Genomic DNA, 112,557 nt, shown 5'->3' with positions numbered 1-112,557 from the left:
AATACTCCCAGAAGATGCGCTGCAGCTCCTTGGTGTCGCTGGTCTTGGTGAGCGCCACGGCCGCCAGGATCTTGGCCTTGGCGGGGTTGAGGTCGTGGGCGACCACCCAGTCGTACTTGTCGTCGGGCTGCTCGGCGTTGCGCAGGACGAAGCCGTCCGGCACCCGCGACGAGCGGATCACGATGGCGCCCTTGGAGCGGATGTCCTTCAGCTTGTCGACGAGGTAGCCGGGCACCGAGCCGTTGCCGGTGCCGGCGTTGACGATCGCCTTCGCGCCCGCCTGGAGCTCGGCGTCGTAGACCCCCGGGATCATGTTGCCCGAGCCGTAGACGATGCCGACCAGCGGCAGGCTGTCGATCTGGTCGATGTCGAACTCGGAGCTCATGTTGTGCCGCTTCGTCAGCGAGCGGAAGAAGTAGGTCTTGCCCTCGACCACCATGCCGAGCGGCCCCCACTGGCTGTAGAAGGCGCTGGGCACGATGTTGGTCCGCTTGTTCACGTCGCGGCCGCACTGGATGTAGTCGTTCATCGTCACGGTGACGCCCTGGCCGATCGCCTCCTTGCTGGCGGCGACCGTGACGGCGTCGAGCAGGTTGAGGGCGCCGTCGGCCGAGATCGCCGTGCCCGGCCGCATCGAGCCGACCACCACGATCGGCTTGTCGCTCTTCACCACGAGGTCGAGGAAGAACGCGGTCTCCTCCAGCGTGTCGGTCCCGTGCGTGACGACGACGCCGTCGACGTCGTCCTGCTTCAGGAGCTGGGACACGCGCTTGCCGAGCTGGACGAGCTGGGCGTCGGTGAAGCTCTCGGAGGCGATCTGGAAGACCTGCTCGCCGCGGACGTTGGCGATGGTGTTCACCTGCGGCACGGCCGCGATCAGCTTGTCGACCGGCACCTTGGCGGCCGTGTAGGTGGCGCTGTTGGCGGCGTCGGCGCCGGCGCCGGCGATCGTCCCGCCGGTGGCGAGGATCACGACGTTCGGCTTCTTCGCTGCGGCGGCTGCGCCGGCCTCGGGCATCTCGCGGGCGACGAGGGGCGCCGCCCCGAATCCGCTGGCCAGGGCCAGGGCGAAGACCGCTCCGCGCAGGGGAAGAGCCGCGCCGCTTCGGCAGGAGAACATCGGAGATCCTCGACGGTTGACGGGAGAGCGAGTGGGACTCGCCGCGGGGATGGTAGCCGCGCCTCCGGCCGAGGCAAGGATCATGCAGGGCGCCGACGCGCAGGGCGCGACGGATCGTTACGCAAGCTCGGGCGTTGATGGCGGTTGCTGTCCGCTCGGAGGTAGAAGCCATGCTGCATCTCGCCGGCCTGCTCGAGGAACTCGAGCGGAGCGAGCCCGCGCGGGCCGCGATGTCGATCCTCGAGACGTCCCTCGCGCGCCGCTCGACGGAGGAGCAGGGGGCGTTCTGGCGCGCCGTCGACATCTACTACGTCTCGCGGAAGGCCCCGCCGGAGGCGACTGTGCCGGGCGAAGTCGTGCCGGGTGAAGTCGTGCCGAGTCAGGCCGCGCCGGAGCTGGCCGCCGCGTCCTGAGCGCGGCCTCGGGACCCGATCGCGGCGCTCAGGCGCTCGCCGGCACGGCCGGCGGCATGCCGGCGCCGCTCTCGGGCTCGCTGCCCGCGCGCTCCGCGTCGCGGGTCTCGGGCATCAGCGCGAGGTAGAGGACGAAGCCGAGCGCCGCGATCGCCGCCAGCGCCAGGAAGGCGGTGGCGTAGCCCGCCGACACGATGATCACGCCGGCGAGCGTCGCGCTCAGGGAGGCACCGATGCCCTGGGCCGTCGCCACGGCGCCCTGGGCGGCGTTGAACCGGCCGCCGCCGCGGGTCAGGTCCGCGACCACGATCGGGAACAGCGCGCCGTAGACGCCGGCGCCGATTCCGTCGAGGAGCTGGACGCCCACCAGCCAGAACGGGTTGTCCGACAGCGTGTAGAGGACGCCGCGCAGCGCCAGGATGCCGAAGGCGGTGAGGAAGATCGGCTTGCGCCCGATCACGTCGGCCTTCGCGCCCACGAAGATCGCCACCGGCACCATCACGCACTGCGCCGCCACGATGCAGACCGCGATCAGCGAGGTCGCGTGGTCCTTGCCCGAGACGTGCGTCAGGAGCTGGCCCACCGAGGTCAGCATCGCCGCGTTGGCGAGGTGGAAGATCGCGCAGAGCACCGCGAAGATCAGGAGCGCCCGGTTCTGCAGCAGGGTGGCGAGGCCGGAGGGCTTCTCCTGCGCCTGCTCCTCGTCCTCGGTCATGCCCCGGGCGAGGTCGTTGTCGATGGCGTCGGCCGGCACCATCAGCATGGCGCCGATCGACAGCGCCGCCAGGATGCCCATGAGCCAGAACACCACCACCGGTCCGAAGAAGTAGGCGAGTCCGCCCGCTACGGCGGCCGAGACCGCGTTGCCGGCGTGGTTGAAGCCCTCGTTCCGGCCGATCCGCTTGGCGAACATCTTCGGCCCGACGAGGCCCAGCGTGATCGCGGCCAGCGCCGGCGGGAAGATCGTCCCGGCGACGTGGGCGATCGATTGGGTGGCGGTGACGAGGTAGAAGTTCGTGATGAACGGCAGGACGAGGCAGCTGGCCGTCACCGCGATGGCGCCGCCGATCACCACCGCGCGCTTGTGGTTGGTGGCGTCGATCAGCGCGCCGGCGGGCGTCTGCGCCACGAGGCCGAGAATGCCCGCGATCGTCATCACGAGGCCGGTCGTGGCCTCGTTCCAGCCCTGGTCCGGGCCGCGCACGGCGATCAGGTAGATGGCGAGGTAGGGGCCGAGGCCGTCGCGCACGTCGGCCAGGAAGAAGTTGAGCGCGTCAAGGCCGCGCAGGGCCTTGGCCGAGGGCGTCCGGCTGCCGGCGCCGCGGGCGCCCGTCTCGATGCTGTTCATCCTGCCGCGATCCCCCGACCGACGGACGGCGCGGCTCCGATCCGGGCCGCGCCGTCGCACGCGGGGCTCGACGCCCGCGCGCGCCATCGGTTCCCGCGCCGCCGGGACCTCACGCGGGATGTGAACGATTCTCCGGCCCGATGGGCCTCAGGCCGGGTCGGTGCCCGCCGAAGCGTCGGGATTTCCGACAGCATCTGTCGTCTCTTCCGACAGATCGATCCCCGGCGCGGCGAGGCCGTAGCGCTCGATCTTGGCGTAGAGGAGCTGCCGCTGGATGCCGAGCCGGCGGGCGGCCCGGGCGCGGTTGCCGTCGGCCTCGCGGAGCGCGGCGGCGATCATGGTCCGCTCCAGGTGGGCCACGGCGCCGGGCAGGTCGCCGGCGAGCCCGTCCGTCACCGCGTCGTCGCCGCGCCGCTCGGGCCGCGCGGCCGGCAGATCGATGGCCTCGGCCGCGATCACGCCGCCGCGCACCAGCACGGCGGCCCGCTCCACGACGTTGCGCAGCTCGCGGACGTTGCCGGGCCACTCGTAGGCGAGCAGGCGCGAGGCGGCACCGCCGCTCAGGCGCTTGCCGGAGGGGACCAGGAAGTGCTCGGCGAGCGGCACGATGTCGGCCAGCCGCTCGCGCAGGGGCGGCAGGGCGATCGGCACGACGTTCAGCCGGTAGTACAGGTCGGCGCGGAACGTGCCCTCGGCGACCAGCGCCGGCAGGTCGCGATGCGTCGCCGCCACGAGCCGGACATCGACCCGGGCGGACCGGCCACCCAGCGGGGTGACGACGCAGTCCTGGATCACCCGCAGGATCTTGGCCTGCATCGCCGCCGGCATGTCGCCGATCTCGTCCAGGAACAGGGTGCCGCCCTCGGCCTCGTGGAAGGCGCCGGCGCGGTCCGAGGCCGCCCCGGCGAAGGCGCCCCGGACATGGCCGAAGAGCTCGCTCTCCAGCGCGTCGGCGGGGATCGCCGCGCAGTTCACCGGGATGAACGGCCGCGCGCGGCGCCGCGAGAAGGCGTGGAGGGCCCGGGCGACCTCCTCCTTGCCGGTGCCGGTCTCGCCCTGGATCAGGATCGTGGAGGCGCTGTCGGCGACGAGGCCGATGGTCTTCTGGACCTTCCGCATGCCCGCGCTCGACCCGATCAGGACCGGGTGGCCCGGCGGCGGGGCGGCGCTGCCGGGATCGCAGCGGGCGTCGCGCAGCATCGCGTCGAGGGCGGCGGCGAGATCGGCCCGGCCGATCGGCTTGGTCAGGTGGTCGTGCGCCCCCAGGCGCATCGCCTCGATGGTGTTGGCCGGGCTCGCGAAGGCCGTCAGCACCGTCACGGGGGGCGGCTCCGGCAGGGCGCGGATCCGCTCGAGCGTGGCCATGCCGTCGAGGGCGCCGGGCATGCGCAGGTCGAGGAGCACCGCCGCCACCGGACCCTCGGCCAGCCGCGCCAGGGCCTCCGAGCCGGAGGCGACCGGGAGCGCGGTGTGCCCGAGATCGGTCACCGTCTCGGCGAGCCCGTCGCGCAGGGCTCTGTCGTCGTCGACGATCAGGATGGTTGCCATGGCAGGTCCAGGACAAAGGTGGTCTCCGGAGCGCCCTCGACCAGCCTCGCCTCGCCCCGATGGGCCAGGGCGATCTCGCGCACGATCGCGAGCCCGAGGCCGGTCCCGTCGGGCCGGCCGGTGACGAACGGCTCGAACAGGCCGGCGCGGATCACCGGATCGACGCCGGCGCCGGTATCGGCGACGCTGAGGCGCAGCCGCAGCGCGCCGTCGACCGTCGCCCGCTCGGCACCGAGGCGGATCCGGCCGCCCGGCGGCGCGTGCTGCAGGGCGTTCAGCAGCAGGTTGTCGACGGCCCGGGCGATCTGCGCCCGGTCGAGATGCGGATGGTCCGTGGCGGGCAGCCCGTCGGCGGCGACCGCGATCCGGACCGACCGCGCGCTCGCCAGCTCCTCGTGCAGGTGCGCGCACTCGGCCAGGAGCGGCTCTACCGGCGTGGGCATCCGGTTGAGCGGCCGCGCCTGGGTCAGGTTGAGGAGGTCGCGCAGCAGCGTGTCGACCCGGGCGATCTGGCCGAGCACCGCCTCGAGGGCGGCAGCGGTCCGGTGGGGATCGCCGCTGACCAGGGCGTTCTCGGCTTTCAGGCGCATCGCCGCGATGGGATTGCGGATCTCGTGGGCGACGCTCGCCGCCAGCCGGCCGACGGCGGCCAGTCGCTCGGTCGCCACGATGCGCGCCTGAGCCTCCCGCAGCCGCCCGCCGGCGGCGTTCAGGGCGTCCACCAGCCGGTCGAGTTCGCGCTCGCCGGTGCGGTCGAGATGGGGCAGATCCTGGCCGTCCGGGCGCGGCGCGGCGAGCGCGGCCTCCAGCCGGGCGATCCGCCCTGAGAACCCGTACAGGAACCAGCTCAGGAACGCGGCCGATCCGAGCACCGTCACGGCCAGGAAGCCGAGGCCCGCGAGGAAGCGCGTGTAGGTGGGGCCGTCGTTGACGTGCGCGCGCGTCATCGACCACGCGGTCAGGCCGGCCTCCGGCCCGTGAAGGGGGCAGGCCTGGAGCATCAGGACCTGGGTCCGGCTCGGCCGGCGCTCCGAGACCGCGTGGTCGACCCGCAGCGCCTGCGCGTTCAGCGCCGCGATGGCGTCGCGCTCGGCCGCCGGAAAGTCGGTCTTCGGCCCGGATCCCTCGTAGGTCGGATAGGCGTAGGCCACGGATCCGCGGGCGGCGCTCCAGATCCCGCCCTCGAGGCCCGGGAAGCGCGCCAGCGCGGTCGACAGGGTGCCGACCAGGTCGGCCTCTGCGCTACCCTTGCCGCGGGCCCGGACCAGGGCGGCGTACCGGTCGATGATCTCGCGGCAGGCCCGCCCGACCGCGAGGTCGGCCTGCGCCACCTGGACACCCGTCGACTGGTCGTAGACGCCGAGCATCAGGTAGGCGGTCGCGGCCGCGGAGGCGAGCAGCAGGACCCAGAGCGCGAGCAGCCGGGCGCGCAGGCTGTAGGCCGTCACGGCGGTGTCCGACCCGGCATGGCGCTGGCTCCTGCGGCGGCGTCGCGCCCGGACCCCGTTCCTACGCCAAGGCCCGGCCCCGTGACCACTCGACGACGCGAGGACGGCGCGCAGGATCGCGATGACGGAGCACCGCGCGCGGGCGATCCCGGGCCAGGCCCGGGACCGCCAGGAGAGGTGCGCCGCGTCCGGTGCTCCTCTCGGACAGAAAGACAGTCAGTCGTCGGCGTGGGCGCGCCCGCTCACTTGCGGTTCGTGATGAGGCTGTCGACGTTCTTGTTGGCTTCCTTATTCTCCTTCCGCTGCATCACCACCTCGTGCTTGGTGTCCTTCATCGACATCTCGTCGCGCTTGCCCTGGGGCATCTCCTTCGGGGCCGCCAGGGCCGGCGTGACCGACCAGAGACAGGCCAGGCAAAGTGCAGCGCGCGCCGTAGTCTTGAACATGATGCCTCCTCCATTCAATTGACAGTGCGAGACGTCTTGGAGATATCGCCGGTTCCACTTGCGCGGATCACGGACGTGCGATCCGGTCCGCCGCGTGGATGGTGCCGTCTCACGGCGGACCCGACGGGTTGATCGGCAGGGCGTCGCTCCCGAGCTGCACGCAGGTCAGCATCGCCACGTAGGAGGGGGCGCCGCCGATCTGGCTCTCCGCAGCGCAGGTCCGGCGCTCCGCCACGTCGAACGTCGGCCAGCGCTTGATCAGGGTGCGCCGCGCGGCGGCCTCGTCGGACAGGCAACCCCGGTAGCTCGCCCGATCGACGGCGTTGGATCCCGCCCGGTGCTCCGGCGCGCAGATCGCCCGGATGTTGAAGTGCGGAACGCCCGCCGTCCGGGCGGAGGCCGCCGGGGTTCCGCCGAGGAGCAGCTCGAGTCCCAGGATGGTCGAGATCCAGAATCGCCGCACGGAGCCCTCCCTTGTGCGCGCCGACCGGGCCGCGCCCGAGATCCGTCGGGCGCGGCCGTCCTCGGCGGTCGGTCACTTGCTGGTCTTGGCGCCCGCGGTCGTACCGGTGGCCTGCGGCGCGCCCTTGTCGGCCGTGGCGGCGGTCGCCTTCTGGGGCACCGCGATCGCGTCGATCACGTCGAAGCGCATGTTGTCCTGGGCCGACTTCAGGGCGGCGTTCGCCTCGTAATACTTGCCCTGATTGATCAGCGTCGCCGCCTGATCGACGTCGGTGATGGTCTTTTTCAGGGGCAGGACCGCCATGGTGAAGTTGACGTCGACGTGGGCGAGCTTGAGCTTCTCCAGGGCGCCCTTCTGGTCGCCCTGGGCGAGGTTCTTGTTCGCCTCGGTCACCGCGGAGGCCTTGGCGGGCGTGGCCACGAAGTCGTCGCCGAGGGTCAGCTGCGCGTCGACCGGAACCCAGGCCACCTGCTCCTTGGAGGCCGCCTTGGTATCAGCCTTGGCGTCGGTCTTGTCGCTCGGCGCGGTCGCCTTGTGGGCGGCCATGTCGGCGGGCGACTTGAGATCGGCCTCGGCCTTGGTGAACACCGCGTCGTCGGTCTTGGCCTTCGCGAAGGCGGCCTGCGCCTTGGCGATCATGTCCTTGGCCTGACTCGGGTTGGCCTCGAAGATCGCGAGCCGGGTGAGCTGAAGATCTCTGAAGCCCTGCGCGCCGTCCTTCGAGAGCTTGCCGACATCCTTGTCGACCGCCGCCTGGCTCGCGCTGATCTGCGTGCCGTTGTTCTGGACGGCCTGCTCCGCCGCGTAGGCAGTTCCACCGAGGATTGTGGTGAGCACGAGAGCCGCAGCCATAGATTTGCGATAGGACATGATAATATCTCCCTCTGGTGCCGGAGATAAGGCCTTCATCTGCATTGGCCTCATTCATTCCGTGTTCAGATAATAGATCAGCCATCATTTGGTCGCATGACCGAAGGATTAAAAAACGGCAATGCGCCGGGCGCTGGCCGTGGGGGCTCGGCGCGGCGGGAAGCGGCCGGCGCGCGCGTTCAGCAGCGCCAGCAGGGCCGGTGCCATGAGGCCGTGCGCGTCGGGGCGTCGGGGCAGGCGCGGCGGGTGCCGCCCAGGACGGCCCCGGGGCGGCGCATCAGCGTGCAGCTCGCGCCGATGCGCGCGCCGTGACGCCGTTGATCTCCGCTCCGGCGCGATAGTCGGCGTCCACCGGCTCCCCGGCGTCGAGGGAGGCGCCCGCGCCGGCCGTGTCGATCCGGGTCCGGCGCGCGAAGATCCGCTCCGCGGCCGGGCTGCGGGCGCGCGCCCGGCCGCGGAGGAACCGGATCCTCACGCGCTCTCCGCGAGGTCCGATTGCCGCTCGAACAGGGCGCGGTAGGCCCCGTCCGGGCGGCGCATCAGGGCGGCGTGCGACCCGTCCTCGACGACGCGGCCGCGGTCGAAGACGAGGATGCGGTCGAGGGCCCGCACCGTCGACAGCCGGTGAGCGATGACGATGGCGGTGCGCCCGCGCATCAGCCGCGCCATGGCCTCCTGCACCAGCGCCTCCGATTCCGAATCCAGGCTGGATGTCGCCTCGTCGAGGATCAGGATCGGCGCGTCCGCCAGGAAGGCGCGGGCCAGCGCTACCCGCTGGCGCTCGCCGCCCGACAGCTTGACGCCGCGCTCGCCCACCGGCGTGGCGTAGCCCTTCGGCAGCCGCGCGATGAAGTCGTGCGCGTTGGCGAGGCGCGCCGCCCGCTCGATCTCCCGGGCCGAGGCGCCGGGCCGGGCGTAGGCGATGTTCTCGGCCAGGGAGCGGTGGAACAGCACCGGTTCCTGGGGCACGATGGCGACCTGCGCCCGCAGGCTCGCCTGGCTCGCCGACGCCACGTCCTGTCCGTCGATCGTCACGCGCCCGCCCGACACGTCGTAGAGCCGCTGGATCAGCTTGACGAAGGTCGTCTTGCCGGAGCCCGAGCGCCCCACCAGTCCGACCCGCTGGCCGGCCGGAATCGCGACGGTCAGCCCGTCGTAGAGGGGCCGCGTGTGGTCGCCGTAGTGGAAGCGCACGGCCTCGAAGCGGATCGCCCCGCCCGCGACCGCGAGTGGAACCGCGCCGGGGCGGTCCGCGACGCCGACGGGTTCGGCCTCCAGGGCGACCAGCTCCTCCATCTCGTTGATGGCCCGCTGCAGGTGGTTGATGTGGCCGCCGATGTCGCGGAGGTAGCCGTGCACCACGAAGGTCGAGGTCAGGACGTAGGCGACGTCGCCCGGGCTCGCCCGCTCCCGCCACCACAGCCACAGGGCGATGGCGACGATGACGGTGCGCAGGACGAGCAGCAGCCCGAGCTGGCCGGTGCCGCCCCAGGTGACGATCATCCACGTGCGCCGGGTCCGCCGCTGCCACTTCCCCAGCAGCCGGCCGAGCCGCGCCTCCTCCCGCGTCTCCGCGCCGAAGGCCTTGACGACGGCGTTGTTGCCGATCGCGTCGCTCAGCGCGCCGCCGAGGCGGGTGTCGAGGGCGTTCGACAGGGCGGCCGCGGGCGCGATGACGCGGGTCGCGAGGAGGACGGTCGCGCCGATATAGGCGCCCGCGCCGATCGCGACCGTCGCGCCGAGGGCCGGCCAGTGCAGGCCGAGCACGAGGGCCGTGCCCACCAGGACGACGAGCGCGGGCAGGAGCGACAGCAGCAGCGTGTCGTTGAGCCCGTCGATCGCCCACATGCCGCGGGAGATCTTCCGGACGGTCGAGCCCGAGAAGGTGTTGGCGTGCCACTCGGTCGAGAAGCGCTGGACGCGGGCGAAGCCGTTGCGGACGATATCGCTCATGGTGTGCAGGGAGAGCGGCACCACCAGGCTCCAGGCGACGTGCCGCAGCAGCACGGTGGCGAGGCCGAGCCCGGTCATCGCCAGGAAGGCCGGCCAGGCCGCGTCCAGCGCGGCGCCGCGCTCGCTCCCGGAGAGCGCGTCGACCAAGCGGCCCGCGTAGAGCGGCAGCAGCACTTCCGCCAGGGTGGCGAGCGTGATCGCGCCGGTGAGACCCGCGACGAGGGGCCAGCGCGCGCGCCAGCTGCGGACGACGTAGGTCAGGACGCGACGGACCGCGTCCGCCTTCCGGGGTGACGACAGAGACATGCAAGTGCCCGACGCAGGGACAGCGTCGGCTCCGGGTGACGCGGGCGTCCCATCGCGAACGATGCGCGCCGGCGAAATCAGACGGGACTGGGTTCAGAGGCGCCGGGCCACGGGGCCGGGCGGGAGCGGGAGGCGGCTAGCCGATCCGCGCGGGGGCGCCGACCCGTCCTGCTCCGAGGGTCGAGAACTTGGCGATCATGCAGCCCCCTCCCTGATGCGAGCGCGACAGGCCTTTGAGGCTAGGAGGGGCCGAATTGATTCGCAATGCCCATAGCGACGCTTCGGGCCTTCGCGATAGGCCGCGTCTGACCGCCGCTTCGGACCGGACTTTCGGCCGCCGCCACCGCCGATCCATGCGCCCGGTTCAATCCTGCGAGGACCGGAAAACGGTCGAGCTTCGTTGAAAAGCTGACGCAACGCGGTGTAAACACTTGGCTGCAAACTTGGCCGTTGTGCGGCGCCTTGGTTGCGCGCCTCTCTCGGATCGCTGTCGCGGATCCGTACATGGAGACCGACGGTGTCGCACTCCCTGGTGAACCGGGACGCGCTCGAGGAACTCACGGCCGTGATCGGCACGGAGAAGCTCGTCCGCATCCTCGACCGATTCGTCGTCAGCCTCACCACCGCCTTCGAGGGGCCGGATCGTGCCAACGACGATTACGGCCGCGAGGCGCACACGCTGGTCTCGATGTCCGGCATGCTCGGATGCGCCGAGCTCTCCCGGGCCTGCCGCGGCCTCGAGGAATCGGCCATGGCGGGCGACGATCTGACCCGATCGCTGGTCGATCTCAGGACCCTGCGCGACCGGACGGTCGCGGCCCTGCGGGACCTGCAGGCGGAGACTCGGCTGAGCGCCTAGCGCCGCGCAGCCGGATCAGGCCGCCACCACCGCGTCGAGGGGAGCCTCGAAGGTCAGCACCGCGCCCTCGCGCGGGTAGCTCATGTGGGCGGTGCCGCCGAAGCAGTGGGCGAGGCTGCGGGCGATGAGCCGCGTGCCGAACCCCGTGCGGGTCGGCGGCGTGACCGGCGGTCCGCCGCTCTCCTCCCAGCGGAACCGGAGGGTCTGGGCGCCGGCCGCCTCGGCCACGTTCCACGTGATGCAGACCCAGCCGGCGGCCACCGACAGCGCGCCGTATTTGGCGGCGTTGGTTCCGAGCTCGTGCAGCATCAGCGCCAGGGTCATGCCGTGCCGCGGGCCGAGCGTCAGGTCGGGGCCGGCGATGCGGAACCGGCCCGCGACGCCGTCCCCGTGGAGCGACACGGCCCCCTCGACCAGGCCGCTCAGGGACGCCCGGGTGAAGGAGCCCTGCAGCAGCACGTCGTGCGCCTTCGCGAGGGCCAGCAGCCGCGCGGCCAGGGCCTCGCCGGCCGCTTCCAGCGACGGCGCGTTGCGCATGGTCTGCGCCGCGACGGCCTGGACCATGGCCATGGTGTTCTTCATCCGATGGGCGAGTTCCTGCATCAGCAGCGTCTGGCGCGCCTCGGACAGCTTCTGGTCGGTGATGTCGCGCGACACTGCCAGGATGCGCTCGGGCCGGTCCGGCGCCGCGCCGATCGGCGTGACGGCCACGTCCCACCAGCGGATCGCGCCGCCGGTCTCCGACTGCGCCTGGAACCGGCTCGGCCGGCCGAGCCGCGCCCGGTCGAGCGCCTCGGCCACCGCCTCGCGGTCCTCGGGGCGCGTCCAGACGTCGATCCACGGCCGGCCGATCGCCTCCGCCTCGTCTCCCGCGGCCGACAGGGCCGGGCCATCCTCGCTGGCGGTGATCAGGCAGCCGTCGCGGTCCAGCAGTTCCAGGTAATCGTTGGGGGCCTGGGGCAGGCCGACCGGGCGTGCGCGGCCGGCAGCGCGCGCCCGGGCCTCGGGCGCGAGCCCGGCCCCTTCGCGGGGCGGCGGCCCGCGGGGCGCCTCGGCCCGTTCGGCCGCCATGCGTCCGGCCTCGACACGGCTCGCCGCCTCGATGATGCGGCCGAGCCGCCGGCTCCGCTGCCGCTCCCAGTCGGCCTGCGCGGTTGCCTGGCTCAGCAGTCGGCGCAGGCGGATGTTCTCCGCCTCGAGCGTCTCGACGCGGCGCTCCGCCCCGTCGGTCCGCGGCCGTACGATGTCCGCTTCCATCGCCCGCCCCCCACGTCGTCGCGACGGGGCGCCCGTGCGCGGCGCGCCGTCGGAGGTCCCCGACCGCGGCGCGGCGACGGATGTCGGAGGCAGGGCCGCACCGGCGGTTCAGACCGCTTCTGGTGCCGGTTCCCCGCCCGCAGCCGAGCGAATCGTTGGATGTGTCACGCTACCATGCCGCGCGGGATTATCAACTCAGTCCCGTATTCGATTGCGGGTGTAAACTTATGTTGATGTCTCTGGCCGATGCGAAGACGGTTACTTGTTTCGCATCAGCAGCACGAGCCAGCCAATCCCGAGGATAAAAATTATCAATCCGATCGAGACGAAGACGGGCGTGCCGAGATCGATGAGGCGGGGCGCGAGCTGGGTGGCGAAGGCCGCCACCACCAGGGCCACCGCGACGCGCGCGGCCGCGCGCTCGATGCCGCGGGTGACCTTGTCGAGGCCCTTCACCTCGATCTCGACGGTGACGCGGCCCTGCTTCAACCGCACCAGCATCAGGTGGATCAGGGTCGGCAGCTCCGAGGCGGCGCCGTAGAGGCCGACGCCCAGGGCCTCGGCCTTCTGCTTGAGGGCCGAGAGCGAGAACTGCGTCTGCATGCTCGCCCGGACCGTCGGGCCGGCGGCGGCGAACAGGTCGAAATTCGGGTCGAGGTGGCGCATCACGCCGTCGGCGGTGACCAGCCCCTTGAACAGGATGGCGAGGTCGGTCGGCATGGCGAGGTCGTTCTCGCGGGCCATGTTCATGAAGTCGGTGAGCACCAGCCCGAGATTCAGCGGGATCGACGAGTGGCTCTCCACGAAGGACTGGGCCGAGACCTGGAGGCGGGTGAGGTCCGGGTTGCTGGTGCCGGTCCAGTCGAGGAGCACGGCCATGAGGCCGTCCGCGTCCTGCTTGAGCATGGCGCCGATCAGCACGAGCAGCTGCGAGCGCCGCCGCTGCGACAGCCGGCCGATGATGCCGAAATCGATGAAGCCGATCTTGTTGCCCGGGAGCGCCAGCATGTTGCCGGGATGCGGGTCGGCGTGGAACACGCCCTCGATCAGCGCCATCTGCAGGAACGCGTCGGTGCCCTTCTGGGCAAGCAGTTTCTTGTCGATGCCCGCCGCGCGCAGGGCCGCCTCGTCGTTGGGCGGGATGCCGTGGATGAAGTCCTGAACCAGCACCCGCTCGGAGCAGTACTCCCAGTGGATCTTCGGGAAGACGATGTCGTCGCGGTCCTCGAAGATCTGGGCCAGCAACTCGCAGTTGCGCGCCTCGTTGAGCAGGTCGAGCTCGCCGTTCAGGCCCTCCGCGAGGTGGCGCATCTGCTCCCGCGGCTGGTAGCGGGCCATGTCGGGCCACTCGTTCTCGACGATGCGGGCGCCGTGCGCCATCAGGCGCAGATCCGCCTCGATGATCTTGCGCAGGTTCGGCCGCAGCACCTTGACGATGACGTCTTCGCCCGAGTGCAGCCGCGCCCGGTAGACCTGGGCGATCGACGCCGAGGCGATCGGGTTGGTGTCGAACTCGGCGAACACCTCCATGGGCGAGGCGCCGAGATCGAGCTCGAGCTGCGGGCCGATCTGCTCCCACGTCACCGGCACGACCTGGCTGTGGAGCTTCTGCAGCTCCTCGGTCCAGGCCGGCGACAGGAGGTCCGGCCGGCTCGCCAGCACCTGCCCGAACTTGATGAAGGTCGGCCCGAGCGCTTCGATCGCCCGGCGCAGCCGCTCCGGCTCGGACAGGCGCGTGACGTCGACCCGAGGCTGACGGCGCGGCACCAGCGGCAGGTAGCGCAGGCCGAGCCGGTCCACGACGCGGGTGACGCCGAAGCCGATGAGGATCGTCGCGATCTCCGACAGCCGCTGGCGGTCGCGGGCGGCAACGAAGGCTGTCTTCAGCATGAATGGAGCGATCCGGTCGGACGGGATTGGGCGTCCGGACAGCACGAGCATAAGGACTTTTTTGCGGTCGCGAACCCCGGTTCCGCCCCGGGGCCGCAACTTAGGCGGCGCGGTCGGCGGGGCGCGGCGGCGGCGGGGCCGGCGCGGACGGGGGCGCTGGCGGCCCGTCAGAAGGCCGGCTCCAGGCCGCTGGTCCGGTAGGCCTCGGCCGCCCGCGGCGTCGTCAGGCCTGCGAGGAACCGGGCCGCGCCGTCCCGGTCCGTCGCGCCGCGCAGGATCGCCGCCGCGAAGGTGGTCATCTCCTGCACCGGGTCGGGGAGGGGGCCGACCACCTCGATGCCGGGCACGACCATCAGCTCGCTGATCTGCTGGACGGCGATGTCGGCCTCCCCGGAGACGAGCTTCTCTGCCGTGAAGCCCTGCGGGATGATCGTCGCCTTAGCGTTGACCGCCTCGGCGAGGCCGAGCCGCGGCAGCAGGCCGGCGAAGTAGATCCCGCTGGCGCCGGTCCGGGAGTAGGCCACCGAGCGCGCCGCCACCAGGGTGCGCTTCAGCGCCTCGACGGTCGCGATGTCCGGATGCGGAGCTCCGGCCTTGACGGCGATGCCGTAGCGCGAGCGCACCACGTCGACCCGGCTCTCGGGCTCGACGCGTCCCTCGGCGACCAGCCGGTCCATCGCGTCCGACAGGACCAGCACCGCGTCGGCGGTCTCGCCCTCGGAGAGGGTCTTCATGATGACGGTGGTCGGCGCCCAGTGGATCGTCGTCCGGCCCCCCGCGGCCTCGAAGGCCGGGACGACGTGGGCGTCGAAGGCGCCGCGCACCACCAGCGCGCATTTCAGGCGTGTCTCGGGTCGCTCGTTCGCCATGATGGGTCTCGTGCTTCGTCTCTGGAACTGGGCGCCCCGGCGCTCCGCCGGGTCACGTCGGCTCGGCTGGCCCGCCCTCGGGCGTCGCTGCGCGGCCGCCTCAGGCTGAGTGGGCGATGGTCCGCGCGCCGAGAAGCCGGACCGTCACCGCGGCGGCTCGGCGCGGGAATAGTCGATCGCCGTGAAGCCGCCGCCCTGGTAGCGCTCCACCACCGGGTTGCCGCTGGTCTTCCCCTCCAGCGCCGCCGCGTGGGAATCGGCGCTGTCCTGCGGCGCCCAGCCGATGACGGCGCGCCCGTCCTTCCGCCACCAGGTCATGCGGCTGTTGTTCGACGCGCCCCAGATCACCACCGAGCCCGTCGGGCCGAGGTCCGGGGCCAGGGTGGCGCGGGTGATCAGCCGGGTCAGGTCGGCGTAGGACAGCCACGTGGCCAGCATCCGCGCGTCGGTCGGCTCCGGGAAGCACGAGCCGATCCGCAGGAAGACGCTCTCGACCCCGTGCTTGTCGCGGTAGAGGCCGCCCATCAGCTCGCCGTAGGCCTTGGACAAGCCGTAATAGCCGTCGGGTGCGAGGCCGCAATCGTCGTCCAGCACCTCCGAGCGCGCGTGGAAGCCGATCGCGTGGTTCGAGGAGGCGAAGATCATCCGGGCACCCTCGCGCCGGGCCGCCTCGTAGGCGTGGTAGAGGCCGCGGATGTTCGGGCCGATCACCGTCTCGAACGGGTGCTCCACGGAGATCCCCCCGAAATGGAGGATCGTGCCGCAGCCCTCCGCCAGCCGCAGGATCGCCGGCCCGTCCTCCAGGTCGGCGACCTGGAACCGGGCCCCCTCGGGTAGCGGATCGGGGAAGGGGACGCGGTCCGTGAGCCGGAGCGTCCAGCCCTGCGCGCCGAGCGCGCGGGTCAGCACGCGCCCGAGGGCGCCGGAGGCCCCGGTCAGGAGGACGGGTTTGGACGGGACGGTCTCGGCACTCATGGGACGCTGCTCCAGATTTCGGCGGCCTGGTCGGGCAGCCTTGATCAGACGGCCTCGGTCAGACGGCCTTGGCCGCGGTGAGGGGACCGGCTTCCGCCGGGTTGCGCGGCCGCCGCACGAAGATCGCCATCGCGACGACGCCGGCCGCCGCGATCAGGGCGGCGATCACGAAGGCGCTGGCGTAGCCCCCGAGATACTGCACGGCCAGCCCCGTGGCGGTCGGCCCGATGATGCCCGAGATGTTGCTCAGGAGGTGGATGAAGCCGCTGACGCCGCCGACCCGCGCCTCGGGCACCAGCTCGTGGATCGTCGCCCAGCAGGATTGCACCGAACTGGTCAGCATCAGCACGGCGAGCGCGATGAGCGAGACCGCCATGGCGGTGCTGGTCGCGGCGTTGACGGCGAGCAGGGCGACGCCCGCGACGGCCAGCGGCACGATCGTGGTGATCTTCCGCGCGGCGAGCTTGTCGCCCATGCGCGTGTAGACGAAGTCCGCCACCACGCCCCCGCCGACGTATCCGACGAAGCCGCAGGCCCAGGGAATCGAGGCGACCAGCGCCATCTCCTTCACCGGCATGTGCAGCGCGTCGGTGAGGTAGCTCGGGAGCCACGAGAGGAAGATGTAGAGGGTGTAATTCACCGCGAACATGCCGAGCCCGAGCGACAGGGTGCTCGGCAGGAACAGGTATTCCTTGAGCGACCGGGCATGGTCGGACGGCGCGAGGTGCGTGACGGCCCGGCTTCGCTCCACGAGGGCGATCTCCTCCGGATCGACCCGGGGATTGTCCTGGGGCCGGTCGGTCATGAGCATCCGCCACGCCACGACCCAGAGCAGGCCGACGGCGCCGATGGCCACGAACGCCATCCGCCAGCCGTACTGGATCGCCAGCAGGCCGACGACCGGCGCCGCGATGGCGCTGCCCACCGTCTGGCCCGAGAAGGTGAAGCCGATGGTCCGGGCGGTCTCCTCGCGGGGGAACCACGTGGTGATGGTGCGGTTCGTGGTCGAGTTCATCGGACCCTCGGCGAAGCCGAACAGGGCGCGGACGACGAACATCTGGGCGAAGCCGGTCACCGCGCCGGTGAGCATGCACAGGACCGACCACGCGGCGGCGGCCCAGCTGTAGACGCTGCGCGGCCCGTAGCGGTCGGCGAGCTGGCCGCCCACGAAGGCGAACAGCGCGTATCCGAAGAAGAACGTGCTGAAGATCACCCCCAGTTCCGAGGGCGACAGGTTCAGGTCCTCCTTGACGAAGGGCGCGGCGACGCCGAGCGCGGCCCGGTCCATGTAGTTGATGATACCGGCGATGAACAGCAGGAACGCGATCAGGAATCTGTAACGCTTGGCGAACATTGGGCATCCTCCGAAATATTTATGGTTTTCTTTTCTTGATTGCTCGGTGCGGCCCGGCGGCCAGAGGTCACGGTTCGACCGCCGCCGGCTCCGCCTCTCCTGCCCCTGAGGGGCATGGTCAGGCCCACGCTCGGCGCGGGCCCGAACGCGCGTCGGCGCCTCCTACAAGAACGCGATCGTGCAGGGGCTGAGGCTCGGGCGTTCGCCCGTCCGAGTCAGGTCCCCGGTCTCGGGATCGATGGCGAAGGCGACGAGGCTGTCGCCCTGCTCGTTGGCGACGAGCAGGTGGCCTCCGTCCGGTGCCAGGATCATGAAGCGCGGGTCGCGGCCGCCGGAGGGCGTCCAGCCCGCCGGCTCGAGGCGCCCGGCCGGGTCCGCCCGGAACCGCGCGATCCCGTCCTGCCCGCGGTTCGACGCGTAGACGAACCGCCCGTCCGGCGTGACCGCGATGGCCGCGGCGGTGCTCGCCCCGAAGAAGTCCGGCGGCAGGGTCGAGGCGAGGTGCAGGGGCGTCAGCGTCCCGGCGTCCGCGTCCCACCGGCAGGTGGCGACACTCGAGTCCAGCTCGTTGACCAGAAAGGCGAGGGGCCGGTGCGGGTGGAACGCGATGTGGCGCGGGCCGGCGCCGGGCCGCATCGCGGTCTGCGAGACGACGGCGAGCCGCTCACCCGCGAGCTTCAGCACGAAGACGCGGTCGAGGCCCTTGTCGGGGACGACGACGTGGCGGCCGTCCGGCGACAGGACCACGTGGTGCGGGTGGGCGCAGGCCTGCTCGGTCCGATGCGGGCCCGGCTCGCCCGGCAGCGGCAGGACGTCGCGCGCGGGCTCCAGGCCGCCATCGGCGCGCACCGGCATGAGGGCGACCGATCCGCTGGCGTAGTTGGCGACGATCAGGAAGCGGCCGTCGGGGGCGAGGGCCTGGTGCACGCTGTTGGTGCCGCCGGTGGCGGCGCTGCCGAGACCGCGCAGGGTGCCGTCGGGCGAGACCGCGAAGGCGCTCGCCGCCTCGCCGTCGCCCTGGACCGTGTAGAGGATCGCGCGCGCCGGGTCGGTCACCAGGAAGGACGGGTTCGTCAGGTTCTCGACCCGCCCGAGACGCGTCCAGTCGCCGAGGTCGCGGCCGGTCCGGTAGATGTCGATGCCCTGGCCGCGCGCCCGGCGCCGCTCGGTCGTGAAGCAGCCCACGAAGGCGAGGCCGCGGGGGGCGGTATCGGTCATGCGGAGCATCCGGATCGGGAACAAGGCTGCGGCGGCAGCCTGCGGGATCGACCCCGCGGGGATGCCGGCCGCCCGAGAGCGGCCGCTCCGGCGCCCCGGGAGGGGGTCCGCCTCGCGGGGACCGGCGCGCTGCGCGTGTTCGGGAAGACGATCATGGTCGATCCTCCCGCCATTGGCTCAGGCCCGCCGCGGGGCGCGGCGCAGGAAATCGGGATTGAGTTCGGACAGGCGGTTCACCCCGATCAGCGCCATGTCGCGGTTGAGCTCCTCCTTGAGGATCCGCATCGCGTGCTCGACGCCCGGGACGCCGCCGAGCGCCGCGGCGAACATGAAGGGCCGGCCGAGCAGGACGAAATCGGCGCCCAGCGCCAGCGCCTTCATCACGTCGGTGCCCCGGCGGACGCCGCTGTCGACGATGATCTTCAGCCCGCCCTTCCGGGCGGCGATCTCCGGCAGCACGTCGAGGGGGGCGACGGCGTAGTCGAGCTGGCGGCCGCCGTGGGTCGACAGGATCACGCCGTCGGCGCCGCACGCCCGCGCGATGTCGACATCCTCCGGCGCCAGCAGGCCCTTCACCAGCAGGTTGCCGGACCAGCGCTTGCGGATCGCCTCCAGGTTCTTCCACGAGAGCTGGTCGCGGGCGATGGTGTTGCGCACCGCGCCCTGGGACATCATCGGCGGCCCGCGCTCGGCCTCCGTGTTCTCGAAGTGCGGGGCCCCGTGCTTGAGGAAGGTCCGGGCGACCGTTCCGAGCAGCCAGCGCGGGTGGGTGACGCTCTGCCACGCCACCTTCGGCGTGACCTTGATCGGCATGGAGAAGCCGCTGCGGATGTTGTGCTCGCGGTTGCCGAGGGTCGGGGTGTCGGCCGTGACCACGAAGGTCCGGTAGCCGGTGGCCTCGACCCGGTCGAGGAGGCGGTCGATCCGGTTCTGGTCGCCCGGCAGGTAGCCCTGGAACCAGGCCTGCGGGTTCTGGGCGTGGACGTCCTCCAGCCTGATCAGCGAGGAGGCGCTGAGGCACATCGGCAGGTTCATCCGCCGGGCCGCCTCGGCGAGCACGAGGTCGCCCCGGTAGGCGATGAAGGCGGCCCCGCCCAGCGGCCCGATGCCGAAGGGCGCCGCGTAGGTCTGGCCGAACAGCGTGGTGGCGGTGTCCCGCGCCGAGGTGTCCCGCATCAGGCGGGGCACGAGGGCGTAGTCGGCGTAGGCGCCGCGGCTCTGCGCCAGGGCCGAGCCGGTCTCGACCCCGCCGGAGACGTACTGGAAGATCATCGGCGGCAGCAGCTTGCGCGCGTGCCGCTCGAAGTCGTCCAGCGCCAGCAGGTCGCGGAACCGGTAGGGCGTGACCGCGTCGCTCCGCTTCAGGCTGGTGACGATGGCCTGCGGGGCGGCGATGCCCGCCGCAGTCGCGTCGGCGCCGCCGACGGTCGGCGCCGCGCGCTCGGGGGCTCCCAGTCCGGAGGCCGGCCGGTCGAGCGTCGCCATCGGGTCCTCCTGCGGGTCGCCGGATCGCGCGGCCTCTTGAAAGCGCTTTCAGATAGCCAGCGGCCGGGCGAGGTGTCAATATTCTGCCGGTCCGGCTCAGTTGGCCGGGCATCGCCGCGTCGCGTATCCGGTACCGGCGCGATGCCCGTCGGGCCGCTCGGGGGTGGGGGATCGATCTCAGTGCTGGACCTGCCGGAAGAGATCCTCGAGCCGCCGACGCGCGGCCCGGTTGCCCGGGACGTCGCCCGCCGCGCCGGCGTCTCGACCGCGACGGTCTCCCGGGTTCTCAACGGCTCCGCCGGGGTCCGGGCCGACAAGCGCGAGGCGGTGATGCGGGCCGCGCAGGATCTCGGCTTCGTCGCCAACGGCGCGGCCCGGGCGCTCTCCACGCGACGGTTCATGGCGGTCGGCGCGGTCGTGCCGAACATCGAGAACGAGGCCTTCGTGCGCGTCCTGTCGAGCTTCCAGGACCGGCTGCGGCAGGCGGGCTACACCCTGGTCGCGGCCAATGCCGGCTACGACCTGGAGGACGAGCTCCGCGAGGCGACGTTCCTGCTGGAGCGGGGCGTCGACGGGCTGATGCTGGTCGGCGACATCCACCACCCAGACCTCCACGCCCGGATCGCCCGCGCCGGCATCCCGATGGTCCAGACCTTCAGCCTGTCCCGCGAGCGGCCCTGCGTGGGCTTCGACAACGCCGCCTCGGCGGCCCGGGCGGCCAACTACCTGATGGACCTCGGTCACCGCCGGATCGGGGTGATCTCGGGTCTGCGCAAGGACAACGATCGCGGCGGCGCCCGGGTCACGGGCATCGCGGCGGCGCTCGCGGCCCGGGGCCTGCGGCTCGCCCCGGAGCACGACATCGAGATCTCCTACGGGATCGGCGGCGGCCGCGACGGGTTTCGCCAGATGCTGGCGGGCGGGCCGCCGCCGACCGCGATCATCTGCGGCACCGATCAGATCGCCTTCGGGGCGATGATCGAGGCGCGGGCCCGCGGGCTCTCCGTCCCCGGGGACCTGTCGGTGATCGGCCACAACGATTCCGACTTCGCGCCCTTCCTGGACCCGGCGCTGACGACGATCCGCATCCACTCCGCCGAGATCGGCCACGCCGCCGGCGACCACCTGATCGCCCGGATCCAGGGGCGGCCGATGGTCCGCCTCACCGAGATCGACGCCGAACTGATCCTGCGCGCCAGCACGGCCCCGCCGAGGCGTACCGGCGCCTGACCTGCGCTATCTTGCCACCGCTTTGAAATCGCTTACAACATGCGGACCGGCGCGGCCGGGTCCGCGCCCTCTCCGGAACACAGCATGGCTCCCCGCATCGTCCTCCTGCACGCGACGCCGGTCGCCATGGCGCCGATCCAGGCCGCCTTCGCCGAGCGCTGGCCGGAGGCCGAGACCGTCAACCTGCTCGACGACGGCCTGTCCCTCGACCGGGCGAAGGAGCCGGGCGCGATCTCGGAGAGGATGATCGAGCGCTTCGTGCGGTTCGGCCGCTACGGCCACGACATGGGCGCCGACGGCATCCTGATCACCTGCTCGGCCTTCGGGCCGGCGATCGATCGGCTGATCGAGAGCGTGCCGGTGCCGGTGCTCAAGCCCAACGAGGCGATGTTCCGCGCCGCCATCGCTCAGGGCGCGCGCATCGGCATGCTGGCGACCTTCGGCCCCTCGGTCGGCACGATGACGGACGAGTTCGAGGAGTTCGTCGCCGAGACCGGGCGCCCGGCAAGCCTGCGGACGGTCCTGGTGGACGACGCGATGGCGCGGCTGCGCGCCGGCGATGCCGAGACCCACAACCGGCTGATCGCCGAGCGGGCGCCGGACCTGCGCGACTGCGACGCGATCATGCTCGCGCATTTCTCCACCTCGCGCGCGGCCGAGGCCGTGCGGAAGGCCGTCGACATCCCGGTGCTGACCGCGCCCCACGCGGCGGTGGACCGGATGCGGGCGGTGATCGAGACCGGCGGGAGCGCCTGAGCCATGACGCGACCCATGAAGCTCGGGTCCTACAAGGATCGTCTCAGCGGCCATTGCGGCTTCCTGTTCACGGAGCTGCCGCTGGCCGAGCGCTTCGCGGCGGCGGCCCGGGCAGGGTTCCGCGCCGTCGAGCACCCCAACCTGTTCGCGACGCCGGCCCGCGAGGTCGCGGGCTGGCTGGAGCGGGCCGGCGTTCCGCTGGTCCAGACCGGCTTCCCGGCGGGGGACGCCGCCAAGGGCGAGAAGGGGTTCGCGGCCCTGCCCGACAGGATCGACTACTACCGCTCCACGATCGAGCCGACCCTGGACTACGTCGCGCAGCTCGGCTGCCGGATGGTTCACCCGATGGCGGGCGTCCGGCCTGCCGGGGTCGAGCGGGCGCGGCTCTGGGACACCTACCTCGACAACCTCGCCTTCGCGGCCGACGCCGCCGGCGCGCGGGGCATGACGGTGATCGTCGAGCCGATCGGCCCCGGCTCGATCGCCGACTACGTGATCGACGACCCGCTGGTGGCGGTCGAGGCGATCCGGGCGATCGGTCGCGACAACGTCAAGCTCCTGTTCGACGCCTATCACTGCGTCTGCCTCGGCCACGATCCGGCGGCGCTGATCCGGGCGCACGCGCCGCTCATCGCCCATGTCCAGATCGCCGACGACCCCGGGCGGCACGAGCCCGGGACCGGCACGATCGCCTTCGACCCGATCTTCGCCGCCCTGGAGGAGGTCGGCTATTCCGGCTTCGTCGGCTGCGAGTACCATCCCGCGGCCGGCACCGAGGCGGGGCTCGGCTGGATGAGGGCGGACGCGGCGTAGGCCGGGGGCTCAGAACCGGGCCGCGACGCCGCCGATGATCGTGCGCGGCTGCCCCGGCGTCGCGTAGCGGTTCTGGAATGCCCGGTCGTAGAACGTCGCGTCGAACACGTTGTCGACGTTCAGGTAGATCCGCACGCCCGGCGCGATCTGGTAGTACGAGATCAGGTTGACCAGCGTGTATTGCGGCAGGTTGAAGGTCGCGAGCGCCGTCCCCGCGGCGCGACGACCGACGAAGTCGAGGCCGCCGCCGAGCCCCAGACCCTTCAGCTCGCCGCTCTGGAACTCGTAGACCGTCTGGAACGCGAGGCTGTTGGCGGGCACGTTGGCGATGCGCGTGCCGACCGGAAGGGTGTTGTCGCGGGCGACGGCCGCGTCGACGCGCGTGTAGGTCCCGATCACGCGCCAGCCCGGTGCGAGGTAGCCCGCCGCGGTCAGATCGAAGCCGCGGCTGCGGATTGCGCCGGTGGCGACGCTGAAGTTCGGATCGACCGGGTCGGTGCTGAGGACGTTGGACCGCCGGATCTCGAACAGGGCGGCGGTGGCGTCGAGGCGGCCGTCGAGGAGGCTGACCTTCGCGCCGGCCTCGTAGCCCTCACCCTCCTCGAACGCGAAGGGCCGGCCGCTGCGATCCGTGCCGATATTGGGCCGGAAGGAGCGGGCGTAATTGCCGTAGACCGAGACCGTGTCGGTCAGGTCGTAGAGCAGGCCGAAGCGCGGCGTCGCCACCAGGCCCTGCAGGCTGGTGGTGCCCTTCGTGAGGTTGTTCGTCGAGACCAGCCCGAGATCCTCGACCCGCACACCCAGGAGCGCGTGGAGGCGGGGCGTCAGGTCGATCTGGTCCTGCACGTAGCCGGCGTAGCTCTCGGTCTTCTGCAGGAAGTTCGTGACCCGCGCGGTGATCGGCGGCAACGGCTGGCCGTAGCGCGGTGCGAGCAGGTCGAGGAGGAACGGGTTCGTCGCGACGTTCGAGCGGTTGAACACCTCGCGGTAGCGGTAGCTGTCGTATTCCAGCCCGAGCAGGAGCGTGTGGCGGAACGGGCCGGTCTCGAATTTGCCCGCGAGATTCGCCTGCAGGTCGAGATCGGACCACGTCAGGTCCCGCCATTCCAGGGTTCGCCGCTGGGTCCGGCCATCCGGCAGCAGGCCGATGGCGCCGACCCCGTAACCCGACAGGTTCCCGCCGAGCACCTGCGCGCCGGCGTTCAGCACCCAGTCCTGGTCGAACCGGTGCTCGACGCGCAGCTGGCCGAGGGCGTTGTCGACATGGGCCGGCGGCAGGCCCGGCTCGCCGATGAAGCGGCTGCGCGGCAGGGCGCGCACGTTGCCTCCCAACGGCACGATGCCGCGGTCGAAGGTCTGCGCCGTGCTGATGAAGTCACCCTCCAGGGTGATGGTCGTGTCCGCATTCGGCTTCCAGGCGATGACCGGGGCGAGGGCGTAGCGGTCGCTGGTGACGAAGTCCCGGAAGCTGCCGTTGTCCTCGACGGCGCCGGTGACGCGCGCCAGCACCTGCCCGCTCTCGTCGAGGGCGCCCGTGGCGTCGAAGGTGCTCCGCTTGGCGCCGAAGCTGCCGTACTGCGTGCCGATCGTGAGGGAGCGCGCCGCGAGGGGCTGCTTGGTCACGATGTTGAAGGTGCCGCCGGGATCGCCGCGGCCGTACAGGAAGGCCGAGGGGCCTTTCAGCACCTCGATGCGCTCGATGGAGACGATGTCGGGGCTGTTCGGGTAGCCGCGATTGATCGGGAATCCGTTGCGGTAATACTCGCCGGTGGCCACGCCGCGGATCGTGAACTCGGTCAGGCCGAGGCCGCCGAAATTGTTGCCGCGGCCGACACCCGCGAGGTCGAGGGCCGTGTCGATCCGCGTGGCCGCGGCGTCCTCCAGCACCTCCTGCGGTACCGCCACGATGGTCTGTGGCACCTCGCGCACGGGCGTGTCGGTCCGCGTGGCGCTCACCGCGCGCGCGACCCGGTAGCCGTCGACGCGGGTATTCCCGTCGCCGATCCCCGCCACCGAGAGTTCCTCCAGCTGGATCTCCTGGGCGCTGTCAACGGCAGTTTGTGCCGAGCCTGAGGACGGAAGAAATACCGGAGCGAGGATCAGGGAGATCTTGACTGCGCGCCCGGAAACGCCGCGCGAAGCCCGTGTGCAAGGATTTGCACAGTTACGCCGTACCACGATGTCGACCATTCTGTTTCGAGTGGCGCCAGATACGGTAGAGAAACACTCACGGTCAAGCTTGCTCTCGAGGTCATCCCGAAGGCTGGATTTCGAATAACTATAATCTGCGCGGGTTCGACATCGCGCCTGTGGTCTGGCGGCAGCCCGGACTCGTCGGTACGAGACTGCGCGGCGGGCCTCCCGATCCCGACGGGCCGCGGTGAACGCCGTCGCGCCGTCAACGGTTCGGGCCAAGCCCGCGGCGGGCCGCCTCGCGCTGTGCGGCCGGCCGCGGCGCCCCGGAGAGCGGCGCGAATCTGTCGCCGGACGCCGACGCGGACCCGAAGCGGTTCAGTGCCGGACGGCCCGAGCCCGCCGCGTCGCGCGGGAATAGTCCACAGGATCGTGCGCCACCGGGGCGGCGCCGGACCCGCTCCGGGTCACGCGTCGCCGAACAGCCGCGCCCGGCGCTCCAGCACGGCGGGCCAGACCTCCGGATTGACGAGGCGCGGCGGCGTCTCGCCGCGGAGCAGGCCGACGATCTGCTCGGCCCCCCAGGCGGCCACGTTGCGCCGTGCCTCGTGGGTGACGCCGGCGGTGTGGTAGGTCGCCACCACGGTGTCGAGCTGCAGCAGGGCCGCGTTGAGGGGCGGCGGCTCCGGCGACCAGACGTCGAGGCCCGCCCCCGCGAGGTGGCCGGCGGTCAGCGCCGCGGCGAGCGCGGCCTCGTCGTGGACGCCGCCGCGGGCGGTGGTGATGAACACTGCCCCCGGCCTCATCGCCGCGAAGCTCTCGGCGTCGAAGCTGCCGCGGGTCGTGTCGTCGAGGGGGCAGTGCAGGGACACGATGTCGGACTCGGCGAGCAGTCGCGCCCGGTCGACCGGCTCCGCGCCGCGGGCCCGGATCTCATCGCCCGAGAGCAGGGGGTCGTGGGCGAGGACCCGCATGTCGAAGCCGCGGGCCAGCTTGGCGACCTCCCGGCCGGTATGGCCGATCCCGATCAGGCCCAGGGTCGCGCCGCCGATCTCGTGGCCCATGAGCGATTCGCGGGTGAAGCCGCGCGCGGTCCGGAGCAGCCGGTCCGAGACGCAGATCTTGCGCGAGACGGCGAGCATCAGGCCGATCGCCAGCTCGGCCACCGAGCGGGCATTGCCGCCCACTTGGTTCACCACCGCGACGCCGGCCCGGGTGCAGGCGGCGGCGTCCACCGTGTCGAAGCCCGCCCCGGCCGACGAGACCGCCAGGAGGTCGGGGCATTCGGCGAGCAGCGCGTCGGTCACGTGCCAGCGGCGCGGCAGCTCGTCCCGCGCCGGCGAGACGTGGAGGACGTGGGCCCGCGCCAGCAGCGCGGCCAGCACGTCATCCGGCCCCTGCAGGTCGCCGACCTGCAGGTCGATGTCGGGCTCGGCCCCCAAGCGCGCGTCGAAGACCGGGTTGATCCAGACGTTGAATCGGCAGACGCGCTTGCGGACCGCCACGCGGGATCAGCCCTTCACCACCGCGTCGATCGCGTCGATGACGTGGTCGATGTTGTGGGTGTTGACCGCGGCCACGCAAATCCGGCCGGTCTCCAGAGCGTAGACCTCGTGCTCCTCGCGCAGGCGGGTGGCTTCGGCGGGGCTCAGGCCCGTGTAGGAGAACATGCCCTTCTGCGCCTTGATGGCGTCGAAGCCGCGCTCGGGGTGGCGCTGCTGCAGGCTGTCGGCCATCCGCTCGCGCATGGCGCGGATCCGGTCGCGCATCTCGGCGAGCTCCCGCTCCCAGTCGGCGCGCAGCTCCGGATCGGTCAGCACGATCTCGACGATCGCCGCACCGTGGGTGTGCGGGTTCGAGTAGCTCGCCCGGACGAGGCGCTTGGCGAAGGCCTCGACCTTGGCCTTCGCGGCCGGGCTCTCGGCCACGATGGTCAGCGCGCCGACGCGCTCGCCGTAGAGCGAGAACGACTTCGAGAACGAGGAGGCGACGAGGAACTCCTGGCCGGACTCCGCGAACAGGCGCACCGGCTCGGCGTCGGCGTCGAGGCCGTTGCCGAAGCCCTGGTAGGCGATGTCGAGGAACGGGATCAGGCCGCGCTCGGCCATCAGGGGCACGAGGTCGCGCCACTCGTCGAGGCTGAGATCGGCGCCGGTCGGGTTGTGGCAGCAGGCGTGCAGCACCACGATCGAGCCCTTCGGCAGATCCTGGAGATTTGCCTTCATGGCCGGGTAATCGGCGCCGCCGGTCTCGGCCGAGAAGTAGGGGTAGTCGACCACGGTGAAGCCGGCCTGGCTGAACAGGGCCTTGTGGTTCTCCCAGCTCGGGTTGCTCACCGCCACGGTGGCGCCCGGGTAGAGTTTGGCCAGCAGGTCGGCGCCGGTCTTCAGGGCGCCGGTGCCGCCGATGCTCTGGAGTGTCGCGGCCCGGTTCTGGGACAGGATCGGCGCACCCTTGCCGAACAGCAGCTCCTGGACGGCGTCGCGGAACGGCTTCGTGCCCTCGATCGGCCGGTAGGTCTTGGGCAGGCCCTTCTCGATCCAGCGCTTCTCGGCGGTCTGCACGGCGCGCAGGCGCGGCACCTTGCCGTCCGCGTCCGTGTACACGCCGACGACGAGATTCAGCTTCTTCGGGCTCGGGTCGGCGTTGAAGGCCTCGAACAGGCGCATGATCGGGTCGAGCGGCGCGTCCTGGATGCCGGCGAACAGCGAGGTCATGATCGTCAATCGTCCCAGAGGGTCTCGGCCGGCCACGCGTGGAGAGGTGCCGGCACGCCCGGCGACGGGCCGGGCCGATGCCCTTATTCCGCACATCGCGCCCGCCCGCCAGCGCTTCCGCGCGCATCAGCGTCCCGATCCACTCAACCATCCGGCGCCGATCCGCCGCCAGCGCCCTTCCGGTGAGGGCTCCGACGGTCCTAGAGTGCCGCCATGATCCGTCGCCTCGTCCCATTCCTCGCCCTTCTCTGGACGGCCGCCCCGGCCGTCGCGCAGGCGCCGGTGCGGATCGGGCTGTCGGCGCCGCTGACCGGTCCGGACGCCGCCTACGGCCAGGGGCTCCGGCAGGGCGCCGAGCAGGCGGTGGCCGACCTCAACCGCGCCGCGGGCGGGCGCCCGCGCTTGGTCCTCGTCCCGGCCGACGACGGCGGCGAGGCCCGGCAGGCCGCCGCGGTCGCGAAGAAGTTCGCCGCCGACAACGTGCGCCTCGTGGTCGGGCCGCTCGAATCCGGGGCGGTCGCGGCCGCGGCGCCCGTCTACGAGGAGGCGGGTGCGGTCGTGGTCGCGCCCGCGGCGGCCTACGGGCCGCTGACCGGGCGGAGCCTGTGGAACCTGTTCCGCCTCGGACCGAGCGACGCGCAGCAGGGCCGGGCTGCCGGGGCCTATCTGGCGAAGGCCTTCGCGGGGCGCCGGGTCGGGATCGTCAGCGACCGCTCGACCTTCGGCCGCGGCCTCGCCGACGCGGTGGCGGCACGGCTGAAGGAGGCCGGCACGCCGGAGGTGCTGTTCGACGGCTTCCCCCGGGGCACCCGCGACCTCGCGGACGTCGTCGCGCGGCTGAGGGCGGCGCGCCCCGACGCGGTGTATTTCGGCGGCCTCGCGCCGGAGGCCGCGACCCTGCTCCACGCCATGCGCGAGGCCGGCCTTGGCGCGACGCTGGTGGCGAGCGACGGCATCCTCGACCCGGCCTTCGCCGCCGCGGCCGGCGGGGACGGGGAGGGCACCGTCATGACCCTGGTTCCCGACCCGCCGCGCCTGCCAGAGCCGCGCGGCGCCCGCCCGGCGCCGCGGTCCCCCGAGGCGGAGAGCGTCGCGGCCGCGGCCTACGCCGCCGTGGAGCTGCTGGCGCAGGCGACCGAGCGCGCCCGCGCCGCCGACCCGAAGACCGGCCGCATCGCCGATGGCCGCAAGGTGGCGGAGGCCGTGCGGACGGGGCCGTCCCGGACGCTGCTCGGATCGGTGGCCTTCGATGCGCGGGGCGACCGCTCCGGAGCGCCGATCGCCCTGCGGATCTGGCGCCGGACGCCGGACGGGCGCCTCGACTACGCCGGCAACGACGCGGAGCCGTGAAAGCCGGCGAATCGTGTCGATGACGGAAGGTGTTCGGCCTCCGTGACTTGCGGCCGGTTCCCGCGGGGACTACATGCGGGCGGTGCTGCTGAGCTGGCGCGGGCGGTCCCCCGGATCGGATCCGCGCCCTGCGGCGTTTCCCGAGCTCGATGACAGCCGAACACGCATTGCCGGAACGCCTGCTGCCGGACGGTCCGACTGGAGAAGGTGCATGGCGAAAGAAGAATTGATGCAGTTCGATGGTCTCGTGATCGAGATCCTGCCGGATGCGCGCTACCGCGTGCAGCTCGACCAGGGCCACGAGATCGTGGCCTACACGGCCGGCAAGATGAAGAAGAACCGCATCAAGACGCTGGCCGGCGACCGGGTGACGGTCGAGATGTCGCCCTACGACCTCGAGAAGGGCCGCCTCGTGTTCCGCCACAAGGACGAGCGCTCGTCCGGACCCCGTCCGCCGGTGCGCGGCGGCCAGTTCCGCCGCCGTTGACGGCCGGGCGCGCGAGCCGGACTTCCTCGGCCGCGCCCGCCTACCTGCTGCTGACCGTCACGGCGCTCCTCTGGGCCGGCAACGCCGTCACCAGCCGCTGGGCGCCCGGTCACGTCTCGCCCCAGGTCATCACGACGCTTCGCTGGGCGGTGGCCTGCCTGGTGCTCATGCCCTTCGCCGGGCGCCGGCTCGCCGCCGCGTTGCCGCTGCTGCGGCCGCACTGGCTGCGCATCCTGCTGATGGGCGGCCTCGGCTACACGGCCTTCAACTGTCTGTTCTACGCGGCCGGCGTCCATACCGGCGCGATCAACCTCGCCCTGTTCCAGGGCGCGATCCCCGTGCTGGTGATCGTCCTGAACCGGCTCGCCTACCGGGTCCCGGTCGCGCCGGGACAGGTGCTGGGCGTGGCGCTGACCCTGGTGGGCGCCGGCCTCGCCGCCACGCACGGCGACTTCTCCGTGCTGACGAACCTCGCCTTCAACCGCGGCGACGTGCTCGTCTTCGGCGCCTGCCTGCTCTACGCGGGCTACACGATCTTCCTGCCGACGCGCCCGAAGGTGCCGGCCCTGGCGTTCTTCGCCGCGATGGCGATCGCGGCGTTCGTCACCTCGCTGCCGCCGCTCGCCGTCGAGTGGGCGACCGGCCACGCCGTCTGGCCCAACCGCGAGGGCTGGCTGATGGTGGCCTTCGTCGGCCTCGGGCCGTCGCTGCTGGCGCAGCTCTTCTTCATGCGCGGCGTCGAGATCATCGGCCCGAACCGCGCCGGCCTGTTCGTCAACCTCGTGCCGATCTTCGGCGCGATCCTCGCCGTCCTGCTGGTCGGCGAGCCGTTCGGGACGACGGAGGCCGCCGCCCTGGCCCTGGTGCTGGCCGGGATCGCCTGCGCCGAGCGCCTGAAACCGGCGCCCGTCGCGGCGGCGACTCCGGAAGCCGCCTACTCGCAGACGCGGACGCGGCGGATGTAGACGTCGCCGTAGGCATCGTAGGTCCGGCGGCGCTCGAAGTGGCAGACCGGGCCGTAATCCTCCTCGACGTAGACCGGCGGCGGGGCGCGGTAGACCGGGCGGCCCGGGTAGTAGCCGTTGTTGGCCGACGCGATGGCGCCGCCGACGGCCAGGCCGCCGAGCACGCCGAGGGCGGCCGCGCCGCCGGCGCCGATGCCGTCGCGGGCCTGGGCGGCCGGCGCGAGCGTGGCGAGGCTCCCGACGACAAGGCTCGTCGCGAGAAGGTACTTCATGACATCCCCCTGAAAGCAGGCGATTCGTGCCGATCGATCGGCACAGAGCTGCTACCACACCCGAGCTTTGGGGCGTTTGTTCGGCCGCACGTGCCGGCTTGACGTGAGGTGCTCCGCCGCACCAAACCCAGGGGCGAGCGAGAGGAGCGGCGACCGTCATGGTGACACGGGGCTTCGTCGGACGCAGGCAGCCGCCCGAGACTAGCGCGCGCCTGCCGCCGGGTCAGTATCTGACCGACGACTTCCCGATCCTCCAGATCGGTCCCAACCCGACCGTCGACATGGCGACGTGGCGGTTCACGCTGCGCGAGGGGTCCCGGCCGATCAAGGCGTGGAGCTGGGCGCAGTTCGAGGCGCTGCCCCGCACCACCTGGCACGGCGACATCCACTGCGTCACCAAGTGGTCGAAGTTCGACACGACCTGGGAGGGCGTCAGCTTCGACGACATCCTGGCCGATGCCGGGATCTCCGCGCCGACGGGCTACCTCCTGGCGGAATCCCACGACGACTACACCACGAACGTGCCGGTGGCCGACCTCGTGGGCGGCCGCGCCCTCGTGGCGACGCGCTACGAGGGTCAGCCGATTCATCCGGATCACGGCGGCCCGGCGCGGCTGTTCGTGCCGCACCTCTACTTCTGGAAGAGCGCCAAGTGGGTGAAGGGCCTCCGGTTCACCCAGACCGACACCGCCGGCTTCTGGGAGCTGCGCGGCTACCACATGTACGGGGATCCCTGGCGTGAGCAGCGCTACATCGGTGACTGAAACGGTGGCTGAAGCGGTGCCTGGCGCGGTGACGGACAGGGAAGCGGACCCGGCGATCGAGCCCATCGTCTTCCGCTGGCACGAGGCGGAGATCGCCGCGATCGCGCCGGTCACGCCGCACGTGAAGAGCGTCCGGCTGCGCTGCGGACTCGCCGAGGCCTACCGGGCCGGGCAGCACGTCGATGTCCGGCTCACCGCGGAGGACGGCTACCAGGCGCAGCGCAGCTACTCCATCGCCTCGGCGCAGGACGGCAGCGGCACCCTGGAGCTGATGATCGAGGGCCTGCCGGACGGCGAGGTCTCGGGCTGGTTCTCGCACTGCGCCGAGGTCGGCGACCGGGTCGAACTGCGTGGGCCGATCGGCGGCTCGTTCTCCTGGGACGGACCTGACGGCGGGCCCCTGCTCCTGGGCGGCGGCGGCTCCGGCGTGGTACCGCTCCTGGCGATGCTGCGGCGGCGGGCGCAGAACTGGCGGGCGATCCCGGCGGCGCTGATCTACTCGGCCCGCACCCGCGCGGAGGCGATCGCGGTCGCCGAGCTGGAACGGCTCGCCGAGACGGACCCCAACTTCTCCCTGCATCTCGCCACGACGCGCGAGCCCGGCGGCAGGCGGATCGACGCGCCCCTCGTCGCCGACGCCCTCGCGCGGATCGGGGCACCCGGGAAGGTGTTCCTCTGCGGCTCGAACCGCTTCGTGGCCGCGGCCTCCGACCTGATCCTGGCGCAGGGCGTCGCGCCGGGCCTGATCCGGACCGAACGCTTCGGCGCCTGAAGGCGCCGCGATCTTCCGCATCGGAGGGGACGTCGGCGCGGTCGTCCCGCGAGCGGAGCGATCCGGACGGTGCCACCCCCGTCGAGGCCGCGCTGCCCTGGATCGCTTCGCTGCGCTCGCGATGACGGAGAGGGGCGCGTCCACCGAGGGTACAAACGAACAGCCTGTCAGGGGCTGAAGATCAGCACGAGGTAGACGAAGAACAGCACGAGGTGCACCGCGCCCTCGAGCACGGTGGTGCGCGAGCCGGAGAAGGTCTGCGCGCTGAGGATCAGCGTCACGGCGAGCAGGGTCATCTCGGTGGGCTTGAGGCCCAGCACCACGGTCTGGCCGGTGAGCAGCCCGATAGTCAGGATCGCCGGCACGGTGAGGCCGACCGTCGAGGTGGCCGCCCCCAGGCACAGGTTGATCGCCCGCTGGAGCTCGTTGCGGGCCACCGCCTTGAGCGCCGAGATCCCTTCCGGCGTGAACACGATGGCGGCGATCAGCACGCCGCCCAGCGCCGTCGGCGCGCCGAGGGCGGCGATGCCGTGGTCGAGGATCACCGCGAGGCTCTTGGCCAGGATCACGATCGGCACGACGTTGGCGAGCAGCAGGCCGATATGCTTGGCGACGCTGCCGCCCGAGACCGGATCCGCGCCGTGCGACGGCTCCGTCGCCTCGGGGACTTCCGCGTCGATGAAGAACTCGCTGTGGCGCCCGGTCTGGATCAGCAGGAACACGCCGTAGAGGGCGAGGGTGAACACCGAGAACGTCACCGCCTGCAGGGTCGTGAGGGTCCCGTCGCTGGTAGAGCTCGTGAAGTTCGGGATGATCAGCGCGATGGTGGTGAGCGGGATGATCACCGACAGGAAGGCCGAGGCACCCTGGAGGTTGTAGCGCTGCTGGTGGTGGCGCAGGCCGCCGACGAGGAGGCCCAGCCCGACCACGCCGTTCAGCACGATCATCAGCACCGCGAACATCGTGTCGCGGCCGAGCGTCGGCGCGTCCTTGGCCGACAGCATCACGGCGGAGATCAGCGCCACCTCGATGATGACGATGGCCAGGGTCAGGACCAGGGTGCCCAGGGGCTCGCCGAGGCGGTGCGCCAGCTCCTCGGCCTCGTGCACCACGCCGAAGGCCGCCCAGACGATCACGCCGAGCAGCCACGCGAACAGGCTCCCCGCGAACAGGGGGTCCGACAGGTCTCCGAGCCAGCCCTTGCCGAACCACGCGAAGGCGAGAACCGTCGCCCAGGCTACCGCCACCCGCAGAGCTGCCATCATGATGAACGTCTACTCCGGCCGGATCGCGTCGGGGCTGCGATGTACGAGACTCGACCGTGCCTTAGCAGGTCGCAGCACCGGTGTCGGCCTCGGTGTCGGCCTCCCGGCCGCGCGGCGACCGGGTGGGCGGCCGATCGTCGGGCGTGGGATCGTCGTGAGCCGCACCCGCCGCGCCGCGGATCGAGCGCGCGCAACCGCCCCATGCTGCAACGGGAGTGGTCAGTCGGCGCGCTTGGCGCTACCTTCCAGGCACCCGAATAAAGTCCGGCGCCTGATTCCCCCGCCGCGCGATGGCGCGCTGCCGGGCGCGGCACGGCCGTTGAGAGTTCCCGAAGCTTGCCTTTCCCGACCCTGCCCGCCCCCCTCGCGCGGGCCTTGAGCGACCGCGGCTACGCCGACCCGACGCCGGTCCAGGCCGCCGTGCTGGAAGCCGCCGCCGGCTCCCGCGACCTCCTCGTCTCGGCCCAGACCGGGTCCGGCAAGACCGTGGCCTACGGCCTCGCCATGGCCAGCATGCTGATCGGGGAGGCCGACCGGCTGCCGCCCCCGGCGGCGCCCCTCGCCCTGGTGATCGCCCCGACCCGGGAACTCGCCCTGCAGGTCCAGCGCGAGCTGTCCTGGCTCTACGGCCCCGCCGGCGGCCGCGTCGCGGCCTGCGTCGGCGGCATGGATCCGCGCCGGGAGAGCCGGATGCTCGCGGAGGGAACCCACATCGTGGTGGGGACGCCGGGCCGCCTCCGCGACCACCTCGAGCGCCGCAACCTCGACCCGACGGCGCTGCGCGCCGTGGTCCTCGACGAGGCGGACGAGATGCTCGACCTCGGCTTCCGCGAGGACATCGAGTTCATCCTCTCGGCGACGCCGCCGGAGCGGGCCACGTACCTGTTCTCCGCGACCCTGCCGAAGGGCATCGAGGCCCTGGCCGAGCGCTACCAGCGCGACGCCCTGCGGCTCGCCATCAAGGGCGAGACCCGCGGACACGCCGACATCGCCTACCGGGCGGTGCGGATCATGCCGCGGGAGACCGAGCACGTGGTGCTCAACCTGCTGCGCGAGGCGGACGCCAAGACCGCGATCGTCTTCTGCAACACCCGCAACGCCGTCCGGCACCTCCAGGCCAGCCTGACCGAGCGGGGCTTCTCCGTTGTGGCGCTGTCGGGCGAGCTGGGCCAGGGCGAGCGCAACGCCGCGCTCCAGGCCCTGCGCGACGGTCGCGCCCGCGTCTGCGTCGCGACCGACGTGGCAGCCCGCGGCATCGACCTGCCGTCGCTCAGCCTCGTGATCCACGCGGACCTCCCGCACGACGCCGAGGTCATGCAGCACCGCAGCGGCCGCACCGGCCGCGCCGGCCGCAAGGGGACCTCGGTGCTGCTGATCCCCAATTCCCGGCGGCGCCGGGCCGAACAGATGTTCGCCATCGCCAAGGTGAGCCCCGAATGGTCGGGCCCGCCCTCGGCCGACGAGATCCGTCGGCTCGACGGCGAGCGCATGCTCTCCGACCCGCTCTTCGCCGAGCCGCCGGCCGAGGAGGACGTCGCGCTGGCCGAGACGCTGCTCGCCGGCAAGAGCCCGGAGGAGCTCGCCGCGCTCCTGGCCCGGGTGTACCGCACCCGCCTTCCGGCGCCCGAGGAAGTCAGCGATCCGGGCGAGGGCCGCGCGCCCCGCGGCGAGCGGCCGCCCTACGACCCGATGGACCCGGAGCGGATCGCCGCCATGGGGCCGGCGGTCTGGTTCCGGCTCAACCTCGGCCGCCGCGACAACGCCGACCCGCGCCGGCTGCTGCCGATGCTGACCCGCCGGGGCGGCATCGGGCGCCAGGAGATCGGCGCCATCCGGATCTTCGACCGCGAGACCAAGTTCGAGGTGCGGGGCAACGCGGCGGCGCGCTTCGCCGAATCCTTCGCCCGCAACGGTTCGCCGGAGATCCAGGTCGAGGCGCTGGCGGGCGACGGGGCGCCGGCCGAGCGCAGGGGCCCGCCTGCCGGGCCGAAGGGGTTCGCGAGCCCGCGCGCCGGCAAACACCAGCGGAAGGTCGAGCGCACCGGGCCCAAGGGCGACAAGGCCGGGCGCCAGACGGGCCGGGCCTGAGCGCCGGGCCGCGTGAGCCGTCCGGCCCCGTTATCGGGGCCGGCGCGGCGGATCAGAAGACATTCTTGACGGCGTCGCCGAGGGCGTCGACGCTCTCCTTCAGCTTCCGCCCGGCTGGTGCCAGGGACGGAAGCTTGATCCCGAGCACCTCGGTGTCCTCCGCCTCGGCCGGCTCAGCCTGGGCGACGGTCGCGGTCGGGACGCCCTTCGCCTTGTCGGCGGTCCGCGTCGGCGCCGGCGTCTTGCGGGCCGCCGCCTTGGGCGCGGGCTTCTCGCTGCGCTCGGGCTTGTCGGACCGCTCGGCCTTCTCCGCACGCTCGGTCTTCTCAGCGCGCTCCGCCTTCTCCGCCCGCTCGGCCCTGTCCAAACGTTCGGTGCTCTCCACCACAGGCGCCGGCTTCGGTGCGGCCGGCTCGACGAGCTCGCGGGCGCGGACCGTCTCGGAGGCCCGGGGCGTCTGAAGCGCGGCCGTGCGGACCGGCACCAGCGGCGCGACTTCCCGCGCGGCCGTGACAGGCGTGACGGGAGTCGGGACCGGGATGCGCTGCGTCGGCGCGACGGGGGCCGCGGCGACCTTCGCGGGCTGCGGGGCGGGCGCGGGTGCCTTCGGGGCAGGCGTGATCGCCGCGAAGGCTTCCGGCAGCGACACCATCCTGAGCGCCGGCGTCTCCGGCTTGGCGGGCTGCGCCGGGGCGGCGGCCGCCTGGACGGAGCCCTTGATCGCGGGCAGCCCGTCCTTCAGCTCCGGCCAGTCCGCGGCCTGCCGGGACGCGACGATCTTGACGGGTGTCGGGGCCGCGAGCCCGGCCATCACCGTCGAGGCGGCGACGCCGAAGCCGACAAGCGCGCTCGCGCCGGCCACGCCGAACAGCACGACCTTGAGATTCAGCGACGGCCCGGGCTTGGCCGGCGACATCCGGTCGGGCCGGGTCTCGGACGGGTCGAGGTTGAGATCGATCATAGGCCGGGGTCCCTGACACGATACACGCCGCGCGCGACCGGGCTCCCCTTCACCGGCCGCCACACCCCGAGGATTCGAAGGTGGTTCGACTCTCGTGGCGATAGAGGAGCTGCAATACGGCGCAATGATGTCGGTCCGAATTGCCTGCCCAGCCAGTCCTGGCGCGGCTATCCACAAGATTACGCCGTGCCGCTTAAGATTCGGTGTTCGGGCCGTTGGCGCCGGTGCGGGCGGTGCGGCCCGAGCGCGTTCGGGCCGGCAGCCCGCGCGCCGCCCGCCGCGGGCACGATGGACTTCGCCGGCGCGGTCGCTATGCGTCACCGCGTGGATACCCGCCCGAACCTGCCCCCGCGTTCCGAGACGGCCGCCGCGCCGGACGGTCTCCGGCTCCGCCGCTGGCCCTGGTCGGCGTGGTCCACCCGCGCGCGGCTCGTCGCGGTGGTCCTGCTCATCGACGCCTTCGCGGCCGTGATTTCCTGCGCGGTCATCGTGCTGAACGCCCGGTCGGCGGTGCGCGTCGAGACCCGCGCGTCACTCGCCACCGTCGAGTCTCTGGTGGCCGACACGATCCGCCTGTCGGACACAGCCGCGCCCGACACGCTGCTCCAGACCCTCGACCTGCGCTTCAAGGTCCTGCGACACGTCCGGGTCGCGGTGCTCGACGCGGACGGCGACCAGGTCGGCCGGCCGCTGCCGCCCCCGCGCGCCGACCGGGAGGCGCCGCACTGGTTCGCCGACCTGATCATGCCGCCGATCGAGCGCCACGTCCTGCCGATCGTCGTCAACGGGCATCGGCTCGGCACGGCGCAGATCACCACGCAGCCGATGGACGAGATCGACGAGATCTGGGGCTACGCCCGGGCGCTCTCGCTCACCACTTTGGCGATCAACGCCGCGATGCTGATCGCCCTCTACATCGCGCTGGGCCGGATCCTCGCGCCGCTGCGGCGGCTCGGCGCCGGCCTGACCCAGCTGGAGCATCACGACTACACCGCCCGCCTGGAGCCGCCCGGCGCGCGGGAGCTGGCGGTGATCGCCGAGCGGTTCAACAAGGTCGCCGAGGCCCTGGGCGAGGTCCGGGCCGCCAACGGCCGCCTCAACCGCCAACTCCTGACCGCGCAGGACGACGAGCGCCGCCGGACGGCCCTGGAGCTGCACGACGAGTTCGGCCCGTGCCTGTTCGCCCTGGAGGCGAACGCGGCCTCGATCGGCCGCATCGCCTCCGGTGCGGCCGAGCCGAGCCGCGAGAAGCTCGCCGCCCGGGCGGCCGAGATCAGCGCCATCGTCGGGCAGGTCCAGACCGTCAACCGAGAACTCCTGAACCGCCTGCGACCGCACGGCCTCGGGCAGGCGCCCCTGTCGACCTGCCTCGACCTGCTCCTGCGCGGCTTCGGGCAGCGCCATCCCGGCATCACCTTCGCGGGCCGGTTCGACGGGCTGGCCCGGGGCTACGGCGACCTCGTGGACCTCACGGTGTTCCGCTGCGTGCAGGAGAGCGCGACCAACGCCGTGCGGCACGGCGCCGCGACCCGGGTAGAGGCGGAGGCGGCCGAGACCGGCGGCCGGATCGACCTCACCATCCGCGACAACGGCACCGGCATCCCGCCGGAACACGGCACCGGCCTCGGTCTGTCGGGGATGCGCGAGCGTGTGGAGGCCCTCGACGGCACCTTCGCCCTTGACAATGCCGGCCCCGGGGCGATCGTCCGGATCACGATCCCCGTTCCGCCTGACCGGGGCGACGAGAACAACACCGCGCCGAGCGCATGAACGCCATCGCATCCCAGATCGACGCCGCCGCCACCCGCCTGCCGGTCCTCGTCATCGATGATCACCCCATCGTCCTGCAGGGCTGTCGACGGGTGCTGGAGGATTCCGGCGTCGAGACCATCGCGGAGGCGACGACCGTCGTCGGCGGCTACCGGATCTTCCACCGGCTCCGCCCGCCGGTCGTGATCTGCGACCTGACCTTCCAGGGCAGCGGCATGGCCGGGCTCGGCCTGATCCGGCGCATCCGGGCGGTCGCACCCGAGACGCGCATCCTGGTCTTCAGCATGCACAACGACCCGGTGATCGTCGCCCGCGCCCTCGAGGCGGGGGCCCTCGGCTACGTCCTCAAGGACCACGCCTCGGCCGAGCTGTTCGAGGCCTTCGCCAAGGTCCGCGTCGGCGAGGTCTACCTCGACCGGCGCCTGGCGACCGAGGTGGCGATGCTGCGCGCCGATGCCCGCCGCGCGCCGGAATCGCAGCTAACCCCCCGCGAGCAGCAGATCCTGGCGCGCCTCGCGCAGGGGCGCTCCTACGGGGCCATCGCGGCCGACCTGTCGGTGAGCTACAAGACCGTGACCAACGCCTGCTCGCAGATGCGCCAGAAGCTCGGCGTGCGCACCCTCGCCGAGCTGATCCACGTCGCCGTCACCCACGCGCAGCGGCAGGGCTAGGCCGTGGCGTCCCCCGGACTGGCGGGCGCCCTGGGCGCCTTCTCCCAGGAGGCCTGGGCGCGCAACGCCGCGGCCTACGAGACCATCCGGTCGATGCCGTTCAACGCCGAGCTCGCCGCCGGCACGCTGCCGCAGGACCGGTTCCGGCACTACATCGTGCAGGACGCGCACTACCTGATCGGCTTCGGCCGGGCGCTGAGCCTCGCCGCCGCGAAGGCGCCGGATCCGGACACGATCGTGCAGTTCTCCCGCGCCGCGCAGGAGGCGATCGTCGTCGAGCGCGCCCTCCACGGCGGCTTCTTCCGCGACTACGGCATCGGGCCGGAGACCTTCGCGGCGACGCCGCTGACACCGGCCTGCGACCACTACGTCTGCTACCTCATGGCCACCGCCTACGCCGAGCCCTACGCGGTGCTCTGCGCGGCCCTGTTGCCCTGCTTCTGGATCTACAAGGCGGTCGGCGACGACATCTTCGCCCGCGCGGCGCCCGACAACCCGTACCGCGCCTGGATCGACACCTACGCGGGCGACGAGTTCGCCGCGGCGGTCGCGGCCATGATCGCCGCCACCGACCGCGCGGCGCTGGACGCGTCGGAGGGCGAGCGCGCGCGGATGCACCGGGCCTTCACGCAGGCCACCCGGCTCGAGTGGCAGTTCTGGGACAGCGCCTACCGCGACGCGGCCTGGACCCTGTGAGCCGCCCGGCGCGCCCGTGACCGCGCCGGAGACCCGCCGCGATCTCGTCGCGGCCGCGCTCGCGGCCGCCCTGGCCGCGCCGCTCCGTCCGGCCCTGGCCGCCACCGTCGGCGGTCCGGCGCCGGTCCCGCCGGACCGCCCCATCCGGATCGCCATGCTGGTCTATCCCGGCCTGACCGCGCTCGATCTCGTGGGGCCGCAGACCTTCCTCGCGGGCCTCGCGCCCGGCAGCCTCCACCTCGTCGGCGCGGAGGCCGGTCCGGTGACGAGCGACACCGGCCTCACCCTGGTGGCGACCCACGGCTTCGCGACCTGCCCGGCGGATCTCGACGTCCTGTTCGTCCCCGGAGGCGACGGCACGCCCGCGCAGATGGGCAACGCGGCGCTCCTGGCGTTCCTGCGCGACCGCGCCGCCCGGGCCGGCTGGATCGCCAGCGTCTGCACCGGATCGCTGATCCTCGGCGCGGCGGGCCTGCTGCGCGGCTACCGCGCGACGTCGCACTGGTGCGTGCGCGACGCGGTTCTGCCGCTCCTCGGCGCCCGGCCGGTGGCGGAGCGCGTCGTCTTCGACCGCGACCGCGTCACCGCGGCCGGGGTCTCGGCGGGGCTCGATCTCGGGCTGGCGCTCGCCGCGCGCCTGCGCGGGGACGCCTACGCGCGCACCGCGCAGCTCGTCGCCGAGTACGCCCCGGCACCGCCCTTCAGCGCCGGCACCCCCTTCGAGGCCGGGCCCGCCACCGTGCGGGCGGCCGAGGCGATCCTCGCCCCGCTGGTCACGGGGGCGGAGGCCGCAGCCCGCACGTGAGCGCTGCGCCGGCGATGCAACCGCGCCACGGTCCGGCGCGACGTGCGGCGGCGTCCTTGACGGCGCGCCGCCGTGGCCCGAACTGTTGCGGTGCACGATCCCCCGGAGCCGCCATGTCCCTGATCGCACGCCTGCGCGCCTACGCGGCCGAGGCTCTCGGCGTCGGCACGCAGGAGGCCGTGGACGAGACGCATCTCGCGGCCACCGCGCTCCTCGTCCACGTCGCCCGCGTCGACGGCATCCTGGCGCCGGCCGAGAGCGAGCGCCTCTCGCGCCTCGTGCAGGGCCACTACGCCGACGGTCCGGACGCGGCGCGGGCGCTGATCGAGCGCGCCGCCGCCATGGACGCGGAGGTGCGCGACGTGGCGAGCCTCGTGGAGATGATCCCGCACGAGGCCGACCGGTGCGAGCGCGAGGAGCTGCTGACCATGGCGTGGTCGGTCGCGGCGGCGGACGGCCACGTCGACGAGTTCGAAGAGGCCCTGGTCGAGCGCCTCGGCCGCCTGCTCGGCTTCGACGAGGCCGCCGTCGCGGCGGCCCGGCGCAGCGGACAGCAGGGCGTCGCGGCCGCCTAGCCCCGGCCGCCCGCGATGATCGCCAGTCTGGCCCTGATCCTGCTCGCGCAGCTGCTGGGCGAGGCCCTCGCCCGCGGCGCGGGCGTTCCGATCCCGGGCCCGGTGATCGGCATGGGCCTGATGTTCGCGTTCCTGCTGCTCCGCGACAACGCCCGCCTCGGACTGCCGCGCGTGCTGCCGAAGCCGCTCACCGACGGCACGCTCGAGACGACCGCGCGCGGGCTGCTGATGAACCTGTCGCTCCTGTTCGTTCCCGCGGGCGTCGGCGTCGTCGGCCGCCTCGACCTGCTGCGCGCCCAGGGCGCCAAGCTGGCGCTCGTGCTGGTCGTCTCGACGGCGCTGTCGCTGCTGGTCACCGTCCTGGTCTTCCGCGCCGTCGCCGCCCTGGTCGAGCGCCGCGGCACCGACGGGGAGTCCTGACGCGTGGGCGGCGACTTCTCGCTCTGGGTCTACCTCGCCAAGACGCCGCTCCTGTGGCTCACCGTGACGCTGACCGCCTACGTCCTGGCGGACCGGATCGCCGCCGCGACCGGCCGGCACCCGATCGCCAACCCCGTCCTCATCACGGTCGTCCTGGTCGGGGCGGTCCTGGCCATCACCGGCACGCCCTACGGGGCCTATTTCGAGGGCGCGCAGTTCGTCCACTTCCTGCTCGGACCCGCCACCGTGGTTCTGGCGATGCCCCTCTACGAGCGGCGGGCGACCGTCCTGCGTGCCCTCGCGCCCATGCTGGCGGCCCTCGCGGCCGGCTCGGCCACCACCCTCGCCGTGGTGATCGGCCTCGCGCGGCTCCTCGACATCCCGCAACCGATCCTCGTCTCGCTGGCGCCGAAATCGGTGACCTCGGGCGTGGCGATGGGCATCGCTGAGGCGCTCGGCGGCGACCCGACGCTCACGGCGATCCTGGTGATCCTCACCGGCATCATCGGGGCGATCCTCGTGACGCCGATGATGAACCTCCTGCGGATCAGCGACATGCGCGCCCGCGGCTTCGCGGCCGGGCTCGCGGCCCACGGCATCGGGACGGCCCGCGCATTCCAGGTCAGCGAGGTCGCCGGCACCTTCGCGGGCATCGCCATGGGGCTCAACGCCTTCCTGACGGCGGTCCTCGCGCCCCTGGCGCTGCACCTGCTGTTCTGAGGCTCAGGCGTCCAGCCGGTCGGCCACCGCCTCGGCGAGCGACAGGCTGGAGGTCAGGCCCGGGCTCTCGATCCCGAACAGGTGCACGAGCCCCGGCAGGCCGTGCTCGGCCGGCCCGTCGATCCGGAAATCGGCCGCCGCCTCGCCCGGGCCGGTTAGCTTCGGCCGCAGGCCCGCGTAGTCCGGATACAGCGCGCCGTCGGGCAGGCCGGGCCAGTAGCGCCGGATCGCGCCGTAGAAGGCCTCCGCGCGCCCGGGATCGACCCGGTAGTCGAACCCGTCGACCCACTCCACGTCGGGCCCGAAGCGGGTGCGGCCGGCGAGGTCCAGGGTCAGGTGGATGCCGAGGCCGCCGTCGATCCGGGGCGCCGGGTAGATCAGGCGCGAGAAGGCCGGCTTGCCGGTGCAGCCGAAGTAGTTGCCGCGAGCGAGGCGCAGCGTCGGCACGCGCTCGGCCGGGTAGCCCTCCGTGCGGGCGGCCAGGGCCGGCGCGCCGAAGCTCGCGGCGTTGACCACGGCGTCGAAGGCCATCGTGCCGGGCTCGGCTCCGCCGAACGCGGCCTGCCACTGACCGTCCCGCCGGCTCAGGTCCTCGACGGGCGTGCGCAGGGCGAGCGCGCCGCCGTGATCCTCGATCTCACCGAGCAGGGCGAGCATCAGCGCGTGGCTATCCACGACGCCGGTGCGCGGCGAGTGCAGCGCCACGGTGCAGGCGAGATTCGGCTCCAGCCGGCGGGCGGCGCTCCCGTCGAGGAGTTCGAGGCCCGGGACGCCGTTGGCCTCGCCCTGGCGGCGGATCGCCGCGATCTTCTCGGCCTCCCCGTCGTCGGACGCGACGATCAGCTTGCCGCATGCGCGATGCGGAACGCCGTGACTCGCGCAAAAGTTGTATAGCTGCCGGGCGCCCTCGACGCAGTGGCGCGCGCGCTCGGATCCGCCCGGGTAGTACATGCCGGCGTGGATCACCTCGGAGCTCCGGGACGAGACTCCCGTGCCGAAGGCGTCCTCGGCTTCCGCCACGATGACGGCGTGCCCGCGCAGAGCGAGCGCCCGCCCGATGGCGAGCCCGACGACGCCGGCTCCGACGACCAGGACCTCCATGTGTTCGCGTTCTCCAGCGCGCCCGGACGGGCAGGTGAGTCCTCAATACCGCACTTGAGCCGGAACAACGACGCGCCCGTTGATTCGTCGTTGACCCTAAATCTCAATCCTAAGTAGAAATATCGGCGCGATAAATGCGCGGCTCGGTTGTAGCGACGGCGGACGGGCGCATAATGAGCCCATCCGCCGCCTCCGGCCGGAGCCGAGAACGTCTCAGGGACATGCACCGGCCGTCGGCGGCGAAGAGCCCGACGGAAACCGACGAGCGCCACATCCGAAACACGTAGAATCGAGGTGACGACCATGCAGATGACATCGCCGAGCGTCGAACTCGCCGCAAAGATCCTGAGCGCCTACGTCACGCGCAACAGCGTCCCGGCGGGAACGTTGCCCGACCTGCTCTCCGAGGTACACCGCTCGATCACGGCTCTGGACCAGCCGGCGGAGCCGCAGGTCCGGCGGCCGACCGAGGCGCAGATAAAGGCCTCGATCCGGCCCGACACGCTCATCAGCTTCGAGGACGGCAAGCCCTACAAGGCGCTGCGGCGCCACCTGACGATGCGCGGCCTCACGCCCGAGGCCTACAAGGCCAAGTGGGGCCTGCCCGTCGATTACCCGCTGGTCTCGGCCGCCTACAGCGCCCGCCGCTCGACGATCTCCCGCCAGATCGGTCAGGGCCAGCGCCTGCGGATGCAGCAGGCCGCGGAGTGACGTCGCGTCGGTCGCCGGCGCGCCAGGCCGGTGACCGACCCTCACGGCCAGGGCGGGGTCTGCGCCTCGGCGGCGGCGGTCGCCACTTCCTGGATCAGCAGGGCCACGAGCCCGGACCACCCGGTCTGGTGCGACGCGCCGACCCCGCGGCCGCTATCCCCGTGATAGTATTCGTAGAACAGGACGAGATCGCGGAAATGCGGGTCTTCCTGCTCGATCCGGCTGTCGCCGTAGACCGGCCTGCGCCCGTCCGGGCGACGGGTCGAGAGGCTGATCAGGCGCCGTGATAGGTGGGTGGCGATCTCCCGGAGCGCGTAGGTCCGGCCCGACCCGGTCGGCGCCTCGACGCGGAAGTCGGGGCCGTAATAGTCGTGGAAGCGGTTCAGCCCGGCGATGAGCAGGTAGTTGACCGGCATCCACACCGGGCCCCGCCAGTTCGAGTTGCCGCCGAACAGGCGCGAGCGCGACTCGGCCGGCTCGTAGGCGAGCCCCAGGTCCCGCCCGTTCCACGCGAAGCAGAACGGCTCGTCCGCGTAGACGCGGGACACGGCGCGCAGCCCGTAATCCGACAGGAACTCGTTCGGGTCGAGGGCGCGGTGGAGCAGGGCCTTCAGCCGGTGCCCGCGCAGCAGCGACAGCAGCGCCGTCTGACCCTCGCCGGGCTCGTTCCAGCGCGAGACCAGCGTCGCGAGGTCCGGGCGGTTCTTGAGGAAGAACACCATCCGGCTGCGCAGGGACGGCAGCCGCGCGAGGTCGCACTCGTTGATCACCGCCACCGCGAAGATCGGGATCAGGCCGACCATGGTCCGGGCCCGGATCGGGAGGCGCTGGCCGTCGCGGGTCTCGATCACGTCGTAGAAGAAGCCGTCCGGCTCATCCCACACGCCCGCGCCGGTGGCGCCGGCGATGAGGAGGAAGTGCTCGAAGAACTTCTCCGCCATGTCTTCGAAGGTCGGGTCGTCGAGGGCCAGCTCGATGGCGATCCGCATCAGGTTCAGCGCGTAGGTCGCCATCCAGGCGGTCGCGTCGGACTGGGTCAGCGTGGCGCCGTCTCCCACCGGCTTCGACCGGTCGAAGATGCCGATGTTGTCGAGGCCGAGGAACCCGCCCTGGAATAGGTTGCGGTCGTCGGAATCCTTCCGGTTCACCCACCACGTGAAGTTCAAGGTGAGCTTGTTGAAGATCCGCTTGAGGAAGGCGTGGTCCGGCTTGCCGGTGAGGGCCCGGTCCAGCTCGAACACCCGCCAGGCGGCCAGTGCGTGGACCGGCGGATTGGCGTCCCCGAAGCCCCATTCGTAGGCCGGCAGCGCGGCGTTCGGGTGGGTGTAGGCCTCGTCGACCAGGAGCAGGAGCTGGTTCTTGGCGAAGTCGGGATCGATGAGCCCGAACACGATCGCCTGGAGAGCGAGATCCCAGGAGGCGAACCAGGGGTACTCCCAGGCATCCGGCATCGAGATGATGTCGTTGGCGCGCAGGTGTGCCCAGTCGCTGTTGCGGCCGTGCCGCCGCTCCGGCGCCGGAGCGGGCTGCGCCGGGTCGCCGGCGAGCCACTCGCGCACGTCGTAATGGTAGAGCTGCTTCGACCAGAGCATGCCGGCGAGCGCCTGCCGCTGCACGAGCCGCATCTCTGGGTCGGCGATCGGCGCCTGGAGCGCCCCGTAGAAATCGTCGGCCTCCGCCTCGCGGGCGGCGAAGACCGCGTCGAAATCCGCGAAGGGCTCGCCCGGCGCGGTCTCGGCGCGCAGGCGCAGGCGCACGCTCCGCGTCTCGCCCGGGCCGAGATGCAGGTCGTAGCGGGCGGCGCACTTCGTGCCGGACAGCGCGTTGACGGCGGCCCGGTCGCCGCCCACGACGCGGCGGTCGATGCCGTCCTTGTAGAAGCCCTCGGCGGGGCCGCTGCCGAACAGCCGGTGCGTGTTCGTCTCGTTCTCGGTGAACAGCAGGTCGCCCGCGCCCTCGGCGAAGAAGCGGAAGGTCGGCATCTCGGGGTGGCGCGCCCAGACCGAGCCCTCCGACCCGGCCATCAGTTCCGGCCTCGGCGTGCCCTGCTTCCACGACCACGTGTTGCGGGCCCAGAGCTGCGGCAGCAGCGTCAGGTCGGCGGCGTCCGGGCCGCGATTTGTGGCGGTGACCCGCATCAGGATGTCGTCGGGCGCGGCCTTGGCGTAGGCGATCTCGACGTCGAAGTAGCGGCCCTGGTCGAACAGGCCGGTATCGAGGAGCTCGAATTCCGGGTCGTCGAGGCCGCGCCGCGCATTCTCCTCGACCAGGGACTCGTAAGGGAATGCCGCCTGTGGGTACTTGTACAGCATCCGCATGAAGGCGTGGGTCGGGATTCCGTCGAGGTAGTAGTAGAGTTCCTTGACGTCCTCGCCGTGGTTGCCTTCCTGGTTGGTCAGGCCGAACAGCCGCTCCTTCAGGATCGGGTCGCGCCCGTTCCAGAGCGCCAGGGACAGGCACCAGTTCAGGTGGCGGTCGCCGAAGCCGCCGATCCCGTCCTCGCCCCAGCGATAGGCGCGGGACCGGGCATGGTCGTGGGGCAGGTAGTCCCAGGCGTCGCCACCCGGGCTGTAATCCTCCCGCACCGTGCCCCATTGCCGGTCGCTGAGATACGGCCCCCAGCGGCGCCACGCCGGATCGGAGCGTGCCTCCACGAGACGGCGTCCCTCGGCGGTGTCGAAGAGGTTCGGCGGCACGCCGTCGGGCTTGGTCATACGCGCGCTGCTCCTGCCCCCGCGGATCCGTACGGGATAGAGCCGCGCCGCCGGCAGGGAAAGTCGTCGTCCCGCCGGCGCCGCGTCGCCGCGGGGGGAGCGTCAAACGATGCGGGATCAGACGATGCGGATCGACAGGTCCGGCAGGCCCGCGATCGAGCCCGCGAGCACGTCCCCGCGGACGACCGGCCCGACATTCTCGGGCGTCCCGGAGAAGACGATGTCGCCGGCCTTGAGCTCGAAGGCCCGCGACAGCTCCGCGATCTGCTCGGCCACCGACCAGATCATCTCCGACAGGTCGGCGTCCTGCCGCACGGTGCCGTTCACGGCGAGCCGGATGCGGCCGCGGGTTGGATGCCCGGCCCGGACGACGGGCAGGATCGGCGTGATGGGCGCGGAACGGTCGAAGCTCTTGCCGATCTCCCACGGCTTCTTCTGGTTACCCATCCCGCGCTGGAGGTCCCGGCGGGTCATGTCGAGGCCGGTGGCGTAGCCGTAGACGTGGTCGAGCGCCTGCGCGGCCGGGATGTCGCGGCCGCCCGACTTCAGCACGGCGACGAGCTCGATCTCGTGGTGGTAGTTCTGGGTCAGCGACGGGTAGGGATGCTCGGCGACGCCGCCCGCCACGACCTGCACGGCATCCGCCGGTTTCTGGAAGAAGAAGGGCGGCTCGCGCGACGGGTCGGAGCCCATCTCGCGGGCATGGGCCGCGTAGTTGCGGCCGATGCAGTAGATCCGGCGGACCGGGAAGACCTGCGACTCGCCCAGGATCGGGATGGTGGCCTGCGCGAGCGGGAACAGCGGGTCCGGCTGCGCCTCGGCGGCCGCGGCGGGGCCGAGGCCCGCGGCGGCGCCGGCGGCGACCGCCCCGAGCACGCGGCGTCGATCGATCGTTGCCATGCCTCTGTCCCTTCACCGCGATCCGTGCGCCGCATGCGGGCGATACGACCGGGCGGGACCGGCCGCCAGCGGTCCGCGGCCGGGATGGAAAGGCTCAGGCGGTCCGTGTCACCCGGATCCCCTCCGCCGCGGCCGCGACGCGCAGCCCGGTGTAGTCGGCAATCGTGGGATGATTGGTCCTCACCGGCTCGTGATGGGTGGCGGTGACGACCACGACGGCCGCATCCGCGGCCTCGGCCGCACGGATGCCGGCCGGGGCGTCCTCGAACACGAGGCAATCCGCCGCCGCGACGCCGAGGCGTCCGGCCGCCAGCAGGAAGCAGTCCGGCGCGGGCTTGCCCCGCGCTACGTCCTCGGCGGCCACGAGAAGGTCGGGGACCGGCATGCCGGCCGCCGCGAGGCGGCGCTCCGCCAGCCGCCGGGGCGCCGAGGTGACGATCGCCCAGCGGTGGCGCGGCAGCGCCTCCAGGAAGGCCCGCGCCCCCGGGATGGCCACGATGTCGTCGACATCCGCCATCTCGGCCTCGGTGATCGCGGCGGCCTCGGCCACGGGATCGACGCCCGGCAGGTTCAGCCGCCGGATGGTCTCGACCGACTGCACGCCGTGGATCGTCGGCAGGAAGGACGCCGCGTCGAGGCCGTGCGCCTCGGCCCAGCGCGACCAGATCCGCTCCGCGGAGGCGATCGAGCTGATGATCGTCCCGTCCATGTCGAACAGGAGCGCCGCCAGGGGGCGCGACGGGAGGGCTGACTCGGGCATGGGCGAGGGCTAGGCCGGCGCCGCCGTCCCGGCAACCGGCCCGCGCGCATGGCCGCGTCTCGCGGGCGGCCGGGCCTCCGGGACGCCTTCGCCCGGGGTCGCCGCGGGCCCGCCCGCTTCACGGGCCGATGCCTTTGGTGTAGCGCGGGTGCAACCCCGGGCCGTCGGCGGCCCTGCAGAAGCGAATATCGACCGACCATGCCGAGCCGCATCGACGCCACCTTCGCCCGCGCCCGCGCGGAGAACCGGTCCGTCCTCGTCACCTACGTGATGTCCGGCGATCCCGATCCCGAGACCTCTCTGGAGGTCCTGAAGGCGCTGCCGGGCGCCGGCGCCGACATCCTGGAATTCGGCCTGCCGTTCACCGACCCGATGGCGGACGGCCCGGCGATCCAGGCCGCCGGCCTGCGGGCGCTCAAGGCGGGCCAGACTGTGTCGGGCACCCTCGACCTCGTGCGCCGCTTCCGCGCCGGCAACGACACCACGCCCGTCGTGCTGATGGGCTACTACAACCCGATCCACACCTACGGCGTCGACCGCTTCCTCGACGACGCGGTGGCGGCCGGCATCGACGGGCTGATCGTCGTCGATCTCCCGCCCGAGGAGGATGCCGAGCTGTGCCTGCCGGCCCTCGGCAAGGGCCTCGCCTTCATCCGCCTCGCCACGCCGACGACCGACGAGCGGCGTCTGCCGGCCGTCCTCGCGAACACGGCGGGCTTCGTCTACTACGTGTCGATCACCGGCATCACCGGGACGGCGACACCGGATTTCGGCAAGGTCTCCGAGGCGGTCGCCCGCATCCGCCGCCACACAGACCTGCCCGTCGTCGTGGGCTTCGGCGTCAAGACCGGCGCGCACGCCGCGGCGATCGCCAAGGGCGCCGACGGCGTCGTGGTCGGCTCCGCGCTGGTGGACGCCCTGGTGCGCTCCCTCGACGGCGAGGGCCGGCCGCAGGCCGGAAGCGTCGGGGCGGTGACCGAGCTGGTGCGCGAACTCGCCGCGGGCGTGCGGTCGGCGGGCGTCGGGCGGGCCGCCTGACGGGCGGGCCGGGCACCCCTGGCGGCGGCGCGCGCCGCACCTGATATCTGCGCGGGCTTGAAGCGGACGGACGCGAGTCGATGGTCGAACCGATGAACTGGATCTCGGAGGTGGTGCGCCCCCGGATCAAGACCTTGTTCAAGCGCGAGACGCCCGAGAACCTCTGGGTCAAGTGCCCGGACACGGGGCAGATGGTCTTTCACAAGGAGGTGGAGGCCAATCACTGGGTGATCCCCGGCTCCGAGCATCACCTGAAGATGGGCGCCCAGGCGCGCCTGAAGATGATGTTCGACGAGGGTACCTGGATCGACGTGGCCCTGCCCGAAGTCGCCCCCGACCCGCTGAAGTTCCGCGACGAGAAGCGCTACGTCGACCGGCTCAAGGAGGCCCGGGCCAAGACCGGCCTGCAGGACGCGTTCAAGATCGGCTTCGGCCGGGTCGGCGGCCTGCCGATGACGCTGGCCGCGCAGGAATTCGGCTTCATGGCCGGGTCGCTGGGCATGGCGGCGGGCGAGGCCTTCGTGCGCGGCGCCGAGACGGCTCTGGAGAAGCGCACGCCCTACGTGCTGTTCGCGGCCTCCGGCGGCGCGCGGATGCAGGAGGGCATCCTCTCCCTGATGCAGATGCCGCGGACCACCGTGGCGGTGCGCCGGCTCAACGCGGCGCGGCTCCCCTACATCGTGGTGTTGACGAACCCGACCACCGGCGGCGTCACCGCCTCCTACGCGATGCTGGGCGACGTCCACCTCGCCGAGCCGGGTGCCCTGATCTGCTTCGCGGGACCGCGGGTGATCGAGCAGACGATCCGGGAGAAGCTGCCGGACGGCTTCCAGCGGGCGGAGTACCTGCGCGAGCACGGCATGGTCGATCAGGTGGTCCACCGGCACCAGCTCAAGGAGACGATCGCGCGTCTCTGCAGTCTCCTGACCAACGTGTCCCAGGCCGGCGCACCGGCCGCGGCCTCCGAGGCGGCCTGAGCCCGGCGATGGCCTCGTCCGACGCCCTGATGGCGCGCTTCCTGGCGCTCCACCCCCGCACCATCGACCTATCGCTCGGCCGCATCGAGCGGCTGCTCGCGCGGCTGAACCATCCGGAGCGCCGCCTGCCGCCCGTGATCCACGTGGCCGGCACCAACGGCAAGGGCTCGACCATCGCGTTCATGCGGTCGATCCTGGAGGCCGGCGGCCTGGCCGCCCACGTCTACACCTCCCCGCACCTCGTGCGATTCCACGAGCGGATGCGCATCGGCGGGATCGGCGGCGGGCACTTCGTGGACGAGGACCGTCTGGCCGACGCCTTCGCGCGCTGTGAGGGCGCCAATGCCGGCGAGCCGATCACGATGTTCGAGATCACCACGGCCGCGGCGTTCCTGCTCTTCTCGGAGAGCCCCGCCGACGTGCTGCTCCTGGAAGTCGGCCTCGGCGGCCGGCTCGACGCCACCAACGTGATCGACCGGCCGGCCTGCGCGGTGGTGACGCCGATCGGCCGCGACCATGCCGAGTATCTCGGCGACACGGTCGAGTCGGTCGCGACCGAGAAGGCCGGGATCTTCAAGCGCGGCTGCCCGGCGGTGATCGCCGCCCAGGACTACGCCGAGGCCGACGCCGTCCTCTGCCGGCGCGCGGAAGCCGTCGGTGCCGGGCCCGTGCTGGTCGGTAATCAGGACTTCTCCGTGCACGAGGAGCGCGGCCGGCTCGTCTACCAGGACGAGACCGACCTGTTCGACCTCCCGCGGCCGCGCCTCGCCGGGCGCCATCAGCTGGTCAACGCCGGAACGGCGATCACCGCGCTGCGCGCCGCCGGGTTCGGCGATATCGGGACGGCGGCCCTGGAGCGGGGGCTGACCGAGGTCGAGTGGCCCGGCCGGCTGCAGCGTCTCGGGCGCGGCCGACTGGCCGCCCAGCTCGATCCCGGCACCGAGCTCTGGCTCGACGGCGGCCACAACATCGACGGCGGCCGGATCCTCGCCGCCGCCATGGCGGATCTCGGCGAGAAGAGCGACGTGCCGCTCGTCCTCGTGGTCGGCCTGCTCGGCACGAAGGACGCCGACGGCTTCCTGCGCAACTTCGTGGGTCTGGCCCGGGCCCTTGTGGCCGTTCCGATCACCGGAACGATGGCCGCGCGCCCGGCCGAGGAGGTCGCGCGGATCGGCGAGGAGGTCGGCCTCTCGACCTACGCGGCACCGAGCATCGAGGCGGCCCTCGCCCTGGTGCGGGACATCGCCTTCGAGCGCCCTCCGCGGATCCTGATCTGCGGATCGCTCTACTTGGCCGGCATGGTTCTCGCCGCCAACGACACGCCGCCGGTCTGAGTCGTCTCCAGTCTGGCGACTCCCCGTGCGCCGGCTGTATCTAGTGGCCGGCACGCCGGACACCTGTGCAATTCGGATTCTGCATTCGAAAATCCGTCGAATCGCCGCAATCGCCCGGATGGAGACCCGCCCACGGCCACGCTTTCCTCCCGCTGTGGCAGCTAAGCTACATCCTCGCGGGGCCCGATCGCATAATTTCCCCCTCGATCGGGCTTATGCTGGGGATCACAGTAATGAAGAAGCTTCTCACCTCTCTCGCGGCGTTCACCGCGCTCACGGCTGCCGCTTCGGCCGCCGATCTGCCGCGCCGCGCCGCGCCGCCGCCGGTGTTCACCCCCGTTCCGGTGTTCACCTGGACCGGTGCCTACTTCGGTATCAACGCCGGCTACGCGTTCGACGCCAGCAGCAACTCCACCCGCGGCTTCGTCCAGACGCCCGGCAACCCGGTCGCTCTGGTGCCGGGCGGTCTCGTCCCCTACCAGGCCCTGCTGCCGAACGGCTCGTCGCTGATCTACAGCAACGACAGCCGCGAAGGTTTCTCGGGCGGTGGCCAGATCGGCTACAACTGGCAGCTGACCCCGGGCTCCGGCGCCGTGATCGGCTTCGAGGCTGACGCCCAGTACCTCGACTTCGGCCGTCGCGCCCGCTTCGCCACGAACGCCGCGGCGATCAACCCGGGCTTCATCCCGGTCAACGGCACGCTCAACACCATCGACTTCTTCGGCACTGTCCGCGGTCGTCTCGGTTACGCCTTCGACCGGACCCTCGTGTACGCCACGGGTGGTTTCGCCTACGCCACCGGCACGGATGACGGCGCTCGCGTCGGCCTGCAGAACTTCGCCGGCCGCCGGAACGACTTCAAGACCGGCTGGACCGTCGGCGGCGGTGTCGAGTACGCCCTGCCCACCGACTCGTTCCTGAACTTCTTCCGCTCCTCGGCCGTGACGCTGAAGGTGGAAGGCCTGTACGTGAACCTCGACAACAACAACGGCCGCGCCCAGGCGCCGCTGGTCGGCGCCGCGATCTCCCCGGTCGGCCTGGTGCCGGTGTACTCGCTCGCCGGCGCCAGCCGGAACGAGAACGCCTTCGCCGTCGTCCGCGCCGGCCTGAACTACAAGTTCGGCTCGTACTGAGACCGGACGCGGGATCCCGGACTTCGCTCCGGGATCCCTCAAGAACAATCTTGGGCTCGAAACCGAGAAAGCCCGGCCTCGCGGCCGGGCTTTCTTTTCGTCGTTCAGGGCCTCGAAGGCGCTTCAGGCAGTCTGGGCGCCGATCCAGCGCGACAGGTCGCCCTTCGGGGCGGCGCCGACCTTCTGGTCCACCCGCTCGCCGTTCTTGAAGAGCAGCAGCGTCGGGATCGAGCGGATGCCGTACTGGGCGGCGATCTGCGGGTTCTCGTCGACGTTGACCTTGGCGATCTTCACCTTGCCCTGCAGGTCGGTCGCGATCTCCTCGAGGGCCGGGCCGATCTGACGGCACGGGCCGCACCACTCCGCCCAGAAATCCACCACGACGGGCTCGGCGGACTTGAGAACGTCCTGCTCGAAGCTCGCGTCGGTTACTTTCACCGTCGCCATAACGTCACCTTTCGGAATCCGCCGCCCGTCGGGCGGCGTCGAACGGGCAGAGGCCCGCGCGGTCCCGTCAGAATTGGCGACGGCCCGGCGCGCGGTCAAGAAGTCCGGTCCCCGGGGGCGGGCTCCGGCGGCCGGGACGGGGCGCCCTGTCGACACACGGGCGCGCCGCGATGTGCGCTGGCGCATGCGGGCCGCCCCCGGGCGCCCGGCCGGGGGCGACGCGTCACGCTTCGATGCCGATCCGGTCCAGGGCCGCCGCGACGTCGTCGGGGTCCAGGGTCCGGATCACGGGGCCCGAGGTCCAGACGAGGAGCGGGCGGATCGTCCGGCCCGGATAGATCTGCGCGAGGAGGCGCGCGTAGAGGGCGATCTGGCCGGCCTCCGCGGCCGGCAGCGGCGCGCCGGGCTCGGGCGGGCGGCCGGTCTTGAAGTCGGCGAGGTGCACCGCGTCCGCCGTCACGGCGAGGCGGTCGACGCGACCCTGAACCACCCGGTCCGTACCGCCGGCCCGGACCCGCCCCGAGAGCGCCACCTCCGCGCGGGCGTCCGGCGCGAAGAGCGGCGCCAGCTCCGGGGCGTCGACGATCCGGAGGACCGACCGGACGATCGCGGGCGCGGCCGCGCGCGGCAGCCCGGGCGCCCGGGCCCGCACGAAGGCGCGCCCGGCCGTCTCCCGGCGGGCGGGCTCGACCCGGGGCAGGTGCTGCAGCAGGGCGTGGGTCAGGATTCCCCGGCGGCGGGCCTGCGCGTCGGCGAGACGCGGCGGCGGCACGCGCGCGCCGTCCGCCGCCTGCAAGGCGCCGGACGGGTTCAGGGCCTCGAAGGCCGGCTCCGGCGGGACCGGCCCGCGCAGCCAGTCCGGCTCGAGCTCGGCCTCCGGCCCGGACGCGGGCGCCGCCGCGGCGGGAGCGGGACCCGCCGGGGCGCCGTCCTGCCAGAGGGTCGCGGGGCCGTAGGGGAGTTCCAGCGAGCGGCCGGCGCCGAGCGCCGCCTCGAGGCCCGCGTGGATCATCCGGCACCACGCCGCCTCGGTCTCGCGCTCGTGGCCGCGGAAGGGCGCCACGATCAGCCGGTCGGCCGCCCGGGTCATGGCGACGTAGAGCAGGCGGTTGTGCTCCTGCCGCGCCTTGGCGAGCAGGGCCGCGCGCGCCGCGTCGGTGGCGGCGCAGTCCTGGGTCCGCCCCCCCGACCAGACCGGCGGCAGGGCGATCTCCGTCGCCGGGAGCGGGAGCAGGGGCGGGTCGTTGCGGCCGAGGGGCTCGCACCCGTCGAGGATCACCACGACCGGCGCCTCCAGGCCCTTGGCGCCGTGGACCGTCATGACCCGGACCTCGTCGCGGCCCGATTCGAGGTCGCGCTTGACCGTGTGCCCGGCCTCGGCCCCGACGTAGCGGGCGAGGAAGCCGCCCAGCGACGGGGCGTCCTCGCCGGTCTCGGCCTGGGCGGCGGCGGCGAGGAACACGTCGATGGCGTCCCCGGCCTCGCCGCCGAGGCGGGCCACCAGCTTGGCCCGGCCGCCCTGCGGCCCGAGGAGCCGGGCGTAGAAGCCGAACGGGCCGTGGAGCCCCGCCAGCGCGATCCAGCCCGACAGGGCCTCGAGCCCGCGCCGCGCGGCCGCGTCGCCCGCTTCGGCGTGGCGGTGCAGCGCATCCTCCAGGGTCTCGGCGAGGTCGCGGCGGGCCGCGATCCGCACCAGGTCGTCGTCGGTGAGGCCAACGAGCGGCGTCTTGAGGGCGGTCGCGAGGGTCAGGTCGTCGGCCGGCAGGAGCCCCGCCCGGCCGGCGGCGACCAGGTCGGCCACGGCGATGTGCGCGGAGACCTCGAGCCGGTCCTGCCCGGCGACCGGGACGCCGATGCCCTTCAGGGCGCGGATCACCTCCTCGAAGGCGGGCCCGCGCTTCCGGACCAGGATCAGGACGTCCCCGGGGCGCCAGATCCGGCCGGTCGCGTCCCCCGTGGTGGTCCAGGCGCGCACCGCCTGCGCCACCCGGCGGGCGGTAATGATCGCGGGAGCGCTGGTCTCCGGCGCGTCGACGGGGGCGGTCCAGGCATCCGGCTCCGCGGCCGGCTCCGGCTCGGCGATCGGCCACAGCTCCACCGCGCCGGGCGCGCCCGGCCGGGCACTGGCATGCACGGTCGTGCGCACCGTGTCCTCGAACGAGAGCCCCTCGTTGTGCGCGTCGAGAGCGAAGACCGCGTCGACGGCGCGCAGGACGAGGCCGGTCGAGCGGAACGACAGGGTGAGCGGCACGTCCTCGAAGGTCAGGCCGGCCGAGCGCGATTCCGCGATCCAGGACGCGCGGGTCAGGGCGAATTCCCGCGGCTCCGCGCCCTGGAAGCCGTAGATCGACTGCTTGGGATCGCCCACCGCGAAGCGCGTCCGGCTGCCGATCCGCGCGCCCTCGCCGGCGGCGAATTCCTGCGTGATCGCCCGCAGGATCGCCCACTGCTCCGGGTTCGTGTCCTGCGCCTCGTCGACGAGGACGTGGTCGATCCCGCGGTCGAGCTTGTACAGGACCCAGCCGGCACCGACGCGCCCGAGCAGGTCCAGCGCCTTGTGGATCAGGTCGTCGAAGTCGAGGGCGCCGAGGCGCGCCTTCTGCGCCTCGACGCGGCGGTGGATCTCGGCGGCGATCTGGAACAGCGCCTGCGTGCGGGCATGGGCCCGGGCGGCGCGCAGGCGGTCGAACAGCGGCTCCAGCCGGTCCCGCTCGGCGAGCAGCGCCGCCTTGGCGCCGGCCGGCACGCCCTTGGTCCCGAGGCTGCTGTCGGCCTTGGGCTCGTCCTTCTGGGTGAAGAACACCGACCGGTAGAGGGCGAGCGCCTCGGCCCGTTCGGGAAGGTCCGCCGCGCGCACCCGCTCGGCCTCGGCGGCCTCCAGGGCGTCGGCGAGCTTCTCGTCGTTGGCCTTGCCGGTGCGGAGCGCCGCGACCAGCGCGGCGCGCTCCTCCGGACGGCACCCGGGACCGCCCTCGAGGATCGCGGCCTCGATCCGCTCGGCGGATTCCTCGGCCGCCAACCCCAGCGCCCCGTGCAGCCGACCGAAGGCCCGCTCCAGGCCGGCGGCGTCGCCGATGAAGCTCCGCGCCCGCATGGCCGCCCGGATCGCCGCCCGCAGGGTGTCGCCCGTGGCTTCCGGCGTGACCCGCGCGAGGGCGGCGCTCAGCGGCGTGTCGCCGTTCGCGACGGCGTCGGCCAGGACGTTGGCCATCTCGATGTCGAACAGTTCCCGGGCCTTGGCCTCGTCGAGCACCACGAAGCGGGCCGGCACGTTCGCCTCGAAGGGGAACATGTGAAGCAGCCGCTCGCACAGGGCGTGCAGCGTCTCGATCTTGAGGCCGCCCGGCGTCTCGACCGCCCGGGCGAAGAGGCGGCGCGCCAGCCGCAGGCGCTCGGGCCCGGCGCGCTCGCCGGTGAGTTCGGCGAGTTCGGCGGCGAGGGTCTCGTCGTCCAGCGTCACCCAGCGACCGAGGAGCCGGAAGACGCGGATCGCCATATTGGCCGCCGCGGCCTTGGTGAAGGTCAGGCAGAGGATCCGGCCGGGCGGCGCCTCGTCGAGGAGCAGCCGGACCACCCGGTCGGTGAGGACCTTGGTCTTGCCCGCGCCGGCATTGGCCGAGACCCAGGCCGAGGCGCGCGGGTCGGCGGCCCGACGCTGGTTGGCGCGGGTCAGGTCATCGACGACGAAGGGGGCGGGGGCGTGCGAGGTGGCGCTGCTCAACGGTCCGGTCCGGCTCGGCTGCCGGCTCTCTCTACAACAGAAACGCGCCCGCGGACCGGCCAAGGCGTCACACCGGGCCTTGCGGGATTGCTCCCGGCGCGGCGCCGTCCCATGGATGCAGACGATCCCTCCCGCGCATGCCGAACACGCCCGTGACCCAGCCGACATCCGAGCCGGCGCGCCCGCCGATCCGCTTCCGCGGCCGCTCCTTCATGGCCACCGTCCTGGCGCCGATACCCCCGGTGGCCGACTGGTTCGGCGACCTCGACGCCCTCAACCGCCGCGCGCCGAACTTCTTCGCCGGCCGGCCGGTGATCCTCGACCTGTCCGGATTGCGGCTCAACCGGGAGGATCTCGACGGTCTGCTCGCCGAGCTGGCCGCCCGCAACATCGCGGTCCTCGGGATCGAGGGCGCGGCGCCGTCGCTGCTGGATTCCGGAACCCCGCCGGCCCTGTCGGGCGGGCGGCCTGCCGGGGAGGTCGCCGCCCCGGACGAGTCGGCCGCGGACGCGCCGGCGCCGGCCGAGCCGCAGGCCAAGGAGACGGCCCGCTCGCTGATCCTCGACGCGCCCGTGCGCTCCGGCCAGACCGTGCTGCATCTCGAGGGCGACGTCACGGTGCTTGGCGCCGTGGCGTCGGGTGCCGAGGTGATCGCGGGGGGCTCCATCCACGTCTACGGCGCCCTGCGCGGTCGCGCGATCGCCGGCGCGGCCGGGAACCCGACGGCGCGGATCTGGTGCCGGCGGTTCGAGCCGGAGCTGGTGGCGATCGACGGCCTCTACCGCGCCGCCGACGACCTCGACCCGGCCTTCCGGGGACAGGCCGTGGAGGTGCGGCTGCTGGAAGACGCGATCAAGCTCAACCTGTTCGAGCGGGGGTGAGAAGCTTCCCGACGGCCCCTCCCGTCTCCGCGGCGCGCTCGGACAGGTGGTGCTCCCCTCGCGAGAGCCGCGATGGGGCTGTGAAACCGTCCTCCGCTGCCCCGATACCAGGATCCCGGCAGAATTTGCCGACCGGATCAGAAACTTAACCCTTCGGTAACCATACCCGCCGTCAATGGTCCGGTAAGGACTCTTAACGGGCGGACATGAGCGACACCCTCCCCGAGCCGATCGATCCGGAGACCGCCCGCGCGGCGGCTCCTTCCGCGCCCCGGCCGCTCAGCCTGCGCGGACGGGCCTTCAAGGCCCTGGCCCTCTGCCCCGAGCCGCCGCTTCCGGAGTGGCTCGCGGGACTCGACGCGGCGCTCAAGCGCTCGCCGACCCTGCTGAAAGGCCGGGCCGTCATCCTGGACTGCGCCCAGCTCAAGCCCGAGCCGGACGCGCTCGAGACGCTCATGAACGAGCTCAAGGCCCGCGGCATCGCGGTCCTGGGCATCGAGGGTGCCGACGCGGTCGCGGACGGTCTGCCGCCGCTGCTGGTCAAGGGGCACCCGTCCGAGAAGGTCGAGATCCCGAGCGTCCCGGCCGAGCCGGAGCCGCAGGTGGTCACCTCGATCACCGTCGAGGGCTCGGTCCGCTCCGGCCAGAGCGTCATCAACCCGACCGGCGACGTCACCGTGATGGGGTCGGTCTCCTCCGGGGCCGAGATCCTGGCCGGCGGCTCCATCCACGTCTACGGCGCCCTGCGCGGTCGCGCGATCGCCGGAGCCGCGCGCAACCCGCGCGCACGAATCTACTGCCGCAAATTCGAGCCCGAGTTGCTGGGGATCGACCGCCTCGTGCGGACGGCGGAGGACATGGGCACGGCCCTGCGCGGCAAGGCCGCCCAGGTCTGGCTCGATGGCGGCAACATCCGAATGGCAAGCCTGGATTAAGGGAGATCGACGCGTGGCAAAGGTTCTCGTCGTCACATCGGGCAAGGGCGGCGTCGGCAAGACGACGACGACCGCGGCCCTCGGAGCGGCCCTGGCCCAGGGTGGTCAGAGCGTGTGCGTCGTCGACTTCGACGTCGGCCTGCGCAACCTCGACCTCGTCATGGGTGCCGAGCGCCGGGTCGTCTACGACCTCATCAACGTGGTCAACGGCGACGCCAAGCTGCCGCAGGCCCTCATCAAGGACAAGCGGCTCGAGACCCTGCACCTCCTGCCGGCCTCGCAGACCCGCGACAAGGACGCGCTCACCGACGCGGGCGTCGCCCGGGTGATGGAAGAGCTGCGCGAGAAGTTCGACTGGGTCATCTGCGACTCCCCCGCCGGCATCGAGCGCGGCGCCCAGCTCGCCATGCACCACGCCGACGTGGCGGTGGTCGTGACCAACCCCGAGGTCTCCTCGGTGCGCGACTCCGACCGGATCATCGGCCTCCTCGATTCCAAGACCGCCAAGGCGGAGAAGGGCGAGGACATGGAGAAGCACCTGATCCTCACCCGCTACGACCCGATGCGGGCCGACCGCGGCGACATGCTCAAGACCGAGGACGTGCTCGACATCCTGTCGATCCCGCTGCTCGCGATCATCCCGGAGAGCCAGGAGGTGCTGCGCGCCTCGAACCTCGGCTGCCCGGTCACGCTGAACAACCCGCTCTGCGCCCCGGCGCGGGCCTACGCCGACGCGGCCCGCCGGCTCAAGGGCGAATCGGTCCCGATGAGTCTGCCGGTCGAGCGCAAGTCCTTCCTCGACAAGCTGTTCATGCGGAGGGCGGCGTGAGCATCCTGGGACTGTTCCAGAAGCGCAGCTCCGGCGCGGTCGCCCGCGACCGCCTGCAGCTGATCCTCGCCCACGAGCGCGCGGAGTCGGGTCGCCCCGACCTCGTGATCCAGCTCCGGGAGGAAATCCTGGCGGTGATCGCCAACCATGTCGCGGTGGAGCCCGACAAGGTGAAGGTCACCCTGGAGCGCGGCGAGGGTGTCTCGACCCTCGGCCTCGACATCGAGCTGCCGCTCGGCGCCTCGGGCAAGCTCGACGCCAAGCTGGCCGCGAAGCTCGCGGAGGTCGCCGCCAACAAGGGGGGCGCCAAGCCGGCCTCCTCCAAGAAGGCCGCTTGAGCCGGGCGGGGACCGTCCCCGCCGGCACGGAAGACTCGAGCCGCGCCCGGTCCGCCGGGTGCGGCTTCGTCGTGCCCGCCACGAAGTCCGGCCTCGGCTCTCGACCGGGTGCCCCGTCGCGCCATCTCGGAGTCCTGGGGGGTGGTCGGTGAGAGGATCGACATGCCGAGCGCCACGACGGACGACGGGATACGGCTCCATTACGAGGAGAGCGGCGAGGGGACGCCGCTGATCTTCGTCCACGAATTCGCCGGCGACCATCGCAGCTACGAGGCCCAGCTGCGCCATTTCGGCCGCCGCTACCGCGCGGTCGCGTTCAATGCCCGGGGCTACCCGCCCTCCGACGTGCCGGAGGCCGTCTCGGCCTACGCGCAGGCGCGCGCCGCCGACGACATCCTGGCCATCCTCGATCATCTCGGCGCGCCGAAGGCCCACGTCGCCGGCATCTCGATGGGCGCCTTCGCGACCCTGCATTTCGGCCTGCGGCACCCTGACCGCGCGCTGTCGCTCTGCCTCGGCGGCTGCGGCTACGGCGCGGAGCCCGAGCGGCAGGCCCTGTTCCGCGCCGAGGCGGACGCCACCGCCGAGATGCTGCGCCGCGACGGCATGGCGGCCTTCGCGGAGCGCTACGCCGTCGGGCCGACGCGGGTGCAGTTCGAGACCAAGGACCCGCGCGGGCACGCCGAGTTCAAGCGGATGCTCGCCGAGCACTCGGCCCTCGGCTCGGCCAACACCCAGGCCGGCGTGCAGAAGGGGCGGCCGTCGCTCTACGACCTCACGGATGAGCTCGGCCGCATGACCGTCCCGACCCTGATCGTCGCCGGCGACGAGGACTGGCCCTGCCTCGCCCCGAGCCTGATGCTCAAGCGGGTCATCCCCTCCGCGGCCCTCGCCATGCTGCCCAATACCGGCCACGCCCTCTCGGTCGAGGAGCCCGACGCCTACAACCGGCTCCTCGACGACTTCCTGGCGCAGGTGGAGAGCGGCCGCTGGCCGATGCGCGATCCCCGCGCGACCTCGGCGACGATCACCGGGATCAGGGGCTGAGCGGCTCGCGGGGGATCAGTCGGAACCGGGCCGGCCGGTCCGGCTGGGTCGTGACGACCGCCTGGGGCAGCACCGGCTCGCGCTCGTCGAGCACCAGCCGGAACCGCTGCAGCACCCGCGCCAGGGACAGGACGGCCTCGCTCAGGGCGAACTGCGCGCCGATGCACACACGCGGACCGGCCCCGAACGGCAGGTAGGCGAAGCGCCGCGGCGCGGGCGCGCCGGGCAGGAAGCGGCCCGGATCGAACGCGTCCGGATCCGTCCAGAGCGCGCGGTGGCGGTGGAGTACCCAGGGGCTCACCATGACGATGTCGCTCGCCTTGACGGCGTGGCCCGCCACGTTGTCCGGGCCGAGCGCACGCCGGACGACCACGAAGGCCGCCGGGTACAGGCGCAGGGTCTCGTCGATCACCGCGCGGGTCAGTGGCAGCCGCCCGTCGCTCTGGCATCCGGTCGGATCGGTCAGGTCGGCGGCCCGCGCCTCGGCGGCGACCCGCTCCTGGACCTCCGGCGCGAGGGCGAGCAGGTAGGCCGCCCAGAACAGCGTGCCGGCCGTGGTCTCGTGGCCTGCCAGGATCATGGTGGCGACTTGGTCGCGCAGCTCGTCGGGCGTGAAGGCCGCGCCCGTGTCCGGATTGCGCGCGGCCGCGAGCAGGTCGAGGAGATCGCCCGACCGGGACCGGTCCCGCTCCGCCGCCCGGCGCGCCGCGATGATCCGGTCGAGGAACGGGATCCACCGGCGCCGGAACCGGCCGCGCGACCAGTCGAGGGGCACCGGCCAGCCCGGGGGGATCACGATGTCGAGGAGGTGCGGCCGCCCCATCCGCTCGGCATACTCGGCGATGAACTGGCGCAGCTCGGCGCCGTGCTCGTCCATGCCCACCGAGAACATGGCGCGCCCGGCGATCTCGAGGGCGAGTCGGTAGAAGGACGTGAACAGGTCGACCGGCCCCGCCGCGGCCTCGGCGGCGATCCGCTCCATCCCGTCGGTCACGGCGGCGGCGATATGGGGCACCAGCCCGTCGATCGCCCGCGGCGTGAAGGCCGGCGCCAGGGTCCGCCGCTGGTGCCGCCACGCCGAGCCCTCACTGATCAGGAGCCCGTCGCCGAGGATCGGGCGCAGGATGCGGGTCGTCCCGGTAGTGCGGGCGTAGTTCGCCTGGTTCTCGACCAGGACCCGGCGGATCGCCTCGGGGTCGTTCAGCACGAAACTCGACCGTCCGAGCAGGCCCCGGCGAGTGACCGGCTCCTCGAAGGCGCGCTGGGGGAAGCCCGCCAGCGCGTTGTCGCGGATCGAGCGCAGGTAGGCGGCCAGCGGCAGCTCGCGCTCCGGCGGGGCGCGGTGCGGCGGCACCACGCGCGGCATCCCGGCGAGGCTCGGGATCGTCCGGTCCGGGGTCGCGGTGGCGTCCGAGAATGTTGGCATGGGGTGCCATCCTGTGCCGGAGACGGGCGGCCCTGTAAACCGCCGCCCGCGCCCCGCGCGCACCGGTCACGCTCACGTCATTCGGCCGCCGTGCGCAGGCGCGTCTCGGCGCTCTGGACCGGCAGGCGCGCGGGGAACCGGGCCGGATCCGATTCCGGCGACAGGCTCGCCACGAGGCTGGCCCGGGGCAGGGTGGTCTCGGTCACGTCGAGCAGGGTGTCGACGCCCCGCTCCAGATGCTCGTCCACCCGGTCGATCACGAGGATCTCCGGGTCGCGCAGGATCGCCCGTGCGAGACCGACCCGGACCCGGACGCGCTCGGGGAGCAGCTGCCCGCGGTTGCCGACCTCCTTCTCGAGGCCGCGCCGCTGGATCGGCCGCTCCAGGTCGAATTCGCGGAACACCGCGCGGGCCTCCCGCTGAATCAGCGCCTCGCCATGCATCCGCGCCGTGTCGATGCGGCCGAAGAGCAGATTGTCGAGCACCGTGCTGCGCGGGTTGATCCGGTTCGGGTCGTAGGATTCGACGTCGCACCCGTCGTCGCCGTGCATGAAGCCCTGCACGACGGCCCGCGCGCCGACGATCCGCTTGGCCAAGGTCTCGTCGAGCAGGCCGAAGCGCATCCGCGGCTCGACATAGGCCAGGGCCAGGGCCAGGAAGGCCACGCTGTCGGCCTCGCTCAGGCGCCCCGCGTCGGGCAGGCGCGCGAGCCGGCGCAGGTAGTCCGGCAGCGCGTCCGGGGTGATCAGCGAGAACCGCCGGAACAGCGGGTGGCCCGGCGGCACGTCGGCGAAAATGTCCTTGAGGTTGCTGGCGATAGCCACGCCCATCCGGTCCAGCTCGTCGAGGAGCTTCACCTTGTCCAGCGCTTCGCGGAACAGCGTGACGCCGGCCAGACGGCGCGGTTCCGTCAGCGTCGGGTCGCGGGGGACGCCGAACAGCAGGTTCTCTCCGACGGTGGCCTGCTCGTTGTAGCGGCCTCGGGCGAACGGGATCACCAAGTCGGCGAGGCCCTTCTGGGCGAAGTGCTCGCGCAGGTGCTCCCGCGCCGCGATCATGCGCTGGCCCACCGGCGTGTCATGGGCCACCGAACTCAGGGCGCCGAGCCCGAACCGGTAGAGTTCGTCGCCGAGATCGAGCCGGCCGAGCAGGTCGAGCAGGCGCTCGTCGAGCTCCCCGGCATCCCGGACGCCGAGGCGCTCGAAGTCGATCCAGGGGTCCTCGACGCTGTCGCAGGGATTGCCGGTCTTCACCGCCTCGTTGATCCGCGTTTTGCTGAGATCGAGGCTGTTGGTGCGCAGCGGGTGCACGCGCAGCCCGTAGAGGATGTTGTCGCGTAGCGTCCCAGGGAACAGCACGGGCTGGACGCCCGCATAGGCGATGCGGCGCGCGTGGTGCCGGCGCGGCAGGGTGGAGAGGTCGTGCTCCCCGATCCGGATCGTTCCCCCGGGCGGCGACTGCAACCCGGCCAGGACCCTGACGAATTCCTGCGCGATCGGTCCGGGCGGGACCAGGGCGATCCGCCCCGGCAGACGCACCTCCGCGTCCCCGACCTCGATCACGGAGCCGCCCTGCGGATCGCGCAGCTGCAGGCCCTCGAGGCGCAGCGGGCTGCCGAGGCGGGGCGCCGCGCGCTCGGATTCGTGCTCCGCCGGCACAAGGCGCTGCGGACCGAAATGCGCCGCCACGGTCTCGTACTTGACCTCGACGTCGAGGCGCTGCTGGTCCCAGTCGATCAGCTCCTTGAGGGGCGGCGGCAGGTCGCGATAGGCGGCCAGGACCGCCACGAGCTGGCCGATGTCGAGCTGCCCCTTCAGGGCGAAGTAGCCGCCGATCGCGTAGAACAGGAACGGCGTCACCTGCGCGAGCAGGTTGTTGAGGTACTTCACCGCGAACTTGCGGCGGTAGATCCGCAGCCGCAGGTCGTAGAGCCGGTAGAGGCGGCCGCCGATCTCCGCCCGCTCCCAGCGGCCGGTGTCGTTGAGCAGCACCGCCTGCAGGCCGTCCAGCACCTCGGCGACGCGGCCGGCGAGGGCGCGGGACGCGATCTGGCGCTGGCGGCTGAGGCGGATGATCTCCCGCCGCAGCCGCGGGATCACGATCATCTGCACGGCGACCATGCCGCCGGCCGCGATGCCGAGCCACATGTTCTGCATCATGATGAAGGCCAGCGCCGTCGCGGCCTGCGTGCCCAGGAAGACCGGCACCACGATCGCGTCGCCGATGAAGGAGCCGATCGGCTCGACCTCGTCCCGGATGATCGTCGCCGTCTCGGAGGATTTCACCTCCCGCTGCGTCTCCGGCGAGAAGCGCAGCATCAGCGAGAACAGCTGGAAGCGCAGGCGGCGCAGCATCCGCTCGCCGAGGATGCCCTTCTGCAGGTTGATCCAGAACTTGAAGGCGCCGTTGATCAGGACGAGGCTGAGGAACAGGGTCGACAGGCTCAGCAGCAGCTCGAACCGGTCGAGCTGGAACCCCTCGAACAGGTGGGTCTTGCCGCCGCCCAGGAAGGCGGGCCACTCGACCGTGAGCTCGAGGAACGGCGCGGTCGCCTCGCCGTGCGCGTAGGCCTTCCCGGTGATCGCGTCGTTGACGATGCGCTTCGGCAGGTCGAGCGAGGCGAAGTAGAACGGGAGCGACGCGAGCACGACGGCGCAGATCCTGAGCTGCGCGCCCTTCGAGTAGCGCCAGATGTACGGGAACAGCCGCGGCTCAAGCGCGCGCATCGTGTCCTTCCGAGGAAAGCCCGCCCCGGCAGCCCGAGGGCCGAATCGCCGCAGCCGGGCACCTGATCCTGGTCGATACGCTACCCGAGGGATCCGGTTTCATCCAATACAACCCGATACGGACGGCTTCGCGCCGATCACGGCGTCATCGTGCCGTCATATAGGGCAGGCGGTGCGGGAGAGAGCGCGCAGATCAGCCCTGCAGCGGCGGCCAGGCCGCGGCCCCGCGCCGGTGCCACCTTCGGAACTGCCCCCAGCAATCCCCGCCACGCGACGCCCCCATGACCTCAGCGGCCTTGCCCAACCGCGCGCGTCCTTATATTGCGACGCAACCACCACGACTCCGTACCTGAACCGGCGCGGACGGCCGCGCCGCGCGGCCGCCAGGGAGCCGGCACAACCCGTTTCGGGCCGCCATGAATCTGCGCAACATCGCCATCATCGCTCACGTCGACCACGGCAAGACGACCCTCGTCGACAAGCTGCTGGCCCAGTCCGGCACCTTCCGCGAGAATCAGCGGGTCGAGGAGCGGGCGATGGACTCGAACGACCTCGAGAAGGAGCGCGGCATCACGATCCTCGCCAAGGCGACCTCGGTCGTCTGGAAGGACACCCGCGTCAACATCGTCGACACTCCCGGCCACGCCGATTTCGGCGGCGAGGTCGAGCGCATCCTGTCGATGGTCGACGGCGTGATCGTGCTGGTGGACGCCGCCGAGGGGCCGATGCCCCAGACGAAGTTCGTGGTCGGCAAGGCGCTCAAGATCGGCCTGCGCCCGATCGTGGCGATCAACAAGGTCGACCGTCCGGACGCCCGCATCAACGAGGTCGTGAACGAGGTCTTCGACCTGTTCGCCGCCCTCGACGCCACCGACGAGCAGCTCGACTTCCCGATCCTCTACGGGTCGGGCCGCAACGGCTGGATGGCCGACAGCCCGGACGCGGACCCGTCGGTCGGCCTCACCCCGCTGTTCGACCTCGTGCTCAAGCACGTGCCGCCGGCCCGCACCGAGGAGGGGCCGTTCCGGATGCTCGGCACCCTGCTGGAGGCCAACCCGTTCCTCGGCCGCATCATCACCGGCCGCATCGCCGCGGGCTCGGTGAAGCCCAACCAGTCGATCAAGGTCCTCGACCGTCACGGCAAGGTCGTCGAGACCGGCCGCGTGTCGAAGATCCTCGCCTTCCGCGGCCTCGAGCGCGCCCCGATCGATGTGGGCGAGGCGGGCGACATCGTGTCGATCGCCGGCCTGATGAAGGGCACCGTGGCCGACACGTTCTGCGACCCGCAGGTCGAGACCCCGATCCAGGCGCAGCCGATCGACCCGCCGACCGTGACGATGTCGTTCATCGTCAACGACAGCCCGCTCGCCGGCACCGAGGGCGACAAGGTCACGAGCCGCATGATCCGCGACCGCCTGTTCAAGGAGGCCGAGGGCAACGTCACGCTCAAGATCGAGGAGGCCGCCGACAAGGACAGCTTCTACGTCTCGGGCCGCGGCGAGCTGCAGCTCTCGATCCTGATCGAGACCATGCGCCGCGAGGGTTTCGAGATCGCCGTGTCGCGGCCCCGCGTCGTGTACGAGCGCGACGAGAACGGCGGACTTCTGGAGCCGATCGAGGAGGTCGTCATCGACGTCGACGAGGAGCATTCCGGCGTCGTCGTGCAGAAGATGTCCGAGCGGAAGGCCGAGATGCTGGAGATGCGGCCCTCGGGCGGTAACCGCCTGCGCCTCGTGTTCCACGCCCCGACCCGCGGCCTGATCGGCTACCAGGGCGAGCTGCTGACCGACACCCGCGGCACCGCGATCATGAACCGGCTGTTCAAGGCCTACGAGCCCTACAAGGGCGAGATGCCGGGCCGGCGCAACGGCGTGCTGATCTCCAACGACCAGGGCGAGGCCGTGGCCTACGCCATGTGGAACCTGGAGGACCGCGGCCCGATGATGATCGAGCCCGGCTGGAAGGTGTACCAGGGCATGATCGTCGGCGAGCACAACCGCGAGAACGATCTCGAGGTGAACGTGCTCAAGGGCAAGAAGCTCACCAACATCCGCACCACGTCGAAGGACGAGGCAGTGCGCCTCACGCCGCCGATCCGGATGACCCTGGAGCGCTCGCTGGCCTGGATCCAGGACGACGAGCTCGTCGAGGTGACGCCGAAGTCGATCCGCCTGCGCAAGGCGATCCTCGACCCGAACGACCGCAAGCGGGCCGAGCGGTCGAAGGAGAACGCCGCCTGAAGCGGTCAACCGTCGCCGATCGTGTACGACAGGCAACCGGGCGCTCAGGCCCGGTTGCTGATGCGGCCCTTATTCCGGGCCGCTCTCGGGCCTATCGAACCCTTATGCCGGGGGCGATACCTCGGTGCGGCGGACCCGAGAGGCCCGCGTGAACCCCGTGACACCGATGCCCGTCGCGTTGAACCCGCTTCCGTCGCTCGCCCAGGCCGCCTCCGCGCCACCCTCATACCTCGTCGGTCAGGACGGCGAGGGGCATTGGGTCGCGGTCGAGACCGGTGGGCGCGCCGGAGGCATCTTCCGCAGCCGCCAGGACGCGATCCGCTACGCCTGCGTCGAGACTGGCTGCCGTCCCGGCGAGGTGCTGCTGGCCTCCGGGCCGATCGCCTTCCGGCTCTCCTGAACCCCGGGACGCCGCGGCGTACCTCGCCGCGGCGCCGCTCGGGCCTGTCGCGTCAGCTGCTGCCGGGATCGGTCTCGTCGTTCTGGGTCCCGCCAGAGGGCGTACCCTGTCCGGGCTTGCCCTCCGTCTTCTCGTTCGGGTCCTTGACCGCGTCGGGGGCGACGTTCTTCGGCGCGTCCGGCTGCGCGCCGGTCTCTCGAGGCTCGCTCATTCCCGGTTCTCTCGCTCCGCCCGGTAGTGCCCGCCCGCGACCTTCGTGTCGGCGGCCGGACCCCGCGAGGCCTTCTGGTCCGAATGCCCCCCTGAGGAGCCGCCGATCGCCGGCGGCGCGCGGCCGGGCTCGCCGGCCGCGCCCCAGCCCTCCTTGGGTTCGGGCCGCGGCGTCTCGCCGGAGCCCATGTCGGTGATCGCCGCCTGATCGGAGGTCTGATGGCCGCCCCCGGCGGGCGGGCTCCCGCGCGACCCGACCTTGTCGTCGGGCTTGCGGGTGACCGTTCCGGATTCGCTCGTCGGCCTGACCATCAGCGCTTCCCGTCGTCCTGGCCGATGGCGGCGGTGGCGCGGTCGATCGCCTCACCGAGATCGGTGCCGGACCGCGCCTCGTCCTCCATCTGCCCGAGCTTCTCGCGCGGCGTCTCGGTGTCGGTGGTCGCCCCAGCGTCGGGGTCCTCCCGCGACGGCCGTCCGGTCTGTTCTGTCATGGCTCGCCTCTCTGCGTCTTCGGGAGACAACGGAGGCGGCGGGGGAGGGTTGCGCGGACCGGGTGACCGACGGCGCGCGGTTCAGGTCTCCGGGCCGACGATCCGGGACAGGACGGCGTGCATGAGATGCCGCGCCGAATCCTCCGCCGCCCCGCGATCCGACGCCCGGGCCTCGATCGTCAGGAGATCCCCGTCCCGCAGGATGACCGCGGTGGCGCCCGCGCCGCTGTCCAGCGCGTACACGCTCATCCAGCCGACCGCCGGGCCGGCGGCCAGACCCGAGAGGCGGCAATCCGGATTGCGCTTCACGCAGATCGCCTCGAGCGCCGCGAGGGTCGTCTGGCCGGAGCGGACCCGGGCCTCGGTTCCGTCGGCGAGGCGCCCGATCCGCATCTCGATCGACGGGGCGCCCGTGCAGGCGGCGCAGTTCAGGTTGAGATGCTGCGCCTCCACCTGCGCCGTGGCCCGAGGCCCGAGCGCCGCTCTGGCGGTTTCGGCCAGCCCGGTGAGGTCGTGGACCGCGAAGCCCAGGGCCATCGCCGCCTGAGCCCAGAGGCCAAACACGAGAATCAGAAGGCTGCGCATGGGAAGAAGCATTGTCCGTTCGCCGGTCGGCGTTAACGGAAAGATCCTGCTGCGTCCAGATGCGGTGGGCCGGGGCGATTGTCTCGGCGACGGCAGATCAAATCGACTGTTCTGCTGTGGTTATTGTTCAGAAGATCGATCTTCTGGCCTGCAAGGGCGCGATCGGGCGGTCGAATGAACGAAAATTCGGCCTCGTCGCGTCGACTGTATTGGTGGCCACTCGGGCGAGGGCCGCGCGGATCCGTGTCCGCGCGGACCGGGTGGCCGACGGGAGGGGAGCGGCCCGAAGGCCGCCCCGCTGCCGGCCTCAGCCGATCCCGTCGAAGAGGGCGGACGAGATGTAGCGCTCGGCGAACGAGCAGGCGACGGTCACGATCCGCTTGCCCTGGAACTCGGGGCGCTTGGCCAGCTCCAGCGCCGCCGCGACGTTGCCACCGGTGGAGATGCCGCCCGGGATGCCCTCCAGACGGGCGAGCGCCCGGGATGTCTCGAACGCCGCCTGGTTGGTGACCTTCAGGACGCCGTCGAGGATGTTGGTGTGCAGGTTGTCGGGGATGAACCCGGCGCCGATGCCCTGGATCTTGTGCGGGCCGGGCTGGCCGCCGGAGATCACCGGGGAATCCTCGGGCTCCACCGCGAAGACCTTGAGGTTCGGCAGGCGCGGCTTCAGCACCTCGCCGACGCCCGTCACCGTGCCGCCGGTGCCGACGCCGGCCACGAACGCGTCGAGCTGGCCGCCCGTGTCGCTCCAGATCTCCTCGGCGGTGGTCTTGCGGTGGATCTCCGGGTTGGCCGGGTTCGAGAACTGCTGCGGCATGACCGAGCCCGGGATCTCCTTCAGCAGCTCCTCGGCCTTGGCGATCGCGCCCTTCATGCCCTGCGCGCCCGGCGTGAGCGCCAGCTCCGCGCCCAGGAAGGCGAGCATCTTGCGCCGCTCCAGCGACATCGTCTCGGGCATCACCAGGATGAGCCGGTAGCCGCGGGCTGCCGCCGTGAAGGCGAGGGCGATGCCGGTGTTGCCCGAGGTCGGCTCGACCAGCGTGCCGCCAGGCTGGAGCTTGCCGGAGGCCTCCAGCGCATCGATCATGTTGACGCCGATGCGGTCCTTCACGCTGGCGATCGGGTTGAAGAACTCGAGCTTCAGCAGAATCTCGGCGTCGACGCCGTGCTCCTTGGGCAGCCGGTTCAGGCGCACCAGAGGGGTGTTGCCGATGGTCTCGGTGATCGAGCCGTAGACACGGCCGTGGCCGACCTTCGCCGGTGCGTTGAGGGTATCGGCCATCGCGGAACTCCTGCTCGTGGTGACGGATCGGACAGATGTCGTGCCCGGGGGCGGCCCCGCCAAGGGATCGCCCTCGCGTGGGAGGCTTGACCGGCCCGGACGGGAGGCTGCGATATCGCGTTGCCGCGGCCGGAGCAATCGGGCTAAGTGCCGTTACCGAAAGTTCTTTCCGGAATTGGGCGAACTTTCGGAGCGGGGTGGAAGACCTTTATTGAGCGGCCCTTTCCTCATGGAATTCTATTCTCCAGCCTGCCCGGCCACGGCCGGCGCTGCCGGACCGTTCGGCGCATTCGGCAGGCGGGGCCTGCCCCTTCGGCCGACTCGTCGGGCCGCTCTGCTGGCGGGCCTCGGCCTGATCCTGGCGCCGCCGGCGCGCGCCGCCGGGGCGCTCCGCCTCGTGCTCGCCACCGCGACGCCCGGCGGCGGCTTCCCGGCCTTCGGGGAGACCTTCGCCGGCGCGATCGCGGCCGCGGACCCGGCCCTGACCGTCGAGCGGCGTGCCACCGGCGGCTCGTCCGAGAATGTCGGCCTCCTCCGCGCCGGCCGCGTCGATCTCGGCCTCGTGCAGGGGGAGTACGCCTATCCCGCCCTCGCCGAGGGCGGCGGCCTGACCGTTCTGGCGCCGATGTACCCGACGCCGGGCCTGTTCGTGGTGCCGGCCGGCAGCGCGATCCGCTCGGTGGCGGATCTGCGCGGGCGCAGGGTCGTCCTCGGCACGCACAAGTCCGGGCTCACCGTCATGGGCCGGAGCGCCCTCGGCGCCTCCGGGCTCGATCCCGAGCGCGACATCAGCCCGATCCTGCTCGACCGGGCCGCCGACGGTCCGATACTGGTGCGGGAGGGCCGCGCCGACGCGCTGTGGGGCGGCGGCCTCGACTGGCCGGGCTTCCGCGCCCTGGCCTCGGATCCCGGCGGAGCCCGCTTCTTCGGACCGTCCGAGGCGGGCATTGCGCGCCTCGCGCAGCCCGGCGCGGCGACGCGGCGTCTCACGGTTCCGGCCGGCAGCTTCGCCGGGCAGGCGGAGCCGATCGAGACGGTCGGATCCTGGAGCTTCGTGCTCGCGCGGCCCGGCCTCGACGAGGAGACGGCCTACCGCGTCGTGAGTGCGCTGGCGCGGACCGATCTCACCACCGCCCGGCCGAGGAACCTCGTCGGCCTCGTCACGGCGGATCGGGTCAATCCCGGGACCGCCCGCGTCCTCCGCGAAGCCGGCGTGACGCTGCGCTGACGGCGCGGCTCAGCGGAAGGAGGCGACGCGGCGATCACGCTTCCGCTCGGCGGCGGGCTGGTAGGCGATCTCGGCGTGATGGGTGCAGTACGGCAGGCCGGTGATCGACCGGGCGCCGCAGAAGCGGAATTCCGGCGTCGTCGGGTCGCCGAGGGGCCAGCGGCACATGGATTCCCGGAGGTCCATGATGGTGACGCGCTCCGACACCGCGAGGGCCACGGGCGCGGGCGCCGCGGCCGGCGCGGGCGCCGGGAATTCCGGGGCCGGACGGTGGGCCAGGATCGCGACCGGCTCGGGCGCCTGGGTCTCGACCACCGCGATGGCGGTCTCGATCTCGACCGTCTTCGACGGCGGGACGGCGGTGGCGGTTTCCTCGCCGCCGCGGGCGCGGCCGGCCAGACCGAGGCGGTGGACCTTGCCGATGACGGCGTTGCGGGTGACGCCGCCGAGTTGCGCCGCGATCTTGCTGGCGCTCTGCCCGTCTTCCCACAGGCGACGCAGCATCGCCACGCGATCGTCCGTCCAGCCGAGACCCGCTTCCATCATCCCCTCCGCCCCCTGCGGCTCGGCTGCGTTCCCGAAGGCACGTCCGTGTGTTCCAGGCCGACAGGCGCCGTATCCTCGGCCGGCCCTCTCGCCACGCAGACCGCGCCCTCGCGCACCGGCTGCCGCATCGCGTGCGACACCCTGTCTCGCCAGGCCACGGGGGAACCCTAGCGCGGCGCTCGCGAACCTTGCAAGGGCGCGCGGCCACCGGGCACCAGCCGCCGCGCCGCCTGTCCACCGGCAATGGCCCGAACCGGCACGGCCCGGTACGGCGCCGCACCGTCCCGCGCGCGCCCGCCACGGCCACGCTCGCGCCCCGATCGCGTGGGAGCGTGACCCCACCGCAACAGCGCGGCCTTATCGTTCCGTCGAAGCCGGCTAAGACGGAACAGGCGATACGGCCAAGCTCGTTCCGTGTGGCAGAGTGGGCGTGTTTCGCGGTTCGAGGAAGTGACGATGGGTTCTCGTCAGGTCAGCCTGCGCATGGCGGTGGCGTTCGGGCTGGCGGCGCAGGTCGCGGCCTGCGGCAGCGTTCCGCGGACTCCCTACAGCGCCGAGCAGGCGGCGTTCGCCACCGTGCCGGGCATTCCCGGCGCGCGCGTCTTCGCGGACGCGTCGGTGGACACGATCGCGGCCCTCGCCGCCAATCCGGAGCGGCGCCTCAAGGGCTTCACCTACCTGGCCCTGTCGGGCGGCGGCGGCGACGGCGCCTACGGGGCGGGCGTGCTCAACGGCTGGACGGCGTCCGGCAAGCGGCCGGAATTCACCCTGGTCTCCGGCGTCTCGACGGGGGCGCTGATCGCGCCCTTCGCGTTCCTGGGCTCGGCCTACGATCCTTACCTCACCGAGTTCTACACGAGCGGCGTCGCCGGCGAGCTCGTGGCCTCGCCGAATCTGGCCAACGTGCTGTTCGGCTCCGGCCTGTTCGGCGACGGGCGCCTGCGCAACCTCATCGACCGCTACGTCACGGACGATCTCCTCAAGGCCGTGGCCGAGGAGCACGCCAAGGGCCGGCGCCTGCTCGTCGTGACGACGAACCTGGATTCCCAGCGCGCGGTGATCTGGAACATGGGCGCCATCGCGGCGAGCGGGGTGCCCAATGCCCGCCAGCTGTTCCGCGACGTCCTGGCGGCCTCGGCCAGCATCCCGGCGGTGTTCCCGCCCCAGTTCATCGACGTCTCGGCGGGCGACGCGCGCTTCCAGGAGATGCACGTCGACGGCTCGGTGGTGACACCGGTCTTCACCCTGCCGCAGACCCTGCTGCTGCGCGACGGACGGATCCGCACCGGCGGCAAGGCCGAGATCTACGTGGTGATCAACGGCCGCCTGGAGCCGGACTTCGAGGTCACGAAGGACAACACGCTCTCGATCGTGGAGCGCTCCTTCACGACGGCGAGCCGCGCCCGCTCCCGCGCGACGCTGACGGCGACCTACGCGCTGGCGCGCACCAACGGCATCGGCTTCAATCTCACCTACATCGACGAGAACGGACCCAAGGCCTCCGCCGCGAAGGGCTTCGACACCGCCTACATGCGCGCCCTGTACGAGGCCGGCTACGAGAAGGGCCGGACAGGCGCCTTCTGGCAGCACTCGATCCCCGCCGCGCCGGTGCTGAAGGAGACGGCGAGCGCCGTGGCCAACTGATCGCCCGACCGTTCCGCCGCGCGCCCGACACGGGCGCGCGGCGAACGGCGCGGCTACTTGCCCAGGATCTTCGTCAAGAGGCGGCCGAGGGGCGTCGCCGTGCTGGCGTTCCGGTCGTCCCGGTCGACGGGGCGATTCTCGTTGCCGAGGATCTTGGTGACGATGCGTCCGATCAGGTTCATGGGTCGGCCCTCCGGTCACGCGCCCAAATGGCGCAGCTTCCCCAACAACGGGTCAGGCGCGGGCCGCGTTCCAGCCCGGCGCCCGATCGGGCGCCTCAGACCTGCATGAGGCGGATGTTGTTGGTGTTGCCGGCGGTGTGGAACGGGATGCCGGCGGTGACCACGATGATGTCGTTCGACCGCGCGAAGCCCTCGTCCTGCGCGTGGTGGCAGGCCTTCGAGGTCATCTCCTCGTAGCTGTCGACGTCCTCCGTCAGGACGCTGTGCGCCCCCCACAGCAGGCTCAGCCGCCGCGAGGTCGCGACGTTGGGGGTCAGGGCCAGGATCGACGCGGCGGGGCGCTTGCGCGCGACCCGCGCGGCCGTCGTCCCGCTCGCCGTGTAGGCGACGATCGCGGCGGCGTGCACGGCCTCGGCGAGGTCGGCCGTGGCGGTCGCCACCGCGTGGGGCGGCGTCTCCTCCTCGCCCGGCTCCGAGGCCGCGACGATCGAGTGGTAGAGCTTGTGCCCCTCCACGCTCCGGATGATCCGATCCATCATCGCCACCGCCTCGACCGGGTAGCGGCCTGTGGCGGATTCCGCCGACAGCATCACGGCGTCGGCGCCGTCATAGATGGCGGTGGCGACGTCCGACGCCTCCGCCCGGGTGGGCGCGGGGGCGTTGACCATCGAGTCGAGCATCTGGGTCGCCACCACGACGGGCTTCACGGCGAGCCGGCAGGCCCGGATCAGCTCCTTCTGCCGCCCCGGCACGTCCTCGTGCGGGATCTCGACGCCGAGGTCGCCGCGGGCGACCATCACGGCGTCGGAGAGCCGGATGATGTCGGCGATCCGCTCCAGCGCCTGCGGCTTCTCGATCTTCGACATGATGCCGGCCCGATCGCCGATGATTCCCCGCGCCTCGATGACGTCGGACGGCTTCTGGACGAAGGACAGGGCGACCCAGTCGACGCCGAGATCGAGCCCGAAGGCGAGGTCCGCCCGGTCCTTCTCGGTGAGCGGCGACAGGTCCAGCAGCGTACCCGGCAGGTTCACGCCCTTGCGGTTCGAGATCGGCCCGCCGGTGACGACCTCGGCGGTGATCGAGGTCCGCTCGGGCCCGGTGACCCGCACCCGCACCCGGCCGTCGTCGATGAGGAGTTCCTGGCCCGGCACGACGGCGTCGAAGATCTCCGGGTGGTGCAGCGGGATCGCCTGCTTGTCGCCGTCGGCGCCCTCGAGGACGAAGCGGACCGTCTCGCCGGCCTCGAGATCGAGCCGGCCGCCCTGCAGCGTGCCGATCCGGATCTTCGGCCCCTGCAGGTCCTGCAGGATGCCGATCGGCCGGCCGACCTCCTTCTCGAGGGCGCGGATGGCGCCGTGGACCTTGGCGTGATCCGCCTGGAGGCCGTGGCTGAAATTGAGCCGGAACGTGTCGACGCCGGCGAGGAACAGGGCGCGGAGCTGGTCCGGGGCGGAGCTGGCGGGACCGACGGTGGCGACGATCTTGGCGTGGCGGTGACGGCGCATGCGGGTCTCGGCCTCCTGAGGCTGCCTCTGGGAATCGAGCCGGGCGCTCGCTCGCGCCGACGGCGCTCACATCGGTCCGCGACGGCCCCGCGGCGAGACCCCGCGGCGCGCGGCGGGCGATTTTTCGCGCGGCGGGCCGATTCCGCGGGCGGCTATCTGGCCGCCTCCCGGGCGATCCCGGCAAGGCCGGCGTCGAACACGCCCGTGATGTCGGCGACGGCGTCGGCGTCGCTCATGCCCTCGGCGTCGAAGGTCGCGCTCCAGATCACCATGGACCCCGCGCCGTTGGGACGGACCGCCAGCGTCGCGTTGTAGGCGCGCACCGGCAGGGGACCCTGGATGAAGCTGTAGCTGTAGCTCATGCCGGTCTCGTCGCGCGCGGTCTCGACCTCGGCGATCGTGCCCCGGCCGCCCTGCACCACGAGGCCGCGGATCTGCGCGCGGATGCCGTCATCGTCGTCGTCGCCCGAAAGGATGCAGCGCTGGACCTGCGGGTGCCAGTTCTGGATCGCGCAGAAATCGCCGACCAGCGCCCAGACCGCCGCGGGCGGGGCCGGGACGTCGCGGCTGCGGGTGACCTCCAGGGCGCTGGCCGGTCCGGCGCCGAGGACGGCCGCGACGATGACCGTCAGGGAAGCGGGCTGCATCACGGGTGGTCTCCGGGCAGGCGGGCTGGTGTGACGCGACTTGGGGCGCTGCCGGGGCCGCGGCGAGCCTCGGGCCGCGTCTCGAAGGTGTCGCTGCCGGCCCGCTATGCTACGCCGCCCTCGTCTGGATCACCGGAGATGCCCATGGACGATCGCGCCGCGCCGAAGCGGCCCGTGACCCGGAGCGGCGCAACGCGCGCGGTCCTGGCGACGGGTGCCGCACTCGTCTTCGGCACGGTCGTGCCGGCGCGCGCCGCCGGGCCCGACCCCACCCCGCCGGTCGCACCGCAGTCCTTCGAGGCCTGCCGGGCCGACCTGATCGCCTGGGTCACGGCCCGCGCCGTGCCGCAGGGCCTCGCCGAGGCGCAGCTCGCCCACCTCACGCCCGACCCCGACGTGATCGCCGCGACCCAGAGCCAGGGCGAGTTCGTCCGGCCGATCTGGGACTACATCGAGGCCAGCGTCACGCCGGCCCGCGTCGAGTCCGGTCAGCGCAAGCTCGCCGAGCACGCCGACACGCTCGCGGCCATCGAGGCCAGGTACGGGGTCGACCGCCACATCCTGGTGGCGTTCTGGGGCGTGGAGTCGAGCTACGGCGCCGTGCTCGACAATGCGGCGGTGGTGAAGCCGGTCGTCCGCTCGCTCGCGACGCTCGGCTGCAGCGACCCCAACCGCATGACCTACTGGCGCGACGAGCTGGCGGCGGCGCTCCAGATCCTGGCCTGGAACCAGGCGCCCCTCGACCGGATGCCCGCCGGGCTCACCGGATCCTGGGCAGGCGCCATGGGGCACACGCAGTTCATGCCCAGTGTATACCAGCGCGAGGCGGTCGACTTCGACGGGGACGGCCGGCGCGACATCTGGACCTCGGTGCCGGACGCGCTCGCGTCGACGGCGAACTACCTGCGCAGCCACGGCTGGAGACCCGGCGAGGGCTGGGGCGCCGAGGCGGTGCTGCCCGAGACCTTCGACGCGGCGCTCGCCGACGAGACGACGGTCCGCACCGTCGCGGCGTGGCGGGGGCTCGGCGTGAGGCCCGCCCGCGACCGCGCCCTGCCGGACACGGCCGAGGCGACCCTGATCCTGCCCGCCGGGATCCGCGGCCCCGCCTTCCTGCTGCAGCCGAACTTCGCGGTGATCCTCCGCTACAACACGGCCCTGTCCTACGCGCTGACCGTCGCGCTCCTGTCGGAGCGCCTGCGCGGCGACCCGGGCCTGGTGCACGACTGGCCGCGGGGCGACCGGCCCCTCACCGCCGACGAGCGGCGCGACCTGCAGACCCGCCTGACGGAGCGCGGCTTCGCCACCGGCGGGGTCGACGGCAAGATCGGCCCGAAGACGCGGGCGGCGCTGCGCGCCTTCCAGGGGTCGGTCGGCCTGCCGCCGGACGGTTACGCCGACGCCGCGCTGCTGGACCGGGTCCGGGCCGCGCCCTAACGGGCGCTCACGCCAGGAAGGCGGGCTCGTCCCGGGCGAGCACCCGCTTGACGCTCTCCAGGTGCAGCCGCGCGCTCTCGGCGCGGCCGGCCGCCTCCTGGGCCGCCACGTGCTTCACGATCGCCTCGGGCACGGCCTTGAGCGCGCGCCCCGTGCTCATGGCCAGGACCTGCGCCTGCGCGGCGCGCTCCAGGTAGTAGAGGTCGTCCCAGGCCTCCGCGATGGTCTCGCCCAGCACCATCACGCCGTGGTTCTTCAGGAACACCACGTCCGCATCGCCGGCGCTCTCGGCGATCCGCCGGCCCTCGGACGCGTCGAGCGCCAGTCCGTTGTAATCCTCGTCCACCGCGATGCGGCCGTAGAAGCGCAGGGCGGTCTGGCCCGCCCACAGCAGCGGCTCTCCCTCCAGCATGGCGAGGGCCGTCGCGTAAGGCATGTGGGTGTGGAACGCGGCCCGGGCCCGGGGCTTCAGCCGGTGCAGTTCGGCGTGGATGTGGAAGGCGGTGGCCTCCGGCTGGCCGTCGCCCTCGATGACGTTGCCGTGGAAGTCGCAGAGCAGCAGGCTCGACGCGGTGACCTCCGCGAAGGAGAGGCCGTAGGGATTGACCAGGAACAGGTCGGGCCGCTCCGGCAGCACCGCCGAGAAGTGGTTGCAGATGCCCTCTTCCAGGCCGTGGCGGGCGGCCCAGCGCAGGCAGGCGGCGAGGTCGATCCGGGCGCGGCGCACGCTGTCGGCGTTCAGGGGCTCGTTGCTGCGGGCCGGCGGGGTCCCCGGGGCGGTAACGGCGTGCGCCATGCGTGCGGGCTTTCCTGTGTAAAGGGATCGGGCCGGGCGACCCGGCCGGGGCCGCACTCTAGACGCTCGCGCGCAGCCGCCAAGCGCTCAGGCGCGGCCGTCCGTGACGCCGCCGACGAGGTTGAGGCCGAGCAGGAAGTCCGACGCGAAATCCGTGCGGACGACCGGCTCGCGCGGGATCGCCTCGCGCAGGAGATCGCGCTCGGCGCGGCGCGCCGCGACCGCCTCCGCCACCGAGACGCGCCGGAACGACAGGCGCGCCCCGCCCCGGACCTGCGCCAGCCGCCCGAGATCCGGCCCGATGACCGTGGCGATCTTGGGGTAGCCGCCGGTGGATTGCCGGTCGGCCATCAGGATGATCGGCAGGCCGTTGCCGGGGATCTGGATCGCCCCCATGGCGACGCCGTCGGAGACGATGTCGTGCCCCTTGGCGTGTTTCAGCGGGGTGCCGTCGACGAAGCAGGCCATCCGGTCGCCGCGCGGCGAGACCGTCCAGGGGCCGGCCAGGAACGCCGCGATCTGGTCTGGCGCGAAGTAGTCGTCCTGCGGGCCCAGCACGACCCGGATCTCCCGCCCGTCCCGGATGAGCCAGGGCGCGACGAGCCGCTGCGGCGGCCCGTCCGGTGTCCGACCCTCGGCGACGGGGAGGCGGTCGCCCGCGGCGAGGCCGCGGCCGTCGAGGCCGCCCAGCCCCGAGCGGGTATGGGTCGCCGCCGACCCGAGGACCGGCGCCACGTCGAGACGCCCGGCGACCGCGAGGTAGCCCCAGGCGCCGGCGTCGCCGGCCCGCACGACGAGGGTCTGGCCGGGCTCCAGGGTGAGCGCGACCGTGTCGGGCAGGAGCACGCCGTCCAGCGCGACGCGGAAGCCCGGCGCCAGCAGGGCGAGCCCGACGGCGCCGTCCTGCGCCGAGACGGTGACGCCGCCGGTGGAGATCTCGACGGCGGTGGCGTCGAGGGCGTTGGACGCCGCCCGGTTGGCGGCGGCGTGCATCAGCGGATCCATCGGGCCCGCGGCCGTGATGCCGTAGCGCAGGTAGCCGTGCCGGCCCCCGTCCTGCAGGGTGATGCCGGGTCCGGCGGCGTCGATGACGAGGGCGGGCATCAGCGCGCCTCCCCGCGGCGGGCCACCGGCTCGCCCGCCGCCTCGCGCGCCGTGAGGGCGTCGAAGGCCGCCGCATCCACGGGCTCGAAGCGGATCAGGTCGCCGGCGCCGACGAAGAAGCTCGGGTCGCGCTCCGGCGCGTAGAGGCGGGCCGGGGTCGCGCCGATCACGTACCAGCCGGTCGGCATCGGCACGGTCGCCACCGCGGCGAGTCCGCCGCCGATCATGATGGCGTTGCGCGGGTGCGGCGGCCGCGGGCTCGCCCGCCGGGGCACCGCCAGGGGCTTCGGCAGGCCGCCGAGATACGCGAAGCCCGGCGCGAAGCCGTACATGTAGACCCGGAAGGTCGTGGCCGCGTGGCTCGATACCACCGTCTCCGGCGACAGGCCGCTCTGCTCGGCGACCTGCGCGACGTCCTCCCCGTGGGCCGCGTCGTAGCAGCAGGGCAGGGTCCAGAGGGTCGGGCTCGCCGCGCGCGCGGTCGCGCCCGCCGCCAGCGTCCGGACCCGCTCGGCGAGCGTCCCGCGGTCGAGCACCAGCGGGTCGTAGTGCAGCATCAGGGAGCGGTAGGTCGGCACGCGCTCCCGCAGCCCCTCCGGCGGGTCCGCCCCGAGGGCGTCGTCGAGCGCCAGGACTCGGTCGCTGATCGCCGGGTCGACCGTGCTGCCGAACTCGACCACGAGGGCCGCCTCGCCGGCGTCGAGGAGGCGGGGCTCGTCCAGCGCCGCGCTCACGGCCGGAACGGCGCCAGCGTGACGCCCGCGCCCTCCAGCCGGGTCCGCACCGCCCGCGCCGTGGCGACGGCGTGGTCGGAATCGCCGTGGACGCAGATCGAGCGGATCGGCGTCGGCAGCGTTTGACTGTCGGCCGTGAGGATCGCGCCCGCCTCGACCATGCGCAGGACGCGGTCGGCCGCCTCGCCGGAATCGGTGATCATCGCGCCGGGCTGGCTGCGGGGGATCAGCAGGCCGGTCGGCGTGTAGCCGCGATCGGCGAAGATCTCCTGGTGGACCTCGAGGCCGCAGGCCTCGCCCGCCGCTACCTGGGCGGTCAGCGCGATGGCGAGCAGCGCCAGCTCCCGGTCCACCGCGCGGACCGCGCGGGCGATGGCGTCGGCCACCGGCCGCTCCTCGGCGGCGACGTTGGCCAGCGCCCCGTGGGCCTTCACGTAGGTGATGCGGTGGCCGGCATAGGCGGCGAGGGCCTGCGCGGCGCCGATCTGGTAGGCGACGAGCCGCTCGATCTCGGCCGGGCTGTACGGCATCCGTCGCCGCCCGAAGCCCCAGAGGTCCGGGAAGCCCGGATGGGCGCCGACGGCGACGCCGCGCGCCTTCGCCAGCGCGAAGGTCCGGGCCATGATCTCGGGGTCGCCGGCGTGGAGCCCGCAGGCGACGTTGGCCGAGGTGACGATCCCGAGGATTGCCGCGTCGTCGCCGCAGGCGTAGGCGCCGTAGCCCTCGCCGAGGTCGGAATTGAGGTCCACGCTGGTCATCGCCGCCGCTCCGCGTGCCGATCGGGTCTCACAGGGCCGCAACGGGTTCCGGCTCGGCCGGATCCGCGGTGCAAGAATCGAGCGCGCGGCCCGCCGTCTCCGGCAAGAGAAGCGCCGCGACGATCACGAGGCAATAGGCCCCCGCCGCCACGACGCCGATGGCGGTGCCGAGTGTCAGCGAGCCGCTGAGATGGCCTACTACGGCCGGGCAGATCGCGCCCGTGGCGCGGCCGAAATTGTAGCAGAATCCCTGTGCGGAGCCGCGGATCCGGCTCGGGAACAGCTCGCTCAGGAAGGCGCCCATCCCGGAGAAGACGCCGGAGAGGAAGAAGCCCAGCGGGAAGCCGAGGACCAGCATCACCGGGTCGGTGATCGGGATCAGCGTGTAGGCCAGCACGAGGACACCGGCGCAGAAGCCGAACAGGACGAAGCCGCGACGGCGCCCGATGCGGTCGGAGAGCCAGGCGCTGGTCAGGTATCCGACGAACGACCCGAAGATGAGCATCAGCAGGTAGCCGCTGGTGTTCAGCACCGAGAGGTTGCGCTCCGTCTTCAAGTAGGTCGGGAGCCACGTGGTCACCGCGTAGTAGCCGCCCTGCATGCCGGTCGCGAGCAGGCTCGCCAGCACGGTCCGGCCGATCAGCGGCCGGGAGAAGATGTCGAGGAAGCTGCCGGTATCGCCGACGTCGCGCATCGCGGCGCGGGTCTGGCGGTAGATCTCGGGGTCCTCGATGTTGCGGCGGATCCAGAAGATCAGCACCGAGGGGAGGGCGCCGAGCCAGAACAGGATCCGCCACGCCACGGCGGGCTCCGCCAGGGCGAACACGGCCCAGAAGGCGATGGCCGCGCAGGCCCAGCCGACCGCCCAGCTCGACTGGACGAGCCCCACCGCCTTGCCGCGGTAGCGCGCCTGGATCGTCTCGGCGATCAGCACCGACCCCACCGACCACTCGCCGCCGAAGCCGAAGCCCTGGAGCGCGCGGGTCACGAGCAGCTGCTCGTACGAGTGGGTGAAGCCGCTGAGCACCGTGAACAGGGTGAACCACGCGACGGTGCCCTGCAGGACGACCACCCGGCCGTAGCGGTCCGCCAGGATTCCGGCTGCCCAGCCGCCGATCGCCGAGGTCACCAGCGCGGCGGTGGCGATGTTGCCGGCCTCGACCTTGGTCAGGCCCCAGACCACGACCAGGGTCGGGATCAGGAAGGTGTAGACCATGTAGTCGAACGCATCGACGCCGTAGCCCGCGAAGGCCGCGCCCAGGACCCGGCGTTCCGCCGGACTCGTGTCTTTCACCCACATGGCGCAACTCCTTCGCGGACGGGCCGCCACGCGGCCGGGAGGGTCACAGGAACGGCAGGTCCCGGTTGAGGAGGTCGGTGATCAGCATGTGACCGGGCGCGTGGGTGATGCAGAGCGGCAGTCGCGCCGCCATCGCCACCGCCTGCGGGGTGACCCCGCAGGCCCAGAAGACCGGGAGCTCGTCGGGCTCGATCGGGACGGGGTCGCCGAAATCCGGCCGCGCGAGGTCGCGGATGCCGATCAGGCCCGGGTCGCCGAGATGGATCGGCGCCCCGTGGACCGCCGGCATCCGGGCCGTCACCTGCACGGCCTTGATGGCGTCCGCCGCCTTCATCGGCCGCATGGAGACCACCAGGGGGCCGTGGAACGGTCCCGACGGTTGGGTCTCGATCGACGTCCGGTACATCGCGACGTTGCGGCCCAGGGCAACGTGCCGGAGCGGGATGCCCGCCTCGATCAGGCCGGCCTCGAACGAGAAGGAGCAGCCGAGGACGAAGGTGACGAGGTCCTCGCGCCAGACGCCGGTCAGGTCGGGCAGCTCCGCCGCGAGTTCGCCCCCCTCGTAGACGCGATAGCCGGGGACGTCGGTGGCGAGGTCGAGGTCCGCCCCGAGCGTCGGAAGCGCGCGGGCGCCGGGCCGCGAGACGCCGAGGATCGGGCAGGGCTTCGGGTTCTGCTGGCAGAAGCGGTGGAAATCCTCCGCCATGGCCCGCGGCAGGATCATCAGGTTGCCCTGCGCGTGGGCGGGGACGAGACCCGAGGTGTGGCCCCGGAACCGGCCCGCGCGGATCGCGCGCCGCGCGTCCGCCGCGTCGGCGAAGACAGGTGCGGCGCCGTCGGCGCCCGGGTGCTGGCTCACCGCGTTGATCTCCCCGGCTGGTCGTCGCGCGCCGGAACGGCCGCGTCGGCCGCCCGGATTCCGCAAGATCCCGATCGCTTCAGCGATTCATTTCCTGCGGCAACGATCCCATCGCGCCGCGGGGCGCGCCAATCGTGATTGCGAATGGGGCGCGATAAACCCGTCTTATCGGCCGGCGGCCCAGGTCTCGGCGACCTCCTGGGCGAGGCGGGCCGCGTCCGCCACGAAGTGGTGGGCCGGCCGCTTCGTGTGCATCGCCGTGAAGGTCAGGTCCGAGAGCGTCGGCTCGGCCGGCAGGACCCGCAGGGTGCCGGCGCGGAGCTCGGCCTCGACCACGGCCGGCGGGATCACGCAGATCCCGAGGCCCTCGACGCCCATCTTCACGATGGTGGCCAGCGAGGCGCTCGTGTGGATCTGGCTCGGCAGGAGGTTCTCCTGCAGGACGAGGTCGCGCAGCTCGACGTAGGGGCTGGTGTTGCGCGGGTAGGTGATGAGCGGGTGGTGCAGCAGCGCGCCGAGGCTCAGGGGCTCGTCGCCCGGCAGCAGGCCCGGCGCGGCGATCCAGGCGACGGGGGTGCTGAACAGCGCGCGGTTGGCGAAGCTCGGCAGGGTGATCGGGCCGACGAGGAAAGCGAGGTCGATCTCGTCGGCGACCAGGGCGGCCTGCATGTTCGGCGAGATGTCGACCGTGATGTCGACGCCGATCCCGGGATGGGCGGCGCGCATGCGCTCGATGAAGCGCGACAGCCACAGGTGGACGATCGTCTCGGACACGCCGAGCCGCAGGGTGCCCCGCGTCCGGCCGGTCTCGTGCAGGGCCGCGCTCATCTCGGTCTGGAGCGCCAGGAACCGCTCGGCGAAGCCGAGGAGCAGACGCCCCCGCTCCGTCAGCGCGACGTCCCGGCTGCGGCGCTCGAACAGCGTCCCGTACTCATGCTCCAGGGCCGCGATGCGCTGGGAAACCGCCGGCTGGGTGGTGTTCACCTTCTCGCTGGCGCGCCGGAAGCTCGAGAGTTTCGCGACCCAGTAGAACACCTCCAAGCTGCGGAAATCCGCCATCCCGCGATCGTCCCGCGCCGCCGTCGTGTCCGGTCATATCGCGCTCCGGCGCGCGGAAGCGCAAGCGTGCGGCTGCTCTCGTCCTGGGTGGACGACCTGACGCTCGCGCCGCGGCGCGCCGCTAGAGGTCCGACACGGTCGTGGCCGGGCGGGCCGGGCGCATGTGCGCGAGTAGCAGGCGCGCTTCCGCGACCAGGGGATGGTCCAGGTACCAGAGGCCGCAGGCCCAGCCGGCGACCCCGGCGGCGATCGCGGCCGCGAGGCTCGGCAGCGGCGTCTCGGCCGACCATCCCCAAGCCGACATGACCAGGATGGCGGGTGCGACGGCGATCGCCGTCAGTGTGGCGGCGTGGAGGTAGATGGGGGCGTAGTCGCGCCTGAAGGTGTCGGTCATCCGCTCGAGATGCGGCCGATAGAGTCCCACGGCCAGGAGCGCCTCGCCGATCCGTGCCGCGCCCGCGCCGCCGAGGCCGAACAGGCAGCCGACGCTGAACATCACGAAGCCGGCGCCGTGGCGCAGGAACTCGAACCGCGCCTGGAGGGCGGTCTGATCCCGGATCAGGAACACCTCCCAGGTCATGCTGAGCGAACTCAGGACGATCGCGGCCACGGACAGCAGGCAGAAGGGCAGCGCCGCGCCGTCCCAGCCCGGACCGAGCAGGAGGCGCACGATCGGCCCGGCCAGGACGGCCGCGCCCGCGAAGGCCGGCCAGAGCAGCACGGTGATCATCCGCAGCGTGTGGAGGTAGCACGCGCGCAGGGACTGTCCGTTCCGCTGCTGATTCGCGAGGTCCACGAAGGTGATGCGGGTGATCACCACGTGGAGGTGGTCCCACATCAGGGTGTTGAGGCTCGCCGCGCGGGAGTAGAGGCCGAGGGCGCTGAGCCCGAGCATCCGCCCGAGGACGAGGTCGCCCATCCGGCCGGCGATCCCCGCGACCCCCGCGATGGCGAAGAGCCGGCCGCCGTAGGTCAGGATCTCGCGCCAGCCCGCGAGCCCGAGGCGCAGCGACACGTAGCGCAGCCCGAGGCCGTTCGCAGCCAGCGCCGCCGCGACGGCGCCCGCGGCCTGCCCGTAGGCCTGGCTCATGTAGCTGAAGCCGAGGAGGGCCAGCGCCAGCATCGCGCCACTGGCGACGAGACCGCGCAGCATGTTGACCAGGGCCACGCCGCGGAAATTGCCGTGCCGCTCGATCATGGCGGCCGGGCGGAACTCCAGTGCGCCGACGAGGGGCACCACGGCGAGGATGGCGAGGGCGCGCTGGACCTCCGGCTCACCGAGGAGAACGCTGCCGAACACGCTGAAGGCCAGGATCAGGATCGCCGCCGCGCCCGACAGCATCAGGTTCACCGTGAAGACGCTCGCCAGCAGCGCCGCGTCCACCCGCTCCGCGCGGACGATGTAGCTCGATAGGCCGCAGGAGCGCAGCGTCGACAGCAGGCCCGCGATGGCGGCCGCGAGGCTGAAGATGCCGGTCTCGTGGGGGGTGAGCAGGCGCGCCAGGGCGAGCGAGGTACCGAACTGTGCCAGGAACAGGCCGCCCTGGCAGAATCCCATCCAGGCCAGGCTGCGGCGCTTCGAGAACGCGGGCGGCGCCGTCGCTTCCGGCCCCTCTCGGAGTTCTGCCATGGGATCCTTCGGACGCGACAGGGTGGAGGCGGCGCTGGCTGCGGCCAGGGCGCGATCGGTCAGAACGGTCTAACAATGCCCGGTCGACCGTGGCAGCTGGCCAATCGGAGGACCAGGCCCACGCCCGATGGCCGAGGCCAAGCGGGCCTGCCGTCAAGCTCTGGAGCCGCGGAGAGGCCTGAAACCTTCGGATTCCTGCCAGGGAAGAGCTGCCTCTTGCTGTATGGGGTGAGTAGAATCGGGGTGCGTCGATAGAGAAATCCAGGATCCGAGGTATCCATTCTTTATCGGCTGCTTCTGGTGCGGCTCGGGCTGTATGCATCGCGTTGTATCGCGATTTCGAAAAAATCGATCACATGAATGGTGCGCGGCTCGGACAGAATGATCTGCATCGGCGGGCGAAAGCTCTCGCGAATGATTTGAGGGCACCGTCTCGGCGCGTCCGGGGCTGCTCTCTGATGCACTGGGCAGAGGAGATATCGCGCATTTGTGGTGATAGACCGGCAAATTCTTGGGACGTATTTCTCGTCTCATGGGACGAGAAAAGCGAGATCGGGCGATCGTGGTCGGAGCAGGGGGCGGAGCTGATCTCTTTCTATAGTTCGCCGACGATGGGAGCAGCGGCCGCTTTGCCTCAGCAGCCGCGATTTTTTGCGACGCCACATCACCGAGATGTTTGGTTCCGCATCCAAAAGGCGTAGCCCGCCCTACGGCGCACGGATCAATGGAGTGCAATGATATTACTATACCTTGTCTGCAGCTTGTTTTATAAGTTCCCGGTCCTGGCAGTATTTTTGAGATAATGCCAAATGAAAGTCAGCTTTATCGTATGTACCCGGAACCGCGTTGCGTCCCTCTTGGAAACGCTCGGGTCGATGACGCGGGCGATCGAGGCCGCGCCGGGCGCTGAGGCCGAGATCATCGTCGTAGATAACGGGTCGAGGGACGGGACGGATACGGCGCTGAAGCGCTGGTCGGCCTCCGTGTCGACCGATCGTTTCGATGTTCTGCTCCTCGCGCAGTCGCGCCCGGGTGTTGCTGGGTCTCGAAACGCCGCGATCGCGCGTTCTTCCGGAGACATCATCGCGTTCATCGACGACGATTGCGTCGTGTCGGATCAGTATCTGCGAGACCTGATCGCGCACTATGCCGGCGACACGGAAAGCGTCATTCGCGGTGGCCGGGTCGAGCTGGGATCGCCGCAGGACATCGACTTCACCACGAAGACCGCGGCCCGGGCCAGCCGGCTGACGTACCCTGACCATCCCGGCGGCTTCGTCCACGGTTGCAACATGACCTGCAGCCGTGCCGTCATCGAGCGGATCGGCGGGTTCGACGCGGCCTTCGGCCCCGGAGCGACGTTCCGCGCGGCCGAGGATACGGATTTCATCTATCGCGGCTGGGCGGCCGGCGTGGCCGTCGAGTACGTGCCCGACATGAGCGTCAAGCACTTCCACGGGCGCCGGGATCACCGCACGATCGACCGACTGCACTGGAACTACCAGTTTGGCAACGGCGCGCTCTACGCCAAGCACATCGGCCGCAGCCCGTGGCTGATCAAGCACCTGTACTGGTCCGCCCGCAACGCCGCCCGCGAGCTGGTCGGGGGCCCGCGCTTCGACGCGCATCTCGGCCTGACGTGGCGCGCCATCGTGACCGCCAATCTGAGCGGCGTCCTGGCCTTCGCCTGGCACAGCGCGCGGACGCTGCTGACGCGCTCCACCGTCCGGGCCTAGACCCCTGCGCTCCGTCGGGCACGGCCGGAGCGCGGCTCGTGCAGTGGCCCGCTCAGCGGGTCGTCGCGCCGCCGGACTGCGCGAGGAGCGTCCGGCCGAGCATCAGTAGCGTGACGCGCCGTCCGAGCTTCATCGCCGGGTAGAGAAGCCGCGCACGACCGGGACTGCGCAGGAGTCGCGCGAGGAGCCGGCTGGCCACGCCCCGGTCGTCGCTGAGGCGCGACAGCAGGACGAGCGCGTCCGGGCCGTAGTACAGGTTCGCCCCGTGACGGACGACCATGCCCTCGTTGAGGTCGTACCCGCGCCGGGTGATCTCGTCGACCAGGGGACCGCCGCTCCGGGCGTCCACCAGGGCGACGGTGCCCACGGACCGGCGCAGGGCCATGAGGTGCACGTAGTTCGAGCAGAACGGACATTCGCCGTCGTAGACCACCGTCAGGGCGGCCTCGGTGGAGGGGGCGGTCATGGGGTCAGATCGATCCTGTGCTCGGCTTCGGACACCACGCGGCGGACGGTGACGCCGTCCTGCATGCTGAAGCAGACGGATTCGCGCCGGTACACGTAGGCGACGATGTCGGCCATGGCGACCGTGTCGAAGCCGGCGGCATACTGGAGCGGCACGAAGAAGTGGTGCGGATAGAGCGCGTAGGGAAACAGGCCGGTCCTATCGCGGATCGCGCTCACGAGGCGATGGTAGCCCCGGATATAGGCGTCCATCGCCGGCCCATCGATCTCGGTCTTCGCGTATTCCTGCCCCATGCCGTCCGGCGCGGTCAGGACGGGCACGTCGCAGGCCGTCGAGGCCGTGACCTTGCGGAACACCTGAGTCCCGCCGTTCGGATTGTCGAGGGCGAAGGCGTGCGCGGCGTCGGGCGCGCCGTAGGCCATGTGGGCGAACGGGTAGGAGTAGAAGGTGAAGAAGTTGGTCGGCACGTAGTGCCGCTGGCCGTTCCGGTCGATCGCCTCGAAGTACATCTTGTTGTTGGCCAAGGTGTCGTACCAGCCGAGCCAGGCCTGGGTCATGAAGGTGTTGCCGGTCAGGATGAACAGCACCGACAGGATCCCGACCGAGACCGGCGGGCGCTCGTAGTGCCGGCTGACGACGACGGCAGCGATGGCGAGGTTCAGCATGATCCAGGGGGCGAAGTTGGCGCCCATGAGCACGATGATCGACAGGTGCATCACGTCGAAGCCGAGCAGGAGCAGCAGCAGCCAGCGGCGCGGCATCAGGATCCCCACCAGGGCGATACCCTGCCCGAACAGGATGAGCGTGTTCGTCAGCGCGCTCGAATGGCTCAGGATCATCCGCATCGCCTCCACCAGCACGGGCCAGCCCGCGTAGGGGACGTGATTGTTGTCGAGGCCGACGACGAAGATCTTGCCGGGATCGTTGTTGAGCAGCCAGGAGAGCGGGCCCTCGTCGAGCGTGACCTTGGCGAGGAACGAGGAATAGTAGTTGCCGAGGTGGATGCTGATCGCCGCCGCGATCAGCACCTTCGAGAACATCGTGCTGGCCGCCGCGACGTCCGCCCGCGCCGAGGCGCCCAGGCCGGGCCAGTCGCGGATCCGCGCGGTCATGTGGGCCACCAGGAGGCCGGCGACGAGGCAGAAGCTCACCTCCGCGAGCGGCAGCACGTCGATGATGTGGCCGTGCCAGAGGCCGGTGACCCGGATGACCGCCTGCTTGCTCCAGACCAGATAGGTGGCGCTGATCAGGGCGAGGGAGGGCCAGCGCAGGCAGAGTACACCCCCGGCCACGGCCGCGACCCAGAGCACCGCGATGGCGCCGACGGCGACGGTCGCCTTGGCACCCGGGAGGACGATGGGGAAGAGCGGATAGTGGATCAGCGCGTACCCGCCCGCGATCGCACCGATCATCTGCAGCAACCGGACCGCGGCGAGATCGGCGGCGGCGAAGCGCACCCGCGTCATCGCGAGGGCCAGCGCCACGGGGAGCGCCACCCCGTAGTAATTGTTGATCGCCGTGACGCCGTGCGAGATCTTCAGCAGGGCCAGCAGGCCGCCGATCTGCGCGACCAGGATCAGGTAATAGCGCGCCCGGTCCGCCACCGGCCGGACGAGGCGTCTCAGGGCTGAGTCGAGGGACTTGTCCGTGCCGGTGATCGGGAGCGAGCTGCTCATCGTCTGTCTTCCGCCGCGCTGGTGCGACCGCCGCCGTTGGAGGCGACGACCTCATCCCCAAGGGCCCGCGACGACGGGGCGGCCAGCGGCCGAACGGGTCCCTCCGTCATACGGGCGTCTCGAGGAGGGCCCGCCGCGGACGAGTCCTGCCGCCGCGGGCTCCTGCCTCGCCGGTGAGCTTGGCATTTCACGGGGGTGTGAGGAGCCGCAAAGAGGGGGATCGCACCTACGCCTTTCGGTCATCCCGGCCGTCTGAAGTCCAGGCACACGCGGCCGCACCGCGGAGCGGGACGCGCGTCAGCGCGGCGCCTGTCCCGCCAGGGGGGAGGTCTCGTCGACGAACGTCATCTTGGCGGCGAGGCGCGCCGCCAGGATCCGTCGCCGCGCGGTGAACAGGGGCCTGAGGAGGGCGCTGCCCTTCAGGAAGGCCGCGATCCTGGAGCGGGACGTGAAGATGGTCGACTCGAAGGGCTGCCGGGAGACGGCGTTCGGGACGAGCGCGCGACCGCGTGTCAGGGCGCCGCGCTCGAAGAAGTAGCTCCAGTTGTCCGACGTCACCGCGACCGGTCGGTTCGCGCGCAGGATCCCCTCGGCCGCCGCCCGGGTGATGACGTAGGCCGCGGCCGTGCCGAGGCTGCTCATGTCCATGGGCAGGCACAGCCGGTGCTCGCCGACGGTCACGGCGCCGACCGAGCTGAACGCGCCGACCGTCTCGGCCCAGTTGAAGAGCAGGACGACGTCGCCGGGCCGCAAGGCGGCCTCGATGCCGGCCACGATCTGATGGATCTGCGGCGGCAGGACGACGTCATCCTCGACGATGAGGGCGTGGGGCAGGTCGAGCGCGATCATCCGCTCGTAGGCGCTCATGTGGGACAGCGCGCACCCGATCTGACCGGCGGTCAGGTCGGGCTGGAACGGGGCGTTCGGATCCGGGACCGGGCCTTCGTAGCCTGTGATCTCGCAGTGCCGCCCCCAAACGGCGGCGAGGTGCCGGGTCAGATAGGCGTGCCGTTCGCGGAACCGGGGCAGGGAGATCCCGAAGCAGTACATCGTCGTCACCTCTGATGGGGCCTGTCCGACCGGCCGCGGCGACCGCGTTCGGCGCCCGTGATTCTTCCCGATCAGGACCTTCGACCCCGATCGAGATCTTCGACGCCGGCCGTTCGGGGCCCCGCCGCGGGTCGGGCGCCGCTCAGGGCTGGCGGGTCAGTCGCGGGTGATCGGTTCGCTCCCGTCGATGGTCGGTGACCGCACCACCGGCAGGATCGCCGCGAGGAGGAGCTGGTGGAGACCGTGATTGACGAAGAGCGGGCACTCGAAACACACCAGGACGAAGAGCTGGCTCATGAACAGGATCGGCCAAGCCTCGACGTAGCCGGAGGAGCGCGCGAAATCGGCGATCACCCGGCGTGCGGTGTCGAGCAGCGCGACCGTGAAGAGGATCACGCCGACGATCCCGAACGCCACGGCCGTGTCGATGAAGTTGTTGTGGAAGAACCACAGCTTCTGCTTCATGACGAAGTGCAGGTAGGCGGCCGTGGTGACCGGGCTCTCCCAATAGGCTTTGTAGCCGATGCCGATGAGCGGCTCCCGCCAGAACTGGTCGAGGCCGAACTGCCAGAGGACGGTTCGGCCGGTCAGCGTGGTGTCCTTGCCGAGATCGGACAGAAGGCTCGCCGAGATGTCGGCCCCGCGCGCGGCGGCGACGAGGATCCCGACACCCGCCAGGGCGATGGCGATGCCGAGGCAGAAGCCGGTCACGTGCTTGCCCTGCCGCCACGCGAAGATCGCGGCGAGCGGCATCAGCCCCGCGGTGGCCGCCACCAGGGCCGTGGCCGAGTGCGTCGCCAGGAGGAGCGCCAGGGCGAGACAGAAGCCGAACGCGGTCAGGAGACGGTTCCATCCCTGCAGGAAGAGGCAGGCCGCGCAGAGGATCTGAAGGCTCGACAGGGAACCGAGGACGTTCTTGTGCGAGTAGATCCCGGCCCAGTTGCCGTCGGTCCCGCGCGTCAGGGCCGGCGCCGCCACCGTGAGGAAGGCCGACAGAAGCTGCCCGGCCAGCAGGCCCAGGAAGACGATCCTGACCAGGCGGGACAGACCCATGGTCGTCCGCAGGGTGATGCCGGCCACGATCGTCGCGAGCAACTGGAGTCCGTGATAGGCGGAGAGGCCGGGCGTCAGGGACCAGAGGGCCGACGCGATCGCGAGGAGCGGCCAGCTGAGCAGCAGCAGGCGGCTGCCGAACAGGGTGGCGACGAGGTCGCGGCGCAGGACCAGGAACGCGAAGGCGATCAGGTCGGTGCCGATCCAGACGGCCTTGTCGACGCCCGGCAGCTTGATCTGCTCGCCGACCACCGGCGCGAAGAGGAACAGGACGATCCACGCCGCGGCGGCCACGCCGAGCCGGGGCATTGCGTCGACGCCTTCACCCGCGCCCCCGGCACCCGCCCAACGGTGATCCGGCCCGTACGGCCCGAGCGGCGACCACGCGAGGCCGCTCGCATGGCCCGGTCCAAGGCTCGCCAAGTCTCGTGGAAACGCCATCGCTCGATCTCGGACGCCCGGGGTGAGGCAGTGTCCCGTCCGCCCTGCGGTCGGACACCGCTCGGGGCTGCCGCGGACACGCCCCCTCGCGAGTCGACGCTAGTCCGGGCATTCCGAACTCAGAACTCGACCAAACGAGGTAGCGGCGGCTCGCGGAGGGCGCGGGCCCGGAAGGCCGCGACGGGACACGCTGCCGAAGCGACCGCCGTGGCGGGATAAGATGCCGCAGCCCGTGTTCGCAGCCGCGACGTCGAACCGACCATGCCGCTGCGGGTACTGTCTCTTTATCATACGATTCAAGCTTGTCCGACGCTCCGCAATAGCGCGATCGGCAGGCAGCATTTCGCGGAACTTGGGACTCGTGGCGGAACTCCTGGGACGATTAGGCATTTGGCAGTTCGATAAATCCTGGAGGAGCGTTTGATGAAGGTCTCTCGTCTGTCCGGCGCGGTTGCGCTTCTGGCCCTGATTGCCGGTCCCGCCCTCGCGGCGCCGTGCAACACCGGAACCACAAAGTCGAAGACCCCCGATCAGCAGGCTTCGAATCCCAAGAGCTCCGACGTCGACAAGTCGAGCAAGAACCTCGCTGGCGGCAACCAGCCGGCCTCGCCGGGCACCGTCGGCGCCATGAACAACGCGGGCGCCACGCAGACGGCCGATCGTCAGGCGCAGACCGACGCCGGCTCCAAGTCGAATTCGACCGACCCGGCCGCCGCGAATCTGGCCGGTGGTCAGCAGCCGGCTTCCCCCGGCACGGTCGGTGCCATGAACAAGGCCGCCGCCGATCGGCAGACTGCCCCGGTATCCGGCGACGATTGCTGATCTGACCCGACCTTTCCCGGCACGTTGAGAGCCCGCCTCGCACCGTCGAGGCGGGCTCTCGCGTGCCTGCCCGCGCTCCGGACAAACCCACAGCCAGACTCCCGCCTGACGGTTTGAGCCGGCCACGTTCGGGTGTATTCGGCACCGAAACCGGGTAGATTCGGCAATCGGGCCAGGGGGAGGATCGCGACGTGAGTGGTCGCCGGGCGCTGCTGCTCATCGGAGGGATCCTGCTGGCCGCGGCCGGTCTCGCTGTCACGCCGACGGGCGAACGCCTTCGCGCCGATGCCGGCCCGGTGGTCGCGGAGGTGCGGGCGCGCGTCGCGGCGCTGATCCCCGCACGGCGGGACGATACGTCCACGGCCGCGCAGCTGCCGGCGCCGCGCACCGCCATCGAGGACGGCCGGACCCTGGTCCGGCTGACGCCGGCCGAGCGCGCGCGGATCGGTCTCGTCGCCGAGGCGCGACCCGCCATCCTTCACCGACAGGAATTGACCGCCTACGGCAGCGTCCTCGATCTCGCCCGCATCACCGAACTGACCAACAGCTACGCGGGCGCCGTGGCGGCGCTCCAGACGGCCCGCGCCCGGGTCGAGGTCTCGGCCAGCGCCGCCCGCCGCGCGCGGACTCTCGGGGCCGGGGTGGTGGCGGTGGCGCAGATCGAGACCGCCGAGGGCACGCTCCTGACCGATCAGGCGTCGGTCACCGCGGCGGAGTCGCAGGTGCGCACCCTCGCGGCGACGGCGCGCCAGGAATGGGGCCCTGTGCTCGGCAAGGCGATCATCGAGCGGTCGCCCCTGGTAACGCGCCTGATCGAGCGGACCGACTTCCTCGTGCAGGTGACGCTGCCACCGGGGGAGACTCTGCCGGAGGCGCCGCGGGCCGCTTTCGCCGAGGTGCCACCGCAGAGCGAGCGAGTCGCCCTGCGACTGGTCTCGCCGGCGACGCGGACCGATCCGCGGATCCAGGGGCAGAGCTTCTTCTACCTCGTCTCCGGCGACAGCGGCCTCCTGCCCGGGACCAGCACGATGGCGTTCCTGGCGGCGCCGCGGGCGGTGAAGGGCGTGCTCGTGCCGGAGGACGCCGTCGTCCACGGGGAGGGCGGGACCTGGGTGTATCGCGGGGCCGGCGACGGCGCCTTCGTGCGCCATCCGGTGCGGCCGGACGCCCCGATGTCGGCCGATGCCTTCGTGGTCGAGGATCTGCCGGACGGCAGCGAGATCGTGCTGCGGGGCGCGCAGGCCCTGCTCTCGGAGGAGATGAAGAGCCGCATCCGCGTCGTGGGCGACGACGATGATTGAGCCCCCCGCTGCCGCCGGCCGCGGCGGTCCGCAGGCGGCCCTCGTCGGCTTCGCCGTCCGGTTGCCCAAGGTGGTGCTGGCGCTGGCCTGCGCGGTCCTGGTCTTCGGCCTCTACGCCCTCGCGGGGGCGCGCTACGACGTGTTCCCGGAATTCGCGCCGCCGACCGTCACGATCCAGACCGAGGCGCCGGGCCTCGATTCGGAGCAGGTCGAGGTGCTGGTCACGCAGCCCGTGGAGGTGGCGGTCGGCGGCCTGCCGGGCCTGGAGACTTTGCGCTCCACCTCGATCCAGGGCCTGTCGGTGATCACCGCCGCGTTCCGGCCAGGCAGCGACGTCGACCGGATCCGCCAGCGGGTCAACGAGCGCCTGGCGGCTCTCGCCGGCCGCATGCCGGACGGGGTCGCGGCGCCCGCCATGACCCCGCTGACCTCCTCGACGCTGACCGTGCTCCTCGTCGGGCTCACCTCCGAGACCCGCGACGCCATGGACCTGCGCCAGGTCGCTGAATGGACCGTGCGCCGACGTCTCCAGGGGGTGCCCGGCATCGCCCAGGTCTCGCTCTACGGCGGGGGCGTCCGCGCCCTGCAGGTCCAGGTCCGCCCCGACGACCTGATCCGCTTCCAGATCGGCCTCAACGACGTCCTGGCGGCCGCCCGGAAGGGGACCGGTGTGCGCGGGGCGGGATTCGTCGACACGCCGAACCAGCGCGTCCTGCTCCGGACCGAGGGGCAGTCGCTCACCCCGGAAGCGCTCGGGCAGATCGTGCTCCACAACGACGGCGGGGCGAGCGTGGTCCTCTCGGACGTGGCGACCGTCACGGCCGCGCCCGAGCCGGCGATCAGCGCGGCCCTCGTGGACGGCAAGCCCGGCGTGCTGCTGATGGTCGGCGCCCAGGTGGGCGTCGATACACGCGCCGTGACTGCCCGCCTGGAGGCGGCCCTCGACGAGTTGCGGCCGGTCCTGAAGCGCGAGGGCGTGAGCGTGCGGGCCGACCTGTTCCGGCCGGCGAACTTCGTGGACGTCGCCACCGGCAACGTGATCCAGGCGCTGGCGCTCGGCGGCGTGCTGGTGGTGGTCGTGCTCCTCGTCTTCCTGGCGGACTGGCGGGCCGCGCTGATCAGCGCGACGGCGATCCCGCTGTCGCTGATCGCCGCCGCGCTGGCCCTCCAGGCCTGGGGCGAGAGCCTCAACACGATGACGCTCGGCGGGCTGGCCCTGGCCATCGGCGAGGTGGTCGACGACGCGGTCATCGGCGTCGAGAACGTCTCGCGCCGGCTGCGGGAGGCGCGGGGCGGACGGCGCGGCCTGCCCCGCGTGGTGCTGGCCGCGATGCTGGAGGTGCGGACCTCGGTCGCCTACGCGACCCTCGCGGTGATCCTGATGTTCCTGCCGGTCCTGGCGCTGACCGGCGTCGCCGGCCGCCTGTTCGGGCCGCTGGCGCTCGCTTACATCGCGGCCGTCGTCGCCTCGCTCCTCGTGGCGCTCACGGTCACGCCGGCCTTGGCGCTCCTGCTCCTCGGAGGCCGCATGGCGCGCGACACGGGCGCGGCGCCGCCCGACCCGCCCGTGGTGCGCTGGAGCCGGGCCGCCTACCTGCGGTTGCTCGCCGGGATCGGGCGGGTGCCGCGGATCGCGATGGCGGGCGCCCTGCTGGTCACCCTCGCGGGGGCCGCCATCCTGCCGACCCTCGGCGCGGTGTTCCTCCCTGACCTGAAGGAGGGGCACATGATCCTGCACATGGTGGCCATTCCCGGCACCTCCCTGCAGGAATCGCAGCGGCTCGGGACGCTGATCACCGGTGACCTGAAGGACATATCGGGCGTGCGCGCCGTGGCGGCGCAGATCGGACGGGCCGAGGCCGCCGAGGATACCGCCGGGCCGCATTACAGCGAGATCCACATCGACCTGGAGCCGGGCCTCGACGGCGCCGCCCAGCGCCGGGTCGAGGCGGCCATCCGGCAGCTGATCGCCGGCTTCCCGGGGGCGGCGTTCTCGCTGAAGACCTTCCTCACCGAGCGCATCGAGGAGACCGTCTCGGGCTTCACCGCGCCGGTCGTCGTCAACGTGGTCGGCAGCGACCTCGACCGGATCGAGGCCGTGGCCCGCTCGGTGGCGCAGGAGCTCTCGGAGGTGAAGGGCGCCCGGGATGTCCAGCAGGCCTCGCCGGCCGGGCTGCCGCAGGTCACGGTGGCGCTGCGACCGGTGGACCTGCGGCACTGGGGGCTCGATCCCGTGGAGGTGCTGGAGGCGGTGCGCACAGCCTACCAGGGCGACACGGTCGGTCAGACCTATCGCGGCAACGCCGTGTTCAACGTGCTGGTGATCCTCGACGCGCGCGTGCGGGACCGCCTCAGCGCGGTGGGCGACCTGCCCCTGCGGGCGCCCGGCGGACGCTACGTCCGGCTGTCCCAGGTCGCCGACGTCTACGAGAGCGCCGGACGCTACCAGGTCCAGCACCTCGGCGCGCAGCGGGTGCAGGCGGTGACGGCCAACGTCGCCGACCGCGACGTGGCGGGCTTCGTGGCGGCGGCCAAGCGCAAGATCGCCCGCGAGGTTCGGCTGCCGGAGGGCGTCTACGTCACCTTCTCGGGTGCCGCCGAGGCGCAGGCGGCCGCCCGCCGCGACCTGCTGGTCCATGCCGGGATGGCCGGCTTCGGCATCGTGGTGCTCCTGGCCATCGTCACCGGCTCCGCGGCGAACCTGCTCCTGGTCCTCGTCAACCTGCCCTTCGCCTTCGTGGGCGGCGTGGCGGCCGCGGCGCTCACCGGCGGGGTGCTGTCGCTGGGCTCGATCGTCGGCTTCGTGACCCTGTCGGGCATCTCGTTGCGCAACAGCGTGATGATGATCGCCCATTACGAGCAGATGGTCACCCGGAACGGGCGGCCGTGGGACGCCGCCACGGCGGCGGAGGGCGCCGCGGACCGGATGGTTCCGATCCTGATGACCTCCTTGGTCACGGGCCTCGGCCTGCTGCCGCTGGCGCTCGGCGCCGGTGAACCCGGCCGCGAGATCGAGGGCCCGATGGCCCTCGTGATCCTCGGCGGCCTCGTCACCTCGACGGTGCTGAACCTGCTGATCCTGCCGGTGATGGCGCTGCGGTACGCCCGGTTCCGCCACCAGGACCCCGCGGATCTGGAACTGACGGCGGTCGGGTCCTGAGGGCGCGCCCAGCCGGCGCCGGCTGACGGGCCCCCGCTGGCCCTACCACCAGCTCGCACGGGTCTCGGGAGCGGGCGGCCGGCTGCTCGCGGCCGGGCGCAGGGAGTGGTCGAGCGCGGCCAGCACGCGGCGCACGGCCTCCTCGTAGGTCGCGGCCACCGGCTCGCGCGGCCGGGCGAGCCCGATCGGGACGGTCTCGTCGAGGCGCCCGGGCCGCGGGCGCATCACCACCACCCGGTCGGCCAGGGTGACGGCCTCCCCGACATCGTGCGTGACGATCAGGATCGTCGGCTTCGACTCGGCCCAGAGATCGAGGAGCTGGTCGTGCAGCCCCTTCCGGGTGAATGCGTCGAGGGCGGAGAACGGTTCGTCGAGGAGCAGCACCCGTGGGCGCGCCACGAAGGCCCGGGCGATCGCCACGCGCTGCTGCTGACCGCCGGACAGCTCGCGCGGCCAGCGGCCGCCGTGCTCGGCGAGCCCGACGCGCTCCAGGGCGTGCGCGACGCGGGCGCGGCGCTCGGACCGGGACAGGTCGGCGAGGCCGAAGCCGACGTTGCCGGCCACGTCGAGCCAGGGCAGCAGGCGCGGCTCCTGGAAGACGACGCCGACGCTCGGATGGGGCGCGCGGATTGGCTCGCCGTCGACCGCGACGGCACCCGCGCTCGCGTGGTCGAGCCCCGCGATCAGCCGGAGCAGCGTCGTCTTCCCGCAGCCCGAGCCGCCGATCAGCGCGACGATCTCGCCCTGCTTCACCGACAGGTCGATGCCCGACAGCGCCTGCGTGCCGTCCGCGTAGGTCTTGGAGAGGGCGTCGACGGTCAGCACGGGCGTCTCTCGGCGGGCGTGGCGTGGGGATCGCGTCGCGCGGCGCCCTCCCGGCCCGCGGCGCGCGTCCGCACCGGTGCGGCGGTCACAGGCTGTCCCGCACGGTATCCTGCCACCGGGTCAGGGGGCCGGTCAGGGCGACCAGGGCCATGTCGGCCGCCTTGCCGACGAGGGCGAAGGCGATGATCGCCGCCACGATCTGGTCGGGCTTGCTGAACTGCTGACCGTCCACCAGCAGGTAGCCGAGCCCCTCCGAGGCGCCCATCAGCTCCGCCGCCACGACGAACAGGAAGCCGAGGCCGAGCCCCGTGCGCAGGCCCACCAGGGTCGCCGGCAGCACGGCCGGCAGCAGGATCCGGCGGGCGAGGGCGAGCCGCGACAGCCGGAAGATCCGGCCGACCTCGACCAGCTTGCGGTCCACCGAGGCGATCGCGCCGGAGACACCGACATAAACGGGGAAGAACACGCCCACGGCGATCAGCAGCACCTTCGGTGTCTCCAGGATGCCGAACCACAGGATGAAGAGCGGCACCCAGGCGAGCGACGGGACGGCCCGCAGCGCCTGCAGGCTCGGGTCGAGGAGCCAGCGCAGCGGCGGGACCGTGGCGACGAGGGCCCCGGCCAGGATGCCGGCCGCCGCGCCGCACAGGAAACCGAGCCCGACCCGCACGAGGGTCGCCTCGACATGCATCCAGAGGTCGCCCGAGACGGCCAGCGCCCAGAGGGTCGCGGCGATCCGGCTCGGCGGCGGGAGCAGCCGCCCGGACGCCGCCCCGCTGGCGACCGCGATCTCCCAGCCGATCGCCAGTATGAGCGGCAGGAGCAGGCCCAGTCCGGCGCGACCGCCCCGCCGCAGCAGCGGCACGCGGCCGCTCACTGTCCGGCGACGGGATTGAAGCGCGTGTCGAGCAGGCCGTCGACGGACGCGGACACGTCGGTGCCCGCCGGGATGATCCCGGCCTGCTGGAGGGCGGTGCCGGCCGCCTTGATCGACTGCGCCTGGGCGGCGCCGATCGCCGGCTGGGACAGGTCGGTCCGCTCGAGCTGCCGGGCGATCACCGGCTCGGGCAGCTTGGTGGCCGCGACGAGGGCGGCTGACAGGGCCTGCGGGTTGGCCAGGGCGTGAGCGCGCGCCCGCTCGTAGGCGGCGATCACCGTCCGGACGAGGTCGGGATGGGCCGTCGCGAAGTCCTCCCGGACGTCGAGCAGACCCCAGGTGTTCGCCGCGGCGTCGCGGTAGAACAGGACGTCGCCGTTCTCGATCTCGGCCGCCGCCATCATCGGGTCGAGGCCGGCCCAGGCATCGACGTCGCCGCGGTCGAGGGCGGTCCGTCCGTCCGCGTGCTGCAGCAGCACGAGCTTGGCGTCGCGCTCGGTGAGGCCGGCGCCCTGGAGCGCGCGGATCAGGAAGATGTGCGGGTCGGTGCCCCGGGTGACGGCGACGCGCTTGCCCTTCAGGTCGGCAGGCTTGGTGATGCCGCTGTCCTTGCGGGTGACGAGCGCCGTCCACTCGGGGCGCGAGTAGGCGTAGATCGCCTTGATCGGGTTGCCGTTGATCCGAGCCACGAGGGCCGCGGCGCCGGCCGCCGACCCGAAATCGATGGCCCCGGCGTTCAGGAACTCGAGCGCCTTGTTGGAGCCGAGCGACTGGACCCAGCGGACCTTGATGCCCCGCGGCGCCAGCGCCTCCTCGAGGAAGCCCTTGTCCTTCAGGAGCAGGCCGACCGGGTTGTAGGTCGCCCAGTCCAGGCGGATCTCCTTCGGATCGTCGGCCCGGGCCTCGCGCGTCGCGAGCGCGCCGATGCAGGCCAGGGCGACGCTGGCGGCCAGAAGGGATCGGCGGGTGGTGCGCATGGTCGGGCCTGATGTCGTGGCGAAACGGAGGGCGGGGTGCGGGGCCGGCGCGGGGCAGCGGACCCGCGTCGCGGCGCGGTCCCGAGCGGTCTCGTCCGGGCGGCTGGGTTCAGGGACGCGGCGCGGTCGGCGCGTCGATCGGACGAACGTGTCCGGTGCGTGCGAGATCCGGAATGGCCCCGATCCCGCGACCCGCGCCGACACGTTTCCCGGCTCCGGGATCGCGACCGGTCCGCCCCTGCGTCTTCATCGTACCTGCGCGGCCCTCAGCGTAACTGTGAATACAAGATCCTGTCGGCCGGTCGCGGAGTCAACAAAAGGGCTTTCTCTACTTGGCGGTGCCGGAGCAAGAATTTTCGGTCGTCCGACCGGGGACGAGAAGAATCTACGCGCCGCGCGGCGGCACCGCGCCTCCCGCACTGTCGTGAGACCGCGGCTGCGGGCTGACACGCCGTTCCGGCTCGACGCAGGCGCGCCGCAGCGCGGGCTGCACGACAGGCGTTGGACTGTTCGAAGCCGTAGCCGAGCGATTTAAGGCAGTAACCGTTGCTGCGAGGCCGAGCGACGTGCAGAGTTCGATGCCCCGGGCGCGCGCGGAGCTCTGCTATGGTCTCGAGAATCGTCGTGATCGGCGGCGGCTTCGCCGGTCTCTGGGCCGCCGCCGCGGCCGCGCGCGCGCGGACCGAGTTCGGCCTCGACGACCGGATCGCGGTCACGGTGATCGCGCCGGACGGGTTCCACGTCATCCGGGTCCGCTGCTACGAGACCGATCTCAGCGCCCTGCGCGTGCCCCTCGACGACGTCCTCGGACCGATCGGCGTGCATCGCCGCGCGGGGCGCGCGATCGACATCGACCCTGCGGCACGCACGGTCACGGTCGAGTCCGCCGCGCCATCCGGCGGCGTCGACACGCTGGCGTATGACCGCCTCATCCTGGCCGCCGGAAGCCTGCTGCTGCGGCCCGATATCCCGGGTATCGGCGACGCCTTCGATGTCGACACCTTCGCGGGGGCTCAGGCCCTATCGGCGCATCTCGATCGCCTCGGCGACGCGGGCCGTCCTGACCAGACCGGCCGCTGGACCGCCGTCGTCATCGGCGGCGGTCTGGTGGGACTGGAGCTCGCCTGCGAGCTGCCCGTCCGGCTCGCCGCTGCCCGCGACCGGGTCGGGGCGACGGGGCCGGTCCGCACCTTCCTGATCGACCAAGCGGAGGAGATCGGGAGCGCCATGGGCGCGGCCGCCCTGCCGGCGATCCGCGAGGCTTTGAGCGGGGCCGGCGTGACCTGCGTCGGCGGTGCGCGAGTCGCCGCCATCGATCGCGCCGGTGTGACGCTGGCGGACGGAACGCACCTGCCCGCCTGGACGAGTGTCTGCGCCACCGGCATGCGGGCGAACCCGCTGGGCGCGACGCTCGACGTCCCGCGCGACACGCTCGGCCGCGTGCCGGTCGACGCCTTCCTGGCCGTCGAGGGGCTCGCCGACATCTACGCGGCCGGTGACGTCGCCTCGGCGGCGGCCGACGATGCCGGCCATCGCACGGTGATGTCGTGCCAGCACGCCCGGCCGATGGGCCGGTTCGCCGGCTACAACGCCGTCTGCGATCTCGCCGGCCGGCCGGAGCGGCGGCTGCGCTTCGCCGCGCCCGACTACGTCACCGTGCTCGATCTGGGCGCCTGGGGAGCGGTCTACACCTCCGGCTGGGATCGCGGCACGCTGGTCTCGTCCGGCGCCGCCGCGAAGGCAACGAAGCGGATCATCAACGGCACGCGGATCTATCCGCCCCTCGACCGCGACGCTGCGGCCATCCTGGCCGCGGCCGCGCCGATCATCCAGGCTGCGCCCGCGACCCGGGCGGGGCAATGATGCCGGCGTGCCTGCGCCGGGTTCGGCTTACCGGTCTCCGGCGGCAGTGACGCTGGCGAAAGCGCTCGTGAGGCGCCGAACACCGCGGACGATCGGACGGAGCATTGTCGAGCCAGCCAGCTCCGACCTGCCGAGACTGATAGGTGTCAATCGAGCCGGCCCGGAGTTCGGCCTGCAGACGGCGGGTTAACTGTCCATTAACCATACCAGAGATTGTATTGCCGTCGATAAAATCCCGCCAGGGTAGAGCCATCATGGTCGCGGCCCCCACAGCCACATGGTCCCATATCCTCACGCAGGTCGCCGACAGCCTGGACCGCTTCGTCGAAGAATCGTCCGCCGAGATCGCGAAGCTCAAGCCTTCCTTCGATACGGTCGGGGTGCCGGCCGGATCCACCGCGCTACACATCGAGGAGGTCGCGCATCCGCCGATCTTGCCGGAACCCGCGGTCAACGACGCGGGCCCCGCGGCGGCCCCCTCAGATCCCGAGGCGGTGTCGGATTGGATGAGCACGCTCGACATCATCAACGGCATGGCCGGCCGCGCCGAAGCGCAGAAGCAGCGTCTGCAGGAGCAGAGGACATCGCACGAAGCCGCCCTGGCCGCCGCGCAGCGCGCGCTGGCGGAGACGCAGCACCGCCTGCACCTGTCCGAGATGCGCGTCCGCGAGGTCGAGGCCCGCTCCGATATCCGGCTGCAGCGAGTCCAGGCCGAGGCCGATGCCCAGGTGCAGGACATCCGCGCGGAGGCCGAGGCCCGGGTTCGGACGATCCGCGCCGAGGCGGAGGCCTGGGTTCGGGCCGCCGAGGAGCAGGTCCGCGTCGCCGACCTGCGCGCCGAAACGGCGGAGAAGTGGCTCGGCCGGATCGACGCGGCCGCCAAGGCCCTTCTTCTGGGCAGCCACGGGCGCCGCGGACCTTCGAGAGCCTGAGGCCGAATGCCGGGGCCGAGCCCGTGTCGGCGCCAGGCCGCCCGCCCCACCGGCGCGCCGCTTCCCGGCGCCGGCCGGAGCCCGGTATCGGACGTCCAGCCCGAAGAAGGATCGTGGCGATTGCCTGTTCGGCCGAAGCCGCGCGCCGGTTCAGCCCGTGGAGCGCGTCGATCCGGCTGGTCGCCGCCGTGGCGGTCGCCGCCGCGCTGCCCCTCTGCGGCTGCGTGTCCACCCCCGCGCCGACCGCCGACATCGCCGTGGCGGATCCTTCGGCGTCGCTCCAGGCGGCGACGATGCGGCCCGGTCCGGACATCGACGCGAGCCCGTCCCGATGGCGCCTGCGGCTCACCCGTCTCTAGGCGCGGTCCGGCCACGGCTCGGCTCCAGGATCGGCCTTCGTTATGCCCTGCCGGCTGTCCGAGCGCGGCGCGCGACGTTCCCGACACGGACTATCTCAACGGAGACGCTGCTACATCGCCGGATCCTGACGTCTGGCGCGAACCCATCGCGCGGCGTGTCGAAGGCCTCGAACCGTCGGCGCGGTGACCCGCGGCCGGTTCACGCGGTGGTGGCCGAGCGCGCGAGGGCCGGCGGGCCGCCACCCAACCGCGGCATCCTCCGGCGCGCACCCGGACCGGGCTGCTGGACCACCCGGGCCGTGCGCCTCGCATCGACGCGCCGGGCGGCGTCGCACCGCGTGACCCTCGAGTCTTACAAACTGTTCATGTCGTCGAAGGCAAATCGTCAGATGAAGAGGGCAACCCAAGAGACGTCGAGGAATTGACCGGCTGTAGCAAGCCTGAAGATCTTGCCGGGCCCGACAGGGGCCGATCCCTCAGAGAGAGTCGAGACAATGACTGATCCTGGCACCTTCCGCGAAGCCCTTCTCGCTGTGGTTGTCTTGGGAGGAGGGGCTTTCATGGTGGAGCAGTACATCCGGATCCGGGCATGGCCTCGGTCCCGGCCAGACCGCGCGGATGGCGGTGAGCGCGCGCGCTGAGGCGCGCGCCATCCGGATTTGTCCCGCGGACGCGCGCGCGGCGGATTCCGGTTCGACCGGAGGCCGCGCCCGCGACCGGGCCGTGTCCATGAGCTGCTGAGAGTTGGCCGATACTGGCAGGCGCTCCAGGTTGTAGCCGCCATGCCGGGCGAATATTGCTGAAAGTCGATATCGTCGCGTATTCTTGGCGCCCACGGCCGACCGGATCGGCCCGCGATGGAAGGCGCGATCATGGGCGCGATCAAGGGCGCGAACCGGCGAGACGCGGTTCCGGACTTCTCGGGATACCCGGACCTCGTCGTGATCTATCTGGGCATGAAGGTCCGGACCCTGGCCGGCGTGAAGACACTGCTCGGCTTCGGCCCCCGGATCGACAGGGTCGGCGCTGCGCGGCCGGAGGGACTGCTGCACTACGAGAACAACATCATCTTCAGCCTGCGCCCGCTGCATGTCGGCATGCGCTGGTACTGGCGCGACATCGACAGCATGGTCGCGTGGTCCAAGTCCGAGCCGCACCGGATCTGGTGGCGGGATTTCCTGCGGGACACGCGCGGCGTCGGCATCTGGCACGAGACCTACCACATGCGCGGCGGCATGGAGGCGATCTATCACGACGTCGCCGAGCCAGTCGGATTCTCGGCCTTCATGCCGATGCAGGAGGCCCGGGGCTCCCTGGTGGCGCGGCACGGACGGTACGCCTCCTCGGACCTGCGCGATCTTCCCGCCGACAACGCGCCGGACGCCTCCGTCCCGCGCTGACGCGCTGCCCGCCGCACCTGCCGGACTTCCACCGCGCACCCGCGACGGGCCGCGGGCGGGCGGGGCGGGGTTCGCCCCGGCGGGCGGGTCGGCTAGACACCGGCCCGTGCGAGAGGCACGGAGCGGATCAGGCACGATGACGGTCGGTTCGATGAGACAGGGCACCCTGCGCCTCGGCGCGTTCTTCTACGCGACCGGCCACCACGTCGCCGGCTGGCGCCATCCGTCCAGCGAGGCCGACGGCGGCCTCGTCCTGGAGCGCTATGTCGGCTGGGCGCGGCGGGCCGAGGCCGCGAAATTCGACCTCATCTTCCTCGAGGACGGGAGCGGGATCCGCGACCTCGACCTGCGATCGAGCGAGCGCACCGCGCGCTCGACCCATTTCGAGCCCCTGACGCTGCTGTCGGCCCTCGCGGCGGTGACGAGCCGGATCGGTCTCGTCGCCACCACCTCCACCAGCTTCAACGAGCCCTTCAACGTCGCGCGCCGGTTCGCCTCCCTCGACCATCTCAGCGGCGGGCGCGCCGGCTGGAACCTCGTGACCTCCGCGACCGACGCGGAGGCGGCGAATTTCGGCGGCGACCGGATCGACCCCCATGCCGACCGCTACGAGCGTGCCGAGGAGTTCGCGGACGTGGTCCTCGGGCTGTGGAACACCTGGGACGACGGCGCCGTGATCATCGATCGCGCGAGCGGCCAGTTCTCGAAGCCGGACGGCTTCCGCCCGCTGAACCATCGGGGCAAGCATTTCGAGGTCCGCGGTCCGCTCAACATCTCGCGGACGCCGCAGGGCCAGCCCGTGCTGGTGCAGGCCGGCGCCTCCGGACCCGGCAAGGACCTCGCGGCGCGGACCGCCGAGATCGTCTTCACCGCGAACCAGACGCTGGAGGAGGCGGTCGAGTTCTACGGCGATCTCAAGGGGCGCATGCCCGGTTTCGGTCGTGCGCCGGATGACCTGAAGATCATGCCCGGCCTGTTCCCCGTCGTCGGGCGCAGCGAGGCCGAGGCGCGGGCGAAGTTCGAGGCGCTGCAGGACCTGATCGACCCGGTGGTCGGGCTGGCGCTGCTCGGTCGCATGATCGGCGGCCACGACCTGTCGGGCTACGATCCCGAGGGGCCGGTGCCGGAGCTGCCCGAGACCGAAGGCATCAAGTCCCGCCAGCAGCTCATGTTCGACCTCGCCCGCCGCGAGGGCCTGACCCTGCGCCAGCTCTACCTGCGCATCGCCGGGGCGCGCGGCCACTCGCAGATCGTCGGCACGCCCGCCCAGATCGCGGACGAGATGGAGGCACGGTTCCGCGCCGGCGGGGCGGACGGCTTCAACATCATGCCGCCGACGCTGCCCGGAGGCCTCGACGACTTCATCGCGCTGGTCCTGCCGGAGCTGCGGCGGCGCGGCCTGTTCCGGACCGAGTACGAGGGCCGGACCCTGCGGGACCATCTCGGCTCGCGGCCGCCGGCAGGGTTCGGTCCCGGTCGGGCCACGGTGTAGCGGCCGGGGGCTTCCCGCTCGACCCGGTCCAGATCGGGCGAGGCGTCGCGGTGCACCTGCGGCGTCTCGGCCCGCGTGACGGTTGCGCACAAGCGATCCGCGCTGTGGTACAGCCACGCGACAAGGGCCGAGGGCCGCCATCGGTATGTCGTGGCAGGGGCGACGGGCATTGACGGATCAGCAGGAACGCACGCGCTTCGAGGCGGAATTCGCCCGCACCGACGCGAGTACCGACCCCTTCGTCTCCGCCGTGCGGGCGACGCGGATGCCGATGCTGATCACCGATCCCCATCAGCCGGACAACCCCATCGTCTTCGTCAACGCCGCCTTCTCGAAGCTGACCGGGTACCGCCACGACGAGATCATCGGCCGGAACTGCCGGTTCCTGCAGGGGGCCGAAACTAACAAGGCCGACATCGCGAAGATCAGGGCGGCGATCGCCCGCCGCGTGCCGATCGAGATCGAGCTCCTGAACCACAAGAAGAGCGGCGAGGTCTTCTGGAACCGGCTCCTGATCTCGCCGGTCTTCGATCGCGACGGGGAGCTCACCTACTTCTTCGCGTCGCAGTTCGACGTGACGCTGGAGCGGGAGAAGCTCGCGCGGATGCAGCGCGACCGGGAGGCGCTCGAGCGGGAGGTGGAGCGCCGCACCGGCGATCTCACCCGCAGCGAGGAGCGGCTGCGGTTCATCCTGAAGGCCGGACGATTCGGATCGTGGACCCTCGATCTCGCCGACATGCGGCTCGTGGCCTCCGACGCCTGCAAGGAGAATTTCGGGCGGGCGCCGGGCGAGCCGTTCAGCTACGAGGACCTGATCGCCGCGATCGATCCCGAGGACCGGCCCCGCATGCAGGCGGCGGTGCAGACCTCGATCCGCGAGCACAGCGACTACGACATCGAGTACCGGGCGCGCACGCCCGGCGGTGAGCTGCGCTGGCTGCAGATCCGCGGTCAGACCTTCTACGACTCGGTCGGCCAGCCGCTGAGCATGGCCGGCGTCTCCATCGACGTGACCGAGCGCAAGCGCGCGGAGGAGCATCGCACGCTCCTGGCCGACGAGCTGAACCACCGGGTGAAGAACTCGATGGCGACCATGCAGTCGATCGCGCACCAGACCCTGCGCAACGCCGCGTCCCTTGAGGAGGCGCACAGGACCCTCGACGCGCGGCTGCACTCCCTCTCGGCGGCACACGACGTCCTGACCCGCGAGAGCTGGATCGGGGCCACGCTGAACGTCATCGTGGAGGGCACTCTCCAGGCATTCCGGGGCGGCGCGAGCCAGCGCTTCCTGATCAACGGCCCGGACGTGTGGCTGACGCCGCGCCTGACCCTCGCCTTCACGATGGCGCTGCACGAACTGGCGACCAACGCGGTGAAGTACGGCGCCCTGTCGAACGACCGGGGGCGGGTGATCCTGAACTGGGACGTTGTGGATGGGGCGACGCCGGCCCATCTCTGGTTCCGGTGGGAGGAGGTCGGCGGACCCGCGGTGACGGCGCCGGCCCGCGGCGGTTTCGGCACGCGGCTCATCGAGCGGGCGCTGGCCGCCGAGATGGGTGGCTCGGCGGAGATCGAGTACCGCGCCCACGGCGTGGTGTTCACGCTGAACGCGCCGCTGCCCGACCGGGCGCCCGCCGCGGCGGAGGCGAAAGCCTGAGGCGCGCGCGGCGCCACCGGTCAGGTCATGCGCGTCAGGACGGCCTCGTTCCAGAGCCTGCGGTGCAGGATCGCCATCGCGGCGTGGCCGAGCACGACGGCCAGGAGCGCGAAGCCCAGCCAGTAGTGGAGCAGATCGGCGGGCAGCATCATCCACTCGATCTTCGTCTCGCGCCCCGGCATCACCGGGACGCCGTAGGGCGTGAAGGGCTTGCCCGATCCGTACTGGCGCAGCAGCGCGAGGCTCGGCACCAGGACCATCAGGAGATAGATCAGGCCGTGACCGGCCGCGACGGCGCGCCCCGGCGCGCCCGGATGGGCGGGGCGCCGGTGAAGGTTGGCGAGGCCCCAGACCCCGCGCAGCAGCACGAGCACGAACAGGGTGAAGCCGAGCGTGAAGTGGCTGCCGCCGACGAGGCGCGTCAGCGCCGTGTCGCCGATCGTGACGTAGAGCAGCGCGCCCGCGAATTGCCAGGCGAACAGGGCGGCCATCAGCCAGTGGAAACCGCGACTCACGCGGCCGTAGCGCTCGGGCGTGTCCAGCCAGACGGCCCGCGGTGCGGTGGTGGGACGTCCCGGCCCCGTCACGCGGCGTTCTCGGTCCACAGGTCACCGGCCATGCCGGCGCTCCGCAGAATCTCGGAGGCCGCGCTGGTGAGCGCACGATCCGGCCCGGGCTGGCGCAGGTAGGTGGCGAGATCGCGCGACAGCCGCTCCAGCGGATGGCCGCGCAGGAAGCCCTGCAGGCCGACCGAGCGCTGGGCCAGCTGGAGCACGTCGAGGCCGGCCCGTTCGACCGCGAGGCGGACCAGATTGATGTAGGCGACGACGCGCTCCGGCGGCATCGCCGCGTCCGACGCGATCTGCGCCCCGCGCTCGACCCAGAGCCGCGCGCCCTCGACCGCGATGGCGCCCTCGCCGAGGCGCGCCAGCTGGTGCGGGTCGCCGCCCCGGCCGAGGCGGTCCAGATGGCCGCGCCAGGCATCGTACACCGCCTCGATGCCGCCGAGCTGCACCGCCGCGAATCGCCACGCGCCGCCCGAGAAGGCCGGTTGCCGGAAGTAATCGTCGGGCGCGCCCAGGATCTGATCGGCGTCGAACGCGAGCCCGGTGAAGTCGACGGTGCCGGTCGCCGAGGCGCGCATGCCCTGCGCCCGCCAGGCCGCGAGGTCGGCCCGCGTGCCGGCCTCGATCGGCACCACCATCATCGCCGTGCCGGCCTGTGCCGGATGCCCCGCGGTGACGAGGGCGCGGGTGACGAAGCCGGCGCCCGACGCATAGGTCTTCACGCCGCGGAGATGGCCGCTGGCGTCCGAGGCCTCGATCCGCAGGCCGCCTTCGCCCGGCTCGGTGTTCCAGACACCGAACAGGTGGCCGGCGCGCGCGTCCGCGAACAGGCGGACGCGCTGGGCGGGCGCGCCGTACCGGGCGATGAGCTGGAGGGCGTTGACGTGGCCTTCGTAGAGCCGGCCGAGGGCGAGGCTCCCGTAGCCGACCAGCCGCAGAACCTCCGCCAGGGCACCGGCGCCCGGCTCCGTCCCCAGGCCCGCGCCGCCGTGATCCACCGGGACGGGCGCGGCGAGCAGACCCAGGCGGGCGAGATCGGCGATGTCGTCCTGCGGAAAGCCGTGGTCGTGATCCTGGGCGTCGGCCCGCGCGGGCGCCGCCGCGGCGATCGCGCGGGCGGCCGCCGCGGAATCGTAGACGGGGTCCAGGCGGGTCCATTGATCCATGCGCCTGTCTCCTCTCAGATCGCCGCCGGACGCGGCGTGCGCGCCGCGTGCCGCTGGTCCGGGCACATCGCGCCATCGAGATACGGGCGAGCGGCCGCTGAAGCGCGGCCGCGCACGGTCGCGCGCTCGGGTCTCGTCACGTATGGCCCCCATTGCCCGCGGAAGATGCGGGCGATCCTAAAAAACTAACTTAAGACTGAAACATCCTTTCCTGGCCGCGGCTGCGACCAATACGACCCGAGCGGCCAGAACGGCCCTCGCCGGCCCGGCGCGCCCTCAGTTCAGCGTCGGGTTGGCGCGCAGGCGCGACACCGCCAGGTCGACGAAGGTCCGAACCTTGGCGGGCGCGTGCCGGCCTTCCGGGTAGAGCACGTGGACGGGCAGCGGCGCCTCCTCGTACTCGGCGAGCACGATCTGCAGGCGGCCGTCCCGCAGGTCCGGGCCGATCTGGTAGTTCAGGACCCGCGCCAGCCCCCAGCCCGACCGGGCGGCGCCGATCGAGACCTCGTTGGTGTTGCCCTGCAGGGTCGGGTGAATGACCACCCGCTCGTTTCGGCCGAACCGCCATTCCGGCGACGCGAAGGCGCCGGTGGAGAGGGGATCCGGTGCCGCTTCAGATCCGCCGGCGTCGTCGGCACGCCGTGCCGCGCGAAGTAGTCCGGGGCGCCGCAGATGACGTGGCGCACCGACCCGACCCGGGCTGCGGTGAACCCGGAATCGGTTAGGTGACCGATGCGGATCGCTACGTCGATCCCTTCCTCGACGATGCTCACCGGCCGGTCGACGAAGAGGGTCCGCGCCGCCATGGTGGGGTAGGTGTCGAGGTAGTCGGTGACGATCGGGAGCACGTGCATCCGCCCGAACAGGACCGAGGCCGTCACCGCGAGCGTGCCCGAGGGCGTCGCGTTGGAGCCGGCCGCCGCCGATTCCGCCTCGGCGATGTCGGCCAGGATCCGCCGGCAATCCTCGTAGTACCGGCTGCCCGCCTCCGTGAGCTTCACGGAGCGTGTCGTCCGGATCAGGAGGCGGGCGCCGATGGTCTCCTCGAGCGCGGCCACGGCGCGCGTCACGGCCGGCGGGCTCATGTGCAGGAGCCGGGCGGTCTGCGCGAAGCTCGCCGTCTCGGCGACCTTGGCGAAGATGCGCATGGCCTGCCACCGATCCATGGCTTCGCTCCGGGATTTCGCGGCCGGGTCGCGACGCTCACGCCAGGCCCGGCCTGTCGTGTCGGCGTGTCGGCCGGGCGGTCAGAAGCCGAAATGGCTCAGGCCCGGATGATCGTCCGGCCGGCGCCCGAGGGTCCAGTGGAACTTGCGGTCCGTCTCCGCGATGGGCAACTCGTTGATGCTGCTGTGCCGATAGCGCATCAGCCCGTCCTCGGCGAACTCCCAGTTCTCGTTGCCGTAGGCCCGGAACCAGTGGCCGCTGTCGTCGTGGTACTCGTAGGCGTAGCGCACGGCGATCCGGTTGCCGGTGAAGGCCCAGAGCTCCTTGATGAGACGGTAATCGAGCTCCCGGTTCCACTTGCGGGTCAGGAACGCCTCCACCTCCTGCCGTCCGTTCAGGAACTCGGCGCGGTTCCGCCAGCGGGTGTCGGTCGTGTAGGCCAGCGCGACCTTGGCCGGATCGCGGCCGTTCCAGCCATCCTCGGCGAGGCGGACCTTCGTGATCGCGCTCTGCTCGTCGAAGGGCGGCAGCGGCGGACGGGACATGGTGGACTCCTTGTTCTCGGGATGAAGGTTCAGCCCGGCTCCGGTATCGGCGCTGCGCAGAATGATCCGGCGCCGCCGGGCGCGGAAGGTGGAAAACGGCGCGGGCCGCGCCGTCCCGCGCGTCAGAGCGCGAGCTGCACCCGGCCTGTGCCCTCCGCGGGCACTGCGGAGCAGATCAGCACCTCGTCCTCCGCCACGGGCGCGCTCGGTTCCCGGAGGTAGGTCACCGCGCCGGCGAGCAGCTTGGTCCGGCAGGTCCCGCAGCTGCCTTCGCGGCAGCTGAAATCCGGCGCGAGGCCGCGGGCTTCGGCGAGGTCGAGGAGGCTGCCTGAATTCGGCGTCCAGCGCGCCTCCTTACCGGTGTCGAGAAAGGCGACCGGCACCGTCTCGGTGGCGGCCGGCGGGCGCGGGCGCGCCGCCACCGCCGTCCCCGCGTTGCGGACCAGCCCCGAGGGCCCGAACGCCTCCGCGTGGATCCGGTCGTCCGCCACGTTGTAGCCGCGCAGCCCGTCGTAGAGCGCCTGGGTGAAAGCCGGTGGGCCGCACAGGTAGAAGTCGTAGTCCGCGAAGGCGAGGAACCGCGTGAGCAGCGCCATGTCGATCCGGCCCGCGGCCTCGTAATCGGTGCCGGGCCGGGCATCGGACACGTCGCTCAGGACGCGCACGATCCGGACCGCCCCCTGCGCCGCCGCGGCGAGTTCGGACAGCTCCCCGTCGAAGGCGCGCTCGGCGCGCGTGCGGGCGGCGTAGACGAGCGTGGTCGGGCGGATCCTGCGGGTGCGCAGGCCCTCGTAGACCACGTGCCGGAGCATCGCGAGGAGCGGCGTGATCCCGACGCCGCCGGCGAGCAGCACCGCGGGGCGCGCCGCGCCCGCATCGAGGGTGAAGCCGCCGTCGGGCGCGCGCGCCTCGACGATGTCCCCGACCCGAAGGCGGTCGTGGAGGTGCTGCGAGACGGCACCGTCGCGCTTCACGCTGATCCGGTAGGTGGGATCCGAGGGCGCGACCGAGAGCGTGTAGGTCCGGATCACCGGCGCCTCCGCCCCGGGCAGCGTCACGCGGATCGGGAGATGCTGGCCCGCGCGGTGCGGGAGTCGGCCGGCCCCGTCGTCCGGTGCCAGGTGGAAGGACCGGATGGTGCGGCTCTCGTCGACGATCTTCGCCACCCGGAACGGCCGCCACCGCGTCGCGCGCCCGGTCGCCCGGACGCGGTCGGCTGCCTCCGCCCAGTCGCCGGTCATCAGCGCGTTCGGCGACCAGCCGTCCGCCCGGAACGTCCAGCGCAGCGGCAGGGCGCCGCGCCGGCGGATCACCCG

General features: G+C 72.1%; 101 protein-coding genes and 1 pseudogene (2 of these 102 only partly in view). 43 read left to right on the top strand and 59 right to left on the bottom strand.

Annotated features, from left to right (window positions below; all coding sequences use genetic code 11):
* Positions 1-1,120: the 5' portion of an asparaginase gene (locus BKE41_RS18210; RefSeq protein ID WP_012320367.1), read on the bottom strand. Its footprint begins 2 nt before the window's first position; the window shows 1,120 of its 1,122 coding nt (coding positions 1-1,120); its start codon is at positions 1,118-1,120; its stop codon straddles the left edge of the window (only 1 of its three bases is visible, at position 1).
* A gap of 170 nt (positions 1,121-1,290) precedes the next feature.
* Here BKE41_RS18210 and BKE41_RS18205 point away from each other — a divergent pair, with 170 nt between their 5' ends.
* Positions 1,291-1,533, top strand: a complete 243-nt coding sequence (locus BKE41_RS18205) for a hypothetical protein (protein WP_024829316.1) — start codon at positions 1,291-1,293, stop codon at positions 1,531-1,533.
* Positions 1,534-1,561: 28 nt separating this feature from the next.
* Here the strand turns inward: BKE41_RS18205 and BKE41_RS18200 are convergent, their stop codons facing one another.
* From BKE41_RS18200 to BKE41_RS18165, 8 genes are all read right to left on the bottom strand, one after another.
* Positions 1,562-2,881, bottom strand: coding sequence for an MFS transporter (locus tag BKE41_RS18200; protein ID WP_012320365.1), 1,320 nt, complete (start codon positions 2,879-2,881; stop codon positions 1,562-1,564).
* A 147-nt stretch (positions 2,882-3,028) separates the two neighbouring features.
* Positions 3,029-4,429, bottom strand: coding sequence for a sigma-54 dependent transcriptional regulator (locus BKE41_RS18195; protein WP_024829318.1), 1,401 nt, complete (start codon positions 4,427-4,429; stop codon positions 3,029-3,031).
* Entirely contained in the window at positions 4,414-5,877 is a 1,464-nt protein-coding gene (locus tag BKE41_RS18190; RefSeq protein ID WP_024829319.1) for a HAMP domain-containing sensor histidine kinase, read from the bottom strand. Before BKE41_RS18190 ends, BKE41_RS18195 begins: the two co-directional genes overlap by 16 nt.
* 242 nt (positions 5,878-6,119) lie before the next feature.
* The gene (locus BKE41_RS18185) at positions 6,120-6,323 is read right to left on the bottom strand and encodes a hypothetical protein (RefSeq protein ID WP_020093001.1); all 204 of its coding nucleotides are present in this window, start codon (positions 6,321-6,323) and stop codon (positions 6,120-6,122) included.
* Between the two features lie 109 nt (positions 6,324-6,432).
* Positions 6,433-6,786 carry a hypothetical protein gene (locus tag BKE41_RS18180; RefSeq protein WP_012320361.1) on the bottom strand — a complete coding sequence of 118 codons (354 nt, stop codon included), beginning with the start codon at positions 6,784-6,786 and terminating at the stop codon, positions 6,433-6,435.
* 72 nt (positions 6,787-6,858) lie between these two features.
* The gene (locus BKE41_RS18175) at positions 6,859-7,656 is read right to left on the bottom strand and encodes a YfdX family protein (protein ID WP_053620526.1); all 798 of its coding nucleotides are present in this window, start codon (positions 7,654-7,656) and stop codon (positions 6,859-6,861) included.
* A gap of 277 nt (positions 7,657-7,933) precedes the next feature.
* A complete protein-coding gene (locus tag BKE41_RS32190; protein WP_083374382.1) occupies positions 7,934-8,131 on the bottom strand; it encodes a hypothetical protein in 198 nt (65 codons plus the stop codon).
* Positions 8,128-9,915: an ABC transporter ATP-binding protein gene (locus tag BKE41_RS18165; protein WP_029359222.1), complete on the bottom strand. Its 1,788-nt coding sequence runs from the start codon at positions 9,913-9,915 to the stop codon at positions 8,128-8,130. The genes BKE41_RS32190 and BKE41_RS18165 overlap by 4 nt, the downstream gene beginning before the upstream one ends.
* A 517-nt stretch (positions 9,916-10,432) precedes the next feature.
* Between BKE41_RS18165 and BKE41_RS18160 the strand changes: the two genes are divergently transcribed.
* Positions 10,433-10,774 (top strand): Hpt domain-containing protein, encoded by a 342-nt coding sequence (locus BKE41_RS18160; RefSeq protein ID WP_012320358.1) that lies wholly within the window; start codon positions 10,433-10,435, stop codon positions 10,772-10,774.
* Positions 10,775-10,789: 15 nt separating this feature from the next.
* On the opposite strand, the gene BKE41_RS18155 is transcribed toward BKE41_RS18160, so the two are convergent.
* From BKE41_RS18155 to BKE41_RS18125, 7 genes are all read right to left on the bottom strand, one after another.
* Positions 10,790-12,031 (bottom strand): PAS domain-containing sensor histidine kinase, encoded by a 1,242-nt coding sequence (locus BKE41_RS18155; RefSeq protein ID WP_012320357.1) that lies wholly within the window; start codon positions 12,029-12,031, stop codon positions 10,790-10,792.
* 258 nt (positions 12,032-12,289) lie between these two features.
* Positions 12,290-13,921 carry an AarF/UbiB family protein gene (locus BKE41_RS18150; RefSeq protein WP_024829322.1) on the bottom strand — a complete coding sequence of 544 codons (1,632 nt, stop codon included), beginning with the start codon at positions 13,919-13,921 and terminating at the stop codon, positions 12,290-12,292.
* Positions 13,922-14,088: 167 nt separating this feature from the next.
* A complete protein-coding gene (locus BKE41_RS18145; protein WP_012320355.1) occupies positions 14,089-14,790 on the bottom strand; it encodes a substrate-binding domain-containing protein in 702 nt (233 codons plus the stop codon).
* Between the two features lie 144 nt (positions 14,791-14,934).
* A complete protein-coding gene (locus BKE41_RS18140) occupies positions 14,935-15,765 on the bottom strand; it encodes an NAD(P)-dependent oxidoreductase (RefSeq protein WP_012320354.1) in 831 nt (276 codons plus the stop codon).
* A 58-nt stretch (positions 15,766-15,823) separates the two neighbouring features.
* On the bottom strand, positions 15,824-17,119 hold the full coding sequence (locus BKE41_RS18135) for an MFS transporter (RefSeq protein WP_070999948.1): 1,296 nt from the start codon (positions 17,117-17,119) through the stop codon (positions 15,824-15,826).
* 162 nt (positions 17,120-17,281) lie between these two features.
* The gene (locus BKE41_RS18130) at positions 17,282-18,337 is read right to left on the bottom strand and encodes a lactonase family protein (RefSeq protein WP_024829325.1); all 1,056 of its coding nucleotides are present in this window, start codon (positions 18,335-18,337) and stop codon (positions 17,282-17,284) included.
* A 177-nt stretch (positions 18,338-18,514) separates the two neighbouring features.
* Positions 18,515-19,822 carry an alpha-hydroxy acid oxidase gene (locus tag BKE41_RS18125; protein ID WP_024829326.1) on the bottom strand — a complete coding sequence of 436 codons (1,308 nt, stop codon included), beginning with the start codon at positions 19,820-19,822 and terminating at the stop codon, positions 18,515-18,517.
* A gap of 180 nt (positions 19,823-20,002) precedes the next feature.
* Between BKE41_RS18125 and BKE41_RS18120 the strand changes: the two genes are divergently transcribed.
* From BKE41_RS18120 to BKE41_RS18110, 3 genes are all read left to right on the top strand, one after another.
* On the top strand, positions 20,003-21,052 hold the full coding sequence (locus BKE41_RS18120) for a LacI family DNA-binding transcriptional regulator (RefSeq protein WP_024829327.1): 1,050 nt from the start codon (positions 20,003-20,005) through the stop codon (positions 21,050-21,052).
* 84 nt (positions 21,053-21,136) lie between these two features.
* Complete coding sequence (locus BKE41_RS18115; RefSeq protein ID WP_024829328.1) at positions 21,137-21,808, top strand: aspartate/glutamate racemase family protein; 672 nt, start codon at positions 21,137-21,139, stop codon at positions 21,806-21,808.
* A gap of 3 nt (positions 21,809-21,811) precedes the next feature.
* On the top strand, positions 21,812-22,621 hold the full coding sequence (locus BKE41_RS18110; protein ID WP_234740681.1) for a TIM barrel protein: 810 nt from the start codon (positions 21,812-21,814) through the stop codon (positions 22,619-22,621).
* A 9-nt stretch (positions 22,622-22,630) separates the two neighbouring features.
* On the opposite strand, the gene BKE41_RS18105 is transcribed toward BKE41_RS18110, so the two are convergent.
* From BKE41_RS18105 to BKE41_RS18095, 3 genes are all read right to left on the bottom strand, one after another.
* The gene (locus BKE41_RS18105; protein ID WP_083374381.1) at positions 22,631-24,634 is read right to left on the bottom strand and encodes a TonB-dependent siderophore receptor; all 2,004 of its coding nucleotides are present in this window, start codon (positions 24,632-24,634) and stop codon (positions 22,631-22,633) included.
* A gap of 587 nt (positions 24,635-25,221) precedes the next feature.
* The gene (locus tag BKE41_RS18100) at positions 25,222-26,259 is read right to left on the bottom strand and encodes a hydroxyacid dehydrogenase (protein WP_070999947.1); all 1,038 of its coding nucleotides are present in this window, start codon (positions 26,257-26,259) and stop codon (positions 25,222-25,224) included.
* A 6-nt stretch (positions 26,260-26,265) separates the two neighbouring features.
* A complete protein-coding gene (locus BKE41_RS18095; protein WP_012320345.1) occupies positions 26,266-27,471 on the bottom strand; it encodes an amino acid aminotransferase in 1,206 nt (401 codons plus the stop codon).
* A gap of 213 nt (positions 27,472-27,684) precedes the next feature.
* On the opposite strand from BKE41_RS18095, the gene BKE41_RS18090 reads away from it, so the two are divergent.
* The 3 genes from BKE41_RS18090 (at position 27,685) to BKE41_RS18080 (ending at position 30,273) form a co-directional block, all read left to right on the top strand.
* Positions 27,685-28,821 (top strand): branched-chain amino acid ABC transporter substrate-binding protein, encoded by a 1,137-nt coding sequence (locus BKE41_RS18090; protein WP_070999946.1) that lies wholly within the window; start codon positions 27,685-27,687, stop codon positions 28,819-28,821.
* A 211-nt stretch (positions 28,822-29,032) separates the two neighbouring features.
* Positions 29,033-29,308 carry a translation initiation factor IF-1 gene (gene infA / locus BKE41_RS18085; RefSeq protein WP_012320343.1) on the top strand — a complete coding sequence of 92 codons (276 nt, stop codon included), beginning with the start codon at positions 29,033-29,035 and terminating at the stop codon, positions 29,306-29,308.
* Positions 29,305-30,273, top strand: coding sequence for a DMT family transporter (locus tag BKE41_RS18080; RefSeq protein WP_012320342.1), 969 nt, complete (start codon positions 29,305-29,307; stop codon positions 30,271-30,273). The genes infA and BKE41_RS18080 overlap by 4 nt, the downstream gene beginning before the upstream one ends.
* On the opposite strand, the gene BKE41_RS18075 is transcribed toward BKE41_RS18080, so the two are convergent.
* Positions 30,243-30,545 (bottom strand): hypothetical protein, encoded by a 303-nt coding sequence (locus tag BKE41_RS18075; RefSeq protein ID WP_012320341.1) that lies wholly within the window; start codon positions 30,543-30,545, stop codon positions 30,243-30,245. The genes BKE41_RS18080 and BKE41_RS18075 overlap by 31 nt on opposite strands.
* 158 nt (positions 30,546-30,703) lie before the next feature.
* On the opposite strand from BKE41_RS18075, the gene BKE41_RS18070 reads away from it, so the two are divergent.
* Together BKE41_RS18070 and BKE41_RS18065 are read left to right on the top strand one after the other, a co-directional pair.
* Positions 30,704-31,309: a sulfite oxidase-like oxidoreductase gene (locus tag BKE41_RS18070; protein WP_070999945.1), complete on the top strand. Its 606-nt coding sequence runs from the start codon at positions 30,704-30,706 to the stop codon at positions 31,307-31,309.
* Positions 31,310-31,337: 28 nt separating this feature from the next.
* Positions 31,338-32,081: an FAD-binding oxidoreductase gene (locus BKE41_RS18065; protein WP_244413106.1), complete on the top strand. Its 744-nt coding sequence runs from the start codon at positions 31,338-31,340 to the stop codon at positions 32,079-32,081.
* 167 nt (positions 32,082-32,248) lie between these two features.
* Here BKE41_RS18065 and BKE41_RS18060 read toward each other — a convergent pair whose 3' ends face one another.
* Entirely contained in the window at positions 32,249-33,346 is a 1,098-nt protein-coding gene (locus tag BKE41_RS18060) for a calcium:proton antiporter (protein ID WP_012320338.1), read from the bottom strand.
* A 336-nt stretch (positions 33,347-33,682) separates the two neighbouring features.
* Between BKE41_RS18060 and BKE41_RS18055 the strand changes: the two genes are divergently transcribed.
* Positions 33,683-35,434, top strand: coding sequence for a DEAD/DEAH box helicase (locus tag BKE41_RS18055; RefSeq protein ID WP_012320337.1), 1,752 nt, complete (start codon positions 33,683-33,685; stop codon positions 35,432-35,434).
* Positions 35,435-35,486: 52 nt separating this feature from the next.
* Here the strand turns inward: BKE41_RS18055 and BKE41_RS18050 are convergent, their stop codons facing one another.
* Positions 35,487-36,395, bottom strand: a complete 909-nt coding sequence (locus BKE41_RS18050; protein ID WP_070999944.1) for a hypothetical protein — start codon at positions 36,393-36,395, stop codon at positions 35,487-35,489.
* Positions 36,396-36,683: 288 nt separating this feature from the next.
* Here BKE41_RS18050 and BKE41_RS18045 point away from each other — a divergent pair, with 288 nt between their 5' ends.
* From BKE41_RS18045 to BKE41_RS18015, 7 genes are all read left to right on the top strand, one after another.
* The gene (locus BKE41_RS18045; protein WP_063111717.1) at positions 36,684-38,165 is read left to right on the top strand and encodes an ATP-binding protein; all 1,482 of its coding nucleotides are present in this window, start codon (positions 36,684-36,686) and stop codon (positions 38,163-38,165) included.
* A complete protein-coding gene (locus BKE41_RS18040; protein ID WP_012320334.1) occupies positions 38,162-38,836 on the top strand; it encodes a response regulator transcription factor in 675 nt (224 codons plus the stop codon). Before BKE41_RS18045 ends, BKE41_RS18040 begins: the two co-directional genes overlap by 4 nt.
* A gap of 3 nt (positions 38,837-38,839) precedes the next feature.
* On the top strand, positions 38,840-39,532 hold the full coding sequence (tenA, locus tag BKE41_RS18035) for a thiaminase II (protein WP_175654070.1): 693 nt from the start codon (positions 38,840-38,842) through the stop codon (positions 39,530-39,532).
* A gap of 16 nt (positions 39,533-39,548) precedes the next feature.
* On the top strand, positions 39,549-40,337 hold the full coding sequence (locus BKE41_RS18030; RefSeq protein WP_199825799.1) for a DJ-1/PfpI family protein: 789 nt from the start codon (positions 39,549-39,551) through the stop codon (positions 40,335-40,337).
* A gap of 113 nt (positions 40,338-40,450) precedes the next feature.
* Positions 40,451-40,912 (top strand): TerB family tellurite resistance protein, encoded by a 462-nt coding sequence (locus BKE41_RS18025; RefSeq protein WP_053620519.1) that lies wholly within the window; start codon positions 40,451-40,453, stop codon positions 40,910-40,912.
* 15 nt (positions 40,913-40,927) lie between these two features.
* The gene (locus tag BKE41_RS18020) at positions 40,928-41,332 is read left to right on the top strand and encodes a CidA/LrgA family protein (RefSeq protein ID WP_012320330.1); all 405 of its coding nucleotides are present in this window, start codon (positions 40,928-40,930) and stop codon (positions 41,330-41,332) included.
* 3 nt (positions 41,333-41,335) lie between these two features.
* Positions 41,336-42,052: an LrgB family protein gene (locus tag BKE41_RS18015; RefSeq protein ID WP_012320329.1), complete on the top strand. Its 717-nt coding sequence runs from the start codon at positions 41,336-41,338 to the stop codon at positions 42,050-42,052.
* Between the two features lie 3 nt (positions 42,053-42,055).
* On the opposite strand, the gene BKE41_RS18010 is transcribed toward BKE41_RS18015, so the two are convergent.
* A complete protein-coding gene (locus BKE41_RS18010) occupies positions 42,056-43,153 on the bottom strand; it encodes an NAD(P)/FAD-dependent oxidoreductase (protein WP_070999943.1) in 1,098 nt (365 codons plus the stop codon).
* Positions 43,154-43,456: 303 nt separating this feature from the next.
* On the opposite strand from BKE41_RS18010, the gene BKE41_RS18005 reads away from it, so the two are divergent.
* Positions 43,457-43,864 (top strand): MucR family transcriptional regulator, encoded by a 408-nt coding sequence (locus tag BKE41_RS18005; RefSeq protein ID WP_024829343.1) that lies wholly within the window; start codon positions 43,457-43,459, stop codon positions 43,862-43,864.
* A 41-nt stretch (positions 43,865-43,905) separates the two neighbouring features.
* On the opposite strand, the gene BKE41_RS18000 is transcribed toward BKE41_RS18005, so the two are convergent.
* The 3 genes from BKE41_RS18000 to BKE41_RS17990 form a co-directional block, all read right to left on the bottom strand.
* Positions 43,906-46,578: a glucosidase gene (locus BKE41_RS18000; RefSeq protein ID WP_070999942.1), complete on the bottom strand. Its 2,673-nt coding sequence runs from the start codon at positions 46,576-46,578 to the stop codon at positions 43,906-43,908.
* Positions 46,579-46,695: 117 nt separating this feature from the next.
* Entirely contained in the window at positions 46,696-47,478 is a 783-nt protein-coding gene (locus tag BKE41_RS17995; protein ID WP_059408350.1) for a fumarylacetoacetate hydrolase family protein, read from the bottom strand.
* A gap of 94 nt (positions 47,479-47,572) precedes the next feature.
* Entirely contained in the window at positions 47,573-48,238 is a 666-nt protein-coding gene (locus BKE41_RS17990) for an HAD-IA family hydrolase (RefSeq protein ID WP_024829346.1), read from the bottom strand.
* Positions 48,239-48,436: 198 nt separating this feature from the next.
* Here BKE41_RS17990 and trpA point away from each other — a divergent pair, with 198 nt between their 5' ends.
* The 4 genes from trpA (at position 48,437) to BKE41_RS17970 (ending at position 52,720) form a co-directional block, all read left to right on the top strand.
* Positions 48,437-49,276 (top strand): tryptophan synthase subunit alpha, encoded by an 840-nt coding sequence (gene trpA / locus BKE41_RS17985; protein WP_070999941.1) that lies wholly within the window; start codon positions 48,437-48,439, stop codon positions 49,274-49,276.
* Positions 49,277-49,356: 80 nt separating this feature from the next.
* Complete coding sequence (gene accD / locus BKE41_RS17980) at positions 49,357-50,253, top strand: acetyl-CoA carboxylase, carboxyltransferase subunit beta (protein WP_012320322.1); 897 nt, start codon at positions 49,357-49,359, stop codon at positions 50,251-50,253.
* Positions 50,254-50,261: 8 nt separating this feature from the next.
* The gene (locus BKE41_RS17975; RefSeq protein ID WP_070999940.1) at positions 50,262-51,587 is read left to right on the top strand and encodes a folylpolyglutamate synthase/dihydrofolate synthase family protein; all 1,326 of its coding nucleotides are present in this window, start codon (positions 50,262-50,264) and stop codon (positions 51,585-51,587) included.
* Between the two features lie 233 nt (positions 51,588-51,820).
* Positions 51,821-52,720: a porin family protein gene (locus BKE41_RS17970; RefSeq protein ID WP_012320320.1), complete on the top strand. Its 900-nt coding sequence runs from the start codon at positions 51,821-51,823 to the stop codon at positions 52,718-52,720.
* Between the two features lie 123 nt (positions 52,721-52,843).
* Here BKE41_RS17970 and trxA read toward each other — a convergent pair whose 3' ends face one another.
* Together trxA and addA are read right to left on the bottom strand one after the other, a co-directional pair.
* Positions 52,844-53,167, bottom strand: coding sequence for a thioredoxin (trxA, locus tag BKE41_RS17965; RefSeq protein ID WP_010682902.1), 324 nt, complete (start codon positions 53,165-53,167; stop codon positions 52,844-52,846).
* Between the two features lie 223 nt (positions 53,168-53,390).
* Positions 53,391-56,888: a double-strand break repair helicase AddA gene (gene addA, locus BKE41_RS17960; protein WP_070999939.1), complete on the bottom strand. Its 3,498-nt coding sequence runs from the start codon at positions 56,886-56,888 to the stop codon at positions 53,391-53,393.
* A 137-nt stretch (positions 56,889-57,025) separates the two neighbouring features.
* On the opposite strand from addA, the gene minC (BKE41_RS17955) reads away from it, so the two are divergent.
* From minC (BKE41_RS17955) to BKE41_RS17935, 5 genes are all read left to right on the top strand, one after another.
* Positions 57,026-57,769 (top strand): septum site-determining protein MinC, encoded by a 744-nt coding sequence (minC, locus tag BKE41_RS17955; RefSeq protein WP_012320318.1) that lies wholly within the window; start codon positions 57,026-57,028, stop codon positions 57,767-57,769.
* Between the two features lie 206 nt (positions 57,770-57,975).
* Positions 57,976-58,704 (top strand): septum site-determining protein MinC, encoded by a 729-nt coding sequence (gene minC, locus BKE41_RS17950; RefSeq protein WP_012320317.1) that lies wholly within the window; start codon positions 57,976-57,978, stop codon positions 58,702-58,704.
* 13 nt (positions 58,705-58,717) lie between these two features.
* The gene (minD, locus tag BKE41_RS17945; RefSeq protein ID WP_012320316.1) at positions 58,718-59,533 is read left to right on the top strand and encodes a septum site-determining protein MinD; all 816 of its coding nucleotides are present in this window, start codon (positions 58,718-58,720) and stop codon (positions 59,531-59,533) included.
* Entirely contained in the window at positions 59,530-59,871 is a 342-nt protein-coding gene (minE, locus tag BKE41_RS17940; RefSeq protein WP_012320315.1) for a cell division topological specificity factor MinE, read from the top strand. Before minD ends, minE begins: the two co-directional genes overlap by 4 nt.
* Positions 59,872-60,033: 162 nt before the next feature.
* Positions 60,034-60,918, top strand: coding sequence for an alpha/beta hydrolase (locus BKE41_RS17935; RefSeq protein WP_029358940.1), 885 nt, complete (start codon positions 60,034-60,036; stop codon positions 60,916-60,918).
* Here BKE41_RS17935 and BKE41_RS17930 read toward each other — a convergent pair.
* Both BKE41_RS17930 and BKE41_RS17925 read right to left on the bottom strand, forming a co-directional pair.
* A complete protein-coding gene (locus BKE41_RS17930; RefSeq protein WP_199825798.1) occupies positions 60,908-62,344 on the bottom strand; it encodes a cytochrome P450 in 1,437 nt (478 codons plus the stop codon). The genes BKE41_RS17935 and BKE41_RS17930 overlap by 11 nt on opposite strands.
* Before the next feature lie 77 nt (positions 62,345-62,421).
* A complete protein-coding gene (locus BKE41_RS17925) occupies positions 62,422-65,070 on the bottom strand; it encodes an ABC transporter ATP-binding protein/permease (protein ID WP_070999938.1) in 2,649 nt (882 codons plus the stop codon).
* A 416-nt stretch (positions 65,071-65,486) separates the two neighbouring features.
* Between BKE41_RS17925 and typA the strand changes: the two genes are divergently transcribed.
* Both typA and BKE41_RS17915 read left to right on the top strand, forming a co-directional pair.
* A complete protein-coding gene (gene typA, locus BKE41_RS17920; RefSeq protein ID WP_012320311.1) occupies positions 65,487-67,310 on the top strand; it encodes a translational GTPase TypA in 1,824 nt (607 codons plus the stop codon).
* A gap of 166 nt (positions 67,311-67,476) precedes the next feature.
* Positions 67,477-67,710 (top strand): RAG2 PHD domain containing protein, encoded by a 234-nt coding sequence (locus BKE41_RS17915; RefSeq protein WP_070999937.1) that lies wholly within the window; start codon positions 67,477-67,479, stop codon positions 67,708-67,710.
* A gap of 52 nt (positions 67,711-67,762) precedes the next feature.
* Here BKE41_RS17915 and BKE41_RS31685 read toward each other — a convergent pair whose 3' ends face one another.
* The 5 genes from BKE41_RS31685 to cysK all read right to left on the bottom strand — a co-directional run bounded on the left by BKE41_RS31685 (position 67,763) and on the right by cysK (position 70,278).
* A complete protein-coding gene (locus BKE41_RS31685) occupies positions 67,763-67,921 on the bottom strand; it encodes a hypothetical protein (RefSeq protein WP_164891370.1) in 159 nt (52 codons plus the stop codon).
* On the bottom strand, positions 67,918-68,232 hold the full coding sequence (locus tag BKE41_RS17910; protein ID WP_012320308.1) for a hypothetical protein: 315 nt from the start codon (positions 68,230-68,232) through the stop codon (positions 67,918-67,920). Before BKE41_RS17910 ends, BKE41_RS31685 begins: the two co-directional genes overlap by 4 nt.
* Entirely contained in the window at positions 68,232-68,411 is a 180-nt protein-coding gene (locus BKE41_RS17905; protein WP_058606441.1) for a hypothetical protein, read from the bottom strand. Before BKE41_RS17905 ends, BKE41_RS17910 begins: the two co-directional genes overlap by 1 nt.
* A gap of 81 nt (positions 68,412-68,492) precedes the next feature.
* Positions 68,493-68,996 (bottom strand): hypothetical protein, encoded by a 504-nt coding sequence (locus tag BKE41_RS17900; RefSeq protein ID WP_012320306.1) that lies wholly within the window; start codon positions 68,994-68,996, stop codon positions 68,493-68,495.
* Positions 68,997-69,303: 307 nt separating this feature from the next.
* Positions 69,304-70,278 (bottom strand): cysteine synthase A, encoded by a 975-nt coding sequence (gene cysK, locus BKE41_RS17895; RefSeq protein ID WP_070999936.1) that lies wholly within the window; start codon positions 70,276-70,278, stop codon positions 69,304-69,306.
* Positions 70,279-70,507: 229 nt separating this feature from the next.
* Here cysK and BKE41_RS17890 point away from each other — a divergent pair, with 229 nt between their 5' ends.
* Positions 70,508-71,506 (top strand): TAXI family TRAP transporter solute-binding subunit, encoded by a 999-nt coding sequence (locus BKE41_RS17890; RefSeq protein ID WP_083374380.1) that lies wholly within the window; start codon positions 70,508-70,510, stop codon positions 71,504-71,506.
* 9 nt (positions 71,507-71,515) lie between these two features.
* On the opposite strand, the gene BKE41_RS17885 is transcribed toward BKE41_RS17890, so the two are convergent.
* Positions 71,516-72,049, bottom strand: coding sequence for a GcrA family cell cycle regulator (locus tag BKE41_RS17885; protein ID WP_012320303.1), 534 nt, complete (start codon positions 72,047-72,049; stop codon positions 71,516-71,518).
* Positions 72,050-72,508: 459 nt separating this feature from the next.
* Between BKE41_RS17885 and BKE41_RS17880 the strand changes: the two genes are divergently transcribed.
* Complete coding sequence (locus BKE41_RS17880; protein ID WP_024829354.1) at positions 72,509-73,696, top strand: patatin-like phospholipase family protein; 1,188 nt, start codon at positions 72,509-72,511, stop codon at positions 73,694-73,696.
* A 53-nt stretch (positions 73,697-73,749) separates the two neighbouring features.
* Here the strand turns inward: BKE41_RS17880 and BKE41_RS17875 are convergent, their stop codons facing one another.
* The 3 genes from BKE41_RS17875 to BKE41_RS17865 all read right to left on the bottom strand — a co-directional run bounded on the left by BKE41_RS17875 (position 73,750) and on the right by BKE41_RS17865 (position 76,033).
* On the bottom strand, positions 73,750-73,878 hold the full coding sequence (locus BKE41_RS17875) for a TFIIS helical bundle-like domain containing protein (RefSeq protein ID WP_070999935.1): 129 nt from the start codon (positions 73,876-73,878) through the stop codon (positions 73,750-73,752).
* A gap of 95 nt (positions 73,879-73,973) precedes the next feature.
* On the bottom strand, positions 73,974-75,386 hold the full coding sequence (gene pyk / locus BKE41_RS17870) for a pyruvate kinase (RefSeq protein WP_012320300.1): 1,413 nt from the start codon (positions 75,384-75,386) through the stop codon (positions 73,974-73,976).
* Positions 75,387-75,538: 152 nt separating this feature from the next.
* The gene (locus tag BKE41_RS17865) at positions 75,539-76,033 is read right to left on the bottom strand and encodes an SRPBCC family protein (RefSeq protein WP_070999934.1); all 495 of its coding nucleotides are present in this window, start codon (positions 76,031-76,033) and stop codon (positions 75,539-75,541) included.
* 144 nt (positions 76,034-76,177) lie between these two features.
* Here BKE41_RS17865 and BKE41_RS17860 point away from each other — a divergent pair, with 144 nt between their 5' ends.
* Positions 76,178-77,470, top strand: a complete 1,293-nt coding sequence (locus tag BKE41_RS17860) for a lytic murein transglycosylase (protein WP_070999933.1) — start codon at positions 76,178-76,180, stop codon at positions 77,468-77,470.
* Between the two features lie 7 nt (positions 77,471-77,477).
* Here the strand turns inward: BKE41_RS17860 and BKE41_RS17855 are convergent, their stop codons facing one another.
* The 8 genes from BKE41_RS17855 to BKE41_RS17820 all read right to left on the bottom strand — a co-directional run bounded on the left by BKE41_RS17855 (position 77,478) and on the right by BKE41_RS17820 (position 85,710).
* The gene (locus tag BKE41_RS17855) at positions 77,478-78,266 is read right to left on the bottom strand and encodes an aldolase (RefSeq protein ID WP_024829356.1); all 789 of its coding nucleotides are present in this window, start codon (positions 78,264-78,266) and stop codon (positions 77,478-77,480) included.
* An 87-nt stretch (positions 78,267-78,353) separates the two neighbouring features.
* Positions 78,354-79,370 (bottom strand): biotin-dependent carboxyltransferase family protein, encoded by a 1,017-nt coding sequence (locus tag BKE41_RS17850; RefSeq protein WP_024829357.1) that lies wholly within the window; start codon positions 79,368-79,370, stop codon positions 78,354-78,356.
* Positions 79,370-80,104: an allophanate hydrolase subunit 1 gene (locus BKE41_RS17845; RefSeq protein WP_070999932.1), complete on the bottom strand. Its 735-nt coding sequence runs from the start codon at positions 80,102-80,104 to the stop codon at positions 79,370-79,372. The genes BKE41_RS17850 and BKE41_RS17845 overlap by 1 nt, the downstream gene beginning before the upstream one ends.
* On the bottom strand, positions 80,101-80,862 hold the full coding sequence (locus BKE41_RS17840; protein WP_024829359.1) for a 5-oxoprolinase subunit PxpA: 762 nt from the start codon (positions 80,860-80,862) through the stop codon (positions 80,101-80,103). Before BKE41_RS17840 ends, BKE41_RS17845 begins: the two co-directional genes overlap by 4 nt.
* A gap of 28 nt (positions 80,863-80,890) precedes the next feature.
* Positions 80,891-82,162 (bottom strand): MFS transporter, encoded by a 1,272-nt coding sequence (locus BKE41_RS17835; protein ID WP_012320293.1) that lies wholly within the window; start codon positions 82,160-82,162, stop codon positions 80,891-80,893.
* Positions 82,163-82,205: 43 nt separating this feature from the next.
* Entirely contained in the window at positions 82,206-82,952 is a 747-nt protein-coding gene (locus tag BKE41_RS17830) for a putative hydro-lyase (protein WP_245295978.1), read from the bottom strand.
* 234 nt (positions 82,953-83,186) lie between these two features.
* A complete protein-coding gene (locus BKE41_RS17825) occupies positions 83,187-84,080 on the bottom strand; it encodes a LysR family transcriptional regulator (protein WP_012320291.1) in 894 nt (297 codons plus the stop codon).
* Between the two features lie 121 nt (positions 84,081-84,201).
* The gene (locus BKE41_RS17820; RefSeq protein ID WP_029358953.1) at positions 84,202-85,710 is read right to left on the bottom strand and encodes an oligosaccharide flippase family protein; all 1,509 of its coding nucleotides are present in this window, start codon (positions 85,708-85,710) and stop codon (positions 84,202-84,204) included.
* A gap of 809 nt (positions 85,711-86,519) precedes the next feature.
* On the opposite strand from BKE41_RS17820, the gene BKE41_RS17815 reads away from it, so the two are divergent.
* Positions 86,520-87,446 carry a glycosyltransferase gene (locus BKE41_RS17815; protein ID WP_070999931.1) on the top strand — a complete coding sequence of 309 codons (927 nt, stop codon included), beginning with the start codon at positions 86,520-86,522 and terminating at the stop codon, positions 87,444-87,446.
* Positions 87,447-87,498: 52 nt separating this feature from the next.
* Here BKE41_RS17815 and BKE41_RS17810 read toward each other — a convergent pair whose 3' ends face one another.
* From BKE41_RS17810 to BKE41_RS17795, 4 genes are all read right to left on the bottom strand, one after another.
* On the bottom strand, positions 87,499-87,912 hold the full coding sequence (locus tag BKE41_RS17810) for a DCC1-like thiol-disulfide oxidoreductase family protein (protein ID WP_012320288.1): 414 nt from the start codon (positions 87,910-87,912) through the stop codon (positions 87,499-87,501).
* Positions 87,909-89,588: a hypothetical protein gene (locus BKE41_RS17805; protein WP_024829363.1), complete on the bottom strand. Its 1,680-nt coding sequence runs from the start codon at positions 89,586-89,588 to the stop codon at positions 87,909-87,911. The genes BKE41_RS17810 and BKE41_RS17805 overlap by 4 nt, the downstream gene beginning before the upstream one ends.
* A 297-nt stretch (positions 89,589-89,885) precedes the next feature.
* Complete coding sequence (locus BKE41_RS17800; protein ID WP_012320286.1) at positions 89,886-90,638, bottom strand: glycosyltransferase family 25 protein; 753 nt, start codon at positions 90,636-90,638, stop codon at positions 89,886-89,888.
* Positions 90,639-90,794: 156 nt separating this feature from the next.
* Entirely contained in the window at positions 90,795-92,000 is a 1,206-nt protein-coding gene (locus BKE41_RS17795) for an O-antigen ligase family protein (RefSeq protein WP_024829364.1), read from the bottom strand.
* Between the two features lie 555 nt (positions 92,001-92,555).
* On the opposite strand from BKE41_RS17795, the gene BKE41_RS17790 reads away from it, so the two are divergent.
* The 3 genes from BKE41_RS17790 (at position 92,556) to BKE41_RS17780 (ending at position 97,415) form a co-directional block, all read left to right on the top strand.
* Positions 92,556-92,954, top strand: a complete 399-nt coding sequence (locus BKE41_RS17790; protein ID WP_012320284.1) for a hypothetical protein — start codon at positions 92,556-92,558, stop codon at positions 92,952-92,954.
* A gap of 191 nt (positions 92,955-93,145) precedes the next feature.
* Complete coding sequence (locus BKE41_RS17785) at positions 93,146-94,255, top strand: efflux RND transporter periplasmic adaptor subunit (protein WP_029358959.1); 1,110 nt, start codon at positions 93,146-93,148, stop codon at positions 94,253-94,255.
* The gene (locus tag BKE41_RS17780) at positions 94,248-97,415 is read left to right on the top strand and encodes an efflux RND transporter permease subunit (RefSeq protein WP_070999930.1); all 3,168 of its coding nucleotides are present in this window, start codon (positions 94,248-94,250) and stop codon (positions 97,413-97,415) included. The genes BKE41_RS17785 and BKE41_RS17780 overlap by 8 nt, the downstream gene beginning before the upstream one ends.
* 42 nt (positions 97,416-97,457) lie before the next feature.
* Here the strand turns inward: BKE41_RS17780 and BKE41_RS17775 are convergent, their stop codons facing one another.
* The 3 genes from BKE41_RS17775 to BKE41_RS17765 form a co-directional block, all read right to left on the bottom strand.
* The gene (locus BKE41_RS17775) at positions 97,458-98,240 is read right to left on the bottom strand and encodes an ABC transporter ATP-binding protein (protein ID WP_024829367.1); all 783 of its coding nucleotides are present in this window, start codon (positions 98,238-98,240) and stop codon (positions 97,458-97,460) included.
* A gap of 85 nt (positions 98,241-98,325) precedes the next feature.
* On the bottom strand, positions 98,326-99,105 hold the full coding sequence (locus tag BKE41_RS17770) for an ABC transporter permease (RefSeq protein WP_245295806.1): 780 nt from the start codon (positions 99,103-99,105) through the stop codon (positions 98,326-98,328).
* A gap of 8 nt (positions 99,106-99,113) precedes the next feature.
* The gene (locus tag BKE41_RS17765) at positions 99,114-100,094 is read right to left on the bottom strand and encodes an aliphatic sulfonate ABC transporter substrate-binding protein (RefSeq protein ID WP_012320279.1); all 981 of its coding nucleotides are present in this window, start codon (positions 100,092-100,094) and stop codon (positions 99,114-99,116) included.
* A 606-nt stretch (positions 100,095-100,700) separates the two neighbouring features.
* On the opposite strand from BKE41_RS17765, the gene BKE41_RS17760 reads away from it, so the two are divergent.
* From BKE41_RS17760 to BKE41_RS17735, 6 genes are all read left to right on the top strand, one after another.
* Positions 100,701-101,957: an FAD-dependent oxidoreductase gene (locus tag BKE41_RS17760; RefSeq protein ID WP_012320278.1), complete on the top strand. Its 1,257-nt coding sequence runs from the start codon at positions 100,701-100,703 to the stop codon at positions 101,955-101,957.
* A gap of 254 nt (positions 101,958-102,211) precedes the next feature.
* Positions 102,212-102,889, top strand: a complete 678-nt coding sequence (locus BKE41_RS17755) for a cell division protein DivIVA (protein WP_024829369.1) — start codon at positions 102,212-102,214, stop codon at positions 102,887-102,889.
* Between the two features lie 113 nt (positions 102,890-103,002).
* Entirely contained in the window at positions 103,003-103,248 is a 246-nt protein-coding gene (locus BKE41_RS17750; protein ID WP_070999929.1) for a hypothetical protein, read from the top strand.
* 857 nt (positions 103,249-104,105) lie between these two features.
* Positions 104,106-104,648 (top strand): DUF4188 domain-containing protein, encoded by a 543-nt coding sequence (locus BKE41_RS17745; protein WP_024829371.1) that lies wholly within the window; start codon positions 104,106-104,108, stop codon positions 104,646-104,648.
* A 136-nt stretch (positions 104,649-104,784) separates the two neighbouring features.
* Positions 104,785-106,140: an LLM class flavin-dependent oxidoreductase gene (locus BKE41_RS17740; protein ID WP_245295805.1), complete on the top strand. Its 1,356-nt coding sequence runs from the start codon at positions 104,785-104,787 to the stop codon at positions 106,138-106,140.
* A gap of 169 nt (positions 106,141-106,309) precedes the next feature.
* Positions 106,310-107,797, top strand: coding sequence for an HWE histidine kinase domain-containing protein (locus tag BKE41_RS17735; protein WP_024829373.1), 1,488 nt, complete (start codon positions 106,310-106,312; stop codon positions 107,795-107,797).
* Positions 107,798-107,817: 20 nt separating this feature from the next.
* On the opposite strand, the gene BKE41_RS17730 is transcribed toward BKE41_RS17735, so the two are convergent.
* The 5 genes and pseudogenes from BKE41_RS17730 to BKE41_RS17710 form a co-directional block, all read right to left on the bottom strand.
* The gene (locus BKE41_RS17730) at positions 107,818-108,339 is read right to left on the bottom strand and encodes a cytochrome b (RefSeq protein ID WP_041372694.1); all 522 of its coding nucleotides are present in this window, start codon (positions 108,337-108,339) and stop codon (positions 107,818-107,820) included.
* A gap of 41 nt (positions 108,340-108,380) precedes the next feature.
* Complete coding sequence (locus tag BKE41_RS17725; RefSeq protein WP_070999928.1) at positions 108,381-109,529, bottom strand: acyl-CoA dehydrogenase family protein; 1,149 nt, start codon at positions 109,527-109,529, stop codon at positions 108,381-108,383.
* Positions 109,530-109,805: 276 nt separating this feature from the next.
* Positions 109,806-110,695 (bottom strand): annotated as a pseudogene (locus BKE41_RS17720) (LysR family transcriptional regulator).
* Between the two features lie 81 nt (positions 110,696-110,776).
* The gene (locus tag BKE41_RS17715) at positions 110,777-111,241 is read right to left on the bottom strand and encodes a nuclear transport factor 2 family protein (RefSeq protein ID WP_070999927.1); all 465 of its coding nucleotides are present in this window, start codon (positions 111,239-111,241) and stop codon (positions 110,777-110,779) included.
* Positions 111,242-111,363: 122 nt separating this feature from the next.
* On the bottom strand, positions 111,364-112,557 hold the 3' portion of the coding sequence (locus BKE41_RS17710) for a pyridoxamine 5'-phosphate oxidase family protein (RefSeq protein ID WP_024829374.1). It continues 870 nt past the right edge of the window; only the last 1,194 of its 2,064 coding nucleotides appear in the window; its start codon lies off the right edge, out of view — the gene reads right to left on this strand; it ends in the stop codon at positions 111,364-111,366.

Origin of the sequence: Methylobacterium sp. C1 (assembly GCF_001854385.1) — a bacterium.
GTDB lineage: Bacteria > Pseudomonadota > Alphaproteobacteria > Rhizobiales > Beijerinckiaceae > Methylobacterium > Methylobacterium radiotolerans.
Note: the sequence above shows the minus strand (reverse complement) of the source record. Positions and strands in the feature narration are given on the sequence as shown.

Excerpts from the sequence above, each read along its gene's own strand:
- BKE41_RS17760 (WP_012320278.1), top strand. The coding sequence starts at position 100,701 with ATGGTCTCGAGAATCGTCGTGATCGGCGGCGGCTTCGCCGGTCTCTGG.
- BKE41_RS18045 (WP_063111717.1), top strand. The coding sequence starts at position 36,684 with ATGGACTTCGCCGGCGCGGTCGCTATGCGTCACCGCGTGGATACCCGC.
- BKE41_RS17875 (WP_070999935.1), bottom strand. The coding sequence starts at position 73,878 with ATGAACCTGATCGGACGCATCGTCACCAAGATCCTCGGCAACGAGAAT.
- BKE41_RS17935 (WP_029358940.1), top strand. The coding sequence starts at position 60,034 with ATGCCGAGCGCCACGACGGACGACGGGATACGGCTCCATTACGAGGAG.
- BKE41_RS18020 (WP_012320330.1), top strand. The coding sequence starts at position 40,928 with ATGATCGCCAGTCTGGCCCTGATCCTGCTCGCGCAGCTGCTGGGCGAG.
- trxA (WP_010682902.1), bottom strand. The coding sequence starts at position 53,167 with ATGGCGACGGTGAAAGTAACCGACGCGAGCTTCGAGCAGGACGTTCTC.
- BKE41_RS17780 (WP_070999930.1), top strand. The coding sequence starts at position 94,248 with ATGATTGAGCCCCCCGCTGCCGCCGGCCGCGGCGGTCCGCAGGCGGCC.
- BKE41_RS17860 (WP_070999933.1), top strand. The coding sequence starts at position 76,178 with ATGGACGATCGCGCCGCGCCGAAGCGGCCCGTGACCCGGAGCGGCGCA.
- BKE41_RS17740 (WP_245295805.1), top strand. The coding sequence starts at position 104,785 with ATGACGGTCGGTTCGATGAGACAGGGCACCCTGCGCCTCGGCGCGTTC.
- BKE41_RS18090 (WP_070999946.1), top strand. The coding sequence starts at position 27,685 with ATGATCCGTCGCCTCGTCCCATTCCTCGCCCTTCTCTGGACGGCCGCC.
- BKE41_RS17765 (WP_012320279.1), bottom strand. The coding sequence starts at position 100,094 with ATGCGCACCACCCGCCGATCCCTTCTGGCCGCCAGCGTCGCCCTGGCC.
- trpA (WP_070999941.1), top strand. The coding sequence starts at position 48,437 with ATGCCGAGCCGCATCGACGCCACCTTCGCCCGCGCCCGCGCGGAGAAC.
- BKE41_RS18150 (WP_024829322.1), bottom strand. The coding sequence starts at position 13,921 with ATGCTGAAGACAGCCTTCGTTGCCGCCCGCGACCGCCAGCGGCTGTCG.
- infA (WP_012320343.1), top strand. The coding sequence starts at position 29,033 with ATGGCGAAAGAAGAATTGATGCAGTTCGATGGTCTCGTGATCGAGATC.
- BKE41_RS18040 (WP_012320334.1), top strand. The coding sequence starts at position 38,162 with ATGAACGCCATCGCATCCCAGATCGACGCCGCCGCCACCCGCCTGCCG.
- BKE41_RS17850 (WP_024829357.1), bottom strand. The coding sequence starts at position 79,370 with ATGCCCGCCCTCGTCATCGACGCCGCCGGACCCGGCATCACCCTGCAG.
- minC (WP_012320317.1), top strand. The coding sequence starts at position 57,976 with ATGAGCGACACCCTCCCCGAGCCGATCGATCCGGAGACCGCCCGCGCG.
- BKE41_RS17825 (WP_012320291.1), bottom strand. The coding sequence starts at position 84,080 with ATGGCGGATTTCCGCAGCTTGGAGGTGTTCTACTGGGTCGCGAAACTC.
- BKE41_RS17805 (WP_024829363.1), bottom strand. The coding sequence starts at position 89,588 with ATGAGCAGCTCGCTCCCGATCACCGGCACGGACAAGTCCCTCGACTCA.
- BKE41_RS18205 (WP_024829316.1), top strand. The coding sequence starts at position 1,291 with ATGCTGCATCTCGCCGGCCTGCTCGAGGAACTCGAGCGGAGCGAGCCC.
- BKE41_RS17890 (WP_083374380.1), top strand. The coding sequence starts at position 70,508 with ATGGAATTCTATTCTCCAGCCTGCCCGGCCACGGCCGGCGCTGCCGGA.
- cysK (WP_070999936.1), bottom strand. The coding sequence starts at position 70,278 with ATGGCCGATACCCTCAACGCACCGGCGAAGGTCGGCCACGGCCGTGTC.
- BKE41_RS18070 (WP_070999945.1), top strand. The coding sequence starts at position 30,704 with ATGGTGACACGGGGCTTCGTCGGACGCAGGCAGCCGCCCGAGACTAGC.
- BKE41_RS18175 (WP_053620526.1), bottom strand. The coding sequence starts at position 7,656 with ATGTCCTATCGCAAATCTATGGCTGCGGCTCTCGTGCTCACCACAATC.
- BKE41_RS17975 (WP_070999940.1), top strand. The coding sequence starts at position 50,262 with ATGGCCTCGTCCGACGCCCTGATGGCGCGCTTCCTGGCGCTCCACCCC.
- BKE41_RS17820 (WP_029358953.1), bottom strand. The coding sequence starts at position 85,710 with ATGGCAGAACTCCGAGAGGGGCCGGAAGCGACGGCGCCGCCCGCGTTC.
- BKE41_RS18145 (WP_012320355.1), bottom strand. The coding sequence starts at position 14,790 with ATGGCGAACGAGCGACCCGAGACACGCCTGAAATGCGCGCTGGTGGTG.
- BKE41_RS17900 (WP_012320306.1), bottom strand. The coding sequence starts at position 68,996 with ATGCGCAGCCTTCTGATTCTCGTGTTTGGCCTCTGGGCTCAGGCGGCG.
- BKE41_RS17930 (WP_199825798.1), bottom strand. The coding sequence starts at position 62,344 with ATGCCAACATTCTCGGACGCCACCGCGACCCCGGACCGGACGATCCCG.
- BKE41_RS17970 (WP_012320320.1), top strand. The coding sequence starts at position 51,821 with ATGAAGAAGCTTCTCACCTCTCTCGCGGCGTTCACCGCGCTCACGGCT.
- BKE41_RS17925 (WP_070999938.1), bottom strand. The coding sequence starts at position 65,070 with ATGCGCGCGCTTGAGCCGCGGCTGTTCCCGTACATCTGGCGCTACTCG.
- BKE41_RS18140 (WP_012320354.1), bottom strand. The coding sequence starts at position 15,765 with ATGAGTGCCGAGACCGTCCCGTCCAAACCCGTCCTCCTGACCGGGGCC.
- BKE41_RS18050 (WP_070999944.1), bottom strand. The coding sequence starts at position 36,395 with ATGATCGATCTCAACCTCGACCCGTCCGAGACCCGGCCCGACCGGATG.
- BKE41_RS17810 (WP_012320288.1), bottom strand. The coding sequence starts at position 87,912 with ATGACCGCCCCCTCCACCGAGGCCGCCCTGACGGTGGTCTACGACGGC.
- BKE41_RS17995 (WP_059408350.1), bottom strand. The coding sequence starts at position 47,478 with ATGGCAACGATCGATCGACGCCGCGTGCTCGGGGCGGTCGCCGCCGGC.
- BKE41_RS17795 (WP_024829364.1), bottom strand. The coding sequence starts at position 92,000 with ATGCCCCGGCTCGGCGTGGCCGCCGCGGCGTGGATCGTCCTGTTCCTC.
- BKE41_RS18195 (WP_024829318.1), bottom strand. The coding sequence starts at position 4,429 with ATGGCAACCATCCTGATCGTCGACGACGACAGAGCCCTGCGCGACGGG.
- BKE41_RS18000 (WP_070999942.1), bottom strand. The coding sequence starts at position 46,578 with ATGACCAAGCCCGACGGCGTGCCGCCGAACCTCTTCGACACCGCCGAG.
- BKE41_RS17990 (WP_024829346.1), bottom strand. The coding sequence starts at position 48,238 with ATGCCCGAGTCAGCCCTCCCGTCGCGCCCCCTGGCGGCGCTCCTGTTC.
- BKE41_RS17880 (WP_024829354.1), top strand. The coding sequence starts at position 72,509 with ATGGGTTCTCGTCAGGTCAGCCTGCGCATGGCGGTGGCGTTCGGGCTG.
- BKE41_RS17835 (WP_012320293.1), bottom strand. The coding sequence starts at position 82,162 with ATGTGGGTGAAAGACACGAGTCCGGCGGAACGCCGGGTCCTGGGCGCG.
- BKE41_RS18155 (WP_012320357.1), bottom strand. The coding sequence starts at position 12,031 with ATGGAAGCGGACATCGTACGGCCGCGGACCGACGGGGCGGAGCGCCGC.
- BKE41_RS17725 (WP_070999928.1), bottom strand. The coding sequence starts at position 109,529 with ATGGATCAATGGACCCGCCTGGACCCCGTCTACGATTCCGCGGCGGCC.
- BKE41_RS17840 (WP_024829359.1), bottom strand. The coding sequence starts at position 80,862 with ATGACCAGCGTGGACCTCAATTCCGACCTCGGCGAGGGCTACGGCGCC.
- BKE41_RS17910 (WP_012320308.1), bottom strand. The coding sequence starts at position 68,232 with ATGGTCAGGCCGACGAGCGAATCCGGAACGGTCACCCGCAAGCCCGAC.
- minC (WP_012320318.1), top strand. The coding sequence starts at position 57,026 with ATGCCGAACACGCCCGTGACCCAGCCGACATCCGAGCCGGCGCGCCCG.
- BKE41_RS18185 (WP_020093001.1), bottom strand. The coding sequence starts at position 6,323 with ATGTTCAAGACTACGGCGCGCGCTGCACTTTGCCTGGCCTGTCTCTGG.
- pyk (WP_012320300.1), bottom strand. The coding sequence starts at position 75,386 with ATGCGCCGTCACCGCCACGCCAAGATCGTCGCCACCGTCGGTCCCGCC.
- BKE41_RS18130 (WP_024829325.1), bottom strand. The coding sequence starts at position 18,337 with ATGACCGATACCGCCCCCCGCGGCCTCGCCTTCGTGGGCTGCTTCACG.
- BKE41_RS18075 (WP_012320341.1), bottom strand. The coding sequence starts at position 30,545 with ATGAAGTACCTTCTCGCGACGAGCCTTGTCGTCGGGAGCCTCGCCACG.
- BKE41_RS31685 (WP_164891370.1), bottom strand. The coding sequence starts at position 67,921 with ATGAGCGAGCCTCGAGAGACCGGCGCGCAGCCGGACGCGCCGAAGAAC.
- BKE41_RS18200 (WP_012320365.1), bottom strand. The coding sequence starts at position 2,881 with ATGAACAGCATCGAGACGGGCGCCCGCGGCGCCGGCAGCCGGACGCCC.
- BKE41_RS17815 (WP_070999931.1), top strand. The coding sequence starts at position 86,520 with ATGAAAGTCAGCTTTATCGTATGTACCCGGAACCGCGTTGCGTCCCTC.
- BKE41_RS17790 (WP_012320284.1), top strand. The coding sequence starts at position 92,556 with ATGAAGGTCTCTCGTCTGTCCGGCGCGGTTGCGCTTCTGGCCCTGATT.
- typA (WP_012320311.1), top strand. The coding sequence starts at position 65,487 with ATGAATCTGCGCAACATCGCCATCATCGCTCACGTCGACCACGGCAAG.
- BKE41_RS17915 (WP_070999937.1), top strand. The coding sequence starts at position 67,477 with ATGCCCGTCGCGTTGAACCCGCTTCCGTCGCTCGCCCAGGCCGCCTCC.
- BKE41_RS17855 (WP_024829356.1), bottom strand. The coding sequence starts at position 78,266 with ATGGCGCACGCCGTTACCGCCCCGGGGACCCCGCCGGCCCGCAGCAAC.
- BKE41_RS18095 (WP_012320345.1), bottom strand. The coding sequence starts at position 27,471 with ATGACCTCGCTGTTCGCCGGCATCCAGGACGCGCCGCTCGACCCGATC.
- accD (WP_012320322.1), top strand. The coding sequence starts at position 49,357 with ATGGTCGAACCGATGAACTGGATCTCGGAGGTGGTGCGCCCCCGGATC.
- BKE41_RS17885 (WP_012320303.1), bottom strand. The coding sequence starts at position 72,049 with ATGGAAGCGGGTCTCGGCTGGACGGACGATCGCGTGGCGATGCTGCGT.
- BKE41_RS17865 (WP_070999934.1), bottom strand. The coding sequence starts at position 76,033 with ATGCAGCCCGCTTCCCTGACGGTCATCGTCGCGGCCGTCCTCGGCGCC.
- BKE41_RS18010 (WP_070999943.1), bottom strand. The coding sequence starts at position 43,153 with ATGGAGGTCCTGGTCGTCGGAGCCGGCGTCGTCGGGCTCGCCATCGGG.
- BKE41_RS18125 (WP_024829326.1), bottom strand. The coding sequence starts at position 19,822 with ATGGCGACGCTCGACCGGCCGGCCTCCGGACTGGGAGCCCCCGAGCGC.
- BKE41_RS18110 (WP_234740681.1), top strand. The coding sequence starts at position 21,812 with ATGACGCGACCCATGAAGCTCGGGTCCTACAAGGATCGTCTCAGCGGC.
- BKE41_RS17905 (WP_058606441.1), bottom strand. The coding sequence starts at position 68,411 with ATGACAGAACAGACCGGACGGCCGTCGCGGGAGGACCCCGACGCTGGG.
- BKE41_RS18060 (WP_012320338.1), bottom strand. The coding sequence starts at position 33,346 with ATGATGGCAGCTCTGCGGGTGGCGGTAGCCTGGGCGACGGTTCTCGCC.
- BKE41_RS18025 (WP_053620519.1), top strand. The coding sequence starts at position 40,451 with ATGTCCCTGATCGCACGCCTGCGCGCCTACGCGGCCGAGGCTCTCGGC.
- BKE41_RS17715 (WP_070999927.1), bottom strand. The coding sequence starts at position 111,241 with ATGTCCCGTCCGCCGCTGCCGCCCTTCGACGAGCAGAGCGCGATCACG.
- BKE41_RS17745 (WP_024829371.1), top strand. The coding sequence starts at position 104,106 with ATGGAAGGCGCGATCATGGGCGCGATCAAGGGCGCGAACCGGCGAGAC.
- BKE41_RS17800 (WP_012320286.1), bottom strand. The coding sequence starts at position 90,638 with ATGTACTGCTTCGGGATCTCCCTGCCCCGGTTCCGCGAACGGCACGCC.
- BKE41_RS17755 (WP_024829369.1), top strand. The coding sequence starts at position 102,212 with ATGGTCGCGGCCCCCACAGCCACATGGTCCCATATCCTCACGCAGGTC.
- BKE41_RS18115 (WP_024829328.1), top strand. The coding sequence starts at position 21,137 with ATGGCTCCCCGCATCGTCCTCCTGCACGCGACGCCGGTCGCCATGGCG.
- BKE41_RS18165 (WP_029359222.1), bottom strand. The coding sequence starts at position 9,915 with ATGTCTCTGTCGTCACCCCGGAAGGCGGACGCGGTCCGTCGCGTCCTG.
- BKE41_RS18135 (WP_070999948.1), bottom strand. The coding sequence starts at position 17,119 with ATGTTCGCCAAGCGTTACAGATTCCTGATCGCGTTCCTGCTGTTCATC.
- BKE41_RS18005 (WP_024829343.1), top strand. The coding sequence starts at position 43,457 with ATGCAGATGACATCGCCGAGCGTCGAACTCGCCGCAAAGATCCTGAGC.